110 protein-coding genes and 1 other RNA gene (1 of these 111 cut by a window edge) are annotated in these 110,122 nt (G+C 67.3%); 47 read left to right on the forward strand and 64 right to left on the reverse strand.

Annotation, left to right across the window (positions count from 1 at the left end):
- Positions 1-125: 125 nt before the first annotated feature.
- Entirely contained in the window at positions 126-602 is a 477-nt protein-coding gene (locus tag DK26_RS24885) for a hypothetical protein (RefSeq protein ID WP_066478587.1), read from the forward strand.
- A 27-nt stretch (positions 603-629) separates the two neighbouring features.
- Here the strand turns inward: DK26_RS24885 and DK26_RS24890 are convergent, their stop codons facing one another.
- From DK26_RS24890 to DK26_RS24930, 9 genes are all read right to left on the reverse strand, one after another.
- Complete coding sequence (locus DK26_RS24890) at positions 630-1,598, reverse strand: succinylglutamate desuccinylase/aspartoacylase family protein (protein ID WP_198162418.1); 969 nt, start codon at positions 1,596-1,598, stop codon at positions 630-632.
- A 31-nt stretch (positions 1,599-1,629) separates the two neighbouring features.
- Positions 1,630-2,610, reverse strand: coding sequence for an oligopeptide/dipeptide ABC transporter ATP-binding protein (locus tag DK26_RS24895; RefSeq protein WP_066478588.1), 981 nt, complete (start codon positions 2,608-2,610; stop codon positions 1,630-1,632).
- A complete protein-coding gene (locus DK26_RS24900) occupies positions 2,603-3,583 on the reverse strand; it encodes an ABC transporter ATP-binding protein (protein WP_066478591.1) in 981 nt (326 codons plus the stop codon). Before DK26_RS24900 ends, DK26_RS24895 begins: the two co-directional genes overlap by 8 nt.
- On the reverse strand, positions 3,580-4,401 hold the full coding sequence (locus DK26_RS24905) for an ABC transporter permease (RefSeq protein WP_066478594.1): 822 nt from the start codon (positions 4,399-4,401) through the stop codon (positions 3,580-3,582). The genes DK26_RS24900 and DK26_RS24905 overlap by 4 nt, the downstream gene beginning before the upstream one ends.
- Before the next feature lie 8 nt (positions 4,402-4,409).
- On the reverse strand, positions 4,410-5,345 hold the full coding sequence (locus DK26_RS24910) for an ABC transporter permease (protein WP_066478597.1): 936 nt from the start codon (positions 5,343-5,345) through the stop codon (positions 4,410-4,412).
- A 111-nt stretch (positions 5,346-5,456) separates the two neighbouring features.
- A complete protein-coding gene (locus DK26_RS24915; RefSeq protein WP_066478599.1) occupies positions 5,457-7,043 on the reverse strand; it encodes an ABC transporter substrate-binding protein in 1,587 nt (528 codons plus the stop codon).
- Positions 7,044-7,188: 145 nt separating this feature from the next.
- Positions 7,189-8,817, reverse strand: a complete 1,629-nt coding sequence (locus DK26_RS24920; protein WP_066478601.1) for an amidohydrolase — start codon at positions 8,815-8,817, stop codon at positions 7,189-7,191.
- A 105-nt stretch (positions 8,818-8,922) separates the two neighbouring features.
- Complete coding sequence (locus tag DK26_RS24925) at positions 8,923-10,410, reverse strand: M81 family metallopeptidase (RefSeq protein WP_066478603.1); 1,488 nt, start codon at positions 10,408-10,410, stop codon at positions 8,923-8,925.
- A gap of 131 nt (positions 10,411-10,541) precedes the next feature.
- Complete coding sequence (locus DK26_RS24930; RefSeq protein ID WP_282568056.1) at positions 10,542-11,690, reverse strand: saccharopine dehydrogenase family protein; 1,149 nt, start codon at positions 11,688-11,690, stop codon at positions 10,542-10,544.
- Between the two features lie 88 nt (positions 11,691-11,778).
- Between DK26_RS24930 and DK26_RS24935 the strand changes: the two genes are divergently transcribed.
- Entirely contained in the window at positions 11,779-12,210 is a 432-nt protein-coding gene (locus DK26_RS24935) for an Lrp/AsnC family transcriptional regulator (protein ID WP_066478608.1), read from the forward strand.
- Positions 12,211-12,234: 24 nt separating this feature from the next.
- Here the strand turns inward: DK26_RS24935 and DK26_RS24940 are convergent, their stop codons facing one another.
- Genes DK26_RS24940 through DK26_RS24970 form a run of 7 tightly spaced genes read right to left on the reverse strand, consistent with a single transcriptional unit; the run spans position 12,235 to position 18,864 of the window.
- The gene (locus DK26_RS24940; protein ID WP_066478610.1) at positions 12,235-13,287 is read right to left on the reverse strand and encodes an ABC transporter substrate-binding protein; all 1,053 of its coding nucleotides are present in this window, start codon (positions 13,285-13,287) and stop codon (positions 12,235-12,237) included.
- On the reverse strand, positions 13,284-14,474 hold the full coding sequence (locus DK26_RS24945; RefSeq protein WP_066478613.1) for an FAD-dependent oxidoreductase: 1,191 nt from the start codon (positions 14,472-14,474) through the stop codon (positions 13,284-13,286). The genes DK26_RS24940 and DK26_RS24945 overlap by 4 nt, the downstream gene beginning before the upstream one ends.
- Positions 14,471-15,856 carry an NAD(P)/FAD-dependent oxidoreductase gene (locus DK26_RS24950; protein ID WP_066478615.1) on the reverse strand — a complete coding sequence of 462 codons (1,386 nt, stop codon included), beginning with the start codon at positions 15,854-15,856 and terminating at the stop codon, positions 14,471-14,473. The genes DK26_RS24945 and DK26_RS24950 overlap by 4 nt, the downstream gene beginning before the upstream one ends.
- Complete coding sequence (locus DK26_RS24955; RefSeq protein WP_066478617.1) at positions 15,853-16,143, reverse strand: (2Fe-2S)-binding protein; 291 nt, start codon at positions 16,141-16,143, stop codon at positions 15,853-15,855. The genes DK26_RS24950 and DK26_RS24955 overlap by 4 nt, the downstream gene beginning before the upstream one ends.
- Before the next feature lie 8 nt (positions 16,144-16,151).
- Positions 16,152-16,946 carry an ABC transporter permease gene (locus tag DK26_RS24960; protein WP_066478619.1) on the reverse strand — a complete coding sequence of 265 codons (795 nt, stop codon included), beginning with the start codon at positions 16,944-16,946 and terminating at the stop codon, positions 16,152-16,154.
- 5 nt (positions 16,947-16,951) lie between these two features.
- On the reverse strand, positions 16,952-17,809 hold the full coding sequence (locus DK26_RS24965) for an ABC transporter permease (protein ID WP_066478621.1): 858 nt from the start codon (positions 17,807-17,809) through the stop codon (positions 16,952-16,954).
- Positions 17,806-18,864 (reverse strand): ABC transporter ATP-binding protein, encoded by a 1,059-nt coding sequence (locus DK26_RS24970; RefSeq protein WP_066478625.1) that lies wholly within the window; start codon positions 18,862-18,864, stop codon positions 17,806-17,808. The genes DK26_RS24965 and DK26_RS24970 overlap by 4 nt, the downstream gene beginning before the upstream one ends.
- Before the next feature lie 178 nt (positions 18,865-19,042).
- Here DK26_RS24970 and DK26_RS24975 point away from each other — a divergent pair, with 178 nt between their 5' ends.
- Complete coding sequence (locus DK26_RS24975; protein WP_066478629.1) at positions 19,043-19,909, forward strand: IclR family transcriptional regulator; 867 nt, start codon at positions 19,043-19,045, stop codon at positions 19,907-19,909.
- Complete coding sequence (locus DK26_RS24980; RefSeq protein ID WP_066478631.1) at positions 19,906-20,862, forward strand: carbohydrate kinase; 957 nt, start codon at positions 19,906-19,908, stop codon at positions 20,860-20,862. Before DK26_RS24975 ends, DK26_RS24980 begins: the two co-directional genes overlap by 4 nt.
- Positions 20,863-20,869: 7 nt before the next feature.
- On the opposite strand, the gene DK26_RS24985 is transcribed toward DK26_RS24980, so the two are convergent.
- Positions 20,870-21,541 carry an HAD family hydrolase gene (locus DK26_RS24985; RefSeq protein ID WP_066478638.1) on the reverse strand — a complete coding sequence of 224 codons (672 nt, stop codon included), beginning with the start codon at positions 21,539-21,541 and terminating at the stop codon, positions 20,870-20,872.
- A 54-nt stretch (positions 21,542-21,595) separates the two neighbouring features.
- Positions 21,596-22,375, reverse strand: coding sequence for a DeoR/GlpR family DNA-binding transcription regulator (locus tag DK26_RS29185; protein ID WP_184231733.1), 780 nt, complete (start codon positions 22,373-22,375; stop codon positions 21,596-21,598).
- Positions 22,376-22,562: 187 nt separating this feature from the next.
- Here DK26_RS29185 and DK26_RS24995 point away from each other — a divergent pair, with 187 nt between their 5' ends.
- The 11 genes from DK26_RS24995 (at position 22,563) to DK26_RS25045 (ending at position 34,105) form a co-directional block, all read left to right on the forward strand.
- Positions 22,563-23,474 carry a PfkB family carbohydrate kinase gene (locus DK26_RS24995; protein ID WP_184231734.1) on the forward strand — a complete coding sequence of 304 codons (912 nt, stop codon included), beginning with the start codon at positions 22,563-22,565 and terminating at the stop codon, positions 23,472-23,474.
- A 382-nt stretch (positions 23,475-23,856) separates the two neighbouring features.
- Complete coding sequence (locus DK26_RS25000; RefSeq protein ID WP_066478643.1) at positions 23,857-25,263, forward strand: class II fructose-bisphosphate aldolase; 1,407 nt, start codon at positions 23,857-23,859, stop codon at positions 25,261-25,263.
- Positions 25,264-25,369: 106 nt separating this feature from the next.
- Complete coding sequence (locus tag DK26_RS25005) at positions 25,370-26,653, forward strand: ABC transporter substrate-binding protein (protein ID WP_083533588.1); 1,284 nt, start codon at positions 25,370-25,372, stop codon at positions 26,651-26,653.
- Between the two features lie 98 nt (positions 26,654-26,751).
- Positions 26,752-27,639: a sugar ABC transporter permease gene (locus tag DK26_RS25010; RefSeq protein ID WP_066478647.1), complete on the forward strand. Its 888-nt coding sequence runs from the start codon at positions 26,752-26,754 to the stop codon at positions 27,637-27,639.
- An 18-nt stretch (positions 27,640-27,657) separates the two neighbouring features.
- Positions 27,658-28,521 carry a carbohydrate ABC transporter permease gene (locus DK26_RS25015; RefSeq protein ID WP_083533590.1) on the forward strand — a complete coding sequence of 288 codons (864 nt, stop codon included), beginning with the start codon at positions 27,658-27,660 and terminating at the stop codon, positions 28,519-28,521.
- A 180-nt stretch (positions 28,522-28,701) separates the two neighbouring features.
- Complete coding sequence (aroQ, locus tag DK26_RS25020) at positions 28,702-29,145, forward strand: type II 3-dehydroquinate dehydratase (protein WP_066478649.1); 444 nt, start codon at positions 28,702-28,704, stop codon at positions 29,143-29,145.
- 10 nt (positions 29,146-29,155) lie between these two features.
- Positions 29,156-30,193 carry a Gfo/Idh/MocA family oxidoreductase gene (locus tag DK26_RS25025; protein WP_066478650.1) on the forward strand — a complete coding sequence of 346 codons (1,038 nt, stop codon included), beginning with the start codon at positions 29,156-29,158 and terminating at the stop codon, positions 30,191-30,193.
- Between the two features lie 2 nt (positions 30,194-30,195).
- Positions 30,196-31,029: a shikimate dehydrogenase gene (locus tag DK26_RS25030; RefSeq protein WP_066478661.1), complete on the forward strand. Its 834-nt coding sequence runs from the start codon at positions 30,196-30,198 to the stop codon at positions 31,027-31,029.
- Between the two features lie 285 nt (positions 31,030-31,314).
- Entirely contained in the window at positions 31,315-32,238 is a 924-nt protein-coding gene (locus tag DK26_RS25035; RefSeq protein ID WP_066478666.1) for a DMT family transporter, read from the forward strand.
- Positions 32,239-32,307: 69 nt separating this feature from the next.
- Positions 32,308-33,216, forward strand: a complete 909-nt coding sequence (locus DK26_RS25040) for an NAD(P)-dependent oxidoreductase (RefSeq protein WP_066478668.1) — start codon at positions 32,308-32,310, stop codon at positions 33,214-33,216.
- A gap of 88 nt (positions 33,217-33,304) precedes the next feature.
- Positions 33,305-34,105: a shikimate dehydrogenase gene (locus DK26_RS25045; RefSeq protein WP_066479028.1), complete on the forward strand. Its 801-nt coding sequence runs from the start codon at positions 33,305-33,307 to the stop codon at positions 34,103-34,105.
- Positions 34,106-34,146: 41 nt separating this feature from the next.
- On the opposite strand, the gene DK26_RS25050 is transcribed toward DK26_RS25045, so the two are convergent.
- The 14 genes from DK26_RS25050 to DK26_RS25115 form a co-directional block, all read right to left on the reverse strand.
- Positions 34,147-34,917 carry an IclR family transcriptional regulator gene (locus tag DK26_RS25050; protein WP_066478671.1) on the reverse strand — a complete coding sequence of 257 codons (771 nt, stop codon included), beginning with the start codon at positions 34,915-34,917 and terminating at the stop codon, positions 34,147-34,149.
- 320 nt (positions 34,918-35,237) lie between these two features.
- Positions 35,238-36,272 carry a GSCFA domain-containing protein gene (locus DK26_RS25055; RefSeq protein ID WP_066478674.1) on the reverse strand — a complete coding sequence of 345 codons (1,035 nt, stop codon included), beginning with the start codon at positions 36,270-36,272 and terminating at the stop codon, positions 35,238-35,240.
- A 93-nt stretch (positions 36,273-36,365) separates the two neighbouring features.
- On the reverse strand, positions 36,366-37,775 hold the full coding sequence (locus DK26_RS25060; protein WP_066478680.1) for a polysaccharide pyruvyl transferase family protein: 1,410 nt from the start codon (positions 37,773-37,775) through the stop codon (positions 36,366-36,368).
- Positions 37,772-38,968: a hypothetical protein gene (locus DK26_RS25065; RefSeq protein WP_066478683.1), complete on the reverse strand. Its 1,197-nt coding sequence runs from the start codon at positions 38,966-38,968 to the stop codon at positions 37,772-37,774. Before DK26_RS25065 ends, DK26_RS25060 begins: the two co-directional genes overlap by 4 nt.
- Positions 38,965-40,170 carry a polysaccharide pyruvyl transferase family protein gene (locus tag DK26_RS25070; RefSeq protein WP_066478686.1) on the reverse strand — a complete coding sequence of 402 codons (1,206 nt, stop codon included), beginning with the start codon at positions 40,168-40,170 and terminating at the stop codon, positions 38,965-38,967. Before DK26_RS25070 ends, DK26_RS25065 begins: the two co-directional genes overlap by 4 nt.
- Positions 40,171-40,202: 32 nt before the next feature.
- A complete protein-coding gene (locus DK26_RS25075; protein ID WP_066478688.1) occupies positions 40,203-41,513 on the reverse strand; it encodes a glycosyltransferase family 4 protein in 1,311 nt (436 codons plus the stop codon).
- Positions 41,510-43,693 carry a hypothetical protein gene (locus tag DK26_RS25080; RefSeq protein WP_066478690.1) on the reverse strand — a complete coding sequence of 728 codons (2,184 nt, stop codon included), beginning with the start codon at positions 43,691-43,693 and terminating at the stop codon, positions 41,510-41,512. The genes DK26_RS25075 and DK26_RS25080 overlap by 4 nt, the downstream gene beginning before the upstream one ends.
- Before the next feature lie 3 nt (positions 43,694-43,696).
- Positions 43,697-44,452 carry a hypothetical protein gene (locus DK26_RS25085; RefSeq protein WP_157089842.1) on the reverse strand — a complete coding sequence of 252 codons (756 nt, stop codon included), beginning with the start codon at positions 44,450-44,452 and terminating at the stop codon, positions 43,697-43,699.
- Entirely contained in the window at positions 44,449-45,702 is a 1,254-nt protein-coding gene (locus tag DK26_RS25090) for a glycosyltransferase family 4 protein (RefSeq protein WP_066478694.1), read from the reverse strand. Before DK26_RS25090 ends, DK26_RS25085 begins: the two co-directional genes overlap by 4 nt.
- A complete protein-coding gene (locus DK26_RS25095) occupies positions 45,699-46,532 on the reverse strand; it encodes a class I SAM-dependent methyltransferase (protein WP_066478696.1) in 834 nt (277 codons plus the stop codon). Before DK26_RS25095 ends, DK26_RS25090 begins: the two co-directional genes overlap by 4 nt.
- Positions 46,529-48,835 (reverse strand): glycosyltransferase, encoded by a 2,307-nt coding sequence (locus tag DK26_RS25100; protein WP_066478704.1) that lies wholly within the window; start codon positions 48,833-48,835, stop codon positions 46,529-46,531. The genes DK26_RS25095 and DK26_RS25100 overlap by 4 nt, the downstream gene beginning before the upstream one ends.
- 57 nt (positions 48,836-48,892) lie before the next feature.
- Positions 48,893-49,687, reverse strand: a complete 795-nt coding sequence (locus DK26_RS25105; protein WP_066478707.1) for a calcium-binding protein — start codon at positions 49,685-49,687, stop codon at positions 48,893-48,895.
- Positions 49,688-50,012: 325 nt separating this feature from the next.
- Positions 50,013-51,368, reverse strand: a complete 1,356-nt coding sequence (locus tag DK26_RS25110; protein WP_157089843.1) for an HlyD family type I secretion periplasmic adaptor subunit — start codon at positions 51,366-51,368, stop codon at positions 50,013-50,015.
- Positions 51,365-53,107 (reverse strand): type I secretion system permease/ATPase, encoded by a 1,743-nt coding sequence (locus DK26_RS25115; protein ID WP_066478709.1) that lies wholly within the window; start codon positions 53,105-53,107, stop codon positions 51,365-51,367. The genes DK26_RS25110 and DK26_RS25115 overlap by 4 nt, the downstream gene beginning before the upstream one ends.
- Before the next feature lie 426 nt (positions 53,108-53,533).
- Here DK26_RS25115 and DK26_RS25120 point away from each other — a divergent pair, with 426 nt between their 5' ends.
- Positions 53,534-54,043: a MarR family transcriptional regulator gene (locus DK26_RS25120; protein WP_248310100.1), complete on the forward strand. Its 510-nt coding sequence runs from the start codon at positions 53,534-53,536 to the stop codon at positions 54,041-54,043.
- Positions 53,992-55,206: a glycosyltransferase gene (locus tag DK26_RS25125; RefSeq protein ID WP_066478712.1), complete on the forward strand. Its 1,215-nt coding sequence runs from the start codon at positions 53,992-53,994 to the stop codon at positions 55,204-55,206. Before DK26_RS25120 ends, DK26_RS25125 begins: the two co-directional genes overlap by 52 nt.
- A 46-nt stretch (positions 55,207-55,252) precedes the next feature.
- Here the strand turns inward: DK26_RS25125 and DK26_RS25130 are convergent, their stop codons facing one another.
- The 3 genes from DK26_RS25130 to DK26_RS25140 form a co-directional block, all read right to left on the reverse strand.
- A complete protein-coding gene (locus DK26_RS25130; protein ID WP_066478714.1) occupies positions 55,253-55,735 on the reverse strand; it encodes an OsmC family protein in 483 nt (160 codons plus the stop codon).
- Positions 55,735-56,394, reverse strand: coding sequence for a GntR family transcriptional regulator (locus DK26_RS25135; protein WP_066478717.1), 660 nt, complete (start codon positions 56,392-56,394; stop codon positions 55,735-55,737). Before DK26_RS25135 ends, DK26_RS25130 begins: the two co-directional genes overlap by 1 nt.
- Before the next feature lie 108 nt (positions 56,395-56,502).
- Complete coding sequence (locus DK26_RS25140) at positions 56,503-56,916, reverse strand: VOC family protein (RefSeq protein WP_066478719.1); 414 nt, start codon at positions 56,914-56,916, stop codon at positions 56,503-56,505.
- Positions 56,917-57,055: 139 nt separating this feature from the next.
- Here DK26_RS25140 and DK26_RS25145 point away from each other — a divergent pair, with 139 nt between their 5' ends.
- From DK26_RS25145 to DK26_RS25175, 7 genes are all read left to right on the forward strand, one after another.
- A complete protein-coding gene (locus DK26_RS25145) occupies positions 57,056-58,510 on the forward strand; it encodes an AMP nucleosidase (protein WP_066478721.1) in 1,455 nt (484 codons plus the stop codon).
- A 144-nt stretch (positions 58,511-58,654) separates the two neighbouring features.
- Positions 58,655-59,851 (forward strand): GGDEF domain-containing protein, encoded by a 1,197-nt coding sequence (locus DK26_RS25150; protein ID WP_066478722.1) that lies wholly within the window; start codon positions 58,655-58,657, stop codon positions 59,849-59,851.
- Between the two features lie 55 nt (positions 59,852-59,906).
- The gene (locus DK26_RS25155) at positions 59,907-61,175 is read left to right on the forward strand and encodes a phosphopantothenoylcysteine decarboxylase (protein WP_248310101.1); all 1,269 of its coding nucleotides are present in this window, start codon (positions 59,907-59,909) and stop codon (positions 61,173-61,175) included.
- Between the two features lie 6 nt (positions 61,176-61,181).
- Positions 61,182-61,667, forward strand: coding sequence for a dUTP diphosphatase (gene dut, locus DK26_RS25160; RefSeq protein WP_066478726.1), 486 nt, complete (start codon positions 61,182-61,184; stop codon positions 61,665-61,667).
- Entirely contained in the window at positions 61,664-62,116 is a 453-nt protein-coding gene (locus DK26_RS25165) for an Rrf2 family transcriptional regulator (RefSeq protein WP_066478728.1), read from the forward strand. The genes dut and DK26_RS25165 overlap by 4 nt, the downstream gene beginning before the upstream one ends.
- Before the next feature lie 89 nt (positions 62,117-62,205).
- A complete protein-coding gene (gene cysK, locus DK26_RS25170) occupies positions 62,206-63,186 on the forward strand; it encodes a cysteine synthase A (RefSeq protein ID WP_066478730.1) in 981 nt (326 codons plus the stop codon).
- On the forward strand, positions 63,183-63,635 hold the full coding sequence (locus tag DK26_RS25175; protein ID WP_083533593.1) for a GNAT family N-acetyltransferase: 453 nt from the start codon (positions 63,183-63,185) through the stop codon (positions 63,633-63,635). The genes cysK and DK26_RS25175 overlap by 4 nt, the downstream gene beginning before the upstream one ends.
- 5 nt (positions 63,636-63,640) lie before the next feature.
- On the opposite strand, the gene DK26_RS25180 is transcribed toward DK26_RS25175, so the two are convergent.
- Both DK26_RS25180 and DK26_RS25185 read right to left on the reverse strand, forming a co-directional pair.
- On the reverse strand, positions 63,641-64,492 hold the full coding sequence (locus DK26_RS25180) for a VOC family protein (RefSeq protein ID WP_066478731.1): 852 nt from the start codon (positions 64,490-64,492) through the stop codon (positions 63,641-63,643).
- 162 nt (positions 64,493-64,654) lie between these two features.
- On the reverse strand, positions 64,655-65,683 hold the full coding sequence (locus DK26_RS25185; protein ID WP_066478734.1) for a YihY/virulence factor BrkB family protein: 1,029 nt from the start codon (positions 65,681-65,683) through the stop codon (positions 64,655-64,657).
- Positions 65,684-65,882: 199 nt separating this feature from the next.
- Between DK26_RS25185 and DK26_RS25190 the strand changes: the two genes are divergently transcribed.
- A complete protein-coding gene (locus DK26_RS25190) occupies positions 65,883-66,584 on the forward strand; it encodes an outer membrane protein (protein ID WP_066478737.1) in 702 nt (233 codons plus the stop codon).
- Between the two features lie 88 nt (positions 66,585-66,672).
- Here the strand turns inward: DK26_RS25190 and DK26_RS25195 are convergent, their stop codons facing one another.
- Positions 66,673-67,569, reverse strand: coding sequence for a LysR substrate-binding domain-containing protein (locus DK26_RS25195; RefSeq protein ID WP_066478740.1), 897 nt, complete (start codon positions 67,567-67,569; stop codon positions 66,673-66,675).
- Positions 67,570-67,701: 132 nt separating this feature from the next.
- Here DK26_RS25195 and DK26_RS25200 point away from each other — a divergent pair, with 132 nt between their 5' ends.
- Complete coding sequence (locus tag DK26_RS25200) at positions 67,702-68,406, forward strand: SDR family oxidoreductase (RefSeq protein ID WP_066479035.1); 705 nt, start codon at positions 67,702-67,704, stop codon at positions 68,404-68,406.
- 140 nt (positions 68,407-68,546) lie between these two features.
- Here DK26_RS25200 and recR read toward each other — a convergent pair whose 3' ends face one another.
- From recR to ffs, 4 genes are all read right to left on the reverse strand, one after another.
- Positions 68,547-69,152, reverse strand: coding sequence for a recombination mediator RecR (gene recR / locus DK26_RS25205; RefSeq protein WP_066478744.1), 606 nt, complete (start codon positions 69,150-69,152; stop codon positions 68,547-68,549).
- A 105-nt stretch (positions 69,153-69,257) separates the two neighbouring features.
- Positions 69,258-69,578: a YbaB/EbfC family nucleoid-associated protein gene (locus DK26_RS25210; RefSeq protein WP_066478747.1), complete on the reverse strand. Its 321-nt coding sequence runs from the start codon at positions 69,576-69,578 to the stop codon at positions 69,258-69,260.
- A gap of 18 nt (positions 69,579-69,596) precedes the next feature.
- The gene (locus DK26_RS25215) at positions 69,597-71,456 is read right to left on the reverse strand and encodes a DNA polymerase III subunit gamma/tau (protein ID WP_066479038.1); all 1,860 of its coding nucleotides are present in this window, start codon (positions 71,454-71,456) and stop codon (positions 69,597-69,599) included.
- A gap of 107 nt (positions 71,457-71,563) precedes the next feature.
- An RNA gene (gene ffs / locus DK26_RS25220) (signal recognition particle sRNA small type) lies at positions 71,564-71,660 on the reverse strand.
- Positions 71,661-71,908: 248 nt separating this feature from the next.
- Here ffs and rpmH point away from each other — a divergent pair.
- The 8 genes from rpmH to DK26_RS25260 all read left to right on the forward strand — a co-directional run bounded on the left by rpmH (position 71,909) and on the right by DK26_RS25260 (position 78,265).
- Positions 71,909-72,043 (forward strand): 50S ribosomal protein L34, encoded by a 135-nt coding sequence (gene rpmH / locus DK26_RS25225; RefSeq protein ID WP_038364779.1) that lies wholly within the window; start codon positions 71,909-71,911, stop codon positions 72,041-72,043.
- 55 nt (positions 72,044-72,098) lie between these two features.
- Positions 72,099-72,527, forward strand: a complete 429-nt coding sequence (gene rnpA / locus DK26_RS25230; protein ID WP_066478749.1) for a ribonuclease P protein component — start codon at positions 72,099-72,101, stop codon at positions 72,525-72,527.
- 2 nt (positions 72,528-72,529) lie between these two features.
- Entirely contained in the window at positions 72,530-74,398 is a 1,869-nt protein-coding gene (yidC, locus tag DK26_RS25235) for a membrane protein insertase YidC (RefSeq protein WP_066479044.1), read from the forward strand.
- Positions 74,399-74,547: 149 nt separating this feature from the next.
- A complete protein-coding gene (locus DK26_RS25240; RefSeq protein ID WP_066478751.1) occupies positions 74,548-75,180 on the forward strand; it encodes a CatB-related O-acetyltransferase in 633 nt (210 codons plus the stop codon).
- Between the two features lie 9 nt (positions 75,181-75,189).
- Complete coding sequence (gene yihA, locus DK26_RS25245; protein WP_066478754.1) at positions 75,190-75,855, forward strand: ribosome biogenesis GTP-binding protein YihA/YsxC; 666 nt, start codon at positions 75,190-75,192, stop codon at positions 75,853-75,855.
- Between the two features lie 127 nt (positions 75,856-75,982).
- Positions 75,983-76,354 carry a DUF423 domain-containing protein gene (locus DK26_RS25250; protein WP_066478755.1) on the forward strand — a complete coding sequence of 124 codons (372 nt, stop codon included), beginning with the start codon at positions 75,983-75,985 and terminating at the stop codon, positions 76,352-76,354.
- A gap of 86 nt (positions 76,355-76,440) precedes the next feature.
- On the forward strand, positions 76,441-77,337 hold the full coding sequence (argB, locus tag DK26_RS25255) for an acetylglutamate kinase (protein WP_066478756.1): 897 nt from the start codon (positions 76,441-76,443) through the stop codon (positions 77,335-77,337).
- Positions 77,338-77,509: 172 nt separating this feature from the next.
- Positions 77,510-78,265: a pyrimidine 5'-nucleotidase gene (locus DK26_RS25260; protein ID WP_083533595.1), complete on the forward strand. Its 756-nt coding sequence runs from the start codon at positions 77,510-77,512 to the stop codon at positions 78,263-78,265.
- Between the two features lie 114 nt (positions 78,266-78,379).
- On the opposite strand, the gene DK26_RS25265 is transcribed toward DK26_RS25260, so the two are convergent.
- Both DK26_RS25265 and DK26_RS25270 read right to left on the reverse strand, forming a co-directional pair.
- Positions 78,380-79,714, reverse strand: coding sequence for an 8-oxoguanine deaminase (locus tag DK26_RS25265; protein ID WP_066478758.1), 1,335 nt, complete (start codon positions 79,712-79,714; stop codon positions 78,380-78,382).
- A 96-nt stretch (positions 79,715-79,810) separates the two neighbouring features.
- Positions 79,811-80,101: a hypothetical protein gene (locus DK26_RS25270; protein WP_066478763.1), complete on the reverse strand. Its 291-nt coding sequence runs from the start codon at positions 80,099-80,101 to the stop codon at positions 79,811-79,813.
- Between the two features lie 126 nt (positions 80,102-80,227).
- Here DK26_RS25270 and dapD point away from each other — a divergent pair, with 126 nt between their 5' ends.
- Positions 80,228-81,070, forward strand: a complete 843-nt coding sequence (gene dapD, locus DK26_RS25275) for a 2,3,4,5-tetrahydropyridine-2,6-dicarboxylate N-succinyltransferase (RefSeq protein WP_066478766.1) — start codon at positions 80,228-80,230, stop codon at positions 81,068-81,070.
- A gap of 192 nt (positions 81,071-81,262) precedes the next feature.
- Here dapD and DK26_RS25280 read toward each other — a convergent pair whose 3' ends face one another.
- Together DK26_RS25280 and DK26_RS25285 are read right to left on the reverse strand one after the other, a co-directional pair.
- Positions 81,263-81,814: a DUF1269 domain-containing protein gene (locus DK26_RS25280; RefSeq protein ID WP_066478768.1), complete on the reverse strand. Its 552-nt coding sequence runs from the start codon at positions 81,812-81,814 to the stop codon at positions 81,263-81,265.
- A gap of 128 nt (positions 81,815-81,942) precedes the next feature.
- Positions 81,943-83,436: an MDR family MFS transporter gene (locus tag DK26_RS25285; RefSeq protein WP_066478770.1), complete on the reverse strand. Its 1,494-nt coding sequence runs from the start codon at positions 83,434-83,436 to the stop codon at positions 81,943-81,945.
- 197 nt (positions 83,437-83,633) lie between these two features.
- On the opposite strand from DK26_RS25285, the gene DK26_RS25290 reads away from it, so the two are divergent.
- Complete coding sequence (locus DK26_RS25290; protein WP_066478774.1) at positions 83,634-83,990, forward strand: hypothetical protein; 357 nt, start codon at positions 83,634-83,636, stop codon at positions 83,988-83,990.
- A gap of 113 nt (positions 83,991-84,103) precedes the next feature.
- On the forward strand, positions 84,104-84,511 hold the full coding sequence (locus tag DK26_RS25295) for a hypothetical protein (protein WP_157089844.1): 408 nt from the start codon (positions 84,104-84,106) through the stop codon (positions 84,509-84,511).
- A 64-nt stretch (positions 84,512-84,575) separates the two neighbouring features.
- On the opposite strand, the gene DK26_RS25300 is transcribed toward DK26_RS25295, so the two are convergent.
- The 4 genes from DK26_RS25300 to DK26_RS25315 all read right to left on the reverse strand — a co-directional run bounded on the left by DK26_RS25300 (position 84,576) and on the right by DK26_RS25315 (position 88,357).
- Positions 84,576-85,064: a heme-binding protein gene (locus DK26_RS25300; protein ID WP_066478779.1), complete on the reverse strand. Its 489-nt coding sequence runs from the start codon at positions 85,062-85,064 to the stop codon at positions 84,576-84,578.
- Between the two features lie 103 nt (positions 85,065-85,167).
- Positions 85,168-85,776, reverse strand: coding sequence for a response regulator (locus DK26_RS25305; protein WP_066478782.1), 609 nt, complete (start codon positions 85,774-85,776; stop codon positions 85,168-85,170).
- Positions 85,773-87,284 (reverse strand): ATP-binding protein, encoded by a 1,512-nt coding sequence (locus DK26_RS25310; RefSeq protein ID WP_066478785.1) that lies wholly within the window; start codon positions 87,282-87,284, stop codon positions 85,773-85,775. Before DK26_RS25310 ends, DK26_RS25305 begins: the two co-directional genes overlap by 4 nt.
- A 98-nt stretch (positions 87,285-87,382) precedes the next feature.
- Complete coding sequence (locus DK26_RS25315) at positions 87,383-88,357, reverse strand: HWE histidine kinase domain-containing protein (RefSeq protein ID WP_066478787.1); 975 nt, start codon at positions 88,355-88,357, stop codon at positions 87,383-87,385.
- Positions 88,358-88,531: 174 nt separating this feature from the next.
- Between DK26_RS25315 and DK26_RS25320 the strand changes: the two genes are divergently transcribed.
- On the forward strand, positions 88,532-89,311 hold the full coding sequence (locus DK26_RS25320) for a DeoR/GlpR family DNA-binding transcription regulator (RefSeq protein WP_066478789.1): 780 nt from the start codon (positions 88,532-88,534) through the stop codon (positions 89,309-89,311).
- A gap of 254 nt (positions 89,312-89,565) precedes the next feature.
- Positions 89,566-91,119: a glycerol-3-phosphate dehydrogenase gene (gene glpD / locus DK26_RS25325; RefSeq protein ID WP_066478791.1), complete on the forward strand. Its 1,554-nt coding sequence runs from the start codon at positions 89,566-89,568 to the stop codon at positions 91,117-91,119.
- A gap of 22 nt (positions 91,120-91,141) precedes the next feature.
- Here glpD and DK26_RS25330 read toward each other — a convergent pair whose 3' ends face one another.
- A complete protein-coding gene (locus DK26_RS25330; RefSeq protein WP_066478794.1) occupies positions 91,142-91,549 on the reverse strand; it encodes a VOC family protein in 408 nt (135 codons plus the stop codon).
- Positions 91,550-91,624: 75 nt separating this feature from the next.
- The gene (locus tag DK26_RS25335; protein ID WP_066478795.1) at positions 91,625-92,071 is read right to left on the reverse strand and encodes a MarR family transcriptional regulator; all 447 of its coding nucleotides are present in this window, start codon (positions 92,069-92,071) and stop codon (positions 91,625-91,627) included.
- 85 nt (positions 92,072-92,156) lie between these two features.
- Here DK26_RS25335 and DK26_RS25340 point away from each other — a divergent pair, with 85 nt between their 5' ends.
- Positions 92,157-92,891 carry a thioredoxin family protein gene (locus DK26_RS25340; protein ID WP_066478797.1) on the forward strand — a complete coding sequence of 245 codons (735 nt, stop codon included), beginning with the start codon at positions 92,157-92,159 and terminating at the stop codon, positions 92,889-92,891.
- Positions 92,892-93,055: 164 nt separating this feature from the next.
- On the opposite strand, the gene DK26_RS25345 is transcribed toward DK26_RS25340, so the two are convergent.
- Positions 93,056-94,699, reverse strand: a complete 1,644-nt coding sequence (locus tag DK26_RS25345) for an acyl-CoA dehydrogenase family protein (RefSeq protein WP_248310102.1) — start codon at positions 94,697-94,699, stop codon at positions 93,056-93,058.
- A 108-nt stretch (positions 94,700-94,807) separates the two neighbouring features.
- Positions 94,808-96,340: a 4-hydroxyphenylacetate 3-hydroxylase N-terminal domain-containing protein gene (locus DK26_RS25350; protein WP_066478800.1), complete on the reverse strand. Its 1,533-nt coding sequence runs from the start codon at positions 96,338-96,340 to the stop codon at positions 94,808-94,810.
- A gap of 97 nt (positions 96,341-96,437) precedes the next feature.
- Between DK26_RS25350 and DK26_RS25355 the strand changes: the two genes are divergently transcribed.
- The 5 genes from DK26_RS25355 (at position 96,438) to DK26_RS25375 (ending at position 99,837) form a co-directional block, all read left to right on the forward strand.
- A complete protein-coding gene (locus tag DK26_RS25355; protein WP_066478802.1) occupies positions 96,438-97,073 on the forward strand; it encodes a TetR/AcrR family transcriptional regulator in 636 nt (211 codons plus the stop codon).
- A gap of 5 nt (positions 97,074-97,078) precedes the next feature.
- Positions 97,079-97,609, forward strand: coding sequence for an isochorismatase family protein (locus DK26_RS25360; protein WP_066479053.1), 531 nt, complete (start codon positions 97,079-97,081; stop codon positions 97,607-97,609).
- Positions 97,610-97,614: 5 nt separating this feature from the next.
- Complete coding sequence (locus DK26_RS25365) at positions 97,615-98,250, forward strand: 2-hydroxychromene-2-carboxylate isomerase (RefSeq protein WP_066478804.1); 636 nt, start codon at positions 97,615-97,617, stop codon at positions 98,248-98,250.
- 211 nt (positions 98,251-98,461) lie between these two features.
- Positions 98,462-99,466: a lyase gene (locus DK26_RS25370; RefSeq protein WP_066478806.1), complete on the forward strand. Its 1,005-nt coding sequence runs from the start codon at positions 98,462-98,464 to the stop codon at positions 99,464-99,466.
- Positions 99,463-99,837 (forward strand): c-type cytochrome, encoded by a 375-nt coding sequence (locus DK26_RS25375; RefSeq protein ID WP_184231735.1) that lies wholly within the window; start codon positions 99,463-99,465, stop codon positions 99,835-99,837. The genes DK26_RS25370 and DK26_RS25375 overlap by 4 nt, the downstream gene beginning before the upstream one ends.
- 9 nt (positions 99,838-99,846) lie before the next feature.
- Here DK26_RS25375 and DK26_RS25380 read toward each other — a convergent pair whose 3' ends face one another.
- From DK26_RS25380 to DK26_RS25400, 5 genes are all read right to left on the reverse strand, one after another.
- Positions 99,847-100,749 carry a branched-chain amino acid ABC transporter permease gene (locus DK26_RS25380; RefSeq protein WP_248310107.1) on the reverse strand — a complete coding sequence of 301 codons (903 nt, stop codon included), beginning with the start codon at positions 100,747-100,749 and terminating at the stop codon, positions 99,847-99,849.
- A gap of 138 nt (positions 100,750-100,887) precedes the next feature.
- Complete coding sequence (locus DK26_RS25385; protein ID WP_066478813.1) at positions 100,888-101,775, reverse strand: branched-chain amino acid ABC transporter permease; 888 nt, start codon at positions 101,773-101,775, stop codon at positions 100,888-100,890.
- An 86-nt stretch (positions 101,776-101,861) separates the two neighbouring features.
- Positions 101,862-103,064, reverse strand: coding sequence for an ABC transporter substrate-binding protein (locus DK26_RS25390; protein ID WP_066478815.1), 1,203 nt, complete (start codon positions 103,062-103,064; stop codon positions 101,862-101,864).
- A 37-nt stretch (positions 103,065-103,101) separates the two neighbouring features.
- Positions 103,102-103,845 (reverse strand): ABC transporter ATP-binding protein, encoded by a 744-nt coding sequence (locus DK26_RS25395; RefSeq protein WP_066478816.1) that lies wholly within the window; start codon positions 103,843-103,845, stop codon positions 103,102-103,104.
- A complete protein-coding gene (locus tag DK26_RS25400) occupies positions 103,835-104,599 on the reverse strand; it encodes an ABC transporter ATP-binding protein (protein ID WP_066478818.1) in 765 nt (254 codons plus the stop codon). The genes DK26_RS25395 and DK26_RS25400 overlap by 11 nt, the downstream gene beginning before the upstream one ends.
- Positions 104,600-104,997: 398 nt before the next feature.
- Between DK26_RS25400 and DK26_RS25405 the strand changes: the two genes are divergently transcribed.
- Positions 104,998-105,705, forward strand: coding sequence for a CoA transferase subunit A (locus DK26_RS25405; RefSeq protein ID WP_066479054.1), 708 nt, complete (start codon positions 104,998-105,000; stop codon positions 105,703-105,705).
- A 16-nt stretch (positions 105,706-105,721) separates the two neighbouring features.
- Positions 105,722-106,375 carry a CoA transferase subunit B gene (locus DK26_RS25410; protein WP_066478820.1) on the forward strand — a complete coding sequence of 218 codons (654 nt, stop codon included), beginning with the start codon at positions 105,722-105,724 and terminating at the stop codon, positions 106,373-106,375.
- 58 nt (positions 106,376-106,433) lie between these two features.
- On the opposite strand, the gene bluB is transcribed toward DK26_RS25410, so the two are convergent.
- The 5 genes in view from bluB to DK26_RS25435 are tightly spaced (each overlapping or abutting the next) and all read right to left on the reverse strand, a layout consistent with a single transcriptional unit that may run on beyond the window.
- Positions 106,434-107,051 carry a 5,6-dimethylbenzimidazole synthase gene (gene bluB, locus DK26_RS25415; protein WP_066478823.1) on the reverse strand — a complete coding sequence of 206 codons (618 nt, stop codon included), beginning with the start codon at positions 107,049-107,051 and terminating at the stop codon, positions 106,434-106,436.
- The gene (locus DK26_RS25420) at positions 107,048-108,373 is read right to left on the reverse strand and encodes a cobyrinate a,c-diamide synthase (protein ID WP_066478825.1); all 1,326 of its coding nucleotides are present in this window, start codon (positions 108,371-108,373) and stop codon (positions 107,048-107,050) included. The genes bluB and DK26_RS25420 overlap by 4 nt, the downstream gene beginning before the upstream one ends.
- Complete coding sequence (cobM, locus tag DK26_RS25425; protein ID WP_066478827.1) at positions 108,370-109,137, reverse strand: precorrin-4 C(11)-methyltransferase; 768 nt, start codon at positions 109,135-109,137, stop codon at positions 108,370-108,372. Before cobM ends, DK26_RS25420 begins: the two co-directional genes overlap by 4 nt.
- Positions 109,137-109,559: a cobalamin biosynthesis protein gene (locus DK26_RS25430; RefSeq protein ID WP_066478828.1), complete on the reverse strand. Its 423-nt coding sequence runs from the start codon at positions 109,557-109,559 to the stop codon at positions 109,137-109,139. The genes cobM and DK26_RS25430 overlap by 1 nt, the downstream gene beginning before the upstream one ends.
- A protein-coding gene (locus tag DK26_RS25435; RefSeq protein ID WP_066478829.1) for a bifunctional cobalt-precorrin-7 (C(5))-methyltransferase/cobalt-precorrin-6B (C(15))-methyltransferase crosses the window boundary here: on the reverse strand, positions 109,538-110,122 show its final stretch. The gene runs 669 nt beyond the window's last position; 585 of the gene's 1,254 nt are visible here — the last part of the coding sequence; its start codon lies beyond the right edge, outside the window; it ends in the stop codon at positions 109,538-109,540. The genes DK26_RS25430 and DK26_RS25435 overlap by 22 nt, the downstream gene beginning before the upstream one ends.

Below are 110,122 nucleotides of genomic sequence, written 5' to 3' on the forward strand. Positions count from 1 at the left end.
CCCCCCCTTGGCTGGCGCCTCCCGCCCTGCGACATTCGCCCTGCGGACAACTCCCCATGGCGGCTTGTTTCCGTGACGGCGCGGGGCAACATGCGGCGGCGTTTCCCTCCCAGGCTGAGTCTCCCATGCCCTTGCGTTTCGTCGTTCTGTCGCTCGCCGCGATGATGCTGGCGGGCGGCGGGGCCTTGGCCCAGCGTGCCGAGGTCCCGGCCGAGGTGACCGCCGTCCGGGAAGAGCTTCGACAGCAATGCGACGGCAAGGCCAGCTTCAAACCGCGCTTCCAGAGCGTGGCCGATCTGAATGGCGACGGCCTGCCCGACTATTTGCTGGACTATGGCGCGGTGGTCTGTGGCGAAGGCAACAAGGTCAACCGGTTCTGCGGCTCCGGCGGCTGCACGCTCGACATCTTCATGTCTGGCGCGGGCGGCTATCGCCAGGTCTACGGCGACAATGTCCGCGCCTGGTCGATCAAGCAGGCGAGAGGCAAACCCGTGCTCGAGCTCAGCCTGCATGGCGGCTATTGCGATCTTGCCGGCTACCAGCCCTGCCATAAGCGGCTGAGCTGGGATGGCGACGATTTCGTCGAGCTCGCGGCCCGCTGAGCGGCGGGCCGGCTTGGCGCATGGGCTTCAGCTCGCCGCGCCGAGGCCCCGACGGCCGGCGACGCCGAAATGGCAGATTGCCTCGCCGAGCTTCGGCGCCTTGTTTGGGAAGATCACGAAGCCGTCGCGTGGCGCGGTGACTGCCGTGCCGTTGGCCCTGCGGGCGATGATCGCGCCGGCCTCCACGGCATCGCCGGTCCGCCACGGCCCTTCGGCCGCGTCTCCTTGCGTTTCGCAAAGCAGGACGTCGACCATTTCGATCACGTCCTTAAGCGCGATGGACGGTCTTTCGGCGTCAACCAGTTGTAGTTGCGCCAGCGTGTTGCGGATCGCGGCATAGCCGATCTCGCCAGCCGTGGGATCGTCATGCGAGCCGCATTCGAGCGTCACCGCATAGCCGCCGCAGAAGCGCATGAACTCGGTGGTGCCATAGCCCTCGGTCACGGCGAGGCGGGGCACGTCGAGGCGGGCGCGGATCGCGAGCAGCCGGGCATAGTTGTCGAGCCAGCCATGGATGCCGATGGCGACGCCGAGGCAGCCGGCCAGCGCAGCCTCCTCCTCCGCTCGGGCGAAAGGTTCAAGCTCGCCGCGATTGTTCTGCGGCCCGAAGAAGACGAAGGGCTCGCCCTCGCCGCGGAAGGAGTGGATGTCGAGCAGCGCATCATGCTGGCGCAGCAGCGCGCAGAGAGGATTGCCGATCCGGTCCTCGTAATCGTTCGCCAGCGGCTTCTCGCGCAGGTCGCGGTTGAGGTTGCGGTCGCCTTCCCGCGTCTTCTGGCGCCATGCCTTGGGATTGGCGACCGGGACGAAGGTGACCTCGCCACGCAGGATCCTGAGCCGCCCGGCGCGGCAATCCTCGATGGCGCGCAGGATCGCGGTGGGGCCACAGGGCTCATTGCCGTGAACGGCTCCAAGCACGATCAGTTTCGGGCCGGGTTTCAGCCCGGTGAAGCGCACGCTTTCGAGCGGCCCGTCGTCGAGGTCGATGGCAGTCAAGGTCGGTCTCTCATTCTATGCGGTTAGCCTATCACGCAAGCTCCGCGGCGCGCAGGCACCGCACCTCGTGTTCCCTTGCGATCTCGCCAAGGGGGGGCGTCGGAGGCTTGCGGCAGATGTCGCGCACTTCCGGGCAGCGCGGATGGAAGCGGCAGCCGGAAGGCGGCTCGAGTGGGTTCGGCAGCTCGCCGGAGATCTTGACGCCCGGCCGCTCGCCGAACGGGTCGGGAATCGCGGCGATCAAAGCGCGGGTATAGGGGTGGCGCGGGGCGGTGAAGATCGAGTGCCAGCCGCCGGTCTCGACGATGCGGCCGAGATACATCACCGCCACCCGGTCGCTCATATGCTCGACCACGCCGAGATCATGGCTGATCATGATGTAGGAGAGCTCCATCGTCTCCTTCAGCTCGAGCAGCAGGTTGATGATCTGCGCCCGGATCGAGACGTCGAGCGCCGAGACAGGCTCGTCCAGCACGACGATCTTGGGCTTCAGGATCAGTGCCCGGGCGATGCCGATGCGCTGGCGCTGGCCGCCGGAGAACTCATGCGGATAGCGCGCCGCCTGCTCGGGCCGCAGGCCGACATGGCGCAGCATCTCCTCGATCCGGCCGTCGACCTCGGACTTGTCCGTGATCCCGTGCAGGCGCAGTGGGTCTTCCAGCGTCCGGCGCACGGTCTGGCGCGGATTGAGCGAGGAGTAGGGGTCCTGGAAGACCATCTGCACGATGCGGGCCCGCGCCTTGCGGTCGACGCCGGGCGCAGCGATGTCGACCCCGTCGAGCAGGACGCGGCCGCGCGTCGGCGCCTGCAGCCCGAGGATCGAGAGCGCGAGCGTCGACTTTCCGCAGCCGGATTCGCCGACCAGCCCGAGGCATTCGCCCTTCCTGAGGTGAAGGTCGACGCCGTCGACGGCATGGACGGTCCGCCGCTTGCCGCCGAGCAGCCCGCCGCCGAGCGGGAAATGCACGGCGAGGTCCTCGACCCTGAGGATCATCTGGTCGGTCTCAGGCATGGTGATGGCACCTCACCCGTCCGCCGCGCGGCAGCGCGGTCTCTTCGGGGTCTTCCGCAATGCAGATCTCGGTGCGCGCCTGGCAGCGCGGGTTGAAGCGGCAGCCCTCGGGGAAGGCGGTGACCGCCGGCACGACGCCGGTGATCTCCTTCAGCCGGCTGCGGCCATGGCTGGCGCGGGCGCCGAGCAGCGGCAGCGAGGCGACGAGCCCGCCGGTATAGGGGTGGCTCGGGGCCCGGAAGACCTCCTGCGCCGCCCGTTCCTCGACGAGGCGTCCGGCATACATCACGCCGACGCGGGCGCACATATTGGCGATCAGGCCGAGATCATGGCTGATCATCAACACGGCCGTGCCCTGGGCGGCCGAGAGGTCGCGGATCAATTCGAGGATCTCGGCCTGCACGGTGACGTCGAGCGCCGTCGTCGGCTCGTCGGCCAGCAGGAGGTCCGGCCGGCAGGCGAGGGCGATCGCGATCATCACGCGCTGGCGCATGCCGCCGGAAAGCTGGTGCGGATAGTCCTTCACCCGCCGGTCGGGGGCGGGCACGCGGACATTGGCGAGCGCTTCGACCGCCTTGCGCTCGGCCTCGTGCCAGGTCGCGCCCTTGTGCAGCACGAACATCTCGGCGATCTGGCGGCCGACCGGCGAGAGTGGGTTAAGCGCCGTCATCGGCTCCTGGAAGATCATTGAGATCGCATTGCCGCGCAGCTTGCGCATCTCGCTGTCCGGCAGGTTCTGGATCTCGCGGCCCTTGAACAGGATGCGCCCGCCGCCGAAGGCAAGCGGCGCGCGCAAGAGCCCGATGAGGGCGAGCGCAGTGATGCTCTTGCCGCAGCCGGATTCGCCGACCAGGCCGAAGGTCTCGCCGCGGCCGATGCTGAAGCTGACATCCTTGACCGCGCCGAAGCGGCGGCCGCCGACGACGAGGTCGAGCCTGAGGTTCTCGACCTTGAGGAGCGCTTCGCCGCTCATGCCGTTCGTGCCCGCGACTGGGGGTCGAGGATGTCGCGCAGGCCGTCGCCGAGCAGGTTGAGGCCGAGCACGGTCATGAAGATGGCGAGCCCCGGGAAGATCGAGATCCAGGGCGCGGTGGTGATCTGGTCGCGGGCGTCCGAGAGCATCGAGCCCCAGCTCGGGAAGGGCGGGCGGATGCCGAGGCCGAGGAAGGAGAGCGAGGCCTCGGCCAGCACGGCGCCGCCCATGCCGAGCGTGCCGATGACGATGATCGGCCCGAGGATATTGGGCAGGATCTGGGTCAGCATGATCCGGATGTCGCCATAGCCGAGTACCTTGGCTGCCTGGACATAGCCCTGGCCCTTGAGCGAGAGCGCCGAGGCCCGCGACAGCCGGCAGGTATAGGACCAGTTGGTCAGGCCGAGCGCGATCAGGAGGCTGGTCAGCCCCGGCGTCAGGATCGCCATGATCGCCAGTGCGAAGATCAGCGAGGGGATGGCGAGCATCAGATTGGTTAGGCCGCTGACGAAATCGTCCCACCAGCCGCCCCAATAGGCGGCGGAGAGGCCGAGGCAGACCCCGATCACCGTGTTGATCAGTTGCGAGACGATGCCGACGGTCAGCGAAATGCGCGCGCCGTAGAGTACGCGGCTGTAGATGTCGCGCCCCTGCGCGTCGGTTCCGAACCAGAATTCGCTGCCGGGCGCGACCTCGGCATTCATCAGGTTGGCGTCCATCACCGGGTCGGTATGGGCGAGAAAGGGAGCGAGCGCGCCGGCGACCACGACAGTGGCGAACAGCGCTCCCCCGATCACGAGATTGGCTCTGAACTTCATCGCAGGCCTCAGCTGTAGCGGATGCGGGGGTCGATGATCGCGGCGAGCACGTCGACCAGCATGTTGATCACCAGGAAGAACAGCACGATCACCAGGATGCAGCCCTGGACCACCGGGATGTCGCGCAGCGAGACGCTGTCGACGAGCAGAGAGCCGAGGCCCGGCCAGGCGAACAGCTTCTCGATCACCACCGCCTGGCCGATCACCGAACCGAATTGCAGGCCGACCGTGGTCAGGACGATGACGAGCGCGTTGCGGGCGAGATGCCATTGCACGACGCGGCGCTCGCTCATGCCCTTGGCCCGGGCGGTGCGCACGAAATCGGCGTTCATGATCTCGAGCACCGCGGCCCGCGTGGTGCGCGCCAGCAGCGCCAGCGGTGCGACGCCGAGTGCGATCGAGGGCAGGATCAGGTTGCGCAGTGCCCCGTCGCCATAGCCGAAGCTCGGCAGCCAGCCGAGCTGCAGCGCGAACAGGTACATCAGCATCAGGCCGAGCCAGAACTTCGGCAAGGAGAGGCCCGACACCGCCGTCACCATCGAGACGGTGTCGACGATGCCGCCCGGCCGCAGCGCGGCGAGAAAGCCAAGCGGTACGCCGATCAGGATGGCGAACATCATCGAGGCGAAGGCGAGCTGCATGGTCGGCCAGAGCCGCTCGCCGATCAGATGCCAGACCGGCTGGCGGGTTCGGAAGGAGGTGCCGAGATCGAGCGTCGCCAGCTTGCCGACGTAGGTTGCGAAGCGCGTCGCCAACGGCTGGTCGAGGCCGAACTGCCGGTTCATTCGCTCGACCGCTTCGGCGTCCATGACGGCGCGGCCATCGGAGATCTGGGTCGAGGCGAAGTTGCCGGGAATGACGCTGAACAGCAGGAAGATCAGGCCCGCGACGGCGAGCAGAATCGGGATCGCCTGCAGCAGGCGCCGGAAGACGAATTGCAGCATGCCGGGTTCCTGGGCCGGATCCGCTCAGATCATGGGGATCTCAGCGGTAGGGCGCTCTCTGGCGGGTGTCCGGCGGCATTGGTGCCGCCGGACGTGGCGCGCAGGTTCGGCCTATTTCGCCGCCGGCGAGGAGGCGTCGACCCAGAGCTCGTCATATTGCTGCAAGGCGAGCTCGGTCGCGTTGGGCTGCAGGCCCTTCAGCCAGGGCTGATAGGCCATCACCGCCTTGTTGTAGTTGAAGAACCAGACCGGCGCGTCGTCATAGACGATCGCATTGGCCTTCTTCAGCAGTTCGACCCGCTTGGCCGGATCGTCGGTATTGCTGGCCTCGTCGATCAGCTTGTCGACCGCCGGGTTCTTGTAGGTCGTGTAATTGCAGGCGCTCTGCGGCGTCGCCGAGTGGAAGCACTTCAGGATGGTCAGCGGGTCCGGCCCGGTAAGGTTCGACCAGATATAGGCCTGGAAGTCGCCCTTCTGGACCGTGCCGCCGAGCGCCGAGCCCTCGATCGGCTTGATCTTCACCTTGACGCCGACCTTGGCGAGCATCGGGATGACCGCCTCGACGATCGGCACGCCCCAGCTCTCGTTCGGCGTCGCAGTCCATTCGAATTCGAAGCCATCGGGATAGCCGGCCTCGGTCAGGAGCTTCTTCGCCTTGTCGGGATCGAAGGCGTAGGGCTTCATCTCCTTGTCATAGGCCGGCGAGGAGAGCGGCAGCCAGCCGGTGGCGCGGTAGGCCTTGTCGCGGACCAGGCGCTTGATGATCAGCTCGGAATCGATCGCGTGGTTGATCGCCTGCCGCACGCGCTTGTCGGAGAACGGCTTGAAGGCGGGGTTCATGCCCATATTACGCGTGAAGACCTCGGCAACCTCGAAGATCCCCTTCGACAGGTTGGGGTCCGCCCGGTAGGCGACATACTGCGTCGGCCCGAGGATCGAGACGTCGATCTCCTTGTTGCGGAAGGCGATGTCGCGCGAGGCGGCCTCGCCCATCGGCGAGATCACCACCTTGTCGGCATAGGGCTTGCCGGGCTTGAAATACTTCTCCCAGCGGTCGAGCACCATGCGCGAGCCCGGCACATGCTCGACGAACTTGAACGGGCCGAGGCCGATCGGCTTGTTGAAGAAGTCGGGCTCCTGCGCTTCCTTCGCCGGATAGATCGAGGTCTGGCCGTAATAGAGGAAGAAGCCCGGATCGGCCTTCTCGACCAGCGTCATCTCGATGGTCTGGTCGTCGATCTTCTTGAGGCCCGAGATCTCCTTGGCCTGGCCCTTCTCGACCTCGACCGCGCCCTTGATGCGGCGGATATAGCGGGCGCCGGGGAAGCTCTTCGAGCCGTCCATCAACCGCGTATAGCTCCAGATGATGTCGTCGGCCGTCATCTTGCGGCCATTGTGGAAGATCGCGTCGTCGCGCAGCTTGAACGTCCAGGTCAGCCCGTCGGCCGACTTGCTGACGGCGGTCGCAAGCTCCAGCTCCGGCTTGTTCTCGGCTGCGTTCCAGCGATAGAGCGAGCGGTGCAGCGCATAGGTGTAGATCTCGTCCTGGATCTGAGGCGAGACATGGCTGTCATTGCTGGTGAACGACGTCGCATAGGGCGCGGTGAAGCGGATCGTACCGCCCCGGCGCGGCTGTTCCTGCGCTTGCACCGTAAAGGCCGCGAGCGTCAGCGCGGTCGTCAGAAACCATTTGTTCAACACGTAGAATCCTCCCAAATTCGGTTGAAATCGCGTCGGGCTTGCCGGTTTTCCGGCTTGGCGCCCGCTTCTTGCACGAACTATTTGTATACGAACCATAGCTGGCTTTCGGCCGCTGTCTCCCCCTTCTCTTTGCGGAGTGCCGTCAGTCGGCGCTTGCCCGGTCGTAGACGATCTTGCCGCCACGAATGGTGAGGTCGCAGCGCGTATCTTTCAGGATCTCATCCGGCGAGGCGGCGAGGAGATCGCGCGAGAACACGGCGATATCGGCGAGGAAGCCCGGCGCGAGCTTGCCCTTCACGTTCTCCTGCTTCTGCGAGAAGGCGCCGTATTCGGTATAGGCCTGCAGCGCTTCCTCGATCGAAACGCGCTGGCCTGCATCCATCACCGTGCCGCGCCAGGTCTGCCGGGTCAGCATGGTGTGGAAGTTCGGGAACGGGTTGGGGTCGCAGACCGGCGCGTCGCTGCCGGTCGCCGGCTTCAGGTTGAGGTCGAACCAGGTCCGGAACGGATAGCTCGGCAGCGCCCGCTCCTCGCCGAGCACCTTGACATAGGCGTCGCCGAAATCGTGGATGAAGACCTGCTGCGGGCAGGGATAGATCCCGGCCTTGATCATCCGCTCATGCTGCTGCGGCGTCGAGAAACCGCAATGCTCGATGCGGTGGCGCCGATCGGGATCGGGATAGGCTTCGAGCGCCTTCTCATAGGCTGTGATCAATTGCTCGATCGCGGCATCGCCGATCGCATGGCAGGCAAGCTGATAGCCCTTGGCATGGGCGTCCATGACCTGGCGTTCGAGATCCTCGTTCGAGAGCATCTGCACGCCGGTGGTCTTGTCCCCGCCGAGATAGGGCTCGCTCATCCAGGCGGTGCGCCCGCCGGCTGAGCCGTCGAGGAAGATCTTCACGGCGCCGACCATCAGCATCTCGTCGCCGGTGCCGGAGATCAGCCCGGCGGCATGGCATTGCGGCACGATCGAGCGGCCCTCGTCGCCGAGCAAAGCGAGCCAGGTCCTGACCGGCAGGCGCCCGTCGCGCTTGGCGCGATGGTAGGCGGCGATCTCGCCGAAGCCGCCCTTCTGGCCGACGGCGGCGTCCATGCAGGAGGTGATGCCGAGCGAGAGCAGGTAGTTGCCGCCGCGCTCGATGCCGGAGACCAGATCCTCCTCGGATGGCGGCGGAATCACGGCGGCGACCGGGGCGCGAGCATTCTCAGCGAGCAGGCCGGTGAGCTTGCCGTTCTGCTGCTCGATCAGTCCGCCCGGCGGGGTCGGCGAAGCCTCGTCGATGCCGGCGAGCTTGAGCGCCAGCGAGTTGCAGATCGAGATATGGCCGCAGGTCCTGACCAGCATCACCGGATTGTCCGGCGAGGCCCGGTCGAGCTCCTCGCGATAGGGGTGCCGGCCGGTGTCGAGCTTGGTCTGGTCATAGCCGCGCGCCAGCACCCATTCGCCGGGCTTCAGCCGCGCGGCGCGGGCGGCGATCTCTGCGAGCAGGGCTGCCAGCGTTGGAGCATTGGCCGGGCGGGCATCGACCCAGTCCATGGTCATGCCGAGCGAGATCAAATGCAGATGAGAATCGTTCAGCCCCGGCGTCGCCAGCCGGCCGGCGAGGTCGATGATCTTGGTCTGCGCTCCGGTGAGGCCGGCGATCTCGGCTTCGCTGCCGGCGGCCAGGACCTTGTCACCCCAGATCGCCAATGCCTCGACGACGCCCTCTTTACGCCCGCACCAGATCGGCCCGCCGCGCAGCACAATATCGGCCTTGACGCTCATGCGTCGGCTCCCGCCGCCAGCCTGCTCCCGATCGCCTTCATGCGTTCCTCCATCTTGTCGTCGCCGGCGCTTCACGGCCGGTCGGCATGAAACCTTGCAGCCTGCTCAGATATCGTCCAGCGGGAAGATCGGCCGGCGCACCTTGCGATAAGGCCGATCCTTGAAGTTGCGGGTCGAGAGCGCGCCGCTGTCGACCTCCAGCACTTCGCGCGCGATGGGCTCGAAGGCGGCGCGGAAATGCTGCATCGACTTGACGATCAGGGTCGACTTCCGCGTCGGCTCGACGCCGAGCGAGGTGAACTGCGCCGTATCGGTCGCCTGGCCGTTATGGGTGATGACGATGATCTCGACATCGTCGACGCGCAGCAGGGCCGAGAGCCCGTAATTGCGCCAGACGCCGCCGCCCATCGGGCCGTAGCAGATGAAGTGCCCGTCGGTCAGCGCCACGACATGGGCGTCGAGGTCAAGCGGTCCACCGCCCGTCGTCGGATCGACCTTGCCGCCGAGCTTGAGCTTCACCCGGTTACCGACGCCGGCCGCCTGCGCCGCGAGCGCGGCTTCCGGGTCGCGGATCGCATGGAAGCCGACATTCTTCAGCCCTGCATCGAGCACGGCGCGCAGCAGGTTGGTCGCGTCGCCATAGGCGCCCGAGCCCGGATTGTCGGAATAGTCGGAGATCACCAGCGGCTTGCCGCCGGCCTCCGGCCCGAGCGTGCCTTCGCCCGCCTTGGCCCTGGCCATCGCTTCTTTCAGCGGCGTGAAATGGATCGAGGAGAAGCGCCGCTGCTCCCAGGCATAGTCCATCAGTTCCTCGGCGATGGCCTGCGCCTTGCCGCGATCGTCATGGGTGACGGCGATGGAGGGGCCGATATCGTGCACGTCGGCGGAGGAGAACCCGGCCTGGACGCTGACCACGAGTGCGTCCCCAGCCGCCTCCAGCGCATCGCCGCGGCGCAGCAGCTCCTTGAACGGCGGCGAGGTCGTGCGCCCGCCATCGAGCGCATAGAGGATCGGCCGGCGCGCCACCGCGACACGCGGCCGGATTTCCCCCTGCATCGCCCGTTCCAGCAGCTCGGCCGCCTGCCAGGTCCGCTCGTACTGGTCGATATGTGGATAGGTCCGGTAGGAGATCAGCGCGTTGGCGTTGTCGGCCATGAGTTGCGTCAGCGTCGCGTGCAGATCGAGCACTGCGACCACCGGCACATCCTCGCCGACCTTGGCGCGGATGCGCTTCAGCAATTCGCCTTCGCCATCGTCCGAGCTTTCGGTCGCCATCGCGCCGTGGAGATGCAGCAGCACGCCGTCCAGCCGCTCGCAGGCGGAGAGGATCATGCCGGCAAAGACGTCGAAGGCCGCGTCGGTGACGCGGCCTGAGGGGTTCGCTCCAGTGACGAGCGGATGGACGAGGCTCCAGCCGAACTTCTCGGCCGCTTCGAAGGCGGCGCCCATCGAGGTGCGCGTACCCTGGAAGGCGGCGGGAACCTCATTGTCGCGAAAGACGCCGTGATGGCGGAACACGGCTTCGTCGGTGAGCTGAACACTGAAGGTGTTCGTCTCGTGCATGAATTCCGCGATCAGAACGCGCTTGGCCATTCCGGTTTCGTCCCCCCTGGAACTATTTTTCTTTTTGTAGCGTGGGCCCGGGCCGTTGCCAGCCCGAACCCGTCATGTTTCCCCAGCGTTCCCCACGCTTGCGAGCTTGCGTCGAGTGTGCTTCGCGCGCCTCAGGCGGCGCAGGCCGCGTCTAGCTGGTGGCCGACATCCTCGGCGCGGGCATAGGCGCGGCCGAAGCGGTTGGCGAGGAAGGCGTCGAGGCCGATATCCTCCTGCTTGACGAAGCCCTTCTGCGGCAGCTTGCCCTGGGCCAGCAGGTCGAGCACGGCGCAGATGCCGGAGGCGGTGGTGATCTGGATGGCGGAGCGCATCTTGCCGCCGACAACGGCGCTGTAGACCTTGTTGGCATAGGTCTGCTGGGTCAGCCGGCCGTTCATCCTGCCGCTGACGGTCACGAAGATCACGACCACGTCCTGCAGCGTGCTCGGCAGGGCGTTCTCGAAAATGTCCTTCAGCACGTCGCGGCGGTCGGCGAGGCGCAGATCCTGCAGCAGCGCCTTCATGATCGCGCAATGGCCGGGGTAGCGGATGGTGCGGTAGTTCAGCGTGCGGACCTTGCCGGCCAGCGTGTCGCAGAGCGTGCCGAGCCCGCCGGAGGTGTTGAAGGCCTCGTAGGTGACGCCGTCGAGCGAGAACTCCTCGCGCTCTTCCATCGCCGGCACCAGGATGCGCTCGCCGTTGACGATCGCCTCGCAGGGCTCGCAATACTCGTTGATGACCCCGTCCGTGCTCCAGGTCAGGTTGTAGTTCAGCGCGTTGGACGGGTATTGCGGCAAGGCGCCGACACGAAGGCGCAGACTGTCGAGCTGCTCGAAATCGCGGGCGAGATCTGCGGCGACGATCGAGATGAAGCCGGGTGCCAGGCCGCATTGCGGGATCAGCGCCGCCTTGGCATCGACCGCGAGCTCCTTGACCCGGCGGGTCGAGGCGACGTCCTCGGTCAGGTCGAGATAGTGCACGCCGAGCTCGGCCGCAGCTTCGGCGATCCGCGTCGTCAGATCGTAGGGCGCGGCGCTGAGCACGGCGAACTGGCCGGCGAGCGCCTGCCGCAGCGCGGCGGGATCGGTGATGTCGAGCTTGCGGGTCGCGAGCGCTGCCCCGGCCGGGATCGCCGCGAGCTGTTCCTCGGAACGGTCCGCCACGGTGACCCGGTAATCTCCGGTGGCGACCAGCAGGTCGGCAATGGTCGCGCCGATCTTGCCGGCGCCGACGACGACGACGTTCTTCATGAGACTTCTCCTAACGAATTTCGCTGCCAAGCTTGGCCGGCGCCTTCGTCAGATAGAAGTAGGCTTCGCGACGATTCATATAGGATTTTTCGGCGATACGCCGTAAGCTTGGAACATTATGCCGATTGACCAGACCGACCGACAGCTTCTGATCCTGCTGACCGAGAACGCCCGCGCGCCGGTGGCCGAGCTCGGCCGCAAGCTCGGCCTCTCCCGCACGACAGTGCAGAGCCGGATCGAGCGGCTGGAGCGCCGCGGCGTGATCGGCGGCTACACGGCGCGGCTGTCGGAGGATTACGAGAAGGGCCAGGTCAAGGCCCATATCCTGATCACGGCGGTGACCAAGCTCGCCGCCAAGGTCGAGGCCGAGCTGCGCCGGATTCCGGAAGTGCGCACGCTGCATTCAGTCAGCGGGCATTTCGACATGATCGCCGTGGTGGTCGCGCCGTCGATCGGCGAGCTCGACGCGCTGATCGACCGGATCGGTGCGCTCGACGGTGTCGAGCGCACCATGTCCTCGATCATTCTCTCAACCAGGATCGAGCGGTAGGCCGGCCCGGCCGACCTGGTTACCTTAGCGTTCGATCATCTTGTTCCAGCGGCTGTTCCACTCGGGCCGCTTCGCGTTGATCGCGTCCCAGTCGAGCGTCACCGCGGTCTTCATATTGGCGTGGAAGGTCTCGAGCTTTTTCTCGGCTTCCGGAGTCGAGGCCTTGGCCTTGGTGTTGGACGGCACGATGTTGCCGGCGGCCAGGGCCTTCGACTGCGCCTCGGCCGAGAGCAGGTAGGCGGCGAGCTTCTGGGCGAGCTCCGGCTCGGAGTTGTTGGCGATGACGCACTGCGCGACCATCAGCACGACCGAACCTTCCTTGGGCTGGGCATATTCGACGCCGATGCCCTTCTCCTTCAGCGTCGAGATCGCGGTCGGTGTCAGCGGGAAGATCGCGGCCTCGCCGGTCTGCGCCATTTCGGCGATTTTGGCCGAGCTCGGGATGAATTCGAGCACGTTCTTGCCAATCGTATCACGGAACTTGCTGAAGCCCGGTTCGACATTAGCCTCGGTGCCGCCCTGGATGCGGTTGAACATCAGGAAGGCGTGCAGGCCGAAGGACGAGGCCGAGGCCGACTGGAACACGACCTTGCCCTTGTACTTGGGATCGGCGAGATCCATCCACGAGGTCGGGGCGGCCCAGCCCTTCTCGTCGAACAGCTTCTTGTTGTAGCCGAGCCCGGTCATGCCGAGGTCGATGCCGACGGCCATATCGTCCTTCATGCGGGTTCCGGGCGCGAGTTCTGCCATTTCCGGCCCGCTCTTCAGCTTCTCGCAGAGGCCGCCGCCGATGGCGCGGACCATGACGCCGTCATCGAGGAAGATGACGTGCATCTGCGGCTTGTCCTTCGCCGCGGTCGCCTTGGCGAGGATGTCCGAGGAGGTGCCGGGCACGACCACGACCTTGACGTTGTTCGCCTTCTCGAACTCCGGGAAGACGCCTTGCGTGAAGGTCTTCTCGAAATTGCCGCCGTTCATGCCGACATAGAGCGTCTTGGTCTGGGCGCTCGCGGCGCCGGCCGCGGCAAGCGCGAAGGCGCCGACGCCGGCCGCCAGGATGCTGCGATAGCTGGTCATGATCTGATCTCCCCTGCTTGGTTTGGCTCTTGGTTTTGCCCCGCACCCGAGCCAGCGTCGGTGCGGGCGGAAGTCGCTGCGAAGCGGCCGATCGAGAAGGCCGCGATCGGGGTCTGGGTCTGCCCATCACGCACGAGCTCGGCGAGCACCTCGCCGACCCCCGGCGCGATCTGGAAGCCGGCGCCGGTGAAGCCGAAGGCGTGGATCAGACCCGGCGTCGTCAGGCTCGGGCTGATCACCGGGTTCCGGTCCGGCATCGCGCCTTCGGTGCCGCTCCAGAACCGGATCGCCTGGAGATGGCGCAGCCCCGGAAACAGAGCGGCGGCATTGTTCATGATCGCCAGCGCGCCTTCGCCCCGTGGCCGCGAGAAGTCCGCATTCGCCAGCGGCAGGGCGCGCTCGCCGCCGACCACGAGATTGCCGCGCTCGACCTGCCGGGCGTAGATGCCGCCGCCCTCCATGCCGATGTTCACGGACATCACCTTTTCCGTCGGCTCGGTGACCACCATGGACGGGTAGATGCGCGTGAGCGGCACGGGCTCGCCGAAGCTCTCGGCGAAAGGCCCGGCCCAGGCGCCGGCGCAGTTGAGGACGAAGCGCGAAGCGAGCGAAAGACCGCCGCCCGCTTCGAGCGCGAAACCCTCGCCGCTTCGGGTGACGCCATGGACCGGGGTGTTCTCCAGCACATGCACGCCGGCGCGCCGGGCGGCGGCGGCAAAGCCGGTCGAGACGAGGCGTGGATTGGCATGGCCGTCGCCGCCGCAGAACGAGCCGCCGACGACGCCTTCGTCGATCCATCCGAAGCGCTCGCGCAGGCCGTTATGGCCGATGAGCTCGAGGTCGAGGCCCTGTTCGGCGGTCTCGCGAGCATAGGCTTCGAGCGTAGCCATATCGACCTCGCTACGGGCGAGCTTGAGATGGCCGGAGCGCAGGAACTCGCCGTCGATCCCGATCAGTGCCTGGAGCCGCGGCCAAACCGCATGGGCGCGCTGCGACAGCGGCAATTGCTCGATCGGGCGGCCCTGCCGCCGCACCCCGCCATAGTTGACGCCCGAAGCCTGCGCCCCGCAATAGCCCTGGTCGAGCAGGGCGACGGTAAAGCCCATCCCACGTAGCGCCAGCGCCGCTGAGGAGCCGACCAGCCCACCGCCGATGATCGCGACATCGATCGAGAGCTGCCGGCTCATTCCGCCGCCTCCCGATGCGCATCGAGTGCCAGCGTCAACGGGATCGGCTTGACCGGCGCCTGGCTGCGCAGGCGCCCGACCGCCGCAAGGTCGCGCCCGGTCTCATGCGCCAGCAATTCGGCGGCGGCGGCGCCGCAGATCCGGCCCTGGCAGCGGCCCATGCCGACGCGGCTGACCGCCTTCAGCCGGTTGAGCTCGTGCACGCCGAAGCCGGCAACGGCGCGGCGGACCTCGCCGGCGCGGACCTCCTCGCAGCGGCATAGCATGGTCTCGTCGGCGACCGCCGTCGCCCAATGCGGGGGGAAGGGGAAGGCGGATTCGAGCACCTCGCGGAAGTGACCGATGCGTGCCAGTTCGGCTTCCAGAACCTGCGCCCGGGCCGCGTCATGCGGCAGGCCACGATCCTCCAGCAAGGCCAGTGCCGCCAGCTCGCCCGCCCGCTCGGCCGCGTCGGCGCCGGCAATGCCGGCGCCGTCTCCGGCGAGATAGACGCCGGGCATGCTGGTGCGCCCTGCCGCGTCGCGCTCAGGCAGGAAGGCGCGGTCGCGTGCATTGAAGGCGAAGCGGCAGCCGGCGAGATCGGCGAGCTGGGTTTCCGAGCGCAGCGCGAGGCCGTAGCCGATACCGTCGCAGGGGAGGCGGCGTTCGCTGCCCGCAGCGCCCCAGGCGATGCCTTCGACCCGTTCCTCGCCGAGGATCCGGACATCGCCGACGCCGTAATGCAGCGCGACGCCGGCCAGCCTGAGCTCGGCCGTCATCCGCATGCCGCGCAGCACGATCTCGGGGAACAGCGGCAAGCCGCGCAGCAGGTTGAACTTGGCGGAGAAGGGGGCGGTGTCGAGCACGGCCGCGACCGCGACGCCGGCCTTCATGTGCTGCCACGCGACGAGATAGAGCAGTGGCCCCGAGCCGAGGAAGACGATCCTGTTGCCGATGGCGCAGCCCTGGCTCTTCAGCGCGATCTGGGCGCCGCCGAGCGTGAAGACGCCCGGGAGCGTCCAGCCGGGGATCGGCAGGATGCGGTCGGTCGCACCGGTGGCGAGGACGAGCCCGTCATAGGCGACCTGCCGGCTCGTGCCTTCGGCCATGATGTCGGCGCGACCGTCGCGCAGGTTCCAGAGCAGGGATTGCGGCCAGTAGTCGAGCCGTCCCGCCAGCGCCGCGAAATCGCGATGCAGAGCCTCCGCCTTCACCGCCTCCGAGCCGTAGAGATCACGACTGCTGCGGCCATCCGGCACCAGCCGCTGGCGATAGATCTGGCCGCCGCAGGCAGGCGCCTCGTCGACGACGAGCGGGCGCAAGCCGGCTGCGACCAGCGCCTGCGCGGCGCGGATGCCGGCAGGGCCGGCGCCGACGATCAAAGGCTGCGGGCGCTCGCTCATGCTGCCCTCCGCTGGCCGGTGACTATGCGCATGCCGGCGACGAGCGCCGTCGAGCAGGCGCGCAGGCGCTCGCCGTTCTCGAGTGCGACCCAGCAATCCTGGCAGGCTCCCATCTGGCAGAAGCCGGCGCGCGGCTCGCCGGAGAAGTCGCTGGCGCGCAAGCGCTCGCGCTGCGCCAGGATCGCGGTCAGCAGCGTGTCGCCTTCGCGGCCTTCGCAGGGCGCACCGTCGAGGACGAAGCCGATCGGCCGGTGGTCCTTGCGGGCGATGCGGTGCAGCAGCGGCATGTCGCGGCTCACTTCTGCCCGACGAGGATCTTGTCGAGCCCGAAGGCCCGGTCAAGCACCAGCATGGCGCCGGCGGTGAGCGCGATCATCAGCGCCGAGACGGCGGCCATCATCGGGTCGATCGATTCCGTCGCGTACATGTACATCCGGACCGGCAGTGTCACGGTCTGCGGCGAGGTCACGAAGATCGACATGGTCAGCTCGTCGAAGCTGTTGATGAAGGCGAGCAGCCAGCCGCCGGTAATGCCGGGCAGGATCATCGGCGCCGTGACACGCCGGAACACCGTCAAGTGCGAGGCGCCGAGCGTCATCGCCGCCTGCTCGGCCGAGCGGTCGAGCCCGGTGAAGGAGGCCATCACCAGCCGCAGCACATAAGGCGTGACGATGATGACATGGGTCGCGACCAGCCAGGTGAAGCTGCCGGTCGCGCCGATCAGCGCGAAGAGCCGCAGGAAGGCGACGCCGAGCACGAGATGCGGGATGATCAGCGGCGAGAGGAAGAGCGCGTTCAGCGCATCGCGGCCGGGGAACTGATAGCGGTCGATGGCGAGCGCTGCCGGCACCGAGATCACGACCGAGAGCGTCGCGGCGAGCGTCGCCAGCCAGAGGCTGTTGGCGAAGGAGGCGACGAAATCGGGATGCGCGAAGATCTCGCGGAACCAGCGCAGCGAGAAGCTGGTGGTCGGGATCGAGAGCGTGTTCTCCGGCGTAAAGGCGACGAGGCAGATGACGACGAGCGGCGCCAGCACGAAGGCGACGACGAGGCCGTGGAAGAGGAGCGCGACGGGGCCGTTCCTGTGCATGGCGCTCACCCCAGGGTCCGGCGGGCGCGGCCTTCGACCACGCGGTTATAGGCCAGCATGATCAGAAGGTTGGCGACGAGCACGATGATCGCGATGGTCGCGCCGAGCGGCCAGTTCAGCTCGTGCATGTACTCATCGTAGACCAGCGTCGCGGCCATCTTCAGCCGCCGGCCGCCGAGCAGGCCGGGAATGGCGAAGGCCGAGGCCGAAAGCCCGAAGACGATCAGGCTGCCCGAGAGCATGCCGAGCGAGACCTGAGGTAGCACCACGCGACGCAACGCCGTGAAATGCGAGGCGCCAAGGCTCCAGGCCGCCGCCTCGACAGCTGGGTCGAGTTTCTGCAGCGCCGTCCAGACGGGAATGACCATGAAGGGCAGCATCACATGGACGAGGGCGATGACGATCGCCGTCTCCGTGTAGAGCAGCCGAGCCGGCCCGAAGCCGAGCGCCTGGAGCGCCTGGTTCACCAGCCCCGTCGAGCCGAGCAGCATGCTCCAGCCGAAGGCCCGGACCACGACCGAGACCAGCAGCGGCCCGATGATCACCAGGAGGAAGACCGAGCGCCAGGGATCGCGCATCCGCGACAGGATGTAGGCCTCCGGTGCACCGATCACCGCGCAGATCAGGGTCGTCAGCGCCGCGAGCCGGAGCGTGCGCCAGAAGATGCCGAGATAGTAATCGTCCGACAGCACCGCCGCGTAATGCGCGAGGGTGAACTCATTCTTGATACCGCTGCTGTGGTCGAAGGCATGGAAGCTGAGGATCACCGTCAGCACCAGCGGCAGGATGACCAGCGCCAGGAAGAACAGGGCGCCGGGGCCGACCAGTAGCCATGGCGTGCTCGTGGCGCGCGCGCTGCTCATGCCGCCGCTCCCCGGGCCGCCAGCGCCTCGACGCGCAGGCTGGCGGGCGCCCAGTCGAGCGAGACCGCCGCGCCCTGCCGCGCCGGCTCGTCGCCATCGTTCGGCACCGAGACCGACAGCGGACCGGCTGGCGTCTCCACCGTGAACAGCCAGTAGCTGCCGAGAAAGAAGCGATGCAGGATCGTTCCGTCGAGCCGGCCCTGGCCCTGCGGGCGCAGAGCGAGCTTTTCGGGCCGGATCGACAGCGCGATCGCCTGTCCCTCCGCGAAGCCGCCGGCCTCCGTCGGCAGTGTCACGCCTACGATCTCCGCCGCGCCCTTGCGCCAGACGCCCTCGAGCCGGTTCATCTTGCCGACGAAGGAGGAGATGAACGGCGTCGCCGGGCGCTCATAGAGCCGGTAGGGCGCATCGATCTGCGTCATCCGGCCCTGCTCCATCACCACGACACGGTCGCTGATCGAGAGCGCCTCGGCCTGGTCATGGGTGACCATGATCGTTGTGGTACCGACGCTCTGCTGGATGCGCCGCAATTCGAACTGCATCTCTTCGCGCAGTTTGGCGTCGAGATTGGACAGAGGCTCGTCGAGCAGCAGCACCGGTGGCTGGATGACGAGGGCGCGGGCGATCGCGACGCGCTGGCGCTGGCCCCCGGAGAGTTGGCGCGGATAGCGCTCGGCGAAGCGGGCGAGATGGACGAGGCCGAGCATGGTCTTGACCCGCTCGTCGCGCTCGGCCTTGCCGACCTTGCGCATCTCCAGGCCGAAGGAGACGTTCTGCGCCACCGTCATGTGCGGAAACAGCGCATAGCTCTGGAAGACGATGCCGAGCCCGCGATGATTGGGCTTCTGCCGGGTGATGTCGCGGCCGTCGAGGCTGATCTTGCCGGCGCTGGGCTCGACGAGGCCGGCGATCATCTGCAGCGTCGTGGTCTTGCCGCAGCCGGAAGGGCCGAGCAGCGAGACGAATTCCCCCTTGTCGACGGCGAGGTCGACATCCTGCACCGCAGCGAGATCCCCGTAGATCTTGCTCAGCTTCTCCAGCGTCAGGAAGCCCATCACCACTCCCGCATGGTGCGCCCCGTTATCAATCGGGGCTTGTGAACGCGATGGCGAAGAAAGGCGGCAGGCTGCCATTCTCGTCAATCTAGAATTTCATTGAAGAGAATTTTTGTTTTCATAATTCCGATATGTGAAATTAATTGGCATAACGGTGCTTGCAAATTATCGTGCCGCGATGAGCGATTCGTCCGAGACCTTCTCAAGCCTGCGCCGCGCGCTCGGCCTTTTGCGCCTGCTCGCCGGCGGGGACCCGGCTGGCATCCGTCTGAAGGACCTCGCCGACATGGCCGGCAGCAGCCAGCCGACCGTCCATCGTGCCCTGCGCGACCTGATCGCCGAGGGCTTCGTCGAGCAGGTCGCGGGCGGCAAGCGCTACCGCATGGCGCTGGACTTCTTCGTGCTGGCGGCGCGGGCCGGGCAGGCCGGCGGCCTGCGCGAGCTCGCCCGGCCGGTGCTGCTGCGCCTCTCCGCGACGCTGAGCGACACGATCTTCCTCCTGGTCCGCAACGGCTACGACGCCGTCTGCCTCGACCGGATCGAAGGGCCTTTCCCGATCCGCTCCTTCACCGGCGATATCGGCGGCAAGGTTCCGCTCGGTCTGGGGCAGGGGAGCCTCGCCATCCTCGCCCATCTGCCGGAGGCCGAGCGCGAGGCGGTGATCCGCTTCAACGTCCCGCGGCTGCTCGACCGGGGCTTCCTCGACGAGGCCGGCCTGCGCATGGCGTTGGAAAAGGCGCGCGAGCAGGGCTGGGTCAATCTCAACACCGGCCTGATCCGCGGCATGGCCGGCGTCGGCGTGCCGGTCTTCGATGCCGAGGGGCGGGCGGTCGCCGCGCTCAGCGTCGGCACCCTGGCCGAGCGCCTCGGCGAGGAGCGCCTGCCGGGCGTTCTCGCCATCCTGAAGGCCGAGGCGGCGTCGCTCGGCGCAGGGCTGAACCCGTTCGACATCGCCTTGCGCTACCCTTCGCGCAGCCTGAGCGTCGTCGCCGATCAGATCGGCGCGGAGATCGCGGCGCCGCCGCCGGGGCGGAGCCAGCCATGATCCTGGTCTGTGGCGAGGCGCTGGTCGATCTCTTCGTCGGTGCCGCCGAAGGCGGTGAGGTCCCGGCCCGCGCCGTCGCGGGCGGCTCGCCCTTCAATGTCGCGATCGGCCTTGCCCGGCTCGGTGTGGGAGCCGGCTTCCTCGGCGGGCTGTCGCGCGACCATTTCGGGCAGATGCTGGCCGAGCGCCTCGCGACGGAAGGGGTCGATACGGGCTTTCTCGTTCGCAGCGAGCGGCCGTCGACCATTTCGGTCGTAGCCACCGGCGCCGATGGCCAGCCGCGCTACGCCTTCCATGGCGAGGGCGCGGCGGACCGCTCGCTCACGCTGGCCGATATGCCGCAATCCCTGCCTGCGGAGATCGCGGCTCTGACCTTCGGTTCCTATTCGACGGTCGCCGAGCCGGCAGCCTCGGCGCTGGCGGCCCTCGCCGAGCGCGAGGCCGGAAGGCGGGTGATCAGCGTCGACCCCAATCTGCGTCCCGGCGTCGAGCCCGACATGGCGCGCTGGCGCGCCATGGGCGAGCGCTTCTGCCGCTGCGCGACCATCGTCAAGGCCAGCGACGAGGATGTCCGCCTCGCCTGGGAGGGCCGCTTTTCTCTCGCCGAGGCGGCGCAATACTGGCTCGATTGCGGTGCGGAACTGGTCGTGATCACCCGCGGCGCAGAAGGAGCGCTCGGCTACTCCCGTGCCGGCAGTGTCGCCGTCGCGGCCCGCCCCGCTGCGGTTCGCGACACGGTCGGCGCCGGCGACAGTTTCCACGCCGCGCTGCTGGCGCAGCTTTCGCGGACAGGAAGGCTGCGGCGCGACGCCATCACGGCGCTCGGACTGCCGGAGATCGAGGGGTTGCTGCGCTACGCCGTAGCGGCGGCGGCAATCACCGTCTCCCGCCGCGGTGCCGACCTTCCCCGCGCGTCCGAAATCGACGCGGTGCTTGCGGCCGGGCGGGGCTGAGCAGTTCTCAGGCCGCGGCCGTCGCGAAATCCGCGGCCTCGTTGAAGGCGTCGAGCGTCCGCTCGGGCTTGAGCGCCTCGCAGGTTTCGGCATTGCCGAAGCCGTAGCGGGCCCAGAAGGCGGGAACGCCGATGTTGCGGGCAAAGCGGATGTCGGTCTCGGTGTCGCCGAGCATGAAGGTCTGCTCGGGGCCGATATCGGCGAAGCGTGGCGCGATCAGGTTGTGATAGCTGTCGGGCCGGGGTTTGCGGACGAAGCCCGGCGCATCACCGATCACCATCTCGAAATGCCCTTCTATGCCGAAATGCTCCAGAGCGGGTGCCAGTGATGCCTCGCCCTTGTTGGAGAGCACGACGCTGCGGCACCCGGCCGCCGAGAGACTTTCCAGCCCCTCGCGCACGCCCGGGTAGAGCTCGGTGAGGGCGAGGCCCTCGCCGCCATTGTAGATCTCGCGATAACGCCCGGCCCAGGCGGCGCGGTCAGGATCCTCCGGCGCCAGCCCGAGCAGCCCGCCGAAGAGGTCGCTCGCGACCGCGCCGCTGCCGATCGCGACATCGACCACGGCCGCGTCGGGCGCCGGCCGGTCGAAGGACGCGAAAGTCAGGTCGATGACATGGCGGACGGCGCCATGCGTGCTGCAGATCGTGCCGTCGAAGTCGATGATAGCGAGCTTGAACACGGTGCGGTTGGCCCTTTCCTGGCAGGTCGGTCCCCGGCGGCGTCGGACCTGCCCTTATGGATCGTCATTCGCGACGATGAGTTCGCAGCCGGCTTCGCGGATCATCCGCGTGGTTCCCGCCGGTGGCTGGCGGTCGGTCACCAGGGTGTTGATCTCGCTGAGATGCCCTAGGCGCGACATGGCGGCGCGGCTGAACTTGGTGTGGTCGGCCAACAGCACGGCGCGCCGCGCATTGCGCAGCATGGCGCGGCCCACGACGGCCTCGTCGTCGCGGTATTCGAGCAGATTGCCCTCTGAATCGATGCCGCCAATGCTCGTCATGTGCAGGTCGCAGCGATAATTCTCGATGAAGGCGGCGGCGTGCATGCCGCCCATGGCGCGGTTCTGCCCGAGCCACATGCCGCCGGTGATCAGGATCGAGATCTCCGGGCACTTATCGAGGATCGAGGCCGCCGCGGTCGAATTGGTGACGACGCGCAAGCCACGCGGCCGCTTCTCGGCGATGGCCTTGGCGAGCGCGTCGACCGTGGTGCCGGGCGTCAGGAACAGCGAGCTGCCCGGCGTGACCAAGGTCGCGGCGGCGCGGGCGATCGCCGCCTTTTCGCTGGCGGTCTCGACATGCCGGAAATCGTAATCGGCATTGACCGTGCTGAGATTGGCGCTGGCCCCGCCATGGTGCCGGCGCAGGTAGCCGCGATCCGACAGGTCCTGCAGGTCGCGCCGCAGTGTCTGCGGGGTGACGTTGAACGCCGCCGCCAACTCCTCGATCGCGGCGTATCCGCGCCGGGAGAGGATGTCGAGAATCTCGCTATGGCGTTTGCTTAGCTGGGCCATGACAAGCGGTAAGGAGCACATTTCGTCCCGCGTCAAGCGGAATGCGCGTTTTCGAATATCTAGGTTGCGAAAAGGAAAGATTGCTGCATCATTCCGCCTCGTCGCCATCCTGGTCGACCTGCCCGTCGAGCATCCGGGATTGGCCGGCGCCGGCCCGGCGGTCGCCGCAAGCGGGAATCCCGGTTTGATGAAACGCAAGATCGTCTGCGTCGGAAACCTCGTCCTCGACGAGGTCTTCCAGGTTGCCTCCTTGCCGGCGTCCGGCATCAAGACCGGCGTTCTGGCCTATGAAAAGCGCTATGGCGGCCCGGCTGCGACGGCGGCGGTGGCGATCTGCCGCCTCGGCGGCACGGCGTCCTATTGGGGGCGCGTGGCGGACGATCCTGCCGGCGAGGCCGGCATCGCCGCACTGCGCCAGCATGGCGTCGATTGCGGCGGCGTCGCCGTTCTCCCCGAAGGCCGGACGCTGCGCGCCATCGTCATGGTCGACGCAAGGGGCGAACGCAGCATCGTCTCGGACCGGCACGGGCTGTCCCTGGATGGTTCGGTGTTGCCGAACGATCCACTCGACGAGGCCGGGGCCGTCCTTGTCGACAGTCGCTGGCCGGCCGGGGCGCTGATCGCGCTCGACCGTGCCCGCGCCGCCGGCGTTGCCACTGTGCTCGACGCCGACGGCGGCGCGACCGCCGACAATCAGGCCCTGATCGACCGGGCGGATCACGTCGTCTTCTCGAGCGAAGGCCTGCGCGACCATGCCGGGGAAGGCAGCCCGGAGGAACTGCTGCGCCAATGTGCCGGCGACACCTCCAGGGTCGTCGCGGTCACCCGCGGTTCCAGCGGCAGCCTCTGGCTGATCGACGGTGAAATCGTCGCTGTTCCCGCCTTCCAGGTCGATGTCGCCGACACCACAGGCTGTGGCGACACTTTCCACGGCGCCTATGCACTCGGGCTCAGCGAGGGGCGCGATCCGATCGCGGCCGCGCGCTTCGCCTCGGCTGCGGCGGCAGTGAAGGCCCAGCGCGGCCGCGGCTGGGACGGCATGGGAGATCGCGCTGCGATCGAGACGATGATGGCATCAGGCGCCGTCCATCCGGTCTGATCCGATATCGGAGCGCCGTTCGTTTTCGCATGGCGCTTCGCAGCCGCTCGGCTGCGGCGGCTGGTCCTGCACGTCCTGCCGTTGGCTCGCGATATGTAAGAAAACGAAAATAGAGCTTGCGATATCGAAACGCGCATGCATCACTAGGTGCAGAAAAGAAGAATTTCGGGAGGCCGGATCTTTCGACCTTCATCATCGGCAGGGTGCGGCAGGGCTTGCGAAACTTCGCAGACCTTGCGGGTGCCGCCCTTCCGGCAATCGTGGCATGTCGCCTGTTCCAGGCGGCGGAGCTGCGGCGTGCCGGCCGATCGATCGGACGCTGCAGGCAGTTGTCTGCGGCGGCGCGAACCTGTGATTATAGCCGGCTAAGGAAACAGCATTCATGGCGTGCTCCTCAATCACCGAACTCCTTGCGGATCTGAAGGCGATCAAGGTCGACCTGTCGGGCCCGAACCCCGATTTCTCGAAGAGCCAGCGGCCGCCGGACGAGATGATCGACCGCTGGGCGGAGACCGCGGCGATCGCCGAGCCGGAGACGCGCGCCGTCGCGATCTGGGCGATCCGTGAGGCGGCGCTCGCCGCCGGCATCGTGCCCTCCTCGGTGCAGGAGCTCTATCTCGCCTGCGCCGCCGGGAAGTGGTCGGGCAAGACCGTGCCGGCGATGAACCTGCGCGGCTGGAGCTATCACACCTGCCGCGCCGTCTTCCGCGCCGGCAAGGAGCTCGATTCCAAGCTCTTCATCTTCGAGCAGGCGGTCGGCGAAGCGCTCTACGCCCAACAGCCGCCGCTGGAATACGCTGCAGCGGTGCTGGCTGCGGCGCTGCGCGAGGGCCACACCGGCCCGGTCTTCCTGCAGGCCGACCACGATCAGATCAACGCCAAGGCCTATCTCGCCGACCCCAAGGCGGAAGTCCGCAAGCTCGAGAGCATCATGCGCGAGCAGATCGCGGCTGGCATGTACAGCATCGACATCGACGCCTCGACGGTGGTCGACCTGTCGCTGGCGACGGTCGAGGATCAGCAGCGCGTCAATGCCGAGCTGACCGCGCACTTCACTGAGTTCGTGCGCGGCATCGAGCCGAAGGGCGTCTCGATCTCGCTCGGCGCCGAGATCGGCGAGGTCGGCCACGAGAACACCACGCCGGAAGAGCTGCGCGCCTTCATGAAGGTCTATCTGGAAGAGATGGCCAAGCGCGGTGCCAAGCTGCCGATCGTCAGCAAGATCTCGATCAATTCCGGCACTTATCACGGCGGCAAGGTTTTGCCGGACGGCACGCTCGCCGAGGTCAATGTCGACTACGAGCTGCTGAAGACAATCTCGACCATCTGCCGCAGCGAGTACAACATGGCCGGCGCGGTCCAGCACGGCGCCTCGACCTTGCCGGGCACACAGCTCGCCAAGCTCCCGAAGGCCGAGGCGGTCGAGGTCCATCTCGCGCTCGGCTTCAACAACCTGATCTTCGATCACCCGGCCCTGCCGCAGGCGCTGAAGGACCAGATCAGGGAATACACCTTCGCCAATCACCTCTCGGAGAAGGGGGCCGGCGAGACCGATGCGCAGTTCTTCTACAACACCCGCAAGAAGTCCTGGAAGGTGATGAAGAAGCCGTTCTGGGAGATGCCGAAGGAGGCGGAGACGGCGATCATGGCCTCGCTGCAGGAGATGTTCCGCAACATGTTCACCTGGATGAATGTGGGCGGGACGAGCAAGCTGGTCGACGACAACACCACGCTCGTGAAGGTCGCGCCGCCGGTGCCTGAGGCGCTGCGCAAGGCGCGCGCGGCCTAAGGAGGACGATGGACGACGGCGCGCCCGCAACGACGGGCGCGCCTGCTACCCGAAGGCGCCGAATGGCGCTCGCGGACAATGATAATCAACCCGGGAGGAAACGATCATGGATCTGCAACGTAGGTCTTCATTGCTGAAGTTCGCGGCGCTGTCGCTCGCCTCGATGATCAGCCTGCCGACGCTGGCGCTCGCCCAGCAGAAGGAAGTGCGATGGGGCCAGTGGAAGGGCACTGAGGTCGGCGAGAAGTTCATGGGCGAGCTCAAGGCTGCCTTCGAGAAGGACCATCCCGACATCAAGCTGACGCCGGTCGATTCTCCTTTCTCCGGTTTCCACGACCGCGCCATCGTCCTGCACCAGGCCAAGAAGCTGCCCGACGTGCTGCTCGTGCAGGTCGACTGGGTCGCCGAGTTCGCCGATCTCGGTATGATCGAACCTATCGACGAGCGTATTGCCAAGGAGCCGAAGGAGTTCTTCGGCAACATCCCCGTGACCTTCCACCAGAAATGGCGCGGCAAGCAGTACTACCTGCCGATCGAGAGCGGCGCGGTCGCACTCTTCTACAACACTGACCTGTTCAAGGCCGCCGGCCTCTCCGGCCCGCCCAAGACCTGGGGCGAGTTCGCGGAATATTCCCGCAAGCTGACCAACCCCGACAAGCGCCAGTTCGCGATCACCGGCACGCTGCAGGGCGAGCCGCCGACCAACATGACCTATGAGATCTACCCGCTGTTGCTGCAGGCCGGCGCCAAGATCATCGACGCCGAGACCAACAAGGCGGTGTTCAACAGCCCGGAGGGCGTTGCCGCCATCGAGTGGTATGTCGATCGCATCAACAAGGACAAGGTCTCCGTTCCCGGCGTGCTCAGCAATGGCGAGAAGGAGAAGCGCGCCAACTTCGCCTCCGGCAACGTCGCCATGATGTTCGAGGGGCCCTGGGGCATCGCGATCCAGAAGCAGCTCAATCCCAAGCTGAACTATGACATCGCCCCGCTGCCGGTCGGCAAGACCAGCGGCACCATGGTGCGCGGCTCGCTGAACACCATCTCGTCCCAGGCTCAGGACAAGGACGCGGCCTGGACCTTCATGCGCTGGATGTCCGGTCCGAAGGGCATCGAGATGTGGGCCAAGGGCACTGGCGCCTTCCCGGCCCGCACCGACGTCTCGAGCCAGGACTGGTTCAAGGAGCGCACGCTCTTCCAGGCCTTCGTCACCCAGATGGCGGCGGCCAACGCCAACTCGCCGTTCCTGGTGATGCCCAACGCCGTGCAGATGAACAAGATCATGAGCACGGAAATCCAGAACGTCGTGCAGGGCAAGAAAACCGCCAAGCAGGCGCTGGATGACGCCGCCGCCGAATGGAACAAGATCTTCGCCGCGGCCGCGAAGTAACTCCCATCCGCCCGGGAGGGGCGTTCGCGCCCCTCTCCCATCGTACAGGGGTCGCCTGCCCGGAAAGACGGGCGGCGGCTCCGCATGATCGGCGTGCCATGCTGACTTTCAAACAGAAGTATCGCGAAGAACTCCTCGCATTATCCTTCCTGTGGCCAGCGCTGCTGATCCTGGTCGCGCTGCTGGTCTATCCGCTCGGCGACGTCGTCCGCCTGAGCTTCTACGACAGCAATCTCCAGCGCGAGGTCTGGGTCGGGCTCGGCAATTATGTCGCGCTGTTCAACGATCCGCTGTTCTGGAAGGCCTTCATCCAGACTGTCGTCTTCACCTTCTTCAGCGTGGTGCTGCACCTGGTGATCGGGCTGGCGCTCGCGCTGCTGCTCAACATGCACCTCAACGCCACCTTCCGTAGCCTGGCGCGCGGCCTCCTGATCGTGCCCTGGCTTCTGGCGCCGACCGTCGCCGGCATGATCTGGGTGCTGATGCTGCAGCCCTTCGGCGTCTTCAACGGCTTGCTTGTCTCGCTCGGCTTCCTCGATCCGAATGGCACGATCTCCTGGCTCGGCGACCCCTCGACCGCGCTCGGCTCGGTCACGGCGATGAATGTCTGGCGCGCCTTCCCCTTCTTCATGGTGATGCTGCTGGCCGGACTGCAGGCGATCCCGAAGCAGCTTTACGAAGCCGCGGAGATCGACGGCGCGACGCTCTGGGAGCAGTTCTGGCACATCACCCTGCCGCAGCTGCGCGGCGTCATGACGACGATCGTGCTGCTCGATTCGATCTGGACCTTCCGCGCCTTCGATCCGGTCTACGTCATGACAGGCGGCGGCCCGGCCCATTCCTCGGAAGTGCTGGCGACGGCGATCTATTTCGACGGCTTCCAGAAGCTGAAATTCGGCTACGCCTCGGCACAGGCCGTGGTGATGTTCGTCGTGCTCTTCATCGTCAGCGCGATCTATGTGCGCCGCACGATGCGCAACGTCTAAGCGTTACGGGAAAAAGCGATGCCTATGGTCATTTCGGGCAGGCTGGGTCAGCGGGGGCGCGAGCGCCTGCTCAACACCGCCGCCTACGCACTTCTTATCCTGGCGATCCTGATCGTCTTCTTCCCGCTCGCCTGGATGCTCTCGGTCTCCTTCAGGCCGAACATCGAGGTGATGCAGATGCCGCCGGAGTGGCTGCCGCAGATCTTCACGCTCGACGGCTACAAGAAGATCTTCACGACGCCGCGCTATCTGGTCGTCTTCCTCAACACCATGGTGATTTCGCTCGTCGTCACCCTGCTCTCGCTCGTGCTCGGCGCGATGGCGGCCTATGCGCTGGCGCGCTTCAACTTCGCCGGGCAGCGCGCCGTGCTGATGTTCCTGATCACCACGCAGATGTTCCCGCTGGTGCTGCTCTGCATCCCCTATTTCCGGATCTTCATCACCTTCGGGCTCTACGACACCCGCACCTCGCTGGTGATCGTCTACCTCACCTTCACCCTGCCGTTCTGCATCCTCATGCTGCGCAGCTACTTCATCAACATTCCCCGCGACATCGAGGAAGCCGCGATGGTCGACGGCTGCTCGCGGCTCGGCGCGATCTTCCGGACCCTGGTGCCGATCTCCTATCCGGCCTTCGTCGGCGCGGGGCTCTACACCTTCCTGCTCGCCTGGAACGAGTTCCTCTTCGCGGTGGTGCTGATCGAGTCCTGGGAGAACCGGGTGCTGACCATGGCGATCTACAGCCTGATGGCCGAGTTCGTCACCGACTGGAACGCGATGATGGCCTTCTCGGTGCTGGCGAGCCTGCCGCTGGTCGTCGCCTTCATCTTCCTGCAGCGCTACATGGTCCAGGGCATGACGGCGGGAGCTCTGACCTCCTGACCACGCCGGCGCTGGGCCGAACGCCACTCCCCAAACTGCGCGCCGGTCCGGCTTCGGACCGGCGCGGTTCTTTCTCGGCCCTTCACCAAGCCGGCCTGCAAGGCTAGGGATTAGAGGCGCGGCCGCCGCCGGTGGCGGCGCGACCGCGAACCTTAAATCCGCCAGCCCGGGAAACCCGCCGTGAGCCGCCTCGTCTATGTCCTGAACGGTCCGAACCTCAACCTGCTCGGCAAGCGCCAGCCGCACATCTACGGCCATACCACCCTGGCCGATGTTGAGGCCGAGTGCCGGGCACTGGCGAGTGAGCTGAAGCTCGAACTGCGCTTCCACCAGAGCAATCGCGAATACGAGATCATCGACTGGGTCCACGAGGCCCGCGAGACCGCCGGCGGCATCGTCATCAACCCCGCGGCGTTCACCCACACCTCGGTCGCGGTGCTCGACGCGCTCAATGCCTTTGACGGACCGGTCTTCGAGGTCCACATCTCCAATGTCCACAAGCGCGAGGCATTCCGGCATCATTCCTATGTCTCGCTGCGGGCGGACGGTGTCATCGCCGGCTTCGGCACGCAGGGCTACTCGCTGGCCCTGCGGCGCCTCGCCACGCTGATCGACGAGAAGTAGGGGAAAGCCGATGAAGCCAGTCAGACTCGCAGTCATCGGTGCCGGTCTGATCGGCAACCGGCATGCCCAGCACATCGCGGCCGAGCCGAGCCTCGAGCTCACCGCGATCGTCGACCCCTCGCCGAGCGCCACGACGCTGGCATCTTCGCTCGGGACGAACTGGTTCCCGAGCTTCGCCGAGATGCTGGCGCGCGCCAGGCCGGACGGCGTCGTCATCGCGACGCCGAACAGCCTGCATCTCGCCAACGGCCTCGAAGCGGCTGCCGCCGGCCTGCCGGCGATCATCGAAAAGCCGCTCGCCGACAGCGTCGCAGCCGCGCAGCAGCTGGTCACGACGTTCGAGAAGGCCGGAATTCCGCTGCTCGCCGGCCATCACCGGCGCTACAACCCGATGATCCGCAAGGCCAAGGAGATCGTCGAGGGAGGTCGGCTCGGCCGCCTGCTGACGCTGCATGGCAGCTTCTGGCTGATGAAGCCGGACGATTACTTCGACGTCGCCTGGCGGCGGGAGAAGGGCGCCGGCCCGGTGATGATGAACCTCAGCCATGATGTCGACCTGTACCGCTATCTCTGCGGCGAGATCGCCTCGGTGCAGGCGCAGGAATCGAACATCGTGCGCGGCAACGCCGTCGAGGAGACCGCGGTCATCATCCTGCGCTTCGTCAATGGCGCGCTCGGCACGGTCAACGTCTCCGACTCGGTCGTCGCGCCTTGGAGCTGGGAGATGACCACCGGCGAGAACCCGGTCTACCCACAGCAGCAGGACCAGTCGTGCTACCAGCTCGGCGGCACCCATGGCTCGCTGACCGTGCCGCAGCTCGAGCTCTGGTACAATCCGGGCAAGCGCAGCTGGTGGGAGCCGCTGCGCCGCGAACGCGTGCCTTTCGTCGCCGAGGATCCGCTGCGCGTCCAGGTCCGCCATTTCGGCGAGGTCATTCGTGGCGAGGCCAAGCCGATCGTCTCCGGTCGCGAGGGGCTGGAGACACTGAAGGTGATCGAGGCCGTCAAGCAGGCCGCCAGCACCGGCGCCGTCGTCACGATCGGCTGATCATGATCGACGGCAACACCATCCTGATCGCCCATCTCGGCTACCCGACGACGACCTTCAAGGCGCCGCTGATCTACAATCCCTATTTCGAGTCGATCGGCGTCAATGCGGTGGTGATGCCGATGGCGGTCGAGGCCGATGTCTATCCTGAGGTGCTCGCCGCACTCTTCCGCCTGAGGAACATCCGCGGCGCGCTGGTGACGATGCCGCACAAGGTCACGACCACGGGCATCGTCGACGAACTCTCGACCGCGGCGAGCATCGCCGGCTCCTGCAACGCCGTGCTGCTGCGGCCGGACGGCACGCTGCGCGGCGACATGTTCGATGGCGAAGGCTTCGTGCGCGGCGTACTGCGCAAGGGCCGTCAGGTGGCGGGCGCGCGGGCACTGGTTGTCGGCAGCGGTGGCGTCGGCGCGGCCATCGCCGCTTCGCTGGCCGGAGCGGGAGCGACTGCGCTCGGCCTGTTCGACCTCAACAGCGCCGCCGTGGAAGGGCTCGCCGGCCGCTTGCGCGCGCATTATCCCGCACTGGCGCTGGAACTCGGCACGCGCGACCCGGCCGGCTACGACATCGTCGTCAACGCGACGCCGCTCGGCATGAACGAGGGCGATCCCCTGCCGATCGATGTCTCGCGCATCGCGCCCGAGAGCTTCGTCGGTGAGGTCGTGCTGAAGAGCGAGGTCACGCCCTTCCTGGCCGCGGCCCGGGCCAAAGGTTGCCGGACGCAGATCGGCACCGACATGCTGTTCGAGCAGATCCCGGCCTATCTCGAATTCTTCGGCTTCCCGACGACGACGCCGGACAATCTGAGGGCGGTGGCGCAGATCAGCTACTGAGCCGCCGTGAGGGATGGCGGCCCTGCGCTGGCCGCAGGGCCGGTCCGATTGTCGCCCGGCGCTGCGTTGCCTATAGCCGGATGGTTGTCGCGCTTGTCGCGACGGCCGTCGGAAGCCTTCCGCCTGCGCGCCATCCGGCACGCGGCAGGACGGGCCCGGCCCCGGGGGAGGCGATGTTCGGCAGCTACGAACCAAGGCGCTTGGGCGCGGCCGCGAGATCGCGCCTGGTATGAGCATCCCCGATATCGAGCTTCCCCTGTCACGGCTCGGGGGCGAGAGCGCAAGGTGAGCCCTCCGCTACCCAAAATCGCGCATTCCGATGGCGGGCTGGCCACGCTGACGCTGGCCCTGACCGCCTTCAGCCTGTTCGCCGTCGGCGATGCTGCTTCCAAGCTCATCGTCATTGAATCGAACGCCGTGGTCGCGATGTGGGGGCGCAGCGTCGTCTTCGCCGCCCTCTTCCTGTTCATCCTCCGGCCGGGGGAGTGGCGGGCGGCGCTGACGCGCGGCCCCGTCAAGCTCCTGCTGCTGCGCTCGATCTTCCCCTTCCTTGCCGGTAGCTGCGTCATCTTCGCGATGGCCTATGTGCCTCTCGCCCAGCTCACCACGATTCTGTTCATCTCGCCGCTGCTGAGCATGGCGCTCGGCAAGCTCCTGCTCGGCGAAACGGTGAACCGCTGGGGCTGGCTTGCGGTGCTGTCCGGCTTCCTCGGCGTGCTGACTATCATGCGGCCTTTCGGAGGCGATTTTTCCTGGACCCTGCTGATCCCGGCGCTCGCCGGCCTGCTCGCCGCCTTCGGCCAGGTCATGACGCGTATCGTCGCGCAACGGGCGGCGCCTCGCACGGTGCTGTTCTACACCATGCTGGTGGCGCTGGTTCTGTCCTCGCTGCCTCTGCCCTTCTTCTGGCAAGCCCCGACGGGCGAGCAATGGCTGCTGTTCGGCCTGTCCGGCATCTGCCAGGCGGCCGGCCAGTTCGCCATGATCGCGGCCTATGCCCGCGCGACCGCCTCGCGCCTCGCGCCGTACTCCTACGCCCAGCTCCTGACCGCCACCTTGCTCGGCTTCGCCATCTTCGGCGAGGTGCCCGATGTCTTCACCGTCGTCGGCGCGGCGCTGATCGTCGCCGGCGGGCTGATCTCGCTGCATCTGGCCGGCAGGCCGCCGAAGCCGCCCGACGAAACGGAACGCGTCGCGCCGACGGATTGACTGGCGCGGGGGCGAGCCTCCGACATCACGCATGCTTTCCTTTCTTTCGCAGCAGGTCCGGGAGTTCCCATGCAGATCCTCGTCACCGGCGGCACCGGCTTCATCGGCGCCTGGATCGTCCGCAGCCTGCTTGCTGCGGGCCACAAGGTCCGCATCTTCGACATCAAGGATGACAGCCGGCTCGCGCGGGCGCTGTCTGGCGAGGCGGCTGCCGAGATCGACTGGTGCCTGGGCGACATCCGCGACGGCGAAGCCGTCCACGCTGCCGCCGAGGGTTGCGAGATCATCGTCCATCTCGCGGCGATCCTGACCCCGGCCTGTCGTGAGCAGCCGGTCCTCGGCGCCGAGGTCATCGTCATCGGCACGCTCAACGTTTTCGAGGCGGCGCGCCGGCATGGCATCGCCAAGGTCGTCTATGCCAGCTCGGCCGGTGTCTTCGGTCCGGAGGATGGAGCGAGGCCGCTGCCGATCACCCATTACGGCGCTTTCAAGCTCGCCACCGAAGGCAGCGCCCGCGCCTATTGGCATGATCACGGCATCGCCAGCGTCGGCTTCCGCCCCTTCGTGGTCTACGGGCCCGGACGCGAGCTCGGCCTTACCGCCGGCCCGAGCCTCGCCGCCGAGGCTGCCGCGACGGGGGAGGCCTATGAGTTCATCTACACCGGCCAGTCCGACCTGCTCTATGTCGAGGATCTCGCGGCTGCCTTCGAGGCAGCGGTAGCGCGAGACATCGCCGGCGCGCATGCCTTCAATCTGGTCGGCGAGGTCGCGACCGTCGACGAGGTCATGGCCGAGATCCGGCGCCAGGTGCCGGATGCGCTTCTGAGCGCTTCGGGGCCGAGTCTGCCGACAGCCCCGGAACTCGCTCCCGACACGACCCTGCCTTCGGTGCTCGGCGCCTTGCCGCGGACCGGACTGGCGGAAGGGCTGGCACGCACCATCGCCTTCTATCGGAACGCGGCGCCGGCCCTTCGGTAGATCGACAGAGTAAGCTCAGGGGCGAATTCCGAACAGGACGAGGCGTGGGCGCCGAACTGGCGCACACAGGGACCGGATGGAGAATGCGATGCTGGATATGCTGAGCGGCGAGACCCGGATCTTCGTGATCATCGGCCACCCGATCGCGCAGGTGAAGTCGCCGGCCGGGATCACCAAGGGCTTCGTCGAGCGCGGCCTCAACGCGGCGCTGATCCCGATCCACGTCCTGCCCGAGGATGTCGACGGCTTCATCGCCGCGCTCGGCCCGGTGCTGAATGTCGACGGTATCGTCGTGACGATCCCGCACAAATTCGCTGCCCGGCAGCACTGCAGGACGCTGTCTGACCGGGCCCGGCTGCTGGAATCGGCAAATGTCCTGCGCCGCGGGCCCGATCGCGCCTGGCACGGCGACATGCTCGACGGGCTCGGCTTCGTGCGCGCCATGCGTCAGGCCGGCGGCGAGCCGGAGGGCAAGCGTGCCTTGTTGATCGGAGCCGGCGGGGCTGGCAGCGCCATCGGCCTGCAACTGCTCGACGCTGGCGCGTCCGAGCTTGCAATCCACGACATGGATGCCGACCGGCGCGATGCTCTGGTTTCCCGTCTCGCATCCGCCCATCCTGGGCGGGTGTGGGCGGGATCGACCGATCCGACCGGATTCGGGATCATCGCCAATGCGACGCCGATGGGGATGCGTCCCGACGACCCGCTGCCGATCGAGGTCGAAAAGCTCGCGCCGGACATGTTCATCGGCGACGTCATCACGGCGCCCGAAATCTCGCCCTTGCTGGAAGCGGGCCGTCGCCTCGGCTGCAATACCCAGACCGGCGTCAACATGTTCCTGGCCCAGCGCGAGCTGATCGTCGACTTCTTCGAAGGCGTTTCGGTCTAGCTCATCCGGCGCCATCGCACCGAAGAAGCCGCCTGTATCGCTCACCCGAGATTGGCGCGCTCCCTGAGCATCAGAACTGCGTCCTCCAGCGCGTTGAGGCAGCGCCGCTTCAGCGCAGCATCATAGCGCGCTATCGGCAGAGCGATGTTGACGGCCGCCAGCGGGAAGCCGGAGCGGCCGAGGATCGGGCGTGCCATTCCGACAATGCCCGGTATGAACTCCTCGACCACGAAGGCGACGCCGGTCCGGGCGATCTCGGCCAGTTCCGCCTCCAGCGCCGGCACGGAGTCGATCGTCCTTGGCGTGATCTTTTCGAAGCGGACGCGCGCGAGATAGTCACGGCGCATCTCCTCGGGCAGATGGGCGAGCAGCGCCTTGCCGCCGGAGGTGGCGTAGAGCGGAGCGACATCGCCTTTCCGCATTGTGTAATGCAGCCGGTGCGAGCCGCTTGCGGTCGCCACCACCTCGGAGACGTTGCCCTTCAGCAGGTTTAGCGCGCAGGTCTCGCGGGTCGCGTGGGCTGTGTCGGCGAGGACGTCTTCGGCGATGCCGACGAGGTCGCGCGTCTCGGCGCTGCGCTGGCCGAGCGCGACCACGGCCGGGCCGAGGAAATAGCCTTTGCTGACCGGGTCATATTCGAGATAGCCGCGGCAGACCAACGTCTTGAGCAGCTGCGTCAGGCTGCTTTTCGGGATGCCAAGTTGGGCGGCGATCCGGGCATGGGTCTGGCCGGCGTTCCAGCGACGCAGATACTCGAACAGGTCGAGCACGCGCATCGCGGACTTGACTGATCCCAGCTCGGCCGAGGGCATCGAAGATCCGGTTCTGTTCAGCTGTGGCGGTCGGCCCGTGGAAGTGTTGCGCAATAGTGAAGGCCGGACCGGGCAGGTTCAATATCTCTTAGGGGTTAATCTTGGAGGATGTGCTTTACTTCGTATGGAAACGTATTCCCGTAGAAGAACAGGCGGCCTCGATGTTCGGTCGCGAGCGGGCGATGGGCGATGGCCGGAAGGAGCCTCTGCCGATCCGTGGGCACGGCCGTCGCCGACCGCGCCGTCTTCGTAAGCGGCAGCGCGCCGCTTGGCAGCGACGGCACACGGTGCGCGCCGGCAGCGTAGACGGTCCTCGCCTTTCAGGCCGCCTGGGGCTGCGCGGGGTCGCCGAGATAGCTCGCCTGGAAGGTCGTCATCACCTGGGCGACCATCTCGCGCGCGACATGGAGCTGGTCGTCCTCGAAGGCCATGGCGCGCGGCGAGTTGAGCACGATCTCGTAGCTCGGGAAGTAGTCGACGAAGTCGAAGCGCCGGTAGAGTTCCTCGGCGACCGCACGCAGCACTGATTTCGAGCCGCTATTGGCGACGATCACGTCGGCCTCCTTGAAGGTCGCGCCGAGCGGCACGGGCGAGACGGTGACGATGAAACGCATCTCCGGATTGCAGTGCTCGCGGATCAGCCCGATGATCTCCAGCATGTCCGACAGGGTCGCATCATAGCCGTAGTCGACGAAGCGGAAGCGCTCGGGCATCCGGGCGAGCCAGGTCGGGCCGGGATGGATGTTCATGGCGAGCCCCGTCTGCGAATCCAGCCAGGTCTCGGTCAGGCCGAGCGTGAAGAAGCAGATGCGAGCGTCCTTGATCGTCGCGGTCGCCGTCGTCAGGCGCTGGCGATTGGCGAAGGCCTCTTCGCGGCTGAGCAGTCTGAGACCGCTGGCATGCGGATCGAACCATTGGCCGGGCGACAGCTCGATCAGGCCCTCGTCGGGATAGCTCTCGCCGAGGAGGACGCGCTTCAGCTCATGCGCCATCGAGCGCACCGAGTACTTGTTGAGCGCGCCGCGGGACAGCTCGCCGCGGTTCGCCCCGCCGCCGCGCCCGCTCTCCTCGTTCCAGCTCTCGAAATGCTCGGCGGGTACGCCATGGCCGCGCAGCAGCAACGGCAGCTCGCGCATCATCAGGATGTTCTCGACCTCGCGCGCGAAGCAGGACCCCATGGTGAAGATCGGCCAGGAGGGATCAATCTGGAACTTCGGCCGGTGCTCGACCTTGAGGAAGTCGCCGGTGGTCAGGCGTTCCTTGGCCATCCGCTCAGGCTTGCCCGAGGTCCAGCCGCGCGCCGGGTTGGCGCGCATGATCGAGAGGGCGGTGCCTGCATCGTATTCGATCTTCATCGTTTACGTCTCCTTCTGCTGGAAAGGCCTTGCGCCTTTCGGGGCGGCAACGGCGGGCCCCTGCGCCCAGCCGTCATTGCCGCTGGCTCGCGCTCACATCCGGTGCGGAACGCCGTTCTTCTCGAGGAAGTCCCGCATTCGGTCGTAGGATTGGGCGTAGCTCTTCGAGAGCCCATTCAGCGCCGCCTCCTGGTAGACGGCGCGCCAGCCGCCCTCGGCGAGCGCCGCCTCCGGCACGACGGGGATCTTCAGCGTCTCGGCCAGTTCCTGGCTGCGCGTGTCATAGGCGACGAGCACGCCCGGCACGCCATGCGCGACTGCCGGCAAGACGCCATGGACGCGGTAGCCGACGGCAAGGTCGATCGATTGCGCGAACTGGTCGTAGCGCTCGACGTCGAAGAAGGAGAAGAGCTGCTTCTCGTAGATCCGCCGCATCGCCTGATCGTCGGGCCCGTCCCACCATTTCGTGCGGACGAATTCGGTGACGGCCTTCTGCTTCGCCGCCTCGTCGCGCAGGAAGAAGGCCTTCTCCTCCTGTTCGCCATGGGAGGACATCACCATCTCGCTCTGGCCGTCGACCTTGAGCAGGGCGGCCTTCTGGTTGCGCAGATAGGTCTCGGGGTCGGCGGTGTAGCTATGGTCGGCCTCGCGCCGCAGGCTGAAGGCGACCTTGCGGATCTCGCGCTGGTCGGGGACGCGGATCTGGAGGTCGCGATTGCGGGTGCGGAAGATCGACGGACAGCCGACGACCTCGACGTTCCTGATGCCGTTCTGACGCAGCGTCTCGGCCGAGAAGGCGCCGCGCACGCCAATGGCGGCGGAGCGCTCGGCGACGATTGACCAAAAGCGCTTCGACCCTTCCGAAAGCTCGATCTTGCGGTTCTGGCTGGCCTGCGCCCCGACGCCGATGGCGTAGACCGGCAGCTTCACCTTCTCCAGCACCTCGACGGCGCGGAACCACTCCATCTTCTCGTGGATGAAGTTCGAGCCGCGCACGAAGACATAGTCGAACTCGCTGGCATAGCGCTCGATGTCCGCCTCGGTCGGGCTCATGATCTTCATCGGCTCGAGATGCGCATAGCGCAGGAGCTTCAGCGTCGAGTCGTAGACGATCATGTCGCCGATGTTGAAATAGTCGGCGAGCAGCTTCTCCATCGGCGCGCGATACCAGCGCACCTTGTCGTGCTCGTAGACCTCGCCCGCAGGGTAGATCACCAGCGCCCTGAGCTTGGTCTCGGTGGCGATCGGACGCAGGTTCGAACCCGGGGCGAGCGCGCCCGTCGCCGCGTCTGCTACCGCGACCGAGTGGAGGCGCCCACCGGGCAAGCTCGGCAGGGGAATGCTGAGTTCGGCCTGGCTCGCATCCGGCGGAACCAGCGCGGCCGGATGGATCGTGGCGTAGTCGTTGCCGCCAAGTTTCAGGGTCAGCGCCGGCCAGCCGCCTTCGGGCTTGCGGGCGACGGAAATGACGACTTCGTTGGTCGTGGCGCGCAGGATCTTCAAGGCGTGCTCCGTTGGGTTTCAGGCACGAAGCGCACCTTGACGCGTACCAGGTCGCGCTCCGGGCCGACCTTGCAGTCGGAGACGCGCATCTTGCTCATGAACAGGAAGGCCTCGTCGCCGGTCGTCTCGAAATTGCGCGAGGGCGAGGCCGGGTCGGCGAGCGCGCCATAGGCATAGCGCTGCTTGTCGCTGCAATTCTTGCTCCACATCGTCGGGTGGATCATCAGCGTCTGCAGCGGCGACCAGCGCGTGAGGTCGCTCGACCAGCTATAGGCGACGCGCCCGCCGGCGATACCCTGGCTCGGATCAGGGCCGAGATGGAAGATCGCCAGCCACTGCCCGCTCGCCTCGTGCCTTGTGACCGAGCCCACCGTGGTCGGCAGCGGCTTCAGCGGCTTGCACGGCTTCGCCTGGCTGACATCCTCGCGATAGGGGTCGAGCGCGCGGATGGTGAAGTCGGTGCCGTCATAGGCGCGCCAGGCGGTGGCGTCCTTGATGTCGGTGGTACGGAACAGGCAGACGCCGCTCTTCTGGCCCTCGCCGCCGGTCGTCGCGATCAGCGCGTACCAGGCGCCGTCTTTCTCGACGATGTTGGACGGGTTGAAGAAGCCGCGATGCCGTCCCTGGCCGACATCCTGCTTGAAGGCCGGTGCCGCCACCAGCGGACGGGGCTCGTCCACCTTGAAGCTGCGTCCGCCATCGCTCGACCTTGCGGCGGTCACGACATTGTACCAGCAGCTCATCGCGTCCTTGAAGCGGCAGGCGCCGGCATGCTTGTCGGCGTGGTACTCGGCATGGATCAGCGCCTGCACCCGTCGTCCGTCTCCGGTCCAGGTCGCGGCGATCCAGCTCTTGTCGCTGAAATCGGCAGGATCGGCGCTGTTCCTGGCCTGGAAAGAGATCGCGCAGCTCTTCCTGACCGAGCTCAAATCGCGGCCGATCAGGGGACGGCCGCGATGATGGCTGGCAAAGGCGACGACCTCGCCCTTGTCGTCGCGAAAGGCGCGCAAGGGTGCATCCGGCAAGTCCCATTCCTCGCAGCGCTCGCGTGCCCAGGAGACGACCGTCTCCTCCGCCGCGTCGGGCGCGACCTCGAGCCGATAGGCCGGCGCCTCGGCGAATGCCACGCAGGGCACGGCCAGCAGCATGAGCGCTGCCGGCAGCCCTGCGCGGCGGATGGGGGCCACCCTCATGCCACCTTCCTTTCCGACTCGGGAGCCGGCGGTGCGGAGGGGGCGGCCGCAGTCGGCCTTACCATCTTGTGGTCGACCTTGTTCTCGCTGAGGAAGGAGCTCATCGCGCCATAGGTCCGGGCATAGGCCGCGTTGAAGCGGTCGAAGAGCGCCTGGTCCCAGTATTTTTCCAGCGAGAACGGCTTGTCGCCGAAGACGTCGAAGCTCGGGATCTTGAAGGTCTCGGCGAACTCGACGGTCCGGCTGTCATAGGTGAAGTAGATCGAGGGCGTGCCGTTGGCGAGCGCCATCAGATTGCCGTGCAGCCGGTAGCCGAGAACGAGGTCGAGCCGGCGCACGAGCTGCTCATATTCGGCGACCACGTCCGAATAGAACAACCGGTCGCGGTAGAGCGCGTCCATCCGCTCGTCGAGATACCAGGCGGTCGCCCAGCCATTCTCGCGCAGTGCCGCCATGCCTTCCTGCTTCTGCTCGGGCGTGCCGAGCGCGAGCTTCTTCTCCTCGACCTCGCCCTGGGACATGAGCGTGACCTCGAAGCGTTCCGCCATCGCCTTCACCAGGTCGCGGTGGACATTGAGGTAGCGCTTGATGTCCTTGGCGTAGTGCTTGGAGACCTCGCGGCGCAGCGTGACGCCGACCTGTTTCACGGTGTCGAGCGCCGGCAGGCGGATGGCGAGGTCGGGCCGGTTGTTGCGGAAGGCGGTCGGGCAGCCGATGATCCTGACGTTCCGGATGCCGAGCTCGTTCATCACCTCCGCCGAATAGGTGCCGCGGACGCCGACCGAGGCGGTGGAATCGGCGATCAGCTTGAGGACGGTCTTGCTGTCCTCGCTGAGTTCGAGCTTGCCGCTGACCGGAGCCTGCGCGCCGATGCCCAAGGCGATCACCGGCAGCTTGAGGCGGCGCAGGACCTCGGCGGTCCGGCTCCAGTTCATCTCGGCGTGGACATAGTTGGAACCGCGCAGGAAGACATAGTCGAACTCGGCGTTGAGCCGGTCGATCTGCTGGGGGTCGATGCGCGTGATCGGCAGTTCCTCGAGCTTCTCGAAGTTGAGCAGCTTCAGCGAGGAATCGAAGACGAAGGCGTCGCCGATATTGTGATAGTGATTGATATGGCTTTGCAGGTCGGCGTGCCTGTACCAGCGAACATTGTCGTGGTCGTAGACCTCGCCCGACGGGCTGATCACGAGGATGCGGGCCATGGTTGCGTTCTCCCTTCTTGTCTTCGCGCAGCTCACGCGATCATCGGCGCGGCGGCGCGATTGGCCGGAGCCGGCATGCCCCGCGCAGCGATCAGGCGCTGGTAGAGCGCGAGATGCTGGTTGGCGCAGTCGACATGGCTGAGCGGCTTCTTGATGCCGGAGCGCAGGCGCTCCCAGAGCCCGGGTTCGCTCAGCGCCCGGGTCATGCAGTCGACGAGATCCTCCGGGCTGCCGGAGCGGAAATGCAGCCCGTCCACCTCGTCGGTGATCTTCTCGGCCATGCCGCCGAGATTGCTGGAGAGGATCGGGCGGCCGTGGAAGAAGGCCTCCTGGATCACGATCGGCGAGTTCTCCCACCACACCGAGGGCATCACCACCCAATCGACCGAGCGCATCAGGTTTGGCATTTCGTGGTTCTGGAAGGCGCCGCAGAAGCGTACCCGCCGGCCCGCGGCCTCGACGAGGTCGGCGAACTTCTTCTTGTAGGCCTCTGGCTGCCGGTCGAGATTGCCGCCATAGACCAGCAGCACGCTGTCCTCGCCCCAGACGGAGTCCGGAATGCGGGTCACCGCGTCGAGCAGGATGTCGGCGCCCTTATAGGGCGTGAGCTGCCCGAAATAGGCAAAGCGCGAGCGCCGGCTCTCGGCATCCGGCAATGGCCGCGGCGGCGCGACCTCGGCGACGTCGATGCCGTTCTCGATCACCGAGAAGCGCTCCGCCGCCAGCCCCCATTGCTGGTAGCGCTCGGCCAGGAAGCGGCTCGGCGAGACGAAATGGTCGGCGAGGTTGAGGATGCCCTTGATGAAGGTCTCGCGGGCGAGGAAGCGGGCCGGCGCGATCTCCGGGAAGCAGGCGTTGCAATCGCTCGGCGATGACCGGTAGCAGAGCTTGAAGGCGCCGGTCTTCACCATCTGGCCGTGATGGTGGCAGATCGAGAGATATTCGTGGAAGGTCACCACGATCAGCGTATCCGGCAGCGTGTCGCGCACCGCGAACAGGCATTCCAGCCCGAGCCCGATGAAATGGTGGAAATGTACCACGTCGGGCTTCAGGTCGCGCAGCACCCGGACGAAATCGCGCTCGATCTCCTCGGTCGCCCGGTTCGAGATCAGGAAGTGGTCGTACTCCTCGGCGTAGTAGAGCAATTCGCCGCCGCGCTGGCGCAGGCTCATCAGCGCCGTGCCGGCGTGGCGCGGCGTCGGCGCGCCGACGCGGGCGAGGTAGTGTGTGTCGACCTCGGCACTGGCCTGGAAGCCCTTGTGCAGGTTGTAGGAAGCGATCTCGGCGCCACCGAGCGAGAAGGAGGGGTGGCCGTGCGAGACGACGAGGATACGCATGCTCATCCTCTCATGTTGGAGATGGCCAGCGCCCAGCGCCGGTCGAAGGAAGTGCGGTCGGCGAGGCCGGCGAGGACACCGGCCGGCGGGCGCGCGGCTTCATTGTCCTCGACGACATAGATCTCGACCTCCGGCACCCAGAGCGAGGGCGCGCCGTTCATCCTGAGCTTCAGGCAGAGGTCGAGGCCCTTTTCGCCGGTGGTGAAGTAGTTGCGCGAGAAGCCGCCGGCCTCGATGAAGGCGGCGCGCGACAGCACGCAGCATTCGGTCGCTCCAGCCGCGACCTCCATCGGGCCGAGGCTGCCGATCGCCTCCAAGGGATAGCCGACGAAGCGGTTGTAGACCCGCCGCTCCGGCCCTTCGCCTTCGAGCCAGGCGCCGGCCCAGCGGATCGAATTGTCCTCGAACAACAGGGTCGGACTGGCGACGCAGTGTCCGCCGCGACCGCGATAGGCCCGCTCCAGCCGGCCGAGCCAGCCGGGCATGCGGATCTGCGCTGCGCCCGAGAGCAGGGCCGCCGTCTGGAAGCGGCAGGCGTGCAGCCCGGCCTCCAGCGCATCGCAGCTGTCCTCGACGCCGTCGACCAGCACGAGGCGGACCTGCAATCCGTAGAACCGCGCCAGCCGCCGCGCCTCGGCACCGAGCCGGTCGAAGCTCTCGCCCGGCGCCGCCACCACGATCGGCAGCCTGCGCACTTCGGGATCGATGGCGAGCAGGGCGAACAGGCTGGAAAGCTCGCGCTGCCGGTGGTCGAGCCCGATGACGAGGCCGAGCGCCGCATCGGCATTGAAGCTGCCGACATCATGGCTCTCGATCGCCCGCGGCGGTGCGATCTCGGCCGCCTGCAAGGCCGGGGCGATCTGCTTTTCGACCACGGAGCTTGCGGTCGAGGAGCGCGGGTCGAGCAGGCCGAATACGCGCTCCAGGGCCCGCCGGGCCGGCGCGCGCCCCGGGGAGAGCGGCAGGAAGGCCGGACCCTGGCCCTCGATCTCGAACTCGATATAGAGCGGCTGCCCAGGCTCCGGGATGAGCTTCGGCGCGAATACGATGAAGCCGTGGCTGTTGCGCCGGCTCGCCATGGCCGGGCCAAAGCGCGGATCTTCGAGGAACGCGGCGGCGACATCCGGGCGCGCCACGCGGGTCCAGGTCGCGTCGAGCGTGCAGGACTGGCTGCCGGTGCGCAGCGTCGCGGCCATGACCTTGCTTTCGGGGTCGAACAGCCAGCCGATGATCAGCACGCCGGTGCCCTCGACCACGGTCGCATCGTCGATGCCGGCGCGCACGGGCTGTGCGAGCAGGCAGACCGTGTCGCGCCCGTCGAAGCGCTGCGAGGCGCGCTTCAGCTTCTCGGCGGTGGCGGGCGGCGCGCTGCCGCGTTGCAGGCCGTCGCGCAGATGGCCGGGCACGGTCACAGGCTCGAGCAGGACGTGGCGCTCATAGACTTCGAGGGCGCGCCAGCCGTCATTACCGCGGAAGAACAGCCGCTCGATCTCGCTGGGATGGCGGATCTCGCATTCCTCGATCAGGCCGAAGAACCCCCGTGCGCCCTCGCCGAGATCGTCGCGCTCGAAGGTGCCGGCTTCCAGCATGGCCGAGGAGAGGCCGCCATGGGCGATCAGCAGCTGGGTCCGGCCGGCGGTGAAGTTCGCGGTCCAGCCCTGCACGAAGATGCTGTCGTCCTGCGGTCCCATCACCTCGACGAAACCGCCGGGCTTGGCGACCGATTGCAGGAGCATGCCGACGGCACGCAGCCGGCGCGGATTCGATTTGCCGGCGAGCAGCACTTCGAGCAGCCCGTCGACCACGGTCGGGAAGGACTGGCCGGCCTCGTCTGCGAGTGCCGCGAGGAAGGCCTGGAGGGGCAGGGGCTTCGGCGCCAGGATCAGCCGCAAGGGCCGGCCGGGCCGGCCGAGCAGGATCGCGCCGCCGCCGGCACGGTCATGCGAGGGAGCGGGCGCCAGGCAGAGGAAGCCGACGGCCTGCGAGGCATCGGCCTGCGGCCGGCGCCAGGTCAGCGCCATGGTCTGCGCCTTGTTGCGCGGGTTCCCGTCGACCGCGACCGGCACCTTGCCGGGGATCGCGTCACAGGCGCTCATCACCAGGATCGCGTTCTCGCCGAGTGGCGTCCAGGCGACGGTCGGCGCCGGGCTCAGCCTCGTCTGCTGGGGGATGATGACCTCGTTCACGGCTCAGCCCCCGACCAGCGTCACGGCGAGCGTGGCGAAGGAGAGCAGCGCGGCGAGGCCGGAAAGGAAGCCGAGGATCACCGTGACCTGCCGGAGCGGCGCCCGCGCCTCCTTGCGGATCGCGACCAGCCGGTCGTCGAAGTTCTTGAGCGTCTGGTCGAAGCGCAGCTGGAAGACGTCGATCTCGGCGAGACGGGCGGCGATCGCGCCATTGCCCTCGACCTCCTCGGATTGCCTTGTCTCGGCTTCGCGCTGGCGATGCTGCGCCAGCTGCACGCCGAGTTCGCCGACCTTGTCGAGCAGTTCCTTCTGCGTGAGCTGCGAGCGCCGTTGCAGGACGATCAGCGCCTCGACCCGGTCGAAGAAACGCGCCAGCGGCACGGCGATCGCGGCTTCCGCGGCGAGTTCCGCCGGCGGCGGCAGACGCAGTTCGAGCGCGACGCCGGTGCTCGGCGAGACGCCGATGATGACGAGATCGGCACGCGCCGCGACCACGCTGTCGTCGAGCTCCATGGCAAAGGCGTGCCGGCCATCGCCGATGCCGTTGCGGCGCAGATCGACGCGGCTCTGGTCGGCGACCACCTCCTGTACGGCGACGCCGTCGCGCACCAGGCGCACGATCAGCCGCTCTTCCGGCCTCGCTTCGTCCCAGATCCAGCCATGCAGCCGGTTGCCGTCGAGCGCGTCGACACGGCCATTGAGCCTTGCGGGCGCGATCTCGGTCACGGCCGCGCCTTCGGAATTCTGCGCCATCGTCATGCCGCCTCCGCCAGTTTGAGCCGGTCGAACAGCGCCAGGTGCGTCCGGGCGCAGTCTTCCATGCCGGGTGAGGGTTCGATGTTCTCGACGAGCCGCTGCCAGAGCCCGTTGTCGCCGGCTGCACGCCGCAAGGCGGCGGCGAGGGCGGCAGGGTCGCCCGGCCGCACATGCAGCCCGTCGACGCCGTCGCGGACCATCTCGGCCATGCCGCCAATGCCGCTGGCGATCACCGGCCGGCGATGCTGGAAGGCTTCCTGGATGACGAGGGGCGCGTTCTCGTACCAGATCGAAGGCATCACCACCCAGTCGACCTCGGCCATCAGCTCCCCCATCTCGTCGCGGCGATAGGGGCCGCAATGGGTGACGTTGGCGCCGGCCTCGCCCAGGGCCTTGTCCAGGGCGGTGGTGAAGCTCTCGCTCTGGAACGGCGCCCCGCCATGGATGCGCAATTCGATGCCGGTCTCGCCGGCAGCATGCAGCAGCTTCGCCGCCTGCAGCAGGGGCAGGATGCCCTTCCACGGGTTGAGGTTGCCGAAATAGCCGAAGCGCGTGCGGGCGCCATGGGTGTGGCGATGCGGCACTGCCGCTTGCGCTGGCCGCGCATTGGCGATGACCTCGATCTTCCCCGGCGCGATGCCCCAGTCGATGTAGCGCTGGCGCAGGAAGCGGCTCGGCGCGACGAAGCGGTCGACGGCGGCAAGATGCGTCTTCAGGAAGCGCTCGCGCAGCAGGAAGCGGTCGGCGCCGATCTCGGGGAAGCAGGAATGGCAGGCGGCGGGTGTTGCGCCGGTGCAGCGCTGGCGGTCGCTCGGCCGCAGCATCAGCCCGTCATGATGGCAGATCGGGTAGTAGTCGTGCAGCGTCATCACGATCGACGCCTGCGGCAGCAGGCGCCGCGCCAGCACCAGGAATTCGGCGCCGATCAGGACAAGATGATGGACATGGATCACATCCGGCCGGAATTCGGTCAGCAGCGTGCCGAGATCCTGCAAGGTCCCGTAATGGTCGATCTGGCTGAGATGGAAGCGGTCGAAATGGCCGCTCCACAGCAGGAGATCGCCATTCTCCCCGGTCGCCTGGAAGGCCGTGCCGGGATGCGGCTCGCGATGGATCGCATTGGTCGCGCCGAGGAACATGACCTCGCAACCCTCGTCGCGATAGGCATGCGCCAGATCATGGGCGAAGATCTCGGTCCCGCCGGGGTGCAACGCCGGGTGGTTGTGAGCGACGACCAGGATGCGCCGGCTCATCGCTGACCTCCCGGCTTCACCGCGATCAGCAGGTCCTGGTAATGCGCCGCGCTGACGCCGCGCCAATGGCCCTGGCCGAGCCGCTCGACGCTAAGTCCAGCTTGGGTGGCATGCTCCAAGAGAAAGCCTGAATCGATCCCGGCGGCGGCCAGCGGCGCCTCCTCGATCGCGTACCAGCCTGGCCCTTCGCCCCAGCGCCGGAACTTCAGCCGCTCCTGGCCGGTGCTCTCGCCGTCGAGTGCGAAGGCGGTCAGGAAAAGCCGTCCGCCCGGCGCGAGCAGGCGCGCGGCCTCGTTGAGATAGACCACGAGCTCGTCCGGCGGCAGGTGCGTTGCCACCGAGGTCATGATGATGAAATCGAAGCTCTGGTTCGGGAAGCCGAAGCGCACCTCGATGCCGGGCAGCGAGCCCTGCGGGTTATAGAGTGGGTGGGCGATGTCGAGCCGCTGGAAGCGGAAGCGCGGATACGCCGGCGTGATCGTCTGGGCGCACCAGAGGATGCCGTCCATGACCGGGTCGACGCCGTCATAGCTGCCGCGCTCCTGGTCGAGATACTGCGTCAGCGGCACCGCCATGCGGCCGATGCCGCAGCCGATGTCGAAGACCCGCTCATGCGGCAGCAGCCGGCCGAGCCTGACGAAATGGCCGAGGAATTCGGCGCCGATGGCGCGGTAGTCGCCATCGCCGACGAAGATCGAATCCGGCGGCGGATGCGGCAGGAAGCGGTTGCTCGGGATCTGGCGCATCAGGAAGTCGAGCTCGCGCTGCGCGAGTTCGCTCGACGGCGCCGGCTCAGGCGCGTTCTGTCTCAGGGCCAATGTCGCCGTCATGCCGCTGTCGCTCTCCGGAGGTTGGCGCGGGAAAAGAACTGGGGCTCGCGCGGCAGGCCTTGCTCAGATGGTGCCTGTTCCGGCAGCACGGCGGCCGAGCCGTCGAAGGCCGCCATCAGCGCCTCGATCTGGCGGTCCCAGCGCCGGGTCTGGAGCCAGGCATTGTGCTGCGAGGCGACGCCGCGGGTGTAATCGGCGCTCTTCGAGATCGACTGCCGTTCGAGATGGTAGAGCGCGACGCTGGGCACATAGACGACGCCGAGCCCCGCCCGGCCGATCTTCAGGCAAAGGTCGCTGTCCTCGTAGTCGCCGATGACATAGCCGTCGTCGAAGCCGCCGATCTCCATGAACAGGGCCCGCGGCAGCACCACGCAGGCACCGGTGACGCCGGGCACCGGTCGCTCGGCATTGGCCGGACCGTAATGGCTCGGCATGCCCTTGAAGTAATGATGGTTGAGCCAGGTGCCTTTGCTGTCGCGCTTGAAGAAGAGCCCGGCATGCTGCAGCGAGCCATCGTCATAGAGCAGCTTCGGGCCGACCGCGCCGATACGGTTGCCGCGGTCGAGCCTGCGCACCAGTGCTGGCAACCAACCATCCCCGGTCGGGATCACGTCCGAATTGACCAACGCCAGCGCCTCGCCGCGAGAGGCTGCGGCGCCGGCATTGCAGGCGGCGGAGAAGCCGCCATTGCGACCCATCACCACGAGCTGCATCGGCAGGCCGTAGGCGAGGAAGAGCCCGCCGAGGAGATGCGCGACCTCGGCCTCGTGCTCGGGGGAATCGAGCACATAGATCAGCTCGGCCTCGCCGGCGAAGATGGGGTCTGCGGCGAAGGCGGCGACCTGGACGCGCAGGAACTCGTAGACGCGGTAGAGCGGGATCACCACCGAGACGGAAGGGTTGGCGGGTGCCTTGCCGAAGCGCTTCAGCCGCGGCTCCGGCCGGGCCTCGCGCAATTGCTGCTGGCAGGCGGCGAGCACGGGTGCCAGCGTCCGCTCTATGACTTCGGCCGTGAGGTGCTGCGGCGGCATGGCGGTGAGCGCCCGCGCTCTGATGGCTGCGGCATCGGCCGGCTGCAGCGCCGGACGCAGGAACAGGGAGGTGCCGGATTTCAGGCGCAGCTCGGCGCGCGGCTGCAGTACGGGCGCGCCCCCGGCATAGCCCGGCACCAGCGCGGCGAAGCCGGTCGCCGGCTTCCGCTCGCCCGCCGTGGCGCCGGGCAGCAGCGCCGGAAAGCGTTCGAGCCGGCCAAGGATCGGCGTCGGATCGCCTTCGCTGCGATGAAGCAGCATCTCGTCGAGCAGGTCCTCGGGATCGCGATACCAGCCGCCGAGCAGCAGCCCGGCCGGGGTCGAGACGGCAAGGTCGAGCTCTGCCGAGGGCAGGTCGTCATTGCGCCTGATGTTCTGCACCGCCAGCGGCAGGCGGCGCTGCATTTCGATGGCCAGAAGCCGGCCCTGCTCGGACAGTTCGGAGAGCTGTTCGACCAGCCAGCTGCGCAGGCCGTCCCGTGCGCTCGCCTTGCCGTTCCACCAGCGCCCGAGAGACGGGATCGCGGGGCGCGCCGGGACGCTGCGGACGACGAGGCCGGAATCGCCCTGCAGGATCAGGAGGCCACCGGCCTGCGCCGGAAACTCATCGACGATCAGGTGCAGGGCGCGCGCGCCGGTGCGATCGGCTGCCCCGAGCCTTGGTCGGCAGGCGAGGCGGGCGAGGCCGGCGCCATCGAGCCGGTAGGCGGCGCGGATGCCGGAGAGGCGGCCGGGCGCCGAGGATTCGATCAGGATCTTGCCGTCCCCGAGCTTGGCGACCGGGTTGGCGGGGGTGGGCTTGCGGGCCAGCAGAAGCAGGAACTGGCGCAGGAAGGTGAGATAGCTTGCGGTCTCGCTGAGGCCGAACAGGCTCGGCCAATGGCCGATCAGCGCATTGGCGAGCATGCGCCGGGCTGCGGGCGTGGTGTCGCGCGCGACCTCGCCGGCTTCGGCCATCGCATGGACCAGGCCGGGATCGAAGCGGGCCGTGATGTCACCGCCCGGGCCATGATCCGCCAGCGTCGCGACCAGTTCTCCGGGGCCGCCATGGCGGAAGGCGACGACGAGACGGACCCGTCCGTCATCGAGGCCGAGCGTCAGCGATGCCGCGGCCAGCCTCTTGCCGTTGGCCGACAGGGCGATGGCCGGGCGCATGATGACAGGCGCGTCGATGGTCCAGCTGAGCAGGAAGACCGAGCCGCTCAGCCGCGAGAGATGCAGCTGCGGGCTCAGGCCGTCCGCGACGGGCGCGGGCGCGAGGGTGAGCATCATTCGAGATCCGGCAGGGGGAAGGGGCGGCACCGGCCGAAAGGCCGGTGCCGCGGTTCGTCAGGCGACCGTGAAATAGGAGTTCGGGTCGGCCTGGATGTCGTCGGCGGTGACGCCGACCAGGGTCAGCGTGTCGCCATCGCCGAGATCGATGACGGTGTTGCCGCCGACCGTGGTGGCGCGGGCCGCCACGTCCTCGGCTGAGCCGATATCGGTGCCGTTGATGCCCGAAGCGATCTGCAGCACGTCCTGCCCGGCCTCGAAGTCGAGCACGACATCGTTGCCGCCGCCGCCCGTGAAGACGAAGACGTCGCTGCCGGCGCCGCCGGCAAGAACGTCGTCGCCGGCACCGCCGAAGAGCAGGTCGTCGCCGGCTCCACCTTGCAGGACGTCATTGCCGTCGCCGCCCTGGAGGACGTCGCTGCCATCACCGCCCTGGAGCAGGTCGTCGCCATTGCCGCCCTGCAGGATGTCGTCACCCGGACCGCCCTGCAGGATGTCGTTGCCTTCGCCGCCGCGCAGCACGTCGTCGCCGGCATTACCGCGCAGGATGTCGTTGCCGTCGCCGCCCGAGAGCACGTCGTTGCCCTCGCCGCCGAACAGCGCATCATTGCCGACGCCGCCGTCGAGGACGTCGTCGCCCAGTCCGCCGAACAGGGCGTCATCGCCCTCGCCGCCGGACAGGAAGTCGTTGCCGCCGTCGCCGTAGAGCAGATCGTCGCCTTCTTCGCCGAACAGGGAATCGACCTGGTCGCCGCCCTTGACGATGTCGTCGCCGGCGCCCGCCATGATCACGTCACTGAACCGGCTACCAATCAAAAAGTCGTCGAATGCGCTTCCTTCGATCGTGGCCATTCGTCACCTCCTAGGCAGTTTGGGGCACCACCAGCATCGCGGATCAGCGTCGCAAAGGATGCTGGATAAAAGGTGCGTTTCCGATGAAGTCGAAAGACGTATCATCGCTCGACGGTCGGAGATTATTCAATATGTGCGACGCAGCAAGGAATTTATTGTGACCATTTTGCGATGCAAAAACGATTTTATGCTTATATGTATTGTCTGTTCGTGGATTTATATTCGATGTTGTTTCGAATTTTGATGCATTTATACGATTGTTTCGTTCCGGGTTTCGATTCAAATCCGGGCCGGCAGGCGCAAGCGTTTGATCGGTGTCGTGAAATCAATCCTCCCGGAAGGCGCGGTTGAAGCTGTCCTTGAAGGGCGACAGCAGATAGTCGGCGGCGAAGCGCCGGCCGTTGACGATCAGCACCTCGGCCGCCATGCCGGCATGGAGCGTGATCTTGTTCTCTGTCAGGCTCTCGGGGGTGATCTCGGCGCGGACGATGAAGTAGGGCACGCCGGTCTTGTCGTCGACGAGCTGGTCCGGCGCGACATAGCTGACCTTCGCCAGCAGCGGCGGCAGCAGCCGGGCATTGAAGGCGGTCAGCCGGATCCGCGTCTCGGCCCCGACCCGCACCGAATCGATGTCGCGCGGGTCGACCCGGGCCTCGACGATCAGCGGCTCCTGCTCGGGCACGATGTCGAGGATCGCCTCGCCGGCCGCGATCGCGCTGCCGGCGGTTCGCATCCGGATGTTGGCGACGATGCCCTCCTGCGGCGAGGTCACGACGAGCCGGCGCAGCACGTCCTCGGCCTGGACGATGCGCTCGACCACTTCGGAGAGCTGGAGCTGGCTGTCCTGCAGGTCTTTGGCGATCTCGCTCTGGCGTTCGAGGCTGATCGAGAGGATTTCGAGATTGGCGCCGGCGACCTGCTGCTCCGCCTTGGCCTTGCGGGCCGCGATCTCACCGCCGCGGCCGCTGAGCTCGCTCTGCTTGGTCTGCAGCTCGACGAGCTGCGAGCGCTTGGCATAGCGCTTCTCATAGAGGTCGGTCATCACCTTGACCTCCTCGTCGATCAGCGAGCGCTGGTAGCGGACCGCCTCGATCTGGGCCTGCAGCGCCTCGGCCTCGGCCTGGTGCTGCTCGATGACGCGCTGCTGGATGCCGACCTTGCCGGCATGGACCTTGGCCCGGGCCCGGAACAGGGTACGCTCGGCCGTCACCACCTCGCGGGCGATCGGCGTATGCGCTTCGCCGATATCCTTGGGAAAGGTGATCTCCTGCAGGTCGCCCTGTTCGGCCCGCAGACGCGCGAGACGGGCTTCGAGACCGACGCGCTTGCCGTGCAGCTGCTGCAGCTCGGCGCGAGCACGGGCGTCTTCCAGCCGCAGCAGGGGCTCATCCTGCCCGACGCGCTCGCCCTCCGCCTTCAGCAGGGTCTTCAGGATGCCGCCTTCGAGATGGCTGACGGTCTTGCGCTTGCTGTCGACGACGACGGTGCCGGCGGCGACGGCGGCATTGTCGAGCCGGGCCGTGATCGCCCAGGCGCTGAAGCCGCCGAAGCCGATCGCTACCGCCGCGACGCCGGCGAGGACGAGATTGCGCAGCGAAGGTGTTCGCTCGGCCGGCTCGGCTTCGGTAGCGAGCGGCACGAGGGCGGTTCCAGGCTTGCGGAGCATCGGCAGCTTGCTCATGCGCTGGCCTCGCGAATGGGGGTGGGCTGCTTCGCAGGCTCGAGCTCGACTACGCCGCCGGGGGTGATCATGCCGGCGATGGCCGAGCGCGGACCGAACTGGGCGACGCGGCCCTCGCGCAGCACCAGGATCTTGTCGACCGTCTGCATCACCGAAGGACGGTGGGCGATCAGCACGACGATGGCGCCGCTGTCGCGGGCCGCATTGATGGCGCGGATCAGGCTCTGCTCGCCCTCGGCGTCGAGATTAGCATTGGGCTCGTCGAGCACGATCAGCCGGGGCGAGCCGTAGAGCGCCCGCGCCAGGCCGATGCGCTGGCGTTGGCCGCCGGAGAGCTTGAAGTCGCCATCGGCGACATTGGTGTCGTAGCCGAGCGGCAGGCGGCCGATCAGTTCGTGCACCCCGGCGATCCGGGCCGCTTCGAGGATGGCGTGCGGGTCCGGCTTGCGCATCCGGGCGATGTTTTCGCCGATGGTGCCGTTGAGCAGCGAGACCGATTGCGGGAGATAGCCGACCATGGCACCGAAGGAGCCGCGCTCCCAGAGATAGGCGTTGTGGCCGTCGAGATAGACGCCGCCGGCATTCGGCTTGAGCACGCCGACGAGCAGCCGGGCGAGCGTCGATTTGCCGGCTCCCGACGGGCCGACGACGCCGAGCACCTCGCCGGGCTCGAGGCTGAACGAGACGCCCTTGATGATCGTCTGCTCGGAGCCCTGCGGCGCGTAGATCACCCGGTCGACGACGAGATCGCCCTGCGTCGCCGGGGTCGGCACGCTCTGGCGCTGCGAGGCGCGCGACTGCAGGAGCTCGCGCACCCGCTTCCAGGCCTGCGCGGCGGTGACCCATTGCCGCCAATCGGTGATCATCGAATCGAACGGCGCGAGCAGGCGCCCGAGCAGGATGCTCGCCGCCATCAGCGTGCCGATCGAGACCTCGTTGCGGATGATCAGCACGGCGCCGGTGGCGTAGATGGCGAGCTGCATCGTCATCCGGCTCGAGCGGGTCAGTGCCGCGATGAACTTGCCGCGGGCCATGCCGAGGTCGAGATGCTCCAGCATCGCGATCTGTCCGGTGCGCCAGCGCGCCGCCAGGGCCGGCAGCATGCCCATGGCCTCGATCGTCTCGGCATGGCGCAGGCTGGCGCCGACCTCGTTGATCGAGGTGACGCCCTCCTCATTGGCCTCTTTCAGGACGCGCCGCGTCAGCACGTCGGCGAGCACGCCGAGGATCAGCAGGATCAGCAGCGAGACGACGCCGACCAGCCCGTAGACCGGATGGAAGGCGAAGAGCACGGCAAGGAAGATCGGCGACCAGGCCGCTTCGAGCGGCGTTGCGATCGCCGAGCTCGCGATGAAGGTGCGAATGTCGTTGAGATCGCGGATCGCCTGCGTCGCCTGGCCCGAGCCGCTCTCCAGCGCGGCTGAAACCGCCGCCTGAAGTGCCGGCAAATTGAGCCGACGTGCAAAAATGCTCGCCATCGTCTGGAAGGTCAGCGAGCGGATGAACTCGATCGCGCCATAGAGCACGAGCGCGCCGACGGCGATCACCAGCAGCATGGTCAGCGTGTCGAAGCTGCGGCTGACGATGACGCGGTCCTGCACCTGCAGCATGAACAGCGGCACGGTCAGCAGCAGCAGGTTCACGCACAGGCTGAGGAAGCCGGCATAGGCCAGGCCGCCGGCGAATGAACGCTGCAGGTCCCGGATCAGGGCATCGGCTTTCGCTGTCGGAATCTTCATGCGTCTCTCCGGCGCGGGAGCGGCGGCTGCGCGCCTGTGAACGAAGCAGTAGGTGTTTGGATGATGATCAGGGTGCCACGAAAGACGTGTCCATAGTATGACAGAATACGTCTTTGGAAATGCTAGAAAATATCTCAGAGTATGGCGAAAAAGTGTGCTATTTCAAATTTTGAAACAGTTTATGACTACAGAGCAACTGTTAAAATCTTAATCCGCTGCTATTTGAGGTGGCATGTGCTTTGCGTCTAGGCTATTCGACGTGCGGAGTGGTTCGCAGGGGTAGGCTGCCCATCTCGAGATAAGGCGGAGTAGGGAATGCATTTCAAACCGCATGTCGGCGATAGATTCCTAGGCCAGGCCTTCAATGGAGAGCATGGAGACGGGGTGGAGCGGAGCGAGCCTGATTCGGCGCCGGGGCGCGCGCTGGTGTCGCAACTCGAGCTCGCCCGGATGATCGAGCGGGCCAGCCGGCGCTTCCTCGATTATCTGCGGCTCGAACTGGGAAGGCTCGGCGTCGACGACATCTCGCCTTCGCAGGTGATGGTGCTGTTCACCATCGGTAGCGGCGAGGTCGCCGTGCGCGACCTGCTCGACCGCGGCCACTATGTCGGCTCGAACGCGTCCTACAACCTCAAGCAGCTGGTCGAGAGCGGCTATCTCGATCGCGGCGCCTCGCCGCGCGATCGGCGGCTCGCCCGGATCTCGCTCTCGCCGAAAGGGCAGCTGCTGGTCGAGCGGCTGCGCATGCTCGACGAGAACAGCCAGTTCGGCCAGGGGCTCGACACCGATCTCGTCGCCGATCTCCAGACCACCCACGATACGCTGCGCCGGCTCGAACAGAGCTGGGGTGACGCGCTGCGCTATGGAGGGATCCTGCTCGCCTCATGCACGTCCTATTCGTTCATCGTTCAGGATCTGGTCAATTCGCTCACCTGATCGCGCGTCTCGCCGCCGAAGGCGCCGAGGTCACGCTGGTTACGGAGAGGCCCGAGCCTGCGCAGCCGGGTGTCCGTCAGATCGCCTATGCCGTCGGGCAGTCCACGACGGCGCATCCCGCCCTGGCGGCGACCGAGTATCATGTGCGCACCGGCGAGGCGGTGGCGGCCGAGCTTTCGCGCCTGCCTCGCCATGACCGGCCGGATGTCATCGTCGGCCATACCGGCTGGGGCGGCCTGCTCTTCGCCAAGGACGCCCTGCCGCGCGTGCCGCTGCTCGGCTACTGCGAGTACTTTTACAACGCGACCGGTTCCGATCTCGATTTCGGATCTGCTGTCGAGGTCACTGAGGCCGAGCGCCGGCGCATCAGGATGCGCAACGCTTCCCAGCTTCTGACGCTGGAGGCGCTCGATTTCGCCTATGCGCCGACGCGCTGGCAGCGCCAGCAATATCCGGCCTCGATCCGCGAGCGCATCGCGCTTTGCCATGACGGCATCGACGTCGCGGCTTGCCGGCCCGATCCGGAGGCGGCCTTCACCTTGCCCGACGGCCGGGTGCTCCGGGCAGGCGATCCCGTCGTCACCTTCGCCGCCCGTGATCTCGATCCCTATCGCGGCTATCCGCAGTTCATGCGTGCGGCGGCCCGCATCGCGCGCCAGCGGCCTGACGCCATCTTCGTCGCTGTAGGGGGCGACGGGCCGGGCTATGGCCGCCCGCGCCCCGATGGCCGGCTCTGGCGCGAGGCCATGCTGGCCGAGACCGGCCTGGCGGAGCGCGTCGTCCATATCCCCTGGCTCGCCCATCCCGAGCTGGTCCGGCTTTTCCAGGTCTCGGCGGCCCATGTCTATCTGAGCGTCCCTTTCGTCCTGTCCTGGTCGCTGCTCGAAGCGATGGCCTGCGGGTGCCTGATCGTCGGCTCGGCGACGCCACCGGTTCGCGAGGTGGTCAGGGACGGCGTCAACGGCCTGCTCGCGCCCTTCTTCGACGAGGCGGCACTGGCAGACCGCGTCCTCGCCGGGCTCTCCGGCGCAACTGGCCTGACGGCGCTGCGGCAGGAGGCGCGGCGCACGGTGGTCAGGGGGTATGAGCGCGAGGCCTGCGTCGACCGGCAGCTCGGCTTCGTCATGCAGCTCGCCGCGGAAGCGGAGTTCGCGGCAGCCTGACGGCGGAGCGCCGTACTGCGTGCCAGTATGCGGCCGGGCTCAGCCCTCAGCTGTCGGCGCGAAACTCCCAGCTGCCGTGGGTTTCGATCGTGCTGCGCACCGAATTGGCGAGGAAGCAGTTTTCATGCGCCTCGTGATGCAGCGCCTCGACCATGGCCTCGTCTGGTGCCAGCGGTCCGCTGAACGCGATATGCGGTCGCAGGATCACGCGTGCGATCCATTCCTTGCCGCCGGCATTCTTCGCCATCTCGCCCTCGGCGGCGTCGCGATAGCTGTCGATGCGCAGGCCGCGCCGCGCGGCGATGTCGAGGAACCAGAGCATGTGGCAGCTCGAAAGCGCCGCGACATAGGCCTCTTCGGGGTCGACATTGGCGGGGTTCGAAAAGGGCTCGCGCACCACATGCGGCGAGCTCGAGGCCGCGACCTCCGCCCCGCCGTCGAAGCGCCAGCGATGCGCCCGGCTGTAGCGTCGGTCGAGGAAATCCTGATCGCCGCGCTGCCATTCGATCGTCGCGCCGTGATTCGCCATCATCTGTCTCCGAGATCGGCACAGGCCGCCAGCACGACCATGCGCGTTGCGTCGAGATGTGCCGCCAATGTCGCCAGCACCGCCGGGGCATCGCCGGACGTTGCCGCGGCGATCAGTTGCCGGTGCTCCTCGGCCCAGCCCTGCTTGCGGGCTTCCGGGCCGAGCTGCTGCACGCTGAAACGGTCGATCGGCGCGCGCAGCTGCCGATAGAGCGCAAGGCTGCGCGAGCGCTCGGCCGGCCGGTAGAGCGCTTCATGGAAGGCGATGTCGCCGCCGATCCAGCCGAGCCGGTCCTGAGCGTCTTCGAGCTGGTCCTGCAGTCTCGCCAGTTCGCGGCAGGACCGCTCGTCGTGTCGCGGCAGGGCGCGGGCGACGAGATCGCTTTCGACCAGAAGGCGCAGGTCGAAGATCTCGTCGATCTCGGCCGGCGTCGGCCAGCTCACTCGCGCGCCGCGATAATGCTCGATCCTGAGCAGGCCCTCGCTCTGCAACTGCGCCAGCGCCTCGCGAACCGGGATGCGGCTGACGCCGAATTCGCTCGCGAGCTGCTCCTGGCGCAGCAGCTCGCCGGCCTGCCAGCGCCCCTGGTCGATTTCTTGGCGCAGCCGGGCGGCGAGGGCGGCGGCGGTGGTTGTCGCGGCGAGGGAGGGAGGGTTCATCGTATAATTGTATCCAATTATACGATCAAGACAAGCCTGCCTGTTGAAGCGCAAAGCGATGCAAGCCGTGGCCGAACGCCGGTGGCGCGTCGTGCACGTCGGTTCGGCTCAGGCGGCCGCGGGTTCGCAGCCGATCATCCAGAGTGCCCCGTGGCGGTCGCCCAGCATGCCGAAGCGCGGCGCCCAGAAGGTCTCGGCCATCGGCATCATCACCGTCCCGCCTTCGGCCAGTGCCGCGAAGATGCGCTCCGCCTCTGCCGGTTCCTTCACGGTGACGCTGACATAGACGCTTCGCATCGGCCCGCTGCTCTGCTCGGGCGGTGCGTCCGAGGCCATCAGCATCTGGCCATCGGCGAGTTCGAGGCAGGCGTGCATGATCTTGGAGCGCCATTCCGGCGCGACGTCGACCGGCGAGCCCTCATAGGGCAGCATCGCCTCGATCCGGCCGCCGAGAATCCGCTGGTAGTCGCTGAAGGCCGCCTCGCACTGGCCCTCGAACAAGAGATAGGTCGCAAGCTTCATCGCCGATCCTCCCGATGCATATCAGGCCGACGCGCGTCGCCGGCATGGCTGCGGAGCGCGGAGCGTGGCAGGATTGCCAGACAGGCCCCGTCAGCAGGCCGCCCTTGACGAGAAGCCCAATCGGAGACCGTTCCGCGACATGACATTCGAGATCGCCGCCACGCCCGAAGCCGCCGTCGACCGGCTCGAAGCACTCTACGCCCAGGCAAGGCAGGCGTTGGGCGACGACCTGCAGCGCTTCTTCACCACGCTGGAGCCGCCGACCCCGGAAGAGCGCGCGCTCTACCGCTATCCGATGCTGCGCGTCACCTACGAGCCGTCGAAGTTGCCGGCGGCGACGCGGCGCGGCTACGCCAAGTTCGCCATGCCGGGCGTCTATTCGACGACGGTGACGCATCCGGCCGAGTTCCGCGCTTATCTGCTCGATCAGCTGCGGCCGCTGGTCGAGGAATACGGCGCCACCGTCGAGACCGGCGTCAGCGCGCAGGAGATCCCCTATCCCTACGCGCTCGACGGCGGCGACGAGCTTGGCCGCGGCAAGGTCAGCCCGGCCGAGCTGGCGCGCCACTTCCCGACGCCCTTGTTGTCGCTGGTCGGCGACGAGGTAGCCGACGGCTCGTTCGACATCATCGAGGGCGAGCCGCGCCCGCTCTCGCTGTTCGATGCGGTGCGTGTCGATTACTCCCTGCGCCGGCTTGTGCACTACACCGGCACCGACTGGCGCGCGGTCCAGCCCTGGGTGCTGCTGACCAACTACCATCGCTATGTCGACCAGTTCGTCCGGCTGGCTTTGGCCGAGATCGAGGCCGGTACGGCGCTGGCGCTGGTCGCGCCGGGCGGCGTCCGCATCGAGCGCGAGGGGCTTGATGTCAGCGCCGCCGAACGGGTGATGTCGGCGCCCTGGCACCGTTTCCAGATGCCGGCCTATCACCTGATCCGCGCCAAGGGCGAGGGCGTGACGCTGGTCAATATCGGCGTCGGTCCCTCCAACGCCAAGAACATCACCGACCATCTCGCGGTGCTCAGGCCAAATTGCTGGCTGATGGTCGGCCATTGCGGCGGCCTGCGCCAGACCCAGATCATTGGCGATTACGTCCTCGCCCATGCCTATCTGCGCCAGGACGGCATTCTCGACGAGCTCGTGCCGCCGGACATCCCGATCCCGGCATTGGCCGAGGTGCAGGTAGCCCTGCAGGAGGCCGCCGCCGCCGTCACCGGCGAGAAAGGGGACCGGCTGAAGCAGCGCCTGCGCACCGGCACCGTGGTGACGCAGGACGACCGCAACTGGGAACTGCGCTGGACCAAGGAGCGCAAGCGCATCAACCTGTCGCGCGCCATCGGCGTCGACATGGAATCGGGCACGATCGCCGCCCAGGGCTACCGGCTGCGCGTGCCTTACGGCACCTTGCTCTGCGTCTCCGACAAGCCTCTGCACGGCGAGATCAAGCTCCCGGGCGCGGCCAACGCCTTCTATGAGCGCGCCGTGAGCGAGCATCTGAAGATCGGCCTCGCCGCGCTGGAAAGGCTGAAGGAGGCCGGCTCCTCGATCCATTCGCGCAAGCTCCGGAGCTTCGACGAACCGCCCTTCCGTTGAGCGGCTGCTAGCCGGCCATGTCGGCGCGGGGCGCAGGGCTGCCCCGCATCGCCGCCGCTGGGCATTTCCGGCCGTGCGGGCCATAGCCCAGCAGCTTGACCGCTTGCTGGAAGGATTGCGGGGGAATTGGAGTCCGGAGTGACGATGGCCCTGATCGGGCCGGCCGTACTGTGCGTTTTCAGTCTCGCCTTTCTCTGGGCCTGGGTGATCGAGCGAAGGCGCGACTATCTCCTCCTGCTGGCGGCGGCTCCGGCGTTGTTCGCAGTCGCGGTCGCGATCCAGGTGTCCTTCTGGCCGCCATCCGTGCCGGCGAACGCCCTGCTCTCGGGTCTGTTCTATACCGCTGCAGTCCAGATCGCCGCAGAGGGCGTGCTGCGCCGCTCCGGCAAGCGGCTCGGGCGGGACTGGCACATCGGCGCTTTCGCGGCGGTGATGGGCGGTCTCTGGTGGTTCGCCTATGTCACGCCGAACCTGCTGGCACGCGTCTATCTCCAGAATTTCGGCTATGGCCTCGTCCTCTTGGTCGCGAGCCTGCACCTGACGCATCTGATGCGCGGCCGGCCGGTCGACCGCGTGCTGTTCTGGGTGCTGTTCGCCTTCGGTCTGCATTTCTTTCCGCGCACCCTCCTGACCATCGGGCTGGACTCGCCGGGCGATGTCAGGGTCTTCCAGGATTCGCTGTTCTGGCAGGTCCTGCACCTGTCCCTGGCCGTGCTCGGAGCGGCCCTCGCGACTGCATTGCTGGCGGCGACGCTATCCGATGTGATCGACGATCTGCGCCGCGAACGCGACAGCGACGGCCTGACCGGCCTGCTCAACCGGCGCGCCTTCGAGCATCGCGCAGGAGCCGTGCTCGCAGCCACGGGCGATGCGCCCTGTGCGCTGCTCGTCTGCGATCTCGACCATTTCAAGCGGATCAACGACAGCCATGGCCATGCCGCCGGTGACGAGGTGCTGAGCGCCTTCGGCAAGCTGCTGCGCCGCGTCAGCCGCGAGAAGGATCTGGTCGCGCGGATCGGCGGCGAGGAATTCGCGATCCTGCTGCCGGGGGCGGCACAAGCGGCCGGCCTCGGGTTGGCCGAACGGGCACGCTCCGGGCTTGCCGGGTTGGTCTTCAGCTTCGCGCCGGGCGGAGGTGCGGTGACTGCCAGCTTCGGGATTGCCGAACGACAGCCGGGCGACACGCTTTCCGGGCTTGTCGCCCACGCCGACCGGCGCCTCTACCAGGCCAAGGCTTCCGGCCGAGACCGTGTGTTCGCCGACGATACTGTCGAGGTGCCGGCCCCAGAGCGGGCCGAGGCCGCGGCCCTGGCAACCGGGTCGATTCCGACGCCCCGATGACATCCCGGCCTGCCGGATGCTACGACACGGGCCGTCCTGGCCCAGGAGCCCGCCCTTGTCTGCTTCCCGCTCCATCCTGCTGATCATCGGTGGCGGCATCGCCGCCTATAAGTGCCTGGAGCTGATCCGGCGGCTGAAGGATCGCGGCATCGCCAGCCGCTGCATCCTGACGCGGGCGGGCGAGCAGTTCGTCACGCCGCTCGCGGTCGGCACGCTCGCCGGCGAGCGCTGCTTCACCGATCTGTTTTCGCTGACCGACGAGGCCGATATCGGCCATATCGCCCTGTCGCGCTCGACCGACCTGCTGGTCGTCGCCCCGGCTACCGCCGACCTGATCGCCAAGATGGCGAACGGCCATGCCGACGACCTCGCCTCCACCGCGCTCATCGCGACGGACAAGCGCATCGTGATCGCCCCGGCGATGAACCCGCGGATGTGGCAGCACCCGGCGACGCGCCGCAACATGGCCTTGCTGCAGAAGGACGGCGTCCTCGTCGTCGGCCCGAATTCCGGTGCCATGGCCGAGCGCGGCGAGAGTGGGCCGGGCCGGATGGCCGAGCCGCACGAGATCCTGGCGGCGATCGAGCAGGCCTTGGCCGGCGAGCAGCGCCAGCCGCCTTCGATCGGCTTTCTCGGCCGCCTGCCGGGCCAGGGTACGGCGCTTGGCCGGGCGTTGACGGGCAAGCGCGTGCTCGTCACCTCCGGCCCGACCCATGAGCCGATCGACCCGGTGCGCTATATCGCCAACCGCTCCTCCGGCAAGCAGGGACACGCCATCGCTGCCGCTGCGGCCGCTGCCGGCGCCGAGGTCACGCTGATCTCCGGCCCGGTCGGCATTCCCGATCCTGCGGGGGTGACGACCATCCATGTCGAGAGCGCCCGCGACATGCTCGATGCGACCGAGCAGGCGCTGCCGGCCGATATCGCGATCTTCGCGGCCGCGGTCGCCGATTGGCGCGTCGCCGGGGCGGCCGACCAGAAGATGAAGAAGGGCGAGCACGGCACGCCGAGCCTCACCCTCGTCGAGAACCCGGATATCCTCGCGACCATCGCCGCCCGCGAGATCGACCGGCCGCAGCTGGTCGTCGGCTTCGCGGCCGAGACGCAGAACGTCATCGCCTATGCTCGCGCCAAGTTGGCGAAGAAGGGTTGCGACCTGATCGTCGCCAACGATGTCGGCGGGACCGGCGTCATGGGCGGCGACGCCAATACCGTCCATCTCGTCACCGCCGATGCCGTCGAGACCTGGCCGACCCTGCCCAAGGCCGAGGTCGCGGCGCGCCTCGTCGAACATCTCGCCGGTCTGGTGGCGGAAAAGGACTGAGCGACGATGGAGCCAGTCCGCATCAAACGCCTGCCGCATGCGCAGGACCTGCCGCTGCCCACCTATGAGACGCAAGGCGCTGCCGGGCTCGACCTGCGGGCCGCCTTGCCTGAGAGCGATCTGGAACTCGCGCCGGGAGCGCGCAGCCTCGTGCCGACCGGGCTGGTTCTTGCGCTGCCGCAGGGCAGCGAGGGGCAGGTCAGGCCACGTTCGGGCCTTGCGTTGCGCCATGGCGTGACCGTGCTCAACGCCCCCGGCACGATAGACGCCGATTATCGCGGCGAGGTCCAGGTGCTGCTGGTCAATCTCGGGCAGGAGCCGTTCATCATCCGCCATGGCGACCGCATCGCCCAGCTCGTCGTCGCGCCGGTGGTGCAGGCGCGGCTGGTCGAGGTGCAATCGCTCGACGACACCATCCGCGGCGCCGGAGGCTTCGGCTCCACCGGGATCACGGATCCTGCGGTCTCCTCTCCCCGCGAGGCCCGCTCATGATCCAGCTTTCGCGCCGCAGCCTGCTCGCCATCGCCGCGGTGGTCGACATCGCCCTGCATGCCCGCCCGGCTCCGGTCGCGGCCAAGGCGCTCGCCGCCCGCCATGAACTGCCGCCGCGTCATCTCGAGACGATGCTGCAGGCGCTGGTCAAGGCGGGCATCCTCAAGGGCGTGCGCGGCCCGCGTGGCGGCTACGAGCTCGCCCGCGAACGTCGCCGCATCACCGCTGGCGCGATCGTCCGTGCCGCGATGCAGGCCAATTCTGATGAGAACCTGCCGCCGCTGCCACGCTCTGCACTGGTCGAGAGCGTCGTCGGCCCGGCTGTCCAGAGCGCTCTCGACGCGTGCCTCGCTACCCTCGACGCAGTCACCGTGGCCGAACTCTGCCAGCAGGCGGAAAGCCTCGCCGCCGCGGCCGGCAAGGATGCCAGTGCAGATTTTACAATATAGAGTGTAAATTAATCTGTTTCTCGACAGATTCTGTGATTTGATGCTAGCCTGTCGCCGAACCTTACTGAACTTTCCTCAGGGAGGCCGCCATGGCCGACGCCGCGCAGAAGCTCACCCCAGTCCCGACACCCGGCCGTGGCCGGGTCTATGACTCGATCACCGACACGATCGGCGATACGCCGCTGGTGCGGCTGAACCGGCTTCCGGCCGAGCGGGGCGTCAAGGCGACGATCCTCGCCAAGCTCGAATTCTTCAACCCGATCTCGAGCGTCAAGGATCGTATCGGCGTCAGCATGGTCGACGCGCTCGAAGCGTCCGGCGCGCTGAAGCCCGGCGGCACGCTGATCGAGCCGACCTCGGGCAATACCGGCATCGCGCTCGCCTTCGTCGCCGCCGCGCGCGGCTACCGGCTGATTCTGGTCATGCCGGAGACCATGTCGATCGAGCGCCGCAAGATGCTCGCTCTGCTCGGTGCCGAGCTCGTGCTGACCCCCGGCCCCGGCGGCATGCGCGGCGCCATCGCCAAGGCCGAGGAACTCAAGGCCGAGATTCCCGGCGCGATCATCCCGCAGCAGTTCGAGAACCCGGCCAACCCGGCGATCCACCGCAAGACCACCGCCGAGGAGGTCTGGAACGACACCAATGGCGACATCGACATCTTCGTTTCCGGCGTCGGCACGGGCGGCACCATCACCGGCGTCGGCCAGGTGCTGAAGGCGCGCAAGCCGGGCGTCAAGATCGTCGCGGTCGAGCCCGAGGACTCGCCGGTGCTCTCCGGCGGTCAGCCCGGTCCGCACAAGATCCAGGGCATCGGTGCCGGCTTCGTGCCCGGCATCCTCGATCGCGGCGTCATCGACGAGGTCGTGACCGTCGGCAACCAGACCGCCTTCGAGACGGCGCGGGCGCTCGCCAAGAGCGAGGGCATTCCGGCCGGCATCTCTTCGGGCGCTGCGATCGCCGCTGCGCTGGAGATCGGCGCCCGGCCGGAGAACGCCGGCAAGAAGATCGTCGTGATCGTCCCGTCCTTCGCCGAGCGCTACATTTCGAGCGCACTGTTCGAAGGTCTGTGATCCCGGTAAATCTGCAGATCGTCCGGTTGAGCGAGGCCTTGCCGGACGATCTGCCTGTCTTGCAAGCCGAGGCGGCGGCCGAGGGCTACCGCTTCGTCGAGGGTATCCTGGAAGAATGGGATGCCGGCCGTTACGAAGGCGGAGACGATCGCAACGCGCTCTTCGCGCTTTTTCGCGACGGCATGCTGGCAGCGGTCGGCGCTGTGACGCCCGATCCCTATGATCCGGCACCCGATCTGCTGCGCATCCGCCATGTCTATGTCCGGCCGGAGCATCGGCGCGGAGGCGTCGGCAGGGCGCTCGCCAGCGCACTGATCCAGCAGGGCTTCGCGCTGGCGCCGCGGCTGTCGCTCAACGCCGCCGACGCCGGCGCATCCGCCTTCTGGGAGGCAATCGGCTTCCAGCCCGATAAAGGTGGGACGCGCCGGACTCATCTGCTGACGCGCTGAGCCTCTTACGGCCGGAGCGTGATCCGGTTGCCCCAGGGATCGACGACCGACTCAGCATCGCCGCCAGCAGCCGCCATGCGCCGGCTCAGCGCGGCACGGGCTTCCTCGTTGCGCGCGACCAATTCGAAGTTCGATAGACCCGCCTCATTGTCCCGACGCGGCCCGGTGCCGCGGCTGTGCCAGATATTGGCCGCGATATGGTGGTGATAGCCGCCGGTCGCCATGAAGGCGGCGCCAGGATAGTGCACCATCACGTCGAAGCCGAGCTTGTCGCGATAGAACGCCTCCGCGCCCGCGACATCGCCGACGCGCAGATGGATATGGCCCATCACCGTACCATCAGGCATGCCGGCATAGTCGCGCCCGTCGGCCTCGCGCAGCAAGGCGTCGAGATCGAGCCGGTCGGTCGCCATCTTGATCTCGCCGCCCGGCGCGCGCGGCCATTCCGCCCGGCTGCGGTCGCGGTAGATCTCGATGCCGTTGCCCTCGGGATCGGAGAGATAGAGCGCCTCGCTGACGAGATGGTCCGAGGCGCCTTCCAGCCGCAGGCGCCGGCTTGCGGCATGACCGAGCCAGTTGGCGAGATCGGCGCGGGACGGCAGCAGCAGCGCGAGGTGGAACAGGCCAGCGGCGGAGGAGGGCGCCTGCGCGCCGGCTTCGAGCCTGACCAGGGGAACGCCACCGGCGCCGAGCACGCTTTCCCGTTCATTCTCGCTGATCACGGAAAGGCCGATCGCGTCGCGATAGAAGGCGGTGAGGCCGGGCAGGTCGCGCACGCGCAGGCTGACCGCGCCGATATGGACGGGGGCGTCGAGGGACTCGTTGGTGCGGGGCTGGGCGGTTGTGGTGACGGCCATGGTGGGCTCCGGAATGACTGCGGCCGATGCCGCTTGCCCCTAAAATGGTCCTTCAGCCGCCTCTTGTCGTCCCCGGGCGCGGCAAATCCGAGATTGCGCAGCTGCAATCGAAGCTTGCGCCGGCTCCGTCTCTCGCTGGCGCAGGGGCCGCTTTCTGAGTCTTCAACGGCCGCGTCCGGAGACCCGCCGCGCCAGCTGCGCGGTCGGCGGGATGGCGGCGCCATGGCGGCTCTGCTGCTCCAGCTCGGCATTGAGTTCGGCGCCTGCGAGTACGATCGTCGCCGAGAGCCAGAGCCAGGTCATGAAGACCACCACGGTCGCCAGCGAGCCATAGGTCGCGGTGTAGTTGCCGAGCGTGCTGACATACCAGGAGAAGGCGCTCGACGTCGCCGCCCAGAGCAGCGAGGCGACTGCCGCGCCGGGCAGGACCCAGGCGAAGCGCGGCGGCTTGCGGTCGGGGCCGATCCAGTAGAGGCAGCCGATCGCGATCGTGCCGATCACGAAGAAGGCCGGCCAGCGGGCGATGCGCACCATGGTCTCCAGCTCGTGGCCGAAGGGGAAGAGCGCCGTCACCACCGGCAGGCTGGCGATCGCGGTCAGCGCCAGGACGAGCAGCAAGAGCCCGCTCAGCGTCGTCGCCAGCGAGATCAGGTTGAGCTTTAGGAAGCCGCGCTGCTCGCGCGCGCCATAGATGATGTTGAGCGCGTCGAAGATCGCCTTCACCGCGGCATTCGCGCTCCAGGTTGCCACCGCAAAGCTGATGAGGAAGGTTAGCGACAGGCTCGCTGCATCGCGGCCCGCAAGCCGTATTGCCTGCTCGCGGATCAATTCGCGCGCTGCTTCCGGGAAGACCAAGGTGAGATCGTCGAGCTGGGCGGCGATGGTCGCAGGATCGGTCATCTCGCCATAGATCGTGACCAGTAGCGAGAGCGCCGGGACCAGCGAGAGCAGGGTGAAGAAGGCGACCGCACCGGCGAGCGAGAGCACGCGCGCCTCCTGGATGCGGACGATGAAGCGGCCGAGGACGTCCTTCCAGCCACGCCAGGGCAGGGCGATTGGGGAAGCGGCACCGCGGCCGCGGCGCGCCTGGCGCAGGGGATCGCGGATGCGCCGGGTGAAGGTGGCGTGAACATAGCCGAGAGCCAGCGCCGCCAGTCCGGCAGCGCCGGTGATTCGTTTCAGATACGCCATGCCCGTCTCCGCCGATCGATGCGGCCCCGCTTGCCCGGAACGCCCGGTGACCCGCTTCGTTCCAATCCCCGATGCTCGAATAGTCTGCTTAGAGCTTTGTTAACCTTAACGGTTTCTTATCGTGGCAGGCCAGCGCGTCATGAGCGGCGCGAAAGGCAGGGGCGAGCTGCCCCATCTCCTTCTACGACCAGAGTGCCCGATGAAGACGCTCCTCAAAGCCACCGTTGCGACCTTCCTCCTGCTCGGCAGTGGTGCTGCTCTGTCGGCGGATCTGCCGTCGAGCAAGTATCTGCCGCTCGCACCGGCCCTGCCGCCGCTCTACAGCTGGACCGGCTTCTATGTCGGCGGCCAGGCGGGCTACTCCTGGGGCTCCGACCGGCAGAACCTCTACACCACGGTCGGCCGTGTGCCGGTCGGTGTCTCCTTCGACTACGGCCCGTCCTCCTTCATCGGCGGCGTCCATGCCGGCTTCAACTACCAGATCGGCTCGGTGGTCCTCGGCATTGAAGGCGATATCGAGGCGATCAATGGTCGCGATCAGCGCAGCGGGCTGTTCCGAGTCGAGCAGGACTGGCAGGGCTCGGTGCGTGGCCGCATCGGCTATTCCTTCGACCGCTTCATGATCTACGGCGCCGCCGGTGCCGCCTTCAGCCGCTTCGAATACGGCTACTTCAACCCGGCGCTCGGCCTTGGCGAGAATGGCAGGTTCTCCCGGACCGGCTGGACCGTCGGTGGCGGCGTCAACTTCGCATGGACCGACAATCTCATCTTCGGCCTCGATTATCGCTACACCGATTACGGCAAGTTCGATTTCGTCGCGAGAAACGCCTATCTCGGTCTGACTGCCGAGCATGAGCCGACCTCGCATGCCGTCCGCGCGAGCGTCGCCTACAAGTTCTGAACCGTCGCACACTCCTTGTATCGACGAGGCCGCGCCGCAAGCGCGGCCTTCTTGTTTGTGCGCGCTGCCGCCCAATCGTGTGTCCGCGTCACCGCCCGTCGCTTCGGCCGCGCTGCGCCAGCAGCCAGGACCGGACCAGCGCGGTCGGCTCCGGATGGCGCGGCTTGCGCGCCGAGACGACATGGAAGTCGAGGCTGCCGCGCATCGTCGCGGGGAAGGCCTGGACCAGCCGGCCGGCAGCGAGGTCGGGCTCGACGAGGAAGCGGCTGGCGAGCGCCAGGCCCTGGCCGGCGAGGGCGGCATCGAGCGCCAGCGCAGTCTGGTTGAAGCGCATGCTTCTCATGCCCGGCGGCATTGGCCGTGCCAAAGCGCGCTCGATGAATTCCGGCCAGAGGTCATGTCCGTCGTGCAGCAGCACCAGTTGCGCCAGTTCGGCATCGTCGAGCGCGGCCGTGGCGGCGCGGAGCTTGGGGCTGCAGACCGCAACGACATCCTGAGGGAACAGCAGGTCGGCCACCAATCCGGCTCCGAAGGGCAGCCGGCCCTGCCGCACCGCGATGTCGACCCCGTCGGACTGGAAATTGGCCAGGCTGTCGCTGGCGAGGATGCGCAGATCGAGCTGCGGATGGGCGGCGGTGAAGGCCGGCAGGCGCGGAATCAGCCATTTCGAGGCGAAGCTGGGCGTCACGCTGATCGTCAGCCGCAGCGGCTGCGGGCGCAAGGCCGTGGTCGCCTCGGCGATCACGGCGAAGGCGCGGGCAAGCTGCGCGGCATAGCCCCGGCCGGCGCTGGTCAGGGCGAGGCCGCCTTGTCGCCGCTCGAACAATTGCATTGCGAGGTCCCGCTCGAGGCCGCGGACCTGCTGCGCGACGGCGCCCTGCGTCACGCCGAGTTCCTCGGCGGCGAGCCGGAAGTTGAGGTGGCGCGCGGCGGCCTCGAAGGCGCGCAGGGCATTGAGCGAGGGCAAGCGGCGTGAAGGTTCCATCAGCCAGTAGGTTTTCTACAGGTCGAGCGGTGGCGAAGTGGCTGGCCAAGGCTCGTGCCTGCTGCCAAGAACAGGGTCCGTATGGAGCCGGCTTCGTGCATGGGGCCGTTTGTAAAACGAATGGTGGACGCGATGGCAGCAGAAAAAGTAGCGATCGTCACGGCGGGCGGCAGTGGCATGGGCGCCGCCGCGGCGCGTCGGCTGGCTCAGGACGGTTTTCGGGTCGCGATCCTGTCCTCCTCGGGCAAGGGCGAGACGCTGGCGGCCGAGCTCGGCGGCCTCGGCGTCACCGGCTCGAACCAGTCGAATGACGACCTCAAGCGCCTGGTCGACGAGACCATGGCGCGCTGGGGCCGGATCGACGCGCTGGTCAACAGCGCCGGGCACGGCCCGCGCGCGCCGATCACTGAAATCACCGACGAGCAATGGCATACCGGGCTCGACGTCTATCTTATGAACGTCATCCGCTCGACCCGTCTCGTCGCCCCGGTGATGGCGGCGCAGAAATCCGGCGCGATCGTCAACATCTCGACCGCTTGGGCCTTCGAGCCGGCGGCGACCTTCCCGACCTCGGCAGTGTTCCGCGCCGGGCTCGCCGCCTACGCCAAGCTCTTCGCCGACCAGTATGCCGAGCACAATGTCCGGATGAACAATGTCCTGCCCGGCTGGATCGATTCGCTGCCGCAGACCGAGGAGCGCCGTGCCGGCGTGCCGATGCAGCGCTACGGCACCAGCGAGGAGATCGCCGCGACGGTCGCCTTCCTCGTCTCGGAGGGCGCCGGCTACATCACCGGCCAGAATCTGCGCGTCGATGGCGGGCTGATGCGCTCGGTCTGAGCGACGGCCCGGTCTGAGAATGGTTTGGCGTCATGGTCGGCCTTGAGCCGACCATCTCAGGCTGGATGAGGCTCCGGCCAGCGCCTTCCCGGCACGAGATTCTCGGGTCTGCGCTTCGGTCCGCCCGAGAATGACGGCGGTCAGAACCCTGTCCGCTGGCGGATCGCTGCCGCCAGCGTGCCGTCGTCGAGATAGTCGAGTTCGCCGCCGACCGGCACGCCATGGGCGAGCTTGGTCACCTTGACCGGCAGATGCGCCAGGAGGTCGGTGATGAAATGCGCCGTGGTCTGGCCCTCGACCGTGGCGTTGAGCGCCAGGATGACCTCCTTCACCGCCGGTTCCGAGGCACGGGCGACGAGCGCGTCGAGCGTCAAGTTCTCCGGCCTGATGCCGTCGAGCGCCGAGAGTACGCCGCCGAGCACGTGATAGCGGCCGGCGACGGCGCCGGAGCGCTCAAGCGCCCAGAGATCGGCGATGTCGGCGACGACGACGATCAGGCTGTCGTCGCGGCGTTGGTCGCGGCAGAGCCCGCACGGGTCGCTGGTGTCGACATTGCCGCAGGTCGAGCAGACGATGATGCGCTCGCGCGCCACCGTCATGGCTTCCGCCAGCGGGCCGAGCAATTGCTCGCGCTTCTTGACGAGATGCAGCGCAGCGCGCCTGGCCGAGCGCGGTCCCAGGCCCGGAAGCTTGGCCAGGAGCTGGATCAGGCGCTCGATTTCGGGGCCGGCAATGGTGCGGGACATGGGCTCTGGCACGTCATGGTCGGCCTCGAGCCGACCATCTCAGGACAAGGAGACGCTTCTGCGAGAGATGCTCGGGTCAAGCCCGAGCATGACGCCGGGCCGAACTCAGAACAGCTTCATGCCCGGCGGGATCGGCAGGCCGCGCGTCACCTCGGCCATCCGGTCGGCGACGGCGCGCTCGGCCTTGTTGCGGGCATCGTTGCAGGCGGAGATCACGAGGTCCTCGAGGATCTCCTGCTCGCCGGCGACCATCAGGCTTGGGTCGATCTTCACCGATTTCAGCACGTTCTTGGCGGTCATCACCACCGTGACCAGTCCGCCGCCGGCCGAGCCCTCGAACTCGAGCGTGTCGAGCTGGGCCTGCATGTCGGCCATCTTCTTCTGCATGTCCTGCGCCTGCTTCATCAGGCCCATCATGTCGCGCATCGCGGCGCTCCCTTTCGCTCAGTTGTCCGTCCAGAACTCGATGCCGTCGAAATCCGGCTCGCTGTCGTCGAACAGCGGCTCGGCCTCGGGCAGATAGTCGTCGCCGGCCGTCGCGCTCGCCTGCTGCTCCGCTTCGGCGGCGCGCGGGTCGCGGACATCGACGATGCGGGCGCCGGGAAAATGCTCCAATACGGCGCGCACCACAGGATGGCTCGCAGCATCGCTCTCGCGCTTGTCGCGCGCGGCTTCGGCCTGCTCGCGCAGGGTCGGCGCGCCTTCGGTGTTGGCGAGGGCGACCAGCCAGGTCTGGCCGGTCCAGTCCTTCAGCCGCTTCGACAGGTCGGTGGCGAAGTGGCGGTTGCTCGAATTGGCGAGCGCGAACTCGATGCGGCCTGGCTCGAACTTGACCAGCCTGACATCGCGCTCCAGCGCCAGCTTCATGGTGATGTCGCGCTGGCGCGAGGCGAGCGCGACGAGGTCCTCAAGGCTCTGGGGCTGCGGCAGGCCATTGGCCATGGCGCGCGGCGCCGCGGCGACGGCCGGCGCCGGATTAGCGGCGGCAAGCACAGGCCTCGCCGCCAGCGCGGTCGCGCCACCGCCGGAAGGCGGGCGCGGGGAGGGGGCGCCATTGCCATTGCCGGCCTCGCCATTGCCGTCGCGCAGCATCCGCAGCGCCTCGTCCGGCGTCGGCAGATCGGCGGCATGGGCGAGGCGCACCAGCGCCATCTCGGCCGCCATCACCGGGCGGTCGGCCTGGCGGACTTCGGCGATCGCCTTCAGCAGCATCTGCCAGGCGCGGGCGAGCACGCGAATCGACAGCCGCTGGGCGAAGTCGGCGCCGCGAGTGCGCTCCGCCTGGCTCAGGCTGTTGTCCTTGGCGGCATCGGGCACGAGCTTCAGGCGCGTCACCAGATGGCTGAACTCGGCGAGGTCGGAGAGCACGACAGCAGGGTCGGCGCCGGCATCGTACTGCGCCCGGAGCTCGCCGAGCGCAGCTGCGATGTCGCCCTTCATCACCTGCTCGAACAGGTCGATCACCCTTGCCCGGTCGGAGAGCCCGAGCATGGTGCGGACCTCTTCCAGAGTGATCTTGCCGCCGGCATGGGCGATGGCCTGGTCGAGGATCGAGAGCGAATCGCGCACCGAGCCTTCGGCGGCGCGGGAGATGGCGGCCAGTGCCTCCTCTTCCGCCTCGATGCCCTCGGCCTTGCAGATGCCGCCGAGATGGCCGACCAGCAGGCCGGCATCGACGCGGCGCAGGTCGAAGCGCTGGCAGCGCGACAGCACCGTCACCGGCACTTTGCGGATTTCCGTGGTGGCGAAGATGAACTTGGCGTGCGGCGGTGGCTCCTCCAGCGTCTTCAGGAAGGCGTTGAAGGCGCCTCCCGAGAGCATGTGGACCTCGTCGATGATGTAGACCTTGTAGCGCGCGCTGGTCGGCGCATAGCGCACGGCGTCGTTGATCTGGCGGACATTGTCGACGCCGTTATTGGAGGCGGCGTCGATCTCCATCACGTCGATGTGCCGGCCCTCGACGATCGCCTGGCAATGCACCCCGAAGCTCGAGAGGTCGGTGGTTGGTGCGCCCGAGCCGTCGGCATTCTGGTAGTTCAGCGCGCGCGCCAGGATGCGGGCCGTCGTGGTCTTACCGACGCCGCGTACGCCGGTCAGCATCCAGGCCTGCGGGATGCGCCCTGCGACGAAGGCGTTGGTCAGTGTCCTGACCATGGCGTCCTGACCGATCAGATCGCCGAAATGCGCCGGCCGGTACTTCCGGGCGAGCACGCGATAGCCGGTTGGCTGGCTCGCCGTCGGGGCGGGCGCGGGGGCAAGGCCTGGGAAGCCCGGCTCGTCGGCGGGGACGGTCGCGTCGGTCATGCCATTGCTTTCGCCAATCGCGGCGCGGCGGTCAACGGCGCCTTGCATCGGCCTGGCCTGAGCATGTCAGGAACCGCGCCGTAGATACGTCGCCGCGCGAGGCGGCAGGTGGGAGGCTGGACGAAGACCCGTTCGGTCTCGTTACGGCTGCTTCCTTCCGGACCTGACCGGGTTGGCGAGTGAGACGTCCCTCGCCAACCTCCCGGCCGCTATATCGGTGAAGCGAGGCGCGAGCGCAAGTCGCCTTCCCAACAAGTCGCCTGGAAAACCATCTCTGCGCTGCTGCGACACAGGTGTTTTCGCATTGACTCGGGTCGTCCCTTCCGCCATAAGCCCGCCACCTGAGCTGCCCTAGGGCGGCGCTGAACCTTTTGCATGACAGGCTTGGCTGGCTTGGCTTTCTCTTCGAGAGCTGCGGTCGCCACGCCGAGACAAGGCCCCGGAGACGGACCGTGAAGAGAACCTATCAACCCAGCAAGCTGGTTCGCAAGCGTCGCCACGGCTATCGCGCCCGCATGGCGACCAAGGGTGGCCGCAAGGTCATCGCTGCCCGTCGCGCCCACGGCCGCAAGCGCCTGTCGGCCTGATGAGGTGAGGCGCGCGCTCCCGGCGCGCCGGTTTCGTGAAGACTGGCCAAACGCCATGCGCATCGCCCGTCTGACGCAACGCAGGGACTTTCTTGCGGCGGCCGAGCATGGCCGCCGTTTTCGTTCGCCTGCCTTCACCGTGCAGGTCAACGATCAGCGGCGCGACGCCGCCGAATCCGGGCTCAGACTCGGCCTCACCGCCTCGCGCAAGGTCGGCGGCGCGGTCGAGCGCAACCGTATCCGCCGGCGCCTGCGCGCCGCTGCCAAGCTCGCTCTGGTCGAGCAACTCGATCGCTCCTGCGACGTCGTCGTCGTCGCCCGTCCCGAAACGATCGCCGCCGATTTTCGCGCCATGGTCGCCGACCTCTCGGTCGCGCTCGACCGCGCCCGCCCCGGCGGCAACCGTCGCGGCCCGCCTTCCGGCAAACGCCCCCTTCCCGAGAAGCCCGCCAGGGCCGATAGCGAGACCCGTTTTCGACCATGAAGATGAAAGAAGAAAACCGTAATCTCCTCCTGGCGATCACGCTCTCCGTGGTCGTGCTGCTCGGCTGGCAGTTCTTCTACGGCGTGCCGCAGATGGAGAAGCAGAAGCAGGTCGCGCAGCAGAATCAGCAGACGCAGAGCCAGCAGCCGCCGGCACCGGGAAGCGTGCCGACGCCGGGCGCAGCCCCGGCCCCTGGTGGCGCCCCGGCGCAGCCTGCTGCAGCCGCTGCGCTCGCGACCCGTGAGGCCGCGCTCGCCACCGGCCCGCGCATCCGCATCGAGACGCCGAAGATCGCGGGCTCGCTCGCGCTGACCGGCGCCCGCATCGACGACGTCTCGCTCAAGGCCTATCACGAGACGGTCGACCCGAAGAGCCCGATCATCGTGCTGCTCTCGCCGGCCGGCGGCCCGAACGCCTATTATTCCGATTTCGGCTGGGTCGCGGGGCCGGGCGTCAACGTTCCCCTGCCGAACGCCTCCACCGTCTGGACCGCCGACAGCCAGGTCCTGACCCCGGCCAGGCCGGTGACGCTGACCTGGGATAACGGCCAGGGCCTGCTGTTCCGTCGCATCATCTCGGTCGACGACAATGCCTTGTTCTCGATCCGCGACGAGGTCGACAACAAGGGCACGAGCCCCGTCTCGCTCTACCCCTATGGCCAGGTCGTCCGCGTCGGCAAGCCGGCGACGCTCGGCTACTACGTGCTGCACGAGGGCATGATCGGCGCGCTCGGCGAGCAGGGCCTGCAGGAATACACCTACGACGCCATCGACAAGGAGCCGGCCCTCGGCGCGGCGACGCATGGCAAGGCCTGGAAGGACGCCGTCGGCGGCTTCGTCGGCATCACCGACAAGTACTGGGCGGCGGCTGCGATTCCCGACCAGACCAAGAAGTACGAGGGCCGCTACTCGTCGGTGCAGACCGGGCCGGTCCGCACCTATCAGGCCGACTTCCTCGGCGAGGCGGTTACTGTCGCGCCGGGGGCTTCGGCCACCGTCTCCTCGCGCCTTTTCGCCGGCGCCAAGGAAGTCGCGGCGATCGACGGCTACGAGAAGAATCAGGGCATCAAGCGCTTCGAGCTGATGATCGATTGGGGATGGTTCTACTTCATCACCAAGCCGATGTTCTACCTGATGGACTGGGTCTACAAGCATGTCGGCAATTTCGGCATCGCGATCCTGGTCGTCACCGTCCTGCTGAAGCTGCTGTTCTTCCCGCTCGCCAACAAGTCTTACGCCTCGATGGCGAAGATGAAGGCGGTGCAGCCGGAAATGATGGCGATCCGCGAGCGCTATGCTGACGACAAGATGAAGCAGCAGCAGGCGCTGATGGAGCTGTACAAGACCAACAAGATCAACCCGCTGGCCGGCTGCTGGCCGGTGCTGGTCCAAATCCCGGTCTTCTTCGCGCTCTACAAGATCCTGTTCATCACCATCGAGATGCGGCATGCGCCGTTCTATGGCTGGATCAAGGACCTTGCCGCGCCGGACCCGACCAACCTCTTCAACCTGTTCGGCCTGCTGCCGTTCACGCCGCCTGCCATGCTGCATCTCGGCATCTGGCCGATCCTGATGGGCGTGACGATGTTCGTGCAGATGAAGATGAATCCGGAGCCGCCGGATCCGGTCCAGAAGATGATGTTCACCTGGATGCCGGTGTTCTTCACCTTCCTGCTCGGCTCGTTCCCGGCCGGCCTGGTGATCTACTGGACCTGGAACAACCTTCTCTCGATCCTCCAGCAGGGCTACATCATGCGCAAGCACGGCGTGAAGATCGAGCTCTGGGACAACCTGAGGAACATGTTTGGCAAGAAGCCGGCCGCTGCTGCGCCGGCGGGCGTGCCGAAGCCGGCGAACACCAACAAGAAGTGAGGATGGCGGGGGCGTCTCGCCTCCGGCTTCCGAAGACCTCATCCCGGGCGGCGCGAGCCGACCCGGGATGTGTGCTTTAAGAGCCCGCGATATCACAGGGCGAAGGCCGGGCCGGTCTCCCGCGGCGGGCCGGCCATGAGGAGACCGGCATGCCCCTTCCCGATCCGCTGACGCGTCATCCGATTCCTGGCTGGAAGGGCACCGCCTTCCTCAAGGCGATCGTCGACCATCCGCTCGTCGAGGTCGGCGACTACAGCTATTATGACGACTCGCGCGGGCCCGAGCACTTCCTTGCCCGCTGCGTGCGCTATCATTTCGACTTCATCGGCGACCGGCTGATCATCGGCAAGTTCGTCGCCATCGCCCAGGCGGCGCAGTTCATCATGAACGGCGCCAACCATCCGATGGGCGGCTTCTCGACCTTTCCCTTCCAGATGTTCGGCTTCGACGGGGCACCTGTGATGACGCCGGAAGGGCTCGGCCATCGCGGCGATACCGTGATCGGCAACGATGTCTGGATCGGTCGCGAGGCGGTGATCATGCCGGGCGTCACCATCGGCGACGGCGCGATCATCGGCACCCGCGCGCAGGTCTCGCGCGACGTGCCGCCCTACGCGGTGGTGGTCGGCAATCCCGGCAATGTGGCGAAGCTGCGCTTCCCGCCGGAGGTGGTCGAGGCGCTGCTGGAGATTCGCTGGTGGGACTGGGACGCCGACAAGATCTCCCGCAACCTGACCTTGATCGCTGGCGCGGACATCGACGCGCTGCGACAGGCCGTGTAGGCAAGGCAGATGACCGCAAGCACCACCACACCTTATGACGCCGACGAGATCGAGGCGGCCCGCAAGCTCTTCGAGGGGCCCTGGGATTTCGTCTGGGCCTCGACCAAGATCGACGACCTGCCGCCGATGGTCGGCCAGGAGATCGCTTTTGCCGGGCGCTCCAATGTCGGCAAGTCGAGCCTGATCAACGCGCTGACGCGGCGCAATGCGCTCGCCCGCACCTCGCACACGCCGGGGCGCACCCAGCAGCTCAACTTCTTTCGCCAGGTCGGCCATGACGAGCGCCTGACCATCGTCGACATGCCGGGCTATGGCTATGCCGCCGTCGGCAAGGAGAAGGTCGCGGCCTGGACGAAGCTGATCCACGATTATCTGCGCGGTCGCTCGAACCTGATGCGCGTCTATGTGCTGATCGACGCCCGTCACGGCATCAAGGAGGTCGACAGCGCTGTTCTGGAGACGCTCGACAAGGCGGCGGTCAGCTATCAGGTCGTCCTCACGAAGGGCGACGCCATCAAGCAGGCCGACCAGACTTTCATGGCCGAGGCGACGTTCGACGAGATCAAGCGCCGCCCGGCCGCCTTCCCCGAGGTACTGGTGACCTCGAGCGAGAAGGGCGGCGGCGTCCCCGAGCTGCGCGCCGCGATCGCGCGCGTGCTGGCGGAGCGCAGCTAGGCTGCCGACGTCGCGGGCTTCGCCGCTTCATCGCGCCGCGGGGGCCGGGCTTGACGCTGACCCGGCCGCGTCGTCTTTGACGCGCGCAATGCTTGGCGCCGGCCCTGGCGCGCTGCCGGAGCCCGTCATGATCACCGCGACCCGCATTCACCTGACCATCGCCATGCTGATGGGGCTGTTCGGCGTCAGCCTGCTCGCCGCAGCGACTCATTCTGGGGCGGTCGACACGCTCCAGACCGCCGGCCAGATGCTGCTCTTCCACGCCTCGGCGGTGATCGGGGCCTGCGTCGCGCGTCGCGCCGGCCTGCTCGCCGATATTGGGGCGCGCCTCGCCATCTCGCTGCTGATCCTCGGTGTCGCGCTGTTTGCAGCCGATCTCGCCATGCGCGGCTTCCATGGCGCGCGCCTGTTCATGGGCGCCGCCCCGGCCGGCGGCTTCATGATGCTCGGCGGCTGGCTCGGGCTCGCCGGTTCGGCTTTGTTCGCAAGGCGGGTCTGAGCCGCGCCGCCGCGCTTCCGCCGCGGCGCGTCTTCGGCTAGAAGGCGGCCCGGCGCGGATCGGGCGCGCCTTCGCGGAGCCTGCCGATGAACGCCCCACATAATCTCACGCCCTCGCAAGCCGCCGATCTGCTGGTCCAGGCGCTGCCGCATATGCAGCGCTACGACCAGGAAGTGATCGTGATCAAGTATGGCGGCAACGCCATGGGCGACGCTGCCACCGCCGAGGATTTCGCGGAGGACGTGGTGCTGCTCGAGCAGTCCGGGCTGAAGCCGGTGGTCTGCCATGGCGGCGGGCCGCAGATCGCCCGCATGCTCGACAAGCTCGGCCTCAAATCCGAGTTCAAGCAGGGCTTGCGCGTCACCGATGCGGCGACGGTCGACGTCGTCGAGATGGTCCTGGCAGGCTCGGTCAACAAGGAGATCGTCGGCTACATCTCGCGCGAGGGCGGCAAGGCGATCGGGCTTTGCGGCAAGGACGGCAACATGGTCCTGGCCAAAAAGGCGACGCGCACCATCGTCGACCCCGATTCGAAGATCGAGCAGATCCTCGATCTCGGCTTCGTCGGCGAGCCCGACAAGGTCGACACCACCGTGCTCCAGGCGATCCTCAAGGAAGAGCTGATCCCGGTGCTGGCGCCGGTCTGCGCCGCCGCGGACGGTCAGACCTACAACGTCAACGCCGACACCTTTGCGGGCGCGATCGCCGGCGCGCTCAATGCCAAGCGTCTGCTGCTGCTGACAGACGTGCCGGGCGTCCTCGACAAGGACAAGAACCTGATCCCGGAGCTGACGGTCGAGCAGTGTCGGCGGCTGATCGCCGACGGCACCATCTCCGGCGGCATGATCCCGAAGATCGAGACCTGCATCTACGCGCTGGAAAAGGGCGTCGAGGCGGTGGTCATCCTCGACGGCAAGGTGCCGCATGCGGTGCTGATCGAGCTGTTCACCGACACCGGCTCGGGCACGATCATCAGGAAGTGAAGGCGCGCTGCGCCGGTTGGGCTCGTGGAGGCGCATCGCTGCGCCTCCTTTCCCTCACCCGTTCGGGCGAGGGCGCTCGGCTGGCGCCCCCTCGCAATGAGGACCTCGTCATCGCAAGGACTTTGCAAGAACCTTGTATGTCATGCTGGCGCGTCCCACATGACATGATCCAATGAACCACAACGCAAAAATCACCAGCGCCCTGCCGCTTCTGCCCCAGCTCGACGCGTTCGGCCATGTCGACCACTGGATCTTCGATCTCGACAACACGCTCTATTCGCACGAGGCGAAGGTCTGGCCGCAGGTCGACGAGCGCATCACGCTCTTCCTCGCCGAGATGTTCGGGCTCGACGGTATCTCGTCGCGGGCGCTGCAGAAATATTATTACCAGCGCTACGGCACGACACTTAAGGGGCTGATGGAGGAGTACGGCATCGACCCCGCCGATTTCCTCGACTTCGCCCATGAGATCGACCTGACCCTGCTCGATCCCAACCCCGCTCTCGGGGCGGCGATCGCGGCACTACCCGGCCGCAAGCTGATCCTGACCAACGGCTCGCGCGGCCATGCCGAGAACGTCGCCGGCAAGCTCGGCATCCTCCAGCATTTCGAGGACATCTTCGACATCGTCAACGCCGGCTTCACGCCGAAGCCCGAGCGCGCGACCTACGAGAATTTCCTGACCAAGCACGGGGTCGACCCCGCGCGGGCGGCGATGTTCGAGGACATCGAGAAGAACCTGATCGTTCCGAGCGCGCTCGGCATGAAGACGGTGCTGATCGTGCCGCGCACGCCCGACCCCTTCCGCGAGGCCTGGGAACAGGCGGCGGTCGAGGCTGGCCATGTGCATTTCGTCACCGACGACCTGACCGGCTTCCTGGGGCCGCTGACGCGGGCGGAGCTCCCTCCGCTTCCTGTTTCGAAATAGCTCTTGGTCATCCCGGGCGACCGCAGGGAGACCCGGGATCCATTCCGGAACGGTTCAGGCATGGATCCCGGATCAGCGCCGCTTCGCGGCTTGTCCGGGATGACGCAGCAGGGCTCAGGCGTAGCGGCGCGACGCCAGATTGTGCGACCGGCGTAGGCCCGTAAGGTCGAGCCCCGGAATTTCGCCGTCGATCACCCGCCAGCGTCCGCCGACCAGCACCCTGTCGGCCCGGCTGGCGCCGCACAGCACCAGCGCCGCGATCGGGTCATGCGCGCCGGAGAAGCGCAACTCGTCGAGCTTGTAGAGCGCGAGGTCGCCCTGCATCCCCGGCGCGATCTTGCCGATATCCTCGCGGCCGAGGCAGCGCGCCGAGCCCTCCGTCGCCCAGCGTATCGTGTCGCGCGCCGTCACCGCGCTGGCGCTCTTGTAGTGCAGCCGGTTGACCAGCAGCGCATGGCGCAGCTCTTCCATCAGGTTTGAGCCGTCATTGGAGGCCGAGCCGTCGACGCCGAGGCCGAGCGGGGCGCCGGCGGCTTCGAGCTCGCGGGTCTTGCAGAAGCCGGAGGCGAGCACCCCGTTCGAGGTCGGGCAATGACAGACGCCGACGCCGGCCTTGCCGAGCCGCTCGCATTCCTCGCAGGAGAAATGGATGCCGTGGGCGAGCCAGGTCTTGGGCCGCATCCAGCCGGCTTCCTCAAGCAGGTCGAGCGGGCGCTTGCCATAGACGTCCTGGCAATAGGCGTCCTCGTCTTCGGTCTCGGCGAGATGGGTGTGCAGCGGAGCGTCGAAGCGCGCCGCGAGCTCTGCCGATTTCGCCATCAGCGACGGGCTCACCGAGAAGGGCGAGCAGGGCGCGAGCGCGATCTGCACCATGCTGCCGGGCGAAGGGTCATGGAACAGCTTCAGTACGCGCTCGCTGTCGGCAAGGATGGTGTCCTCGTCCTGCACGACCTCGTCCGGCGGCAGGCCGCCATCCTTCTGCGACAGGTTCATCGAGCCGCGCGAGATGGTGACGCGGATGCCGAGCGCGCGGGCTTCCTCGACGGCGATATCGACGGCGTTCTCCAGCCCTTCGGGGTAGAGATAGTGATGGTCGGCCGCGGTCGTGCAGCCGGACAGGAGCAACTCGACCAGCGCCGCCCGCACCGCGATGCGCAGATCCTCCGGCCGCAGCCGCGCCCAGAGCGGGTAGAGCGCCTTCAGCCAGGGAAAGAGCTCGCGGTCGATCGCCGCCGGATGGGCGCGCGTCAACGTCTGGTAGAAATGGTGATGGGTGTTGACCAGCCCCGGCAGCACGACATGGTCCGAGGCGTCGAAGCTCTCGGTCACCGGCAGCGAGGGGAAGCCGCCGAGCGTGACCAGCTCGACGATGACGCCGTCCTCGATCACCACCCCGCCGCCGGCGTTTTCAGCGAGGATAGCGAGCGGGTTTCTGATCCAGAGGCGCATGATGAGTCCGGGTATAAAGGCGGCGATTCAGTGAATTGTCCCGCATAGGCGGGGCATTGGTCGAAGGCCAGCCCGGGGTACTCATTTCGCGGTGGGTCAATCGTCCCATAACGGGCCGCTCTTGCAGCGATAGCCGATGAAGCATTGCGGCGTGTCGCGTGCCGGCACCCAGGCCGGGTCGGCATATTCGTCGAACTGGCAGAAGCCGCGATGGGCGACGAAGCGGTCATAGGTGTAGCCACCGGTGCCGAGCACGATCGCGCCATTGGCGCGCACGGTCTGCTGGTTGGCGGCGCAGCTGCGCGACAGCGTCGACGGTCGGCCCTGGGCGAGGCTCGCTCCGGTGAAGGCGAGCGTCAGGACGAGGGACAGGGCGATCCGTTTCATCGGGTTTTTCCGCATGGCAAGCCTGTACATCATAACACGTCTCGCCGGCCGGCGTTCCCCAGCCTTGACGTTGCCCCCCGCATCGGCCATCGCTCCGGGCGACCTCATGACTGCCGGAGCTGTCTCATGTCGCTGACCGATCTCGCCGCCACCATTGATGCCGCCTGGGAGAACCGGGCCGAGATCGGCATCTCGACCAAAGGCGCGGTCCGCGAGGCTGTTGACCAGGCGATCGAGATGCTCGATGCCGGCCAGGCCCGCGTCGCCGAGAAGATCGACGGTGAGTGGGTCACGCATCAGTGGCTGAAGAAGGCGGTGCTGCTCTCCTTCCGCCTGACCGACAACAAGATCATGGCGAACGGCCCGGGTGAGGGCGTGTTCTGGGACAAGGTGCCGTCGAAGTTTGAAGGCTGGGGCGAGAACCGCTTCCGCGCCGCCGGCTTCCGGGTCGTGCCGCCGGCCGCGGCGCGCAAGGGCTCCTTCCTGGCGCCGAACGTCATCCTGATGCCGTCCTTCGTCAATATCGGCGCCTATGTCGATTCCGGCACCATGGTCGACACCTGGGCGACGGTCGGCTCCTGCGCGCAGATCGGCAAGAACGTCCATCTCTCGGGCGGCGTCGGCATCGGCGGCGTGCTGGAGCCGCTGCAGGCCAACCCGACGATCATCGAGGACAACTGCTTTATCGGCGCCCGTTCCGAGGTGGTCGAGGGCGTGGTCGTCGGCGAAGGCTCGGTGCTCTCCATGGGCGTCTTCATCTCGGCCTCGACCAAGATCGTCGACCGGGCCACCGGCCAGATCCATATCGGCAAGGTGCCGCCCTATTCGGTGGTGGTCTCCGGCTCTCTGCCGGGCAAGCCGCTGAACGACGGCACGCCCGGCCCGTCGCTCTACTGCGCGGTGATCGTCAAGACGGTGGATGCCCAGACCCGGGCGAAGACCGGCATCAACGACCTGCTGCGGGACTGATCGACTACGACAAGCATATGGCGAGATGGCCCGCTCGGCACTGTGTGCCTGCCCTCTCGCCGTTTTCGCGCTGATTGCGCCGGCTCGAGCTTCCGTTGGTGCCGAGCGATGTCAGTTGCTCCGTCATTCCGGCCGCAGCGAAGCGGAGCGCCGGAATGACGGTGTTTGAAGGCGACCCGAGCGGCGAGTGCCTCAGGCGGCCGGAGCAGGGTTCGTGGTCGCCTCAGGGCCGGGCCCGGTGGGCAGCGGCTGGGCGGCCGGGGAGGCGGCGAGCGCATCGCGCAGGGCTTGCTCGCGGGTATGGTCGAGCGAGGTCTTCAGCACGACGCCGCCGGTGCCCTTGATCGCCTCGAGCACCTTGTCGCCGGTCATCTTCTGGATAAGCACGAACAGCGCCGCATTGCCGGGCTGCAGGGTCGTCGAGAGCTCCTTCATGAAGTTGTCGTTGACGCCGTAATCGGAGAGGGCGCCGCCGAGCGCGCCCGAGGCGGCGCCGATCGCCGCACCGAACACCGGCATCAGGAAGATCGCGCCGATCAGCAGGCCCCAGAAACCGCCCGAGGCAGCGCCGAGCGCCGTGGTGTTGAGCAGCTGGTTGAGCTTGATCTTGCCGCCCTCATGCATCACGGCGATCGCCGCGTCGCTGATCCGGATCAGGTATTCCTTTTGCAGCCCGAAGAGCTTCTGGCGCATTTCCTCGGCCTTGGCCTCGGTCGGATAGACGATGACGACGAGATCGGACATGGGGAAACTCCTGGTTAGGCGGGAATATCAGCCTGACCATAGCTTGTGACAGGTTTGCGGCGGAAGCCATGATTCAGGTCAAGGCGATGAGACCTCGCCAACCCAGGTTTCGCACCTGAGTTTCTCGCCTACTCGGCCGCCAGTTCCCTGGCCGTCTCCTTCGCCGCGCCGCGCAGGGGCAGCTCCTTCATTCGCGCGAGGAACAGCAGCGAGAGCGCGAAGCCGACAAAGGTCGCGGCGAAGACATAGGTGAACAGCCGGACCATGATTTCTCGGTCGACCGCGCCGGCCTTGAGCGTCTCGGCCGAGAGCCCGGCGCCGCTCGCCCCCATGCCGCCGAGCACGATCGCCCCGAATACGGCGACGATCAGTGCCCCGCCGATCTGCCGGAAGAAATTGGCGGTTGCGGTCGCTGTGCCGAGCTGGTGCATGGCGACGGCGTTCTGGATCGCGACGGTCGCGACCGGCAATAGCGTGCCGAAGCCGAGGCTGATCACCGCGAGCACGGCGCCGAAGGGCACGAGCGGCAGGCGACCGGAGAAGATGGCGAGGACCGCCGTGCCGATGAGCGCCACGACAAGGCCCGCCAGCGGCACGCGCTTGTAGTGCGTCAGCTTGGTCATCGCCCGGCCGGAGGCGGTCGCGCCGATCACTGTGCCGCAGGTCAGCGGGATCAGCCCGAGTCCGGAATGGGCCGCGGACAGGCCGGCGACCGTTTCGAAATAGAGCGGCAGATAGATCGTCAGGCCGATGAAGGTGCCCATGCCGAAACCGGCGGCGATCGTGCCGTCGCGGACCACAGGATTGGCGAGGATGGTGAGCGGGATCAGCGGCTCCTCCGCGACCCGCAGCCGCCAGGCGAAGCAGAGCCAGAGTGCGAGCGAGAGCAGCACCAGTCCGAGGATCGGCGCCGAGAACCAGGGGTAGAGCACGCCGCCCCAGGACAGGGCGAGCAGCAGCGTCATTGTCGCGCCGGTCATCAGCAGGGCGCCGAGCACGTCGAGCCGGTGCGGCCGCTCATGGCGCGGCAGCCTGCGCAACGCCTTGTCGGTCATCCAGTAGGCGGCAAGCCCGAGCGGCAGGTTGATCCAGAAGATCACCGACCAGTGCAGCGCCTCGGAGATCACGCCGCCGAGCACCGGCCCGAGCAGCGAGGAGGAGAAGAAGACGCTGGCGATGTAGACCTGATACTTCCCGCGCTCCTTCGGCGGCACCATGTCGCCGATGATCGTCTGGGCCAGCGCGATCAGCCCGCCACCGCCGAGGCCCTGGATGAAGCGGGACACCACCAGCAGCCAGATCGAGGAAGAGAGCGCGCAGGCGACCGAGCCGATGATGAAGATGACGATGCCGCCGAGCAGCGTCACCCGCCGGCCATGGATGTCGGCGAGCTTGCCGTAGAGCGGCGTCACCGCCGTCGAGGCCAGGAGATAGGATGTCACCACCCAGGGCAGATGGGTAACGTCGCCGAGCTCACGCCCGATCGTCGGCATCGCGGTCGCGACGATGGTCTGGTCGAGCGCCGCCAGGAACATGGCGAGCATGATACCGATCAGGATCGAGCGGATATCGGCATGGCTGAGCGCAGCCGCCGGCGCCTCGGTCTCGACCCGCTTGTCCATCGGCACTGCGCCCGTCCTGTGAATTGGGAATGGCGGAGCATAATGCGCTGTCAGGCCATGCGCCATGAGCGGGGACGCAGGGCCGATCGGCGTTGTGATCACGGTGCCGTTGCGGCCGCTGGCTGGCAATGCACAATGTCTTCAGGCGCGGTACGGCGCCGAAGCGGGGGGCTGCGATGCGGGGCGTATTGTTGCCAATGCTCATGCTGCTCGGCGCGGCGCCGGCCCTCGGCCTCGAGCTCGAAGGCCGCTATGGCTATGCCGGGGAATGGGCGGTGTCCGCGACCCTGACAGAGGGCACTGTGCCGGGCCTCTGGCGCAAGCGCGCATTCGCCGGGCCGGTGCAATTGAAGCACCTCGCCATTTGCGGGCCGGGCGAGGTTTCCGAGAAGGCCGGCACGCTTCGCTTGAGCCGTAATGGTCAGCGCTATGTCGCGAAGCTGGTCGTCGGCGAGGACAGCTGCGAAGCCAGCGGTGTGCTCACCGAGGATGGAGTCGCCTTCGCCGATTGCGGTAGGAGCGGCAAGATCCCGCTGAGGCTCTGGTCGAAGTGAGGCGAGCGCTTCTGCCTTGCGCCGTCTTCGTCCTGCTCGCCGGCGGCTTTCAGGCGTCGGCCGTCGCAGCCGAGGGCCGGCGGCCTACGCTTTGTCTGCCGGCGGAGGCGGCGGTGTTTTCCTGCGCTGTCGGAAGCCGGATCGTCTCGCTCTGTGCCTCTGCCGATATCGGTCCCGGACAGGGCACGCTGGTGTATCGTTTCGGGCGCAAGGGGGCGCTCGAACTGGTCCATCCCGACCTATCGCGTCCGCCCGGTTCGGCCTTCAGCACCGCAGTTGTCGGCGACGCAGGCTCTGCCGGCGACATCGTTCGCTTCTCCCGCGGCGATGCCACCTACACGCTCTATTCGATCATGGTGAAGGGGCAGGGTGAGCGCAACGGTGTTCTGGTCACGCAAGCCGGCCGGCGCCGGACCGATCTGAAATGCAAGGATTTTCCGCTCGCCAACGACGCCTGGAGGCTGGTCTACCGGGCGAAGCTGCCGCGCGCAGAACCGGCCGATCTCGATTCGCGGCGCTGACGAAGCTTGGCCGCGCCGCCGCGGCGAGCGGTGACGCGGCCGGATCAGGCACCGGTTCGTCGGCCTACTTCAGCTTGGCAGCGATCGCCTGGAGGCCGGCATTGGCGCATTCCTCGTCGAGATGGCCGCCCGGAGCGCCGCCGACGCCGACCGCACCGACGACGTCATCGCCGACCTTGACCGGCACGCCGCCGCCGAGCAGCAGGAAGCCAGGGATATGCACGAGGTTTCGCGCGCCGGCATTGTTCGCAGCGGCTTCCGCCATCGCGCCGGTGTTCGAGCGGGCCGAAGCCGAGGTAAATGCCTTGGCACGGCTGGCTTCGAGAGTATGCGGGCCGGCGCGGTCGGCGCGGACCGTGGCGCGCACGACGCCCTGACGGTCGACCACCGTCGCCGTGACATTGAAGTTCTTGGCGGCGCAGGCCGCGACGGTCGCCTGGGCCAGCTCGACGGCGAGCGCGGACGGAAGAACGCGCTCCTGCGGCACCTGGGCCTGGGCGAGGGTCGGCAGCGCGACAGCGGCGGAAATCAGGACGAGACGGGCGACGGACATGGCAAGCTCCTCTGACGGCCACCGGTGGTGGCGGCGTGAGAGGAGAATGGCGAAGGCGCCCTTCCGCGTGCATCCGGGTGATCGACGGCCGGCATCGGTAGTTCTACCGATCGGCACCTTGCAGATGCAGCCGCACCATCTCCGCGAGCGAGCTGGTTTCGAGCTTCTCGGCGAGATGGGCGCGATGCGTATCGACGGTCCGCGGCGAGATGCCAAGCGCGCGCGCGACTTCCTTACTCGAATGGCCCTCGCTGATCAGGGCGAGGATCTCCCGTTCGCGCTCTGAGAGCCGCTCCAGCCGCTGCCGCGAGGACAAGGCATCCGCTTCCGACGCGAGCATCGCTTCCAGCCGGGTCAGGGCCGCCTGGACCGTGTCGATCAGAACCTGCTCGTCGATCGGCTTGGTCAGGAAGTCCGCCGCGCCATTGCGGAAGGCGGCGCGGCAGGCCTCGATATCGCCATGGCCGGTGATCACGACAACCGGCCAGCGGCAGCGGGCGGTTGCAAGACGCTCCTGCAGTTTCAGCCCGGTCAGGCGCGGCATCCGGATATCGGTGACGATGCAGCCGGGCGGCAGCCCGGGCAGCGCATCCAGGAAGGCGAGGGCGTCCTGATAGCCCCGGACCTCCAGGCCGACCGTGTGCAGCAGGAAGCTGAGCGCCTCCCGCACCTCCCAGTCATCGTCGATCAGGTGGACGAGGCGCAGGCTCATTCGGCAGCCTCGCGGCGGATTGCTTCGGCGGACAATGGCAGCTGGAAGCTGAACACGGCGCCGCCTGCGGCGGCGTTCCTGCCATCCAGCGTGCCACCGAAGCGCTCGATCAGCCGGTTGCAGAGAGCAAGGCCCAGCCCGAGCCCTTCCGGCTTGGTGGTGAAGAAGGGCTCGAACAACCGCGCCTCTATCTCCGGAGAAAGTCCGGGGCCGGTGTCTGCGACGCTGAGCACGGCCTGTGCTCCTTCCGTCGCGACCGCGATCGTGACGACCCGCTCGCTCTTCGCGTCCGCGACCGCGTCGAGCCCGTTGCGGGCGAGATTGAAGACGACCTGCTCGAGCTGGACACGGTCGGCGCGGACGAGAGGCCGGCTGCCATCGCTCTCGACCTTGAGGGCCGAGCCGGCCGGCAGCGCTCCGGTCGTCAGGAGATGGGCGACCTCGCCGGCGAGCTCGGCGAGGTCGACGATTTCGAGGGCGGGCTCGGATTTGCTGATCCAGGCTCGCAAGCGGCCTAGAATCTCGCCGGCCCGCTTGGCATTGCGTGCGATCGCATCGAGCGCGGGCGCGAGCGTCGCGGGCTCGGTCCCGGGGCGCTGCACGAGGCGCTGGCCGGCCTGGGCATGGCTGAGGATCGCGGTCAGCGGCTGCGTCAGCTCATGCGTGATGCCCGAGGCGAGCTCGCCCATGGCGTTGACGCGGCCGGCATGGGCGAGTCTTGCATCCTGGGCGGCCAGCGCGGCCTTGCGCGCTGCGTCATTGGCCTTGGCCCGCGCGTCGAGCAATCTTTCGATCAGCCCAGCGCCGAGCGCCGTGAGCAGGGCGGCGAGCAGCAGGAAGCCCAAAGGCGGAACCGGCCAGCGCGGTGCGGTCGAGGCGAGGTCTAGGCGCAAGGGCTGGGTGCGGCTGGCGATTTCGGCGCTGAAGGCGCTGGCCTTGTTTCCGGCCGGAAGAGGCTGGCCGGCAAGCCGCAAGGTTGCCGTCGCACCCTCGGGCAAGGCGACGTCGCTGGCCGACAGCCGGCCGATGTCGATGATAAGCGCGATCGCGTAATGCCCGACACCGTCGGTCAGGGCACGTTTAACGAGGAGGAGCCTGTCGCCGCCGTCGATGCTGCGGGTCCGCACCGTCGCGCCGGAGGCCTGTGCCGCCTCGGCCGCGACGATGGCCGGGTCGCTGGCGTCGAGCAGCGAAGCCGGCGGCGTGGTGGCGAGATCAACGACGTCGATCCCGACGATGCGCGGGTAAAAGCGCGTAATGCTCGCCGCGACCTGCTCGACCGTTGCGATCGGAGCGGGGTCGGCTGCCTGGACCAGGGCGGAGAGGCTGGTCAGATGCGCGTCGTGCTGGTCGGCTCGCTGCGAGATCATGCGGTGCAGCGTCTGGCCTGCGCTGGCGAGCTCAGTTGCGGCCTGACGGCGCTGCAGCAGCGAATAGAGGACGCAGACGAGCCCGAGCACGGCGATGCTCGACAGGAGAATGATACTGCGCCGCCGCCTTCCCGTCATCCTGCTTCCGTCGGCCTCCCTCCGGGTCCGCTCCCGGCAAGCCGAGGATAGCGATTTTCCGACGGGGCTGCACGGGCTCGCCGCCGGCCATGACGACGCTAGGTTTCCGCCAGCCCCGAAAGCGGCGCCCGCAGCGAAAGCACGATGCCCTCGGCCGCATAATCGGTCTGGGCCGTGCCGCCGAGATAGCTGCCGAGCGCTTTCTCGATCATCTGCGAGCCGAAACCGCGTCGGGTCGGCGGCGTCACCAGCGGGCCACCGCTCTCCTGCCAGCGAAACAGCATTTCCCCGGCCTCGATCTGCCAGGCTACATCGATATGGCCGCGTTCATGGGAGAGCGCGCCATACTTGACGGCGTTGGTGCCGAGTTCATGGGTGGCCAGCGCCATGGCCAGGGCGCATTTCGGCGACAGGGCGACGGCAGGTCCGGCGATCGCGATGCGCGCGCCGAAGCGGTGCGGCGCCAGCACGACTTCGACCAGCTGCTTCAGGTCGGCGCCGTGCCGGCTCGCCGACAGCAAAAGGTCCTGCGCCGCGCCGAGCGCCTGCAGGCGGTCGAGCAGGCGGGGCTTCGCGCTCTGGAGCGGCTCGTCGGGCTGGCGCAGCGTCTGGTTGACGATGCCCTGGACCATGGCGAGCAGGTTCTTGATGCGATGGTTGAGCTCGCCGGCGAGCAGACGATAGCGCTCTTCGCTGGCCTGCAATTCGGTGATGTCGCGTGAGACCGAGAGGATGGCTTCCGGCCTGCCATCCGGCCCGATGATCGGCGAGACCTGCACGTCCCAGTAGCGGGGATTGCCTGCAGCGGTATTGGCGGGTCCGTTGAAGCGATAGCTCCTGCCGTCTCGCGCTGCGGCGATCGCGGCCTGCGCATCCGCATTGCTGGCGTCTTGCCAGAAATCCGGCCAGGAGCAGCCGCGGATCGCCTCGAAATCCACGACCTCCATCACGCGCTGGCCGCCTTCGCTCATGAAGGTCAGCCGCCCTTCGAGATCGAGCACCTTGATGCAGTCGTCCGATGCCGCGAGCACGGCGCGCATCAGGCGCGCATCCTTGTCTACCTGTGTCGGCACGTGCGCGCTTTCGATCGGTGGGGCTATTCTCGTCCAATTCGACCGCTACAGCATTGCTTGTCAAACCGGCATGTCTTTTGACAGGTTTTCCCGTCTCGTCATTGTCGGTGCGGCCGCGATTGACGTGGGCTCCCGGTCCCGTCAGCTTGGCGCGACCCCGAAGGAGCCTCGCCCATGGAAAGCCTGACGCCGCGCCAGCGCGAGATCGTGACGCTGGCGCGCAGCCAGGGTCGGGTCAGCGTCGAGGAACTGGCGGCGCGCTACGAGGTCAGCGTCCAGACCATCCGCAAGGACCTCAACCAGCTCTGCGAGCAGCGCGTGATGTCGCGCGTCCATGGCGGCGCGGTCGTCGCCTCCAGCGTCGAGAACCTTGCCTATGAGGCGCGCCGCTTCATCGCCGGCGAGGAGAAGGCGGCGATCGGCCGAGCCGCCGCGGCGCTGATCCCCAACGACGCCTCGCTCTTCATCAATATCGGCACGACCACGGAGGAGGTCGCTCGCGCGCTGACCGACCATCAGGGCCTCCTCGTGATCACCAACAACCTGCATGTCGCGACGCTGCTCTATCCGCACCCGCGCATCGAGGTGATCGTTGCCGGCGGCCCGGTCCGGCGTTCGGACGGCGGCGTCATCGGTGCGGCCGCGATCGACCTGATCCGCCAGTTCAAGGTCGACTATGCCGTGATCGGCACCTCGGCCATCGACGAGGAGGGCGCGCTGCTCGACTTCGACTATCGCGAGGTCAGGGTTTCCCAAGCGATCATCGAGAACGCCCGGCAATGCCTGCTCGTCGCCGACAGCACCAAGTTCGAGCGCTCCGCGCCCGTCCGCATCGCGCATCTGCGCGATGTCGACGTTTTCGTCACCGACCGCCTTGAGGCCGAGCCGCTGCGCGAGCTCTGCCGCAGCGAGGGGGTCGAGCTGGTCGAGACTGCTGTGAAAGCCTCTTCCTAGAGCACGCTTCGCTCTCACCCGTCGCCATTCCGGACCAGCCGCGCAGCTGCGGAATCCATCATGGAGCGCCGCAGCCTCACGATGGCTTCCGGCACTCCGCTTCGCTCCAGCCGGAATGATCTTGGGATTTGAGCGGAACGCGCTCCCCGTCGGAAAAGTTGCCAGAAGCAAGGTCGCGGTTTCGTTTTTGATTTCGCTTTTGCATTGCACGCAAGCAAAGCGCGCATTATCTATCGTGGTGCAGGCGGCGTCCGATGCCCCCTGCCGGGAGAGTAATCGTGTCGGCTCCGGTCTTCGATGTCGCCATCATCGGCGGTGGCGTGAATGGTTGCGGGATCGCCCGCGACGCCGCCGGCCGCGGCGCCTCCGTCATCCTGTTCGAGCAAGGTGACCTCGCCGGCGCCACCTCCTCGGCCTCGACCAAGCTGATCCATGGCGGGCTGCGCTATCTCGAGCATTACGAGTTCCGGCTGGTGCGCGAGGCGCTCACCGAGCGCGAGGTGATCTGGCGCGCCGCCCCGCATATCGTGCGGCCGCTGCGCTTCGTCCTGCCGCATCACGAAGGCCTGCGGCCCTGGTGGCTGCTGCGGCTCGGCCTCTTCCTCTACGACCATCTCGGCGGGCGAAAGCTGCTGCCGGCGACGCGCTCGCTCGATCTGCGGCGCGACGAGACGGGCGAGCCGCTGCAGCCGCGCTTCAGCCGCGGCTTCGAGTATTCCGATTGCTGGGTCGACGATGCGCGGCTCGTCGTGCTCAACGCCCGCGATGCGGCCGAGCGCGGTGCACAGATCCTGACGCGGACCCGCGTCATCGGCGCGCGCCGCCACGGCGATCACTGGCTGGTCGAGACCGAGGCTGCCGATGGCAGCAGGGCGCAGACAGCGGCCCGGACCCTGGTCAACGCCGCCGGGCCCTGGGTTGCCGAGGTGCTCAACGGCATCGCGCCGAGCGAGCAGCCGGCCGCGGTCCGGCTGGTCCAGGGCAGCCACATCGTCGTGCCGCGCCTGTTCGAGCATGACCGCTGCTACATTTTCCAGAATGCCGATGGCCGCATCATCTTCGCGATCCCCTATGAGGGCGACCTCACGCTGATCGGCACCACCGACAGGGATTATCGCGCCGATCCGGCCAAGGTCGCAGCCAGCGAGGAGGAGATCGCCTATCTCTGCTCCGCCGCTAGCGAGTACTTCCGCAAGCAGATCCGGCGCGAGGACGTGGTCTGGACCTATTCAGGGGTGCGGCCGCTCTATGATGACGGCGCCAGCAAGGCCCAGGAGGCGACGCGCGATTATGTGCTGAAACTCGACGAGCCGGCGGGCTCTGCCCCGCTGCTCTCGGTCTTCGGCGGCAAGATCACGACCTCACGCCGCCTTGCCGAGGCTGCAGTCGAAAAGCTCGCGGCTGCCGTGCCGGCGCTTCGCGCCGCGCCCTGGACGGCCGGGGCGCCGCTTCCCGGCGGCGATTTCCCGGTCCAGGGCTTTGAGGCGTTGGTCGAGCGGATCTGCACGACGCGGCCCTGGCTCGACCGGCCGCTGGCACGCCGCCTGGCGCGTGCCTATGGCACCCGCGCCGAGCATCTGCTGGAAGGCGCAGCCTCGATGGCCGATCTCGGCCGGAACTTCGGCGCCGACCTGACCGAACGCGAGGTTGGCTGGCTGATGGCGCAGGAATGGGCGGTGAGCGCCGAGGACGTGCTGTTCCGGCGCAGCAAGCTCGGCCTGCGTCTCTCGGCCGAGCAGCGCCAGGCGCTCGACGATTATATGGCAGCGCAACGCGCCAGCGCGCCCGCTCTGGCCGCGCAGGGCTGATGCCGGCGGTCCGCTGCGGGCTCTACTGAGCCTGCGCCGCCGCCGGATCCATCCAGAATACCTCCCAGACATGGCCGTCGAGGTCGCGGAAGGCGTGGCCGTACATGAAGCCGTGATCCTGCGGCTCGTTGAAGGTGCTGCCGCCGGCCGCGAGCGCCGCCTTGACGATGGCGTCGACCGCTGCGCGATCGTCGCGGGAGAGCGCGATCAGCACCTCGGTCGTCTTGTCCGTGTCGGCGATCGGCTTCGGCGAGAATCCGGCAAATTTCTCATGGGTCAGCAGCATCGCGAAGATGGTGTCGCTGATCACCATGCAGGCTGCCGTTTCGTCGGTGAACTGCGGGTTGAAGGAGAAGCCCAGCGTCTCGAAGAAGGCCATCGACTTGGCGAGGTCCTTCACCGGCAGGTTGATGAAGATCATCTGAGGCATTGCGGGCTCCTTGGCAGCTTCGTTCCGGGATCGGGACCGGCGTCGGGGGACGTTGCCGGTGGGGCGAGGGCGCGGCTATGACACGGCGAGAAGCGACTGTCTGAGCTTGGCCGGTTCGATATCGGTGAGGCGGGCATCGACCGCGTCATGCGTGCGCTGCCAGATCGGCATGGCCCGCGCCAGCAGCGCAATTCCCTCGGGCGTAATTGCGAGCAGCCTGCTGCGGCGGTCCTTATCTCCGGGAGAGACCGTCACGAGGCCGCGCCGCTCGAGCGGCTTCAGCGCTGCGGTCAGGGTCGTGCGGTCCATGCCGAGCAGGTTCGCAACCGGGGCGATGCTCGGCGGCTCCGGCCGGTTCAGCGACATCAGCAGCGAGAACTGCTGGTTGGTCAGCCCCAGAGGCCGCAGCGCTTCGTCGAACAGCCGGGCCAGCGCGCGGGCGGCGCGCTGCAGGTGCAGGCACAGGCAGTGGTCGCGCACATGCAGCGTGGTCGCGAACGGGACCGGCGATTCCGCTGGCATGAGGGCTGATTTTGACATTGGGCAATTATGTTGATATCAACTGTTAAAGTCAAGAACAGGGGCGCAGCGCTGAAGGGAGAAAACCATGCAGCATCATCAGCTTGCCTCTAAGGCCGAGTGGCTCGAAGCCCGCCGCGCACTTCTGCAGCGTGAGAAGGAGTTCACCCGGCTGCGCGATGCGATCAATGCCGAACGCCTGGCTCTGCCCTGGGTCAGGGTCGAGAAGGACTATGCCTTCGACACGCCTTCCGGACGGCGCAGCCTCGCTGAACTCTTCGACGGCCGCAGCCAGCTCATGATCTACCATTTCATGTTCGGGCCGGACTGGGAGGCGGGCTGTCCGGGCTGTTCCTTCATGGCCGATCATTTCGACGGTACGCTGCCCCATCTCAACAACCACGACGTCACGCTGGTCGCGGTGTCGCGCGCGCCGCTCGCGAAGATCGAGGCCTACAGGAAGCGGATGGGCTGGAATTTCCCCTGGGTCTCGTCCTTCGGCAGCGACTTCAATGCCGACTTCCATGTCTCCTTCACCAAGGAGGAGCTGGCGAGCGGTGGGGTCGAGTACAATTTCATGCGGATGCCGTCGGAGCAGGCCTTCGACGAGCTGCCGGGGGTGAGCGCCTTCAGCCGCGACGAGCAGGGGCGGGTCTTCCACACCTACTCCTCCTATGCCCGCGGCGGCGAGGAACTGCTTTCGACACTGATGATCCTCGACCGCGCGCCCAAGGGCCGCAACGAGACGTCGACGCTCAGCTTCGTCAAGCGCCATGACGAGTACGAGGAGCCGGCACGGGCCCACGCTTGCTGCGCCGCCTGAGGCGGCGCGCCACGGAACGCGCGCATAGGGTTGGTAGGGTGTCCGCCTCCTCGGGAGGATGGACTTGGGGCGCGCGATTTCTCGGCAATGAAGGTCGTCATTCCTGCGCTGCGCTTGGCTGCGGCGGAATGACGGCCCGGAGTTAGACGCCGAATGATGCTCTTTCAGCTGCGCGCCACCGTCGCGCGCTGGACGATTGCGGCAAGCTCCGGCGAGGGCTCCAGCGTGCCGAAGACATAGCCCCAATCGGCATCGAGCCGCGAGCGGCAGAAGCTCTCGAACACCGCCTCGTCGGCATGCTTCCTCAATTCGGAGGCCTGCAGCGCATAGGCCATCAGATTGGCGAGGCGGCGGCCATGGCCGTCATCATTGCGCGGCTTGGCGACTTCCGTGCCGAGCCGGTCGAGCCAGCGGTCGAGCGCGGGGTTGGCCCCGCGCGCGCTGCCGACCTCTTCCATGAAGGCCTCCTTGGTGCGCGGATCGCGGTTGAAGGAGCGCAGCACGTCCATGCACATCATGTTCGAGGTGCCCTCCCAGATCGCGTTGAGCGGCGCCTCGCGATAGAGCCGCGCCATCGGGTTCTCCTCGATGAAGCCGTTGCCACCATGACATTCCAGGGCCTCGACGACGAAGGCGGCGGCCCGCTTGCAGTTCCAGAATTTTGCCAGCGGCGTCGAGACTCGGGCGAGGTGGCGCTCCTGTTCGCTCGTCTCCATCGCATCGGTTGCGGCGGCGATGCGGAAGGCCATCAGTGTCGAGGCCTCGGAGTCGATCGCGAGATCGGCCAGGATATTGGTCATCATCGGCTGTTCGGCGAGCGAGGAGCCAAAACCCCGGCGTGACTGGGTGTGGTTGAGCGCCAGCGTTAGCGCCTGCCGCATCAGCCCGGCCGAGCCGACGGCGAAATCGAGCCGGGTGAGATGGGCGTGGGAGAGAATCTCCTTGATGCCGGCGCCCTCCGCGCCGACGAGCCAGCCGAGGCACTCGCGGAATTCGACCTCGGAGGAGGCGTTCGAGCGGTTGCCGGCCTTGTCCTTCAGTCGCTGGATCTGCAGCCGGTTGCGGCTGCCATCGGGCAGGAAGCCCGGGCAGAACAGGCAGGAGACGCCGCTCTCGGTCTGCGCCAGGGTGAAGAACCCGTCCGATTGCGGCACAGAGAAGAACCATTTGTGCCCGGTGATCAGATAGACCCGGCCTTCCGGCGTATCCTCGAGGAAACGCGCTGTCGTCTGGGTTTGGCGCAGATCCGAGCCGCCCTGCTTCTCGGTCATCGCATAGCCGATGCTGGCGCCGGTCTTCTGTGCCACCGGTAGCGGCCGCTTGTCGTAGCGGCCCGAGGTGATCTTCTCGCGCCAGAGTGCGAACTCCGGCTGAGCGAGGCCGGGGAAGGCCGCATAGGTCATGCCCGTCGGGCAGCCGACGCCATGCTCGACCTGATTCCAGAGATAGGACAGCACCGCCCGTGCCGCGTGCCCGTTCGGCTCCCTGGTCGTCCAGGCGAGCGAAGGCACCTCATGGGCGAAGGCGAGGCCCATCAACTCGTGCCAGGCAGGATGGAACTCGATCCAGTCGATGCGATTGCCGAACCGGTCATGCGTCTTCAGTTCGGGCCCGTAACGATTGGCCAGACGCGCCAGTTCCTGCACCTCGGCATCGCCAGCAAGCGCGCCGAGCGCGCCGGCTTTCCCTGCCACCCAGGGCGCCAGCCGGGCGACGACGCCCTGCAGCACCGCGTCGCCGGAGAAGGCGTTCCAGCCGGTCGCCGGGCGGGCCTGGTTGAGGACCTGGTGAGTGGCGTGAGCGTTCATGGCGGGCTCTTTCGTCATGCTCGCCCTTGTGGCGAGCATCCACGTCTTGCGACGCGGATGAGGGAAGACGTGGATGGTCGGGACAAGTCCGACCATGACGGTTCGGACCTACTCAGCCGCCTCCTGCGTCGTCATGCGTTCCGGCACTTCGCAGCCGGTGACGCAGCAGCGCCCGGGCTGCTTCGAGACACGCGAGCCGTCGGCGAGGACGCCGCGGTCGAGCAGGTTTTCGACCAGTTCGACCTTTTCCATGACGGGATAATTGCGCCAGATCTCGCGCTTCATCGCCTCGGGCGAACCGCCGCCATGCAGCGAGATCACCGAATACCAGCCGGCCTCCTTCGAGACGGTCAGGTCCTCGATGAAGCGCGCGACCTCGGCGCGCTGCTCATAGGGCACGTCGGGTCGCCCGGTCAGTACGGCGGCGAGTGAGCCGGCGGTCTCCGGGTTGTGGTCCTCGTCCGGCCCGGGCAGGGCGACGATCAGACCGCCCGAGACGTAGTGGGCGATGCGGTGCATGTCATAGATCTTGGTCGCGAGCAGGAGCTTGCCGATGTTCGAGAACACCGCGTCCGGCATCGCCACGCCCGAAACATCCTTCTGGCAATAGACCGAGGCCGCCACACCGCAGGCGAAGAAGCTCTCGGTGATGGTGATGAGCTCGACCATCTGCTCGCGGATATGGGAGTGGCGATCGGCATCGAGCCCGTTCGCCTCGATCATCAGCGCGCCGGCGCCGATCAGGAGATCGCCGAAGCCGGCCCGCGCCCCGATGCAGCTATGGCGATGATGGCTGGCATAGCTGGTGGTGAGGTAGCCGGCCTCTTCGGTCTCGCCGGCCATGAACACCCGGTCCCAGGGCACGAAGACGTCGTCGAACATCACCGCGCCGGTCGACTGGCCGTATTTCGCCGAGAACTTCGCCGCCGGATCGCCGGGTCTGCCTGCGGGGCGCGCGACGATGGTGACGCCTTCGGCATCGCAGGGCACGGCGCAGCACAGCGCGAAATCCTCGTCGCCCGGTGCATGCGTCCGGCAGGGCATCACCAGGAATTCGTGCATATAGGGCGCGCCCGTGACGATCGCCTTGGTGCCGCGAATGACGATGCCGTCCTTGCGCCGTTCCTTGATGTGGACGTAGGCATCGCGGTTCGCCTGCGCGCCCGGCCGCTTCGAGCGGTCGCCCTTGGCGTCTGTCATCGCGACGCCGATCGTCAGGTCGCGATCCTGCGCATCGTGCAGATAGGCGAGGAAGCGCTGGCCGTAATCCGTGCCATGGTTCGCGTCGGCCCGCGCCGTCGCCTGCAGGATGCCGCCGAAGGCGTCATGCGTCAGATAGCGCTGCGCGCAGCCGGAGATCTTGCAGACCAGCCTGACAGCCTCGAGCTTGGCGAGCAGGTCGCTGGACGAGCCGTCGACATGCAGCATGCGGTTGACGGTCTTGCCCGAGCTCGCCTGCACCGCGGTCATGATCGGCCGGTGGGCCTCGTCATGGGCGAGGTCATAGGTGATGCCGACGGCATTGATGCCGGGCGCCAGCAGGGGCTCGTCGGCGACGTTTCCGACGCGCTGTCCGTTGACGAAGACCCTCGGGTGATAGGCGCGCAGCGATTCGCGATAGCCGGCGGCATCCATCAGCATGGCGTCGTCCTCCAACGTGTTGTTGTCGATAAAATCGAACGGTGTTAGATTTTCGTCAAGCGGTGATTTGCAGCCGGTGTATTGAAGGAGTTCCAGCGTGGGGGGCGAGGCGACGGGGCGAAAGCGCGGCCGCTATGCCGCGACCGATCTCAAGCGCGGCCTGATCCTGACGGCGGCCCGGGCGATCTTTGAGCGCGACGGCCTTGACGGCGCCTCCCTGCGGGCGATCGCGGCCGAGGCCGGCTACACCCCGGCGGCGCTCTACTTCCATTTCGACTCGAAGGAGGCGCTTTATGCCGAGGTGCTCGGCCAGTCGCTTGCGGCGCTGACCGCCTTCGTCGATGACGCGGTCGCGGGGGCGGCGACGCCGCAGCAGCGCTTCCGCGCGGCCGCGCTCGGCTTCTTCGATTTCTACGCCGCCAATCCGCGCGATCTCGATCTCGGCTTCTACCTGTTCCGTGGCGGCATGCGTCCGCACGGCCTCGGCCGCGAGCGCGACCGGGCGCTGAACGAAGCGCTGGAGGCGAGCCTGGCGCCGATCCGCGACGCCGCGCGCGAACTCGGCGCGAATCCCGGGCTTGCCGACTTGATCATGGCCGATGCCTTCGCCCATGCTTCCGGCGTGCTCCTGCTGGCGCATACGCGACGCATCCGGATGTTCGGGACGCCGCCGCGCACGCTGATGGAGCGCCATGTCGAAACGGAGCTGGACCGGCTCCAGCGCGAGGTATGACGTCGATGAGCCTGATGGATGCCGGTCGCTCGCGCCTCGTGATCATCGATTTCCAGGCGCGGCTGATGCCGGCGATCCATGACGGGCCTCGCCTCGTCGCCAATGCCCGCCGGCTGGTCGATGCCGCCTTGCTGCTCGGCGTGCCCGTGCTGATGACGGAGGAGAACCCGGCAGGTCTCGGAACGACCGTCGCGGAGCTCGCCGGAGCCGGTCCGGTCGTCGCCAAGATGAGCTTCGATTCCTGCGGCGAACCGGCCTTCCTCGCGGCGCTGGCCGATGACGAGGATCTGATCCTCTGCGGCTGCGAGGCGCATGTCTGCTTCGGCCAGACCGTGCTTTCATTGCTGGCCCGCAAGCGCCGCGTCTTCGTGGTCCAGGATGCCGTTGGCGCGCGCGCGCCCGAGAGCAAGGAGGTGGCGCTGCGCCGCATGGAGCGCCACGGCGCCGAGATCGTCACCACCGAGATGGTGGTGTTCGAATGGCTGCGCACCGCCGAGCATCCGCAATTCCGTGCCGCCAGCAAGCTGATCAAGTGAGCCCCGTGACCAAGCCCGCCATCTGGTATTTCGACATCATCTCGCCCTTCGCGCATCTCGCGCTGACGAAGCTCGACGACATCCGCGCCTATCGGCCGGTCGAGCTGAAGCCGATCGTCTTCGGCGGGGTGCTCAAGGCCTGGGGCCAGCTCGGCCCGGCCGAGATCGCGCCCAAGCGCGTCCACACCTATCGCCTCGCCACGCATCTGGCCGAAGCCATGGGCGTTCCCTTCCGCTTTCCGCCGAGCCACCCGTTCAACCCGCTGGCGATGCTGCGCCTGCTGACCGCGCTGGAAGGCAACGAGCACGCAGTCGCGGAAGCCTTCCGCCTGGTCTGGGCCGAGGGGCGCGACGCCAACGACCCGCAAGTGCTCGGGCTGGTGGCGATCGCCGGCGGCCAGCCCGACGCCGTCCAGGCGATCGGCTATCAGAACGTCAAGGACAGCCTGCGCCAGAACACCGAGGAGGCTGTCGCAGCGGGGATTTTCGGCGTGCCGAGCCTGCTGATCGACGGCGAGATCTTCTGGGGCGTCGATGCCATGGCGATGGCCTGCGACTATCTCGCGGCGCCCGAGGAATTCCTCGGCGGCGAGATGGCGCGCGTCTCGACCTTGCCGGCCTCGATCCAGCGGCAGCTCTAGAGCCGGATGCGATCAGATTGAATGGATCTGATCGGTGAAACCGTCTCTCAATTTAGGATAGGGCCCGTTCCGATCAGCTTGCGGTGCAAGCGGATCGGAACGGACTCTAAGGGAACCGCGCTGCAGCGAGCCAAGTTTCACCAAGTTGTCGGTTTAGGCCAAGGGCCGATGGCTGGATGTTCCGGCCTGCCGACAGCGAAAGGAGAAGCCGATGCTGCGCCGTTCGTTCCTGAAAGTCGGTCTTGCCGGCCTTGCTGCTCCCGGCCTGATCCTGCGCGCGCAGGCGACCGAGCAGCCGCGGCCAGGCAGCCCCTTCATCGTCACCTATTTCGACGTGCCCGGGATCAAGGGCTCGCGCGACGTCACCGATGCCGGCGACGGCACGCTCTGGGTCTGCGGCCAGCGCAATGGCACGCTCGGGCGCTTCGACCCGCGTACCAGTCAGATCAAGGTGATCTCGCTCGGCGAGGGCGCAGCGCCGCATGGCGTGGTGCGCGGCCCGGACGGCGCCGCCTGGGTCACCGAAGGTGGCCAGAACGCCATCGCCCGGATCGACGACAAGAGCCATGAGGTCCGGCTCTTCCCGCTGCCGGCAGGCCGCGAGCGTGCCAATCTCAACACCCCGGTCTTCGACAAGAAGGGCATTCTCTGGTTCAGCGGCCAGAACGGCATCATCGGCCGGCTCGATCCCAATTCCGGCAAGATGGAGGTGTTCGACGCCCCGCGCGGCGCCGGTCCCTATGGCATGACCCGCACCCCCTCGGGCGAGATCTGGTTCGCCTCGCTCGCCGGCAACTACATTGCCCGGGTGGATACCGAGACTGCCGCCTTCACCGTGGTCGACCCGCCGACCGAAGGGCAGGGCGCGCGCCGGGTCTGGTCGGATTCGAAGAACCGGATCTGGGTGAGCGAATGGAACTCCGGCCAGGTCTCGTCCTATGATACGGAGAGCGGCAGCTGGAAGGCCTGGAAGCTGCCGGGCGACAAGCCGCGGACCTACTCGGTCTATGTCGACGACGCCGACAAGGTCTGGCTGACCGATTTCGCCGCCAATGCCATCGTCCGCTTCGACCCGCTGACCGAGGGCTTCCACAGCCTGCCGAGCGACCGGGCCGGCGCCAATGTCCGGCAGATGGATGGGCGCTCCGGCGAGGCCTGGGGCGGCGAGAGCGGCACCAACCGGCTGGTCCGCGTCCAGACCGTGAAGCCGGCGTGAGGCTGGGCTCCGCAGTGTTCACTGTTCTGGCGCTGGCCTGTAGCGCCGGCGCCGCGGCCGACGATCTTGAGCGCGGAGAGGCCCTGTTCGCGGGCTGCCGCTCGTGCCATGCGCTCGAGCCGGGCAGGGTCGCCATGGCCGGCCCGACGCTCGATGGGCTTGCCGGCCGGCTTCTCGGTGGAGCCGCCGGCTTCGACTATTCACCGGCCTTCAATGCGATGCGCGAGAAGGGCATGCGCTGGGATGCGGACCGCCTCAAGGGCTATCTCCGCGATCCCGATTCGGTCGTGCCGGGCGGCTGGATGAGCCCGCCCGTCGGCCTCAGCGAGGCTGATCGGGCGGCATTGGCGGCGTTCCTGCTGGATCGCTAAAGCCGCCACTCAGAGCGGCTTTTTGATCCATTTGGCGATGACGCCGAGGATGCCCTCGCGGAACAGCAAGACGCAGAGCACGAAGATCACGCCCTGGATCACCGTGACCCAGGCACCGAGCGTCGCGAGGAAGTTCTGCATGGAGACGATGACGAGGGCGCCGACGATCGGGCCGAAGATCGTTCCGAGCCCGCCGACCAGCGTCATCAGCACGACCTCGCCCGACATCGACCAATGGACGTCGGTCAGTGATGCCAGCTGGAAGACGATCGCCTTGGTCGAGCCGGCGAGCCCGGCCAGCATCGCCGAAAGCACGAAGACGGCGAGCTTGTACTGGTTGGCGCGGTAGCCCAGCGAGATGGCGCGCGGCTCATTGTCCCGGATCGCCTTGCAGACTTGGCCGAAGGGCGAGTGGATGATTCGGTAGAAGGCGAGCAGCCCGCCCATGAAGATCAGCGCCACGACCCAGTACAGGGTGCGGTCGTCGGCGAGGTTGATCATGCCGAAGAGCTTGCCGCGCGGCACCGCCTGGATACCGTCCTCGCCGCCGGTGAAGCGCGGCGTCTGCAGCGAGAAGAAGAACACCATCTGGGCCAGCGCCAGGGTGATCATCGCGAAATAGATGCCCTGCCGGCGGATGGCGAGCGAGCCGAAGACGAGGCCGAGCAGGGCAGCGACGCCGGTGCCCGCCAGGATCGCGAACTCGGGATTGAAGCCCCAATGCTTGGCCGCGTAGGCGCAGACATAGCTCGCCATGCCGAAATAGGCGGCATGGCCGAAGGAGAGCAGGCCGCCATAGCCGAGCAGGAGGTTGAAGGCGAGCGCGAACAGCGCAAAGCACAGCACCTTCATGACGAAGACCGGGTAGGCCACGAAGGGCGCGATCACCAGCGCGATCGCGATGCCGATCATGACGTTGCGGTGCAGGCTCGCCGTGCCGGAGTCGGCTGCGGCATGGGTGACGGAGCCGTCGGCGGGGAGGACGTCAGCCATGAGCGGCTCCTTCGAAACGAAGCGGCAGCGAGGCCGTGATGACGAGGGGCGCGCGCATCAGGCGGCGCGCCCGAACAGGCCGGCCGGCTTCACCAGCAGCACCAGCACCATGATGATGAAGATGACGGTGGCGGAGGCTTCCGGATAGAACACCTTGGTCAGGCCTTCGACCAGACCCAGGCTGAAGCCGGTGACGATGGCACCCATGATCGAGCCCATGCCGCCGATCACCACGACCGCGAAGACGACGATGATCAGGTCGGCGCCCATATTCGGGTTGACCGAGTAGATCGGAGCGGCGAGCACGCCGGCGAAGGCGGCGAGCGCCACGCCGAAGCCGTAGGTCAGCGTCACCAACAGCGGCACGTTGATGCCGAAGGCCTGGGTCAGCGTCGCGTTCTCGGTGGCGGCTCGCAGATAGGCGCCGAGCTTGGTCTTCTCGATCATGAACCAGGTCGCGAGGCAGACTATCAGCGAGGCGACGACCACCCAGGCGCGATAGGTCGGCAGGAACATGAAGCCGAGATTGTAGCCGCCGCGCAGCGCATCGGGGATCTGGTAGGGCAGGCCTGAGGAGCCATAGCTGTTGCGGAACAGGCCCTGGATGATCAGCGCCAGGCCAAAGGTCAGCAACAGCCCGTAGAGATGGTCGAGATGGGCGATCCGCGACAGGAATAAGCGCTCGATGATCACCCCTGTGAAGCCGACGATCACCGGTGCCAGCACCAGCGCTGCCCAGTAGTTCACGCCGAGATAGTTCAGGCACATCCAGGCGACGAAGGCGCCCATCATGTACTGCGCGCCATGGGTGAAGTTGATGATGTTGAGCAGGCCGAAGATCACCGCCAGCCCGAGGCTGAGGATGGCGTAGAACGAGCCGTTGATCAGGCCCAGCAGAAGTTGGCCGAACAGGGCTTGCGGCGGAATGCCAAGTAACTCGAACATGCGGATCTACCGTTCCCGACAACAGCGAATCCGGGGCCGTTCGCGGCCCCGGAGCCTTGGATGATGCGTAGGCTGTCGTCAGCCCCTCACTTCTTGACGAGCGGGCACTCGCTTTCGGAGAGCGGCTTGAAGGCGTCGTCGGCCTTCAGCACCGCGACCTGCTTGTAGTAGTCCCACGGAGCCTTCGATTCAGACGGCTTCTTGACCTCGAACAGATACATGTCGTGCATCTTGCGGCCGTCGGCACGCACCGAGCCCTTGCCGAACAGCGGATCGTCCGTCGGCATTTCCTTCATCTTGGCCATCACCGCGGTCGGGTCCTTGCCCTTCGTCGCCTCGATCGCCTTGAGATAGTGCAGCATGCCCGAATAGACGCCGGCCTGGACCATGGACGGCTTCTTGCCGCCATTGGCCTTGGCGAAGCGCTCCGACCAGGCGCGGGTCCCGTCGTTGTTGTCCCAGTAGAACGCCTCGGTCAGGACGAGGCCCTGCGCCGTCTGCAGGCCGAGCGCATGCACGTCCGTGATGAAGACCAGGAGCCCGGCGAGCTTCTGCCCTGCCGAGGTGATGCCGAACTCGCCCGCCTGCTTGATCGAGTTGATCGTGTCGCCGCCGGCATTGGCGAGGCCGATGACCTTGGCCTTCGAGGCCTGGGCCTGGAGCAGGAAGGAGGAGAAATCGGTGCCCGGGAACGGCGTGCGCACCGCGCCGACGACCTTGCCGCCATTCTTGGTGACGATCGCGCCGGTGTCGCGCTCCAGCGCATGGCCGAAGGCGTAGTCGGCGGTCATGAAGAACCAGCTGTCGCCGCCGGCCTTCACCATGGCGCCGCCCGTGCCCTGGGCCAGCGCATAGGTGTCGTAGGTCCAGTGGATCGTGTTCGGCGAGCAGGCCTTGCCGGTCAGGTCCGAGGAGGCCGCGCCCGAATTGATGTGGATCTTGTTCTTTTCCTTGGTGATCTGGTTGACCGCCAGCGCGACCGAGGAGGTCGGCACGTCGAGGATCGCGTCGACGCCGTCCTGATCATACCACTGCCGGGCGATGGTCGAGCCGACGTCCGGCTTGTTCTGGTGGTCGGCCGAGACGATCTCGACCTTGATGCCCTTTTCCGCCGCCTTGAAGTCCTCGACGGCCATGCGGGCCGCGATCACCGAGCCCTCGCCCGAGAGGTCGGCGTAGAGGCCGGAGCGGTCGTTCATAACGCCGACCTTGACGCTGGTCTGGGCCTGGGCGGCGCCGGCCGCCAGGGCGGCGAGCGCGGTCCCGAGAAGCAATGCTGTAGTCTTCATGCCGTTCCTCCACCTTATGTCTTTGTTCTGGACTGGTTCAGACGCCGAGATAGCCGTGCAGCTTGTCGATATTGGCGTCGAGTTCCTCGTTCGGGATCATGTCGATCACCTTGCCCTGCTCGACGATGTAATGCCGGTCGGCGACGGTCTGGGCGAAGCGGAAGTTCTGCTCGACCAGGACGATGGTGAAGCCCTTCTGCTTCAGCATTCGGATGGTCGCGCCGATCTGGTCGATGATCACCGGGGCGAGGCCCTCGGTCGGCTCGTCGAGCAGCAGGAGGTTGGCGCCGGTGCGCAGGATGCGGCCGATCGCCAGCATCTGCTGTTCGCCGCCGGAGAGTTTGGTGCCCTGGCTGCGCAGCCGCTCCTTGATGTTGGGGAAGAGCTCGAAGATCTGAGCGACCGAGAGCCCGCCCGGCTTGACCTGCGGCGGGAGCATCAGGTTCTCCTCGACCGAGAGGGTCGAGTAGATGCCGCGCTCCTCGGGGACATAGCCGAGGCCGAGCCTGGCGATGGCCCGCGAGGGCAGCGAGATCGTCTCCTGGCCGGCGAAGCTGACCGAGCCCTTGCGCTTGCCGATCACGCCCATGATCGACTTGAGCGTCGTCGTCTTGCCGGCGCCGTTGCGCCCGAGCAGCGTCACCACCTCGCCTTCGCCGACGTCGAGATCGATGCCGTGCAGGACATGGCTCTCGCCATACCAGGCCTCGAGACCGCGCACTTTCAGCAGCGGCTTCGTCCCGGCCTGCGCCTTGCGCTCCAGGGTCGCTTCAATGGCCATGGCCGACTCCCGAGCCGATATAGGCCTCGACCACGCGCGGGTCCTTCGAGACCGTGGCGTAGTCGCCTTCGGCAAGGACCTGGCCGCGGGCGAGCACGGTGATGCGGTCCGACAGCGAGGCCACCACCGAGAGGTTGTGCTCGACCATCAGGATGGTGCGGTTCTTCGAGACCTTGCGGATCAGCGTCGCGATCCGGTCGATGTCCTCGCGGCCCATGCCGGCCATCGGCTCGTCGAGCAGCAGCATTTCCGGATCGAGCGCGAGTGTCGTCGCGATCTCGAGCGCGCGCTTGCGGCCATAGGAGAGCTCGACCGCCGGCAGATCGGCGAAGGCGGAGAGGCCGACAGCCTCGACCAGCGCCAGCGCCTCCTTGTCGAGCGAGCGCAGCACCTCTTCCGAACGCCAGAAGTCGAACGAGTCGCCGCGCTTGCGCTGCAGCGCGATACGGACATTGTTCATCACGCTGAGCTGCGGGAAGACCGCCGAGATCTGGAAGGAGCGCACCAGCCCGAGCCGTGCGATCTCCGCCGGCTTCTGCCGCGTGATGTCGCGCCCGTTATAGACGATCGAGCCGCGTGTCGGGGCGAGAAACTTGGTCAGGAGATTGAAGCAGGTCGTCTTGCCGGCGCCATTCGGGCCGATCAGCGCGTGAATCGTGCCTCGCTTGACGCTTAGGTCTACGCCATTGACTGCTGTGAAGCCGGCGAATTCTTTCGTAAGACCCGACGTCGAGAGAATAATATCCTCAGACATACAACTCACGCATGTCGGTCACCCCGCTCAACCTTGTTTGATCGTTTCCCCTGAGCCGTCATGCTGCACCGCGCATATCACCCATGTCAACGGCGCACATGTGCATGGAAGTCCATCCGGTTGGGCCGAAAAGCCTCGGCCTAGACAAAAGGCGTAAGCTCTTTGAAGGGAGGCGTCATCGTTCTGCGGCTGGCGGCCGGAGGAAGGCGCCTGCGCTGGCTTGCGCCGGAGAGCGAAACATCGCGGACAATACTTGTCCGCTTTGTCTGGCTTGCCTCTCGCGGCGGCAACGAAGGCCTCGCGGGTGCCGGCTTTCCCGTGTTGCGGGCTGCTGGGGGCTCGGCTAGTTCTTGCTGCAGTCCCCGATCAGCTTCCATCCCAGCGACAAAGGCATCACGATGAAGAAGGTCTATCCCGATGCGGCGGCGGCGCTCGCCGGCATCGTCAAGGACGGCATGACCATCATGGCCGGCGGCTTCGGCCTTTGCGGCATTCCCGACAAGCTGATCGAGGCGATCCGCGACTCCGGCGCCAAGAACCTGACCTTCATCTCCAACAATGCCGGCGTCGACGGTGCCGGGCTCGGCATTCTGCTCGAGACCAAGCAGATCAAGAAGATGATCAGTTCTTACGTCGGCGAGAACAAGCTCTTCGCCGAGCAGTATCTCTCCGGCCAGCTCGAGCTCGAGTTCAATCCGCAGGGCACCCTCGCCGAACGCATTCGCGCCGGCGGCGCCGGCATCCCGGCCTTCTTCACCAAGACCGGCGTCGGCACGCTGATCGCCGAAGGCAAGGAGGAGCGCGAGTTCGATGGCGAGCGCTACATCATGGAGCGCGGCCTGTTCGCCGACATCTCGATCGTCCATGCCTGGAAGGGCGATACCGAGGGCAACCTCGTCTATCGGAAGACGGCGCGGAACTTCAATCCGATGATGGCTTCGGCCTCGCGTATGACGATTGCCCAGGTCGAGCATCTCGTCCCGGCGGGCGAGATCGACCCCGACCACATGCACACCCCCGGTATCTTCGTGAAGCGGATCGTCCATCTGGCGAACCCGGTGAAGCGCATCGAGCAGCGCACCGTCCGCAAGCGCGAAACGGCTTGAGAAGGAGATCACCCACATGGCCTGGACCCGTGAACAGATCGCCGCTCGCGCCGCCAAGGAGCTGAAGGACGGCTTCTACGTCAATCTCGGCATCGGCATCCCGACGCTCGTCTCGAACTACATCCCCGACGGCATGAGCGTGCAGCTCCAGTCGGAGAACGGCATGCTCGGCATGGGGCCCTTCCCCTATGAGGGCGAGGAGGATCCGGACCTGATCAACGCCGGCAAGCAGACCATCACCGAACTGCCGACGACGAGCTATTTCTCCTCCTCGGATTCCTTCGGCATGATCCGCGGCGGCCATATCGACCTCTCCATCCTCGGCGCCATGCAGGTCGCGGAGAATGGCGACCTCGCCAACTGGATGATCCCGGGCAAGATGGTGAAGGGCATGGGCGGCGCCATGGACCTCGTCGCCGGCGTCAAGAAGGTCGTCGTTGTGATGGAGCATGTCGCCAAGAACAAGGACGGCTCGGAATCGCCGAAACTGCTCAAGGCCTGCGACCTGCCGCTGACCGGCGCCGGCGTCGTCGACATGGTGATAACCGATCTCGGCGTCTTCACCATCGACGAGAACGGCGGCGGCATGACCCTGATCGAGCTCGCCGACGGCGTTTCGCTCGACGAGATCAAGAGCAAGACCGAGGCACCGTTCAAGGTCGCGCTCTGACGCTGCGCGTCATGGCCGGGTCTGGCCCGGCCATTTCTCCGGCAACGAAGGGCGCGGCTCAGCTGCGCCCTTTCTCCCAGCCCTCTCGCACCAGTTCGGGCACGTCGTGCTCCTCCACCGGGAAGCCGACGCAGAGATAGGCGATCAGCTTCCACCCGGGCGGCGCGTTCGCGATTTGCCGCACCTCTTCGGGATCGAGGATCGAGACCCAACCGACGCCGACGCCATGGGCGCGTGCCGCGAGCCAGAACTGTGTGATTGCGGCGACGGCCGAATAGTCGAGCATTTCCGGCATCGTCCGTCGGCCAAGGCCATGGCCTTGCAGGGTGCCGTGATCGCAGAATACTGCGAACTGAACCGGCGCCTCGCGCAGCCCTTCCAGCTTCAGCCGCGCATAGAGCGCGGCGCGTTCGCCCTCGTAATCGGCGAGCGCCTCGGCATTGCAGCGGGAAAAGCTCGCCTGCACCGCGGCGCGTTTCTCTACCTCGTCGATCCTGAGCCAGCGCCAGGGCTGTGAGTGTCCGACCGAGGGCGAGAGCTCCATCAAGCTGATGAGCTTTTCGAGCAACGGCTCCGGCAGGGCATCCGGGCAAAAGCGCCGGACATCGCGCCGCCAGCTCAAAAGCTCGCCGAGCTTGGCAGTGAATACCTCATCGAAGGCGGGCGCTGGGCTCAAGGCTCGGCTCGTGCCGCAATCGCGTGGAAGAATGAGCCGGTGACGAGATCACGCCGGCTGCCGGCCGGCACCGGGTCAGAGCCGTGGGGATCGCTGACCACTGCGAGCGGCGGATCCTCGCCTTGCGAGACGATGCTGGCATAGTGGAATTCATGCCCGCTCAGCCGGCTGCCGGCCGGGCCGAGCGGGCAATCGGCCTCCAGCACGGCATTGCGATAGCCGAGATTCATCTTGCGCCTGGCAAAACTGGTCTCGACCGAGAGCAGCCCGGCCATGGTGTGCCTGATGCCGTCGGCGTCGGTCAGGCTCTTACCCAGCACCATGTAGCCGCCGCACTCGCCATGGACCGGGCGCGTGTGCGCAAAAGCGCGCAGGCCGTCGAGGAAGCGCGCGGCCGAAGCGATCCGTCCGGTATGCAGTTCGGGATAGCCGCCGGGCAGCCAGCAGGCGTGGCAAGCCTCCGGAGGCGCTTCGTCGGCGAGCGGCGAGAAGGGGACGAGCTCGGCGCCCTGCGCCCGCCAGCCGGCTTCGACGTGTGGGTAGACGAAGCTGAAGGCGGCGTCGCGCGCTATGGCGATCCGCTTTCCCGGCGCGGGCAGGGCCGGCCTCGCCGTTTCGGCGGCAGGCAAAGTCGTCACACCGGCAGCTGCGACGACCGCGTCGAGATCGACCGCGGCCGCGACCGCGTCGGCCAGGGCGTCGAGCCTTGCATGCAGGTCCTCGGTCTCGCCGGCCTGCACCAGACCGAGATGGCGCTCGGGCAGGATCAGGCTGGCCTCGCGCGGCAGGGCGCCGAAGACCGGCAGGCCGATCCGTTCCATGCCGGCGGCGGCGAGCCGGCGATGGCGCTCGCTCGCGACCTTGTTGAGGATGACGCCGGCAATCCTGATGCGCGGATCATAGAGCTTGCAGCCGAGCGCGACGGCGCCGGCCGATTGCGCCTGCCCGGAGACGTCGACGACGAGAACGACCGGCCAGCCGAGCAGGGCGGCGATGTCGGCGCTGGCGCCGGTATGACCTTCCCGGCCGGGAACGCCGTCGAACAGCCCCATCGAGCCTTCGGCGACGATGACGTCCGCAGCCTCCGCCGCCGCGCCGGCGATGCCGGAAAGCAGGACGTCGGGCATCGCATAGCTGTCGAGATTGGCGCTGGGCGCGCCTGTCGCAGCGGCATGGAAGGCAGGGTCAATGTAGTCCGGCCCGCATTTCAGGCCGCGCACGGAGAGCCCGCGGCGGACGAGCGCCCTTTGCAGGCCGAGCGTGATGGTGGTCTTGCCGGAGCCGGAGCGCGGCGCGGCGACGAGCAGGCCCTTGGCCGTCATGCCTGGCCTCCACTCGGCCGGAAGCGGCGGTCATAACCGGCGGAGTAGAGCGCGCTTTCGCCAAAGTCCTCGGCGCCGAGGGCCGGGCCGACCAGGATCAGCGCCGTGCGCTCCAGAGCGGCGGCGCGCACTTGCGCCACGATGTCCGCAAGCGTGCCGCGCAGCACGCGCTCATCCGGCCATGAAGCGCGGAAGACCACGGCGACCGGGCAGTCTTCGCCGTAGAAGGGTGCAAGCTCGGCCGCGACCTGCTCGATGACATGGATCGAGAGATGGACGGCGAGCGTCGCGCCCGAGGCGGCGAAGGTGGCGAGCTTCTCCTTCTCCGGCATGGCCGAGGCGCGGCCGGACGTCCGGGTCAGCACCAGCGATTGCGCCAGCCCGGGCAAGGTCAGCTCGCGCTTCAGCGCGGCTGCGGCTGCGGCGAAGGCCGGCACGCCCGGCGTGATCTCATAGGGGATGCCGAGCGCTTCCAGCCGGCGCATCTGTTCGCCGACGGCGCTCCAGATTGAGATGTCGCCGGAGTGCAGGCGGGCGACGTCCTTGCCTTCGGCATGCGCCGCCTCGATCTCCGCGATGATCGCGTCGAGATCGAGCGGGGCGGTGTCGACGATGCGCGCTCCCGGTGGGCACCAGCCCAGCATTGCCTGCGGGATCAGCGAGCCCGCATAGAGGCAGACCGGGCAGGACGCGATCAGGTCGCGTCCGCGCAAGGTGATCAGGTCGGCGGCGCCGGGGCCGGCGCCGATGAAATGCACGGTCATCAGGGGTTCTCGTCCGCTTCTGCGCCGCGGGCGAGCGCGCAGGTGACGCGGCCGGTCGCGATCCGCGGCTGCACCAGGACGGCGCCCGGCCCGGCCGCGGCGAGCGCTGCAGCTTCCGCGACCGAGCCGACGCCGTAGAGTCCGGCTATGCGGCTCGAGCGCGTCGCGCAGGCGGCTTCGAAACCGGCGAGCGCTTCATCTGGGATCGCGACGAGTTCGACATCATGCGTGCGGGCGACGGCCGCGAGGCCGGGCTCGCCGAAGCGCGAGGCGAGGGTCGCGAGCCGGGCAAGCCGCTCGCTGCCGAAGCCGGCCGCGGCCAGTGCCTGCGTCAGGCAGGCCAGGATCTCGGCTTCCGGGGTGCCGGGGCGCAGGCCGATGCCGGCGGTGATGCCGCCGTTCAAGGCTTCACCACCCGCCATTGCGTCACCGGCATCGCGGGGCGCCAGCCATGCATCGTTCCGACGGGATCGAGATGCGCGATGCCGATGCGGCGCAGATTGCCGCCATGCTGCGCGAAGAGTTCTGCGAGCCGGGCTTCGCCTTCGAGGGTCACGGCATTTGCGACCAGACGGCCTCGCGGCTTCAGCGCCGCGAAGGCCGCTTCGAACAGGCCGAGCTCGGTGATCCCGCCGCCGATGAAGACCGCATCCGGAGAAATCTTGCCGGCAAAGCTACCGGGAGCCTTGCCTTCGACGATCTCGATCGGCGGAGCGCCTAGCGCCAGCCGGTTGCGGCCGATGCGTGCCGCCCGCTCCGGCTGTTCCTCGAAGGCGATAGCGCGGTTGTGGCGATGGCGCAGGCACCATTCGATGCCGATCGAGCCTGAACCGGCGCCGACATCCCAGAGCAGCTCGCCGGCGCGGGGTGCGAGCGCCGAGAGTGTGATCGCGCGGATGTCGGCCTTGGTCAGCTGGCCGTCATTCTCGAACCATTCGTCGGCCAGCCCGTTGGCCAGGGGCAGGATTTGGGCATCGTCGGCGGC

The sequence above is a fragment of the Allobosea sp. WAO genome (assembly GCF_001509835.1).
Lineage (GTDB): Bacteria > Pseudomonadota > Alphaproteobacteria > Rhizobiales > Beijerinckiaceae > Allobosea.

What these genes read in the sequence shown, in the direction of transcription:
- DK26_RS24885 (WP_066478587.1), top strand. Translation starts at nt 126, where the DNA reads ATGCCCTTGCGTTTCGTCGTTCTGTCGCTCGCCGCGATGATGCTGGCG.
- DK26_RS24895 (WP_066478588.1), bottom strand. Translation starts at nt 2,610, where the DNA reads ATGCCTGAGACCGACCAGATGATCCTCAGGGTCGAGGACCTCGCCGTG.
- DK26_RS24900 (WP_066478591.1), bottom strand. Translation starts at nt 3,583, where the DNA reads ATGAGCGGCGAAGCGCTCCTCAAGGTCGAGAACCTCAGGCTCGACCTC.
- DK26_RS24905 (WP_066478594.1), bottom strand. Translation starts at nt 4,401, where the DNA reads ATGAAGTTCAGAGCCAATCTCGTGATCGGGGGAGCGCTGTTCGCCACT.
- DK26_RS24910 (WP_066478597.1), bottom strand. Translation starts at nt 5,345, where the DNA reads ATGCTGCAATTCGTCTTCCGGCGCCTGCTGCAGGCGATCCCGATTCTG.
- DK26_RS24920 (WP_066478601.1), bottom strand. Translation starts at nt 8,817, where the DNA reads ATGAGCGTCAAGGCCGATATTGTGCTGCGCGGCGGGCCGATCTGGTGC.
- DK26_RS24925 (WP_066478603.1), bottom strand. Translation starts at nt 10,410, where the DNA reads ATGGCCAAGCGCGTTCTGATCGCGGAATTCATGCACGAGACGAACACC.
- DK26_RS24935 (WP_066478608.1), top strand. Translation starts at nt 11,779, where the DNA reads ATGCCGATTGACCAGACCGACCGACAGCTTCTGATCCTGCTGACCGAG.
- DK26_RS24940 (WP_066478610.1), bottom strand. Translation starts at nt 13,287, where the DNA reads ATGACCAGCTATCGCAGCATCCTGGCGGCCGGCGTCGGCGCCTTCGCG.
- DK26_RS24945 (WP_066478613.1), bottom strand. Translation starts at nt 14,474, where the DNA reads ATGAGCCGGCAGCTCTCGATCGATGTCGCGATCATCGGCGGTGGGCTG.
- DK26_RS24950 (WP_066478615.1), bottom strand. Translation starts at nt 15,856, where the DNA reads ATGAGCGAGCGCCCGCAGCCTTTGATCGTCGGCGCCGGCCCTGCCGGC.
- DK26_RS24955 (WP_066478617.1), bottom strand. Translation starts at nt 16,143, where the DNA reads ATGCCGCTGCTGCACCGCATCGCCCGCAAGGACCACCGGCCGATCGGC.
- DK26_RS24960 (WP_066478619.1), bottom strand. Translation starts at nt 16,946, where the DNA reads ATGCACAGGAACGGCCCCGTCGCGCTCCTCTTCCACGGCCTCGTCGTC.
- DK26_RS24965 (WP_066478621.1), bottom strand. Translation starts at nt 17,809, where the DNA reads ATGAGCAGCGCGCGCGCCACGAGCACGCCATGGCTACTGGTCGGCCCC.
- DK26_RS24970 (WP_066478625.1), bottom strand. Translation starts at nt 18,864, where the DNA reads ATGGGCTTCCTGACGCTGGAGAAGCTGAGCAAGATCTACGGGGATCTC.
- DK26_RS24975 (WP_066478629.1), top strand. Translation starts at nt 19,043, where the DNA reads ATGAGCGATTCGTCCGAGACCTTCTCAAGCCTGCGCCGCGCGCTCGGC.
- DK26_RS24980 (WP_066478631.1), top strand. Translation starts at nt 19,906, where the DNA reads ATGATCCTGGTCTGTGGCGAGGCGCTGGTCGATCTCTTCGTCGGTGCC.
- DK26_RS29185 (WP_184231733.1), bottom strand. Translation starts at nt 22,375, where the DNA reads ATGGCCCAGCTAAGCAAACGCCATAGCGAGATTCTCGACATCCTCTCC.
- DK26_RS24995 (WP_184231734.1), top strand. Translation starts at nt 22,563, where the DNA reads ATGAAACGCAAGATCGTCTGCGTCGGAAACCTCGTCCTCGACGAGGTC.
- DK26_RS25000 (WP_066478643.1), top strand. Translation starts at nt 23,857, where the DNA reads ATGGCGTGCTCCTCAATCACCGAACTCCTTGCGGATCTGAAGGCGATC.
- DK26_RS25005 (WP_083533588.1), top strand. Translation starts at nt 25,370, where the DNA reads ATGGATCTGCAACGTAGGTCTTCATTGCTGAAGTTCGCGGCGCTGTCG.
- DK26_RS25010 (WP_066478647.1), top strand. Translation starts at nt 26,752, where the DNA reads ATGCTGACTTTCAAACAGAAGTATCGCGAAGAACTCCTCGCATTATCC.
- DK26_RS25015 (WP_083533590.1), top strand. Translation starts at nt 27,658, where the DNA reads ATGCCTATGGTCATTTCGGGCAGGCTGGGTCAGCGGGGGCGCGAGCGC.
- DK26_RS25025 (WP_066478650.1), top strand. Translation starts at nt 29,156, where the DNA reads ATGAAGCCAGTCAGACTCGCAGTCATCGGTGCCGGTCTGATCGGCAAC.
- DK26_RS25030 (WP_066478661.1), top strand. Translation starts at nt 30,196, where the DNA reads ATGATCGACGGCAACACCATCCTGATCGCCCATCTCGGCTACCCGACG.
- DK26_RS25040 (WP_066478668.1), top strand. Translation starts at nt 32,308, where the DNA reads ATGCAGATCCTCGTCACCGGCGGCACCGGCTTCATCGGCGCCTGGATC.
- DK26_RS25045 (WP_066479028.1), top strand. Translation starts at nt 33,305, where the DNA reads ATGCTGGATATGCTGAGCGGCGAGACCCGGATCTTCGTGATCATCGGC.
- DK26_RS25050 (WP_066478671.1), bottom strand. Translation starts at nt 34,917, where the DNA reads ATGCCCTCGGCCGAGCTGGGATCAGTCAAGTCCGCGATGCGCGTGCTC.
- DK26_RS25055 (WP_066478674.1), bottom strand. Translation starts at nt 36,272, where the DNA reads ATGAAGATCGAATACGATGCAGGCACCGCCCTCTCGATCATGCGCGCC.
- DK26_RS25065 (WP_066478683.1), bottom strand. Translation starts at nt 38,968, where the DNA reads ATGAGGGTGGCCCCCATCCGCCGCGCAGGGCTGCCGGCAGCGCTCATG.
- DK26_RS25070 (WP_066478686.1), bottom strand. Translation starts at nt 40,170, where the DNA reads ATGGCCCGCATCCTCGTGATCAGCCCGTCGGGCGAGGTCTACGACCAC.
- DK26_RS25075 (WP_066478688.1), bottom strand. Translation starts at nt 41,513, where the DNA reads ATGAGCATGCGTATCCTCGTCGTCTCGCACGGCCACCCCTCCTTCTCG.
- DK26_RS25085 (WP_157089842.1), bottom strand. Translation starts at nt 44,452, where the DNA reads ATGACGATGGCGCAGAATTCCGAAGGCGCGGCCGTGACCGAGATCGCG.
- DK26_RS25090 (WP_066478694.1), bottom strand. Translation starts at nt 45,702, where the DNA reads ATGAGCCGGCGCATCCTGGTCGTCGCTCACAACCACCCGGCGTTGCAC.
- DK26_RS25095 (WP_066478696.1), bottom strand. Translation starts at nt 46,532, where the DNA reads ATGACGGCGACATTGGCCCTGAGACAGAACGCGCCTGAGCCGGCGCCG.
- DK26_RS25100 (WP_066478704.1), bottom strand. Translation starts at nt 48,835, where the DNA reads ATGATGCTCACCCTCGCGCCCGCGCCCGTCGCGGACGGCCTGAGCCCG.
- DK26_RS25105 (WP_066478707.1), bottom strand. Translation starts at nt 49,687, where the DNA reads ATGGCCACGATCGAAGGAAGCGCATTCGACGACTTTTTGATTGGTAGC.
- DK26_RS25110 (WP_157089843.1), bottom strand. Translation starts at nt 51,368, where the DNA reads ATGAGCAAGCTGCCGATGCTCCGCAAGCCTGGAACCGCCCTCGTGCCG.
- DK26_RS25115 (WP_066478709.1), bottom strand. Translation starts at nt 53,107, where the DNA reads ATGAAGATTCCGACAGCGAAAGCCGATGCCCTGATCCGGGACCTGCAG.
- DK26_RS25125 (WP_066478712.1), top strand. Translation starts at nt 53,992, where the DNA reads ATGCACGTCCTATTCGTTCATCGTTCAGGATCTGGTCAATTCGCTCAC.
- DK26_RS25130 (WP_066478714.1), bottom strand. Translation starts at nt 55,735, where the DNA reads ATGGCGAATCACGGCGCGACGATCGAATGGCAGCGCGGCGATCAGGAT.
- DK26_RS25135 (WP_066478717.1), bottom strand. Translation starts at nt 56,394, where the DNA reads ATGAACCCTCCCTCCCTCGCCGCGACAACCACCGCCGCCGCCCTCGCC.
- DK26_RS25140 (WP_066478719.1), bottom strand. Translation starts at nt 56,916, where the DNA reads ATGAAGCTTGCGACCTATCTCTTGTTCGAGGGCCAGTGCGAGGCGGCC.
- DK26_RS25145 (WP_066478721.1), top strand. Translation starts at nt 57,056, where the DNA reads ATGACATTCGAGATCGCCGCCACGCCCGAAGCCGCCGTCGACCGGCTC.
- DK26_RS25150 (WP_066478722.1), top strand. Translation starts at nt 58,655, where the DNA reads ATGGCCCTGATCGGGCCGGCCGTACTGTGCGTTTTCAGTCTCGCCTTT.
- dut (WP_066478726.1), top strand. Translation starts at nt 61,182, where the DNA reads ATGGAGCCAGTCCGCATCAAACGCCTGCCGCATGCGCAGGACCTGCCG.
- DK26_RS25165 (WP_066478728.1), top strand. Translation starts at nt 61,664, where the DNA reads ATGATCCAGCTTTCGCGCCGCAGCCTGCTCGCCATCGCCGCGGTGGTC.
- cysK (WP_066478730.1), top strand. Translation starts at nt 62,206, where the DNA reads ATGGCCGACGCCGCGCAGAAGCTCACCCCAGTCCCGACACCCGGCCGT.
- DK26_RS25180 (WP_066478731.1), bottom strand. Translation starts at nt 64,492, where the DNA reads ATGGCCGTCACCACAACCGCCCAGCCCCGCACCAACGAGTCCCTCGAC.
- DK26_RS25185 (WP_066478734.1), bottom strand. Translation starts at nt 65,683, where the DNA reads ATGGCGTATCTGAAACGAATCACCGGCGCTGCCGGACTGGCGGCGCTG.
- DK26_RS25190 (WP_066478737.1), top strand. Translation starts at nt 65,883, where the DNA reads ATGAAGACGCTCCTCAAAGCCACCGTTGCGACCTTCCTCCTGCTCGGC.
- DK26_RS25195 (WP_066478740.1), bottom strand. Translation starts at nt 67,569, where the DNA reads ATGGAACCTTCACGCCGCTTGCCCTCGCTCAATGCCCTGCGCGCCTTC.
- DK26_RS25200 (WP_066479035.1), top strand. Translation starts at nt 67,702, where the DNA reads ATGGCAGCAGAAAAAGTAGCGATCGTCACGGCGGGCGGCAGTGGCATG.
- recR (WP_066478744.1), bottom strand. Translation starts at nt 69,152, where the DNA reads ATGTCCCGCACCATTGCCGGCCCCGAAATCGAGCGCCTGATCCAGCTC.
- DK26_RS25210 (WP_066478747.1), bottom strand. Translation starts at nt 69,578, where the DNA reads ATGCGCGACATGATGGGCCTGATGAAGCAGGCGCAGGACATGCAGAAG.
- DK26_RS25215 (WP_066479038.1), bottom strand. Translation starts at nt 71,456, where the DNA reads ATGACCGACGCGACCGTCCCCGCCGACGAGCCGGGCTTCCCAGGCCTT.
- rnpA (WP_066478749.1), top strand. Translation starts at nt 72,099, where the DNA reads ATGCGCATCGCCCGTCTGACGCAACGCAGGGACTTTCTTGCGGCGGCC.
- yidC (WP_066479044.1), top strand. Translation starts at nt 72,530, where the DNA reads ATGAAAGAAGAAAACCGTAATCTCCTCCTGGCGATCACGCTCTCCGTG.
- DK26_RS25240 (WP_066478751.1), top strand. Translation starts at nt 74,548, where the DNA reads ATGCCCCTTCCCGATCCGCTGACGCGTCATCCGATTCCTGGCTGGAAG.
- yihA (WP_066478754.1), top strand. Translation starts at nt 75,190, where the DNA reads ATGACCGCAAGCACCACCACACCTTATGACGCCGACGAGATCGAGGCG.
- DK26_RS25250 (WP_066478755.1), top strand. Translation starts at nt 75,983, where the DNA reads ATGATCACCGCGACCCGCATTCACCTGACCATCGCCATGCTGATGGGG.
- argB (WP_066478756.1), top strand. Translation starts at nt 76,441, where the DNA reads ATGAACGCCCCACATAATCTCACGCCCTCGCAAGCCGCCGATCTGCTG.
- DK26_RS25260 (WP_083533595.1), top strand. Translation starts at nt 77,510, where the DNA reads ATGAACCACAACGCAAAAATCACCAGCGCCCTGCCGCTTCTGCCCCAG.
- DK26_RS25265 (WP_066478758.1), bottom strand. Translation starts at nt 79,714, where the DNA reads ATGCGCCTCTGGATCAGAAACCCGCTCGCTATCCTCGCTGAAAACGCC.
- DK26_RS25270 (WP_066478763.1), bottom strand. Translation starts at nt 80,101, where the DNA reads ATGAAACGGATCGCCCTGTCCCTCGTCCTGACGCTCGCCTTCACCGGA.
- dapD (WP_066478766.1), top strand. Translation starts at nt 80,228, where the DNA reads ATGTCGCTGACCGATCTCGCCGCCACCATTGATGCCGCCTGGGAGAAC.
- DK26_RS25280 (WP_066478768.1), bottom strand. Translation starts at nt 81,814, where the DNA reads ATGTCCGATCTCGTCGTCATCGTCTATCCGACCGAGGCCAAGGCCGAG.
- DK26_RS25285 (WP_066478770.1), bottom strand. Translation starts at nt 83,436, where the DNA reads ATGGACAAGCGGGTCGAGACCGAGGCGCCGGCGGCTGCGCTCAGCCAT.
- DK26_RS25290 (WP_066478774.1), top strand. Translation starts at nt 83,634, where the DNA reads ATGCTCATGCTGCTCGGCGCGGCGCCGGCCCTCGGCCTCGAGCTCGAA.
- DK26_RS25300 (WP_066478779.1), bottom strand. Translation starts at nt 85,064, where the DNA reads ATGTCCGTCGCCCGTCTCGTCCTGATTTCCGCCGCTGTCGCGCTGCCG.
- DK26_RS25305 (WP_066478782.1), bottom strand. Translation starts at nt 85,776, where the DNA reads ATGAGCCTGCGCCTCGTCCACCTGATCGACGATGACTGGGAGGTGCGG.
- DK26_RS25310 (WP_066478785.1), bottom strand. Translation starts at nt 87,284, where the DNA reads ATGACGGGAAGGCGGCGGCGCAGTATCATTCTCCTGTCGAGCATCGCC.
- DK26_RS25320 (WP_066478789.1), top strand. Translation starts at nt 88,532, where the DNA reads ATGGAAAGCCTGACGCCGCGCCAGCGCGAGATCGTGACGCTGGCGCGC.
- glpD (WP_066478791.1), top strand. Translation starts at nt 89,566, where the DNA reads ATGCCCCCTGCCGGGAGAGTAATCGTGTCGGCTCCGGTCTTCGATGTC.
- DK26_RS25330 (WP_066478794.1), bottom strand. Translation starts at nt 91,549, where the DNA reads ATGCCTCAGATGATCTTCATCAACCTGCCGGTGAAGGACCTCGCCAAG.
- DK26_RS25335 (WP_066478795.1), bottom strand. Translation starts at nt 92,071, where the DNA reads ATGCCAGCGGAATCGCCGGTCCCGTTCGCGACCACGCTGCATGTGCGC.
- DK26_RS25340 (WP_066478797.1), top strand. Translation starts at nt 92,157, where the DNA reads ATGCAGCATCATCAGCTTGCCTCTAAGGCCGAGTGGCTCGAAGCCCGC.
- DK26_RS25345 (WP_248310102.1), bottom strand. Translation starts at nt 94,699, where the DNA reads ATGAACGCTCACGCCACTCACCAGGTCCTCAACCAGGCCCGCCCGGCG.
- DK26_RS25350 (WP_066478800.1), bottom strand. Translation starts at nt 96,340, where the DNA reads ATGCTGATGGATGCCGCCGGCTATCGCGAATCGCTGCGCGCCTATCAC.
- DK26_RS25360 (WP_066479053.1), top strand. Translation starts at nt 97,079, where the DNA reads ATGAGCCTGATGGATGCCGGTCGCTCGCGCCTCGTGATCATCGATTTC.
- DK26_RS25370 (WP_066478806.1), top strand. Translation starts at nt 98,462, where the DNA reads ATGCTGCGCCGTTCGTTCCTGAAAGTCGGTCTTGCCGGCCTTGCTGCT.
- DK26_RS25380 (WP_248310107.1), bottom strand. Translation starts at nt 100,749, where the DNA reads ATGATCGGCATCGCGATCGCGCTGGTGATCGCGCCCTTCGTGGCCTAC.
- DK26_RS25385 (WP_066478813.1), bottom strand. Translation starts at nt 101,775, where the DNA reads ATGTTCGAGTTACTTGGCATTCCGCCGCAAGCCCTGTTCGGCCAACTT.
- DK26_RS25390 (WP_066478815.1), bottom strand. Translation starts at nt 103,064, where the DNA reads ATGAAGACTACAGCATTGCTTCTCGGGACCGCGCTCGCCGCCCTGGCG.
- DK26_RS25395 (WP_066478816.1), bottom strand. Translation starts at nt 103,845, where the DNA reads ATGGCCATTGAAGCGACCCTGGAGCGCAAGGCGCAGGCCGGGACGAAG.
- DK26_RS25400 (WP_066478818.1), bottom strand. Translation starts at nt 104,599, where the DNA reads ATGTCTGAGGATATTATTCTCTCGACGTCGGGTCTTACGAAAGAATTC.
- DK26_RS25405 (WP_066479054.1), top strand. Translation starts at nt 104,998, where the DNA reads ATGAAGAAGGTCTATCCCGATGCGGCGGCGGCGCTCGCCGGCATCGTC.
- DK26_RS25410 (WP_066478820.1), top strand. Translation starts at nt 105,722, where the DNA reads ATGGCCTGGACCCGTGAACAGATCGCCGCTCGCGCCGCCAAGGAGCTG.
- DK26_RS25420 (WP_066478825.1), bottom strand. Translation starts at nt 108,373, where the DNA reads ATGACGGCCAAGGGCCTGCTCGTCGCCGCGCCGCGCTCCGGCTCCGGC.
- cobM (WP_066478827.1), bottom strand. Translation starts at nt 109,137, where the DNA reads ATGACCGTGCATTTCATCGGCGCCGGCCCCGGCGCCGCCGACCTGATC.
- DK26_RS25430 (WP_066478828.1), bottom strand. Translation starts at nt 109,559, where the DNA reads ATGGCGGGTGGTGAAGCCTTGAACGGCGGCATCACCGCCGGCATCGGC.